At 58.2% G+C, this 84,304-nt stretch carries 79 protein-coding genes, 1 tRNA gene and 1 pseudogene; 32 read left to right on the forward strand and 49 right to left on the reverse strand.

Annotated elements, in window-relative coordinates; genetic code table 11:
- Positions 1 to 15: 15 nt before the first annotated feature.
- The 4 genes from tnpC to DIT71_RS16505 form a co-directional block, all read right to left on the reverse strand.
- Complete coding sequence (tnpC, locus tag DIT71_RS16490; RefSeq protein WP_114614335.1) at positions 16 to 1,581, reverse strand: IS66 family transposase; 1,566 nt, start codon at positions 1,579 to 1,581, stop codon at positions 16 to 18.
- Between the two features lie 75 nt (positions 1,582 to 1,656).
- A complete protein-coding gene (gene tnpB / locus DIT71_RS16495; RefSeq protein ID WP_114614336.1) occupies positions 1,657 to 1,992 on the reverse strand; it encodes an IS66 family insertion sequence element accessory protein TnpB in 336 nt (111 codons plus the stop codon).
- Positions 1,989 to 2,366, reverse strand: coding sequence for an IS66-like element accessory protein TnpA (gene tnpA, locus DIT71_RS16500; RefSeq protein ID WP_114614337.1), 378 nt, complete (start codon positions 2,364 to 2,366; stop codon positions 1,989 to 1,991). Before tnpA ends, tnpB begins: the two co-directional genes overlap by 4 nt.
- A gap of 67 nt (positions 2,367 to 2,433) precedes the next feature.
- The gene (locus tag DIT71_RS16505; RefSeq protein WP_114614338.1) at positions 2,434 to 3,918 is read right to left on the reverse strand and encodes a recombinase family protein; all 1,485 of its coding nucleotides are present in this window, start codon (positions 3,916 to 3,918) and stop codon (positions 2,434 to 2,436) included.
- A 43-nt stretch (positions 3,919 to 3,961) separates the two neighbouring features.
- Here DIT71_RS16505 and DIT71_RS16510 point away from each other — a divergent pair.
- Positions 3,962 to 4,855, forward strand: a pseudogene (locus DIT71_RS16510) (YifB family Mg chelatase-like AAA ATPase); the annotation flags it as partial.
- Between the two features lie 134 nt (positions 4,856 to 4,989).
- Positions 4,990 to 5,694 (forward strand): tRNA (guanosine(46)-N7)-methyltransferase TrmB, encoded by a 705-nt coding sequence (trmB, locus tag DIT71_RS16515; protein ID WP_114614339.1) that lies wholly within the window; start codon positions 4,990 to 4,992, stop codon positions 5,692 to 5,694.
- Between the two features lie 19 nt (positions 5,695 to 5,713).
- Here the strand turns inward: trmB and DIT71_RS16520 are convergent, their stop codons facing one another.
- The 10 genes from DIT71_RS16520 to DIT71_RS16565 all read right to left on the reverse strand — a co-directional run bounded on the left by DIT71_RS16520 (position 5,714) and on the right by DIT71_RS16565 (position 14,808).
- Positions 5,714 to 6,247, reverse strand: a complete 534-nt coding sequence (locus DIT71_RS16520) for a hypothetical protein (RefSeq protein WP_114614340.1) — start codon at positions 6,245 to 6,247, stop codon at positions 5,714 to 5,716.
- The gene (gene hemW / locus DIT71_RS16525; RefSeq protein ID WP_114614341.1) at positions 6,247 to 7,401 is read right to left on the reverse strand and encodes a radical SAM family heme chaperone HemW; all 1,155 of its coding nucleotides are present in this window, start codon (positions 7,399 to 7,401) and stop codon (positions 6,247 to 6,249) included. The genes DIT71_RS16520 and hemW overlap by 1 nt, the downstream gene beginning before the upstream one ends.
- Before the next feature lie 2 nt (positions 7,402 to 7,403).
- Positions 7,404 to 8,015 (reverse strand): RdgB/HAM1 family non-canonical purine NTP pyrophosphatase, encoded by a 612-nt coding sequence (rdgB, locus tag DIT71_RS16530; protein WP_114614342.1) that lies wholly within the window; start codon positions 8,013 to 8,015, stop codon positions 7,404 to 7,406.
- Positions 8,012 to 8,470, reverse strand: coding sequence for a DUF4426 domain-containing protein (locus DIT71_RS16535; RefSeq protein ID WP_114614343.1), 459 nt, complete (start codon positions 8,468 to 8,470; stop codon positions 8,012 to 8,014). The genes rdgB and DIT71_RS16535 overlap by 4 nt, the downstream gene beginning before the upstream one ends.
- Positions 8,467 to 9,069, reverse strand: a complete 603-nt coding sequence (gene metW / locus DIT71_RS16540) for a methionine biosynthesis protein MetW (protein WP_114614344.1) — start codon at positions 9,067 to 9,069, stop codon at positions 8,467 to 8,469. Before metW ends, DIT71_RS16535 begins: the two co-directional genes overlap by 4 nt.
- Positions 9,066 to 10,214 (reverse strand): homoserine O-succinyltransferase MetX, encoded by a 1,149-nt coding sequence (gene metX / locus DIT71_RS16545; RefSeq protein WP_114614345.1) that lies wholly within the window; start codon positions 10,212 to 10,214, stop codon positions 9,066 to 9,068. The genes metW and metX overlap by 4 nt, the downstream gene beginning before the upstream one ends.
- A gap of 169 nt (positions 10,215 to 10,383) precedes the next feature.
- A complete protein-coding gene (locus DIT71_RS16550) occupies positions 10,384 to 12,348 on the reverse strand; it encodes a dynamin family protein (RefSeq protein WP_114614346.1) in 1,965 nt (654 codons plus the stop codon).
- A 245-nt stretch (positions 12,349 to 12,593) separates the two neighbouring features.
- On the reverse strand, positions 12,594 to 13,175 hold the full coding sequence (locus DIT71_RS16555; protein WP_114614347.1) for a YggT family protein: 582 nt from the start codon (positions 13,173 to 13,175) through the stop codon (positions 12,594 to 12,596).
- A 23-nt stretch (positions 13,176 to 13,198) separates the two neighbouring features.
- Positions 13,199 to 14,032 carry a pyrroline-5-carboxylate reductase gene (proC, locus tag DIT71_RS16560; protein ID WP_114614348.1) on the reverse strand — a complete coding sequence of 278 codons (834 nt, stop codon included), beginning with the start codon at positions 14,030 to 14,032 and terminating at the stop codon, positions 13,199 to 13,201.
- Between the two features lie 83 nt (positions 14,033 to 14,115).
- Positions 14,116 to 14,808 (reverse strand): YggS family pyridoxal phosphate-dependent enzyme, encoded by a 693-nt coding sequence (locus DIT71_RS16565; protein WP_114614349.1) that lies wholly within the window; start codon positions 14,806 to 14,808, stop codon positions 14,116 to 14,118.
- 146 nt (positions 14,809 to 14,954) lie between these two features.
- On the opposite strand from DIT71_RS16565, the gene DIT71_RS16570 reads away from it, so the two are divergent.
- The 3 genes from DIT71_RS16570 (at position 14,955) to DIT71_RS16580 (ending at position 18,780) form a co-directional block, all read left to right on the forward strand.
- On the forward strand, positions 14,955 to 15,989 hold the full coding sequence (locus tag DIT71_RS16570) for a type IV pilus twitching motility protein PilT (RefSeq protein ID WP_007154266.1): 1,035 nt from the start codon (positions 14,955 to 14,957) through the stop codon (positions 15,987 to 15,989).
- Positions 15,990 to 16,153: 164 nt separating this feature from the next.
- A complete protein-coding gene (locus tag DIT71_RS16575) occupies positions 16,154 to 17,275 on the forward strand; it encodes a PilT/PilU family type 4a pilus ATPase (protein ID WP_114614350.1) in 1,122 nt (373 codons plus the stop codon).
- 122 nt (positions 17,276 to 17,397) lie between these two features.
- Positions 17,398 to 18,780 carry an OmpP1/FadL family transporter gene (locus tag DIT71_RS16580; protein WP_114614351.1) on the forward strand — a complete coding sequence of 461 codons (1,383 nt, stop codon included), beginning with the start codon at positions 17,398 to 17,400 and terminating at the stop codon, positions 18,778 to 18,780.
- A 34-nt stretch (positions 18,781 to 18,814) separates the two neighbouring features.
- On the opposite strand, the gene DIT71_RS16585 is transcribed toward DIT71_RS16580, so the two are convergent.
- Positions 18,815 to 19,105 (reverse strand): hypothetical protein, encoded by a 291-nt coding sequence (locus DIT71_RS16585; protein WP_114614352.1) that lies wholly within the window; start codon positions 19,103 to 19,105, stop codon positions 18,815 to 18,817.
- 157 nt (positions 19,106 to 19,262) lie between these two features.
- On the reverse strand, positions 19,263 to 22,007 hold the full coding sequence (polA, locus tag DIT71_RS16590; protein ID WP_114614353.1) for a DNA polymerase I: 2,745 nt from the start codon (positions 22,005 to 22,007) through the stop codon (positions 19,263 to 19,265).
- 129 nt (positions 22,008 to 22,136) lie between these two features.
- On the opposite strand from polA, the gene DIT71_RS16595 reads away from it, so the two are divergent.
- Together DIT71_RS16595 and DIT71_RS16600 are read left to right on the forward strand one after the other, a co-directional pair.
- Complete coding sequence (locus tag DIT71_RS16595) at positions 22,137 to 22,472, forward strand: DUF2782 domain-containing protein (RefSeq protein ID WP_114614405.1); 336 nt, start codon at positions 22,137 to 22,139, stop codon at positions 22,470 to 22,472.
- Positions 22,473 to 22,608: 136 nt separating this feature from the next.
- On the forward strand, positions 22,609 to 23,031 hold the full coding sequence (locus tag DIT71_RS16600) for a hypothetical protein (RefSeq protein WP_114614354.1): 423 nt from the start codon (positions 22,609 to 22,611) through the stop codon (positions 23,029 to 23,031).
- 95 nt (positions 23,032 to 23,126) lie between these two features.
- Here DIT71_RS16600 and DIT71_RS16605 read toward each other — a convergent pair whose 3' ends face one another.
- The gene (locus DIT71_RS16605) at positions 23,127 to 23,774 is read right to left on the reverse strand and encodes a DUF4124 domain-containing protein (protein ID WP_199491041.1); all 648 of its coding nucleotides are present in this window, start codon (positions 23,772 to 23,774) and stop codon (positions 23,127 to 23,129) included.
- 83 nt (positions 23,775 to 23,857) lie between these two features.
- A complete protein-coding gene (gene pyrE, locus DIT71_RS16610; RefSeq protein WP_114614355.1) occupies positions 23,858 to 24,496 on the reverse strand; it encodes an orotate phosphoribosyltransferase in 639 nt (212 codons plus the stop codon).
- Between the two features lie 81 nt (positions 24,497 to 24,577).
- Between pyrE and DIT71_RS16615 the strand changes: the two genes are divergently transcribed.
- Positions 24,578 to 25,384, forward strand: coding sequence for an exodeoxyribonuclease III (locus DIT71_RS16615; protein ID WP_114614356.1), 807 nt, complete (start codon positions 24,578 to 24,580; stop codon positions 25,382 to 25,384).
- 45 nt (positions 25,385 to 25,429) lie between these two features.
- Here DIT71_RS16615 and rph read toward each other — a convergent pair whose 3' ends face one another.
- Complete coding sequence (rph, locus tag DIT71_RS16620) at positions 25,430 to 26,146, reverse strand: ribonuclease PH (RefSeq protein ID WP_114614357.1); 717 nt, start codon at positions 26,144 to 26,146, stop codon at positions 25,430 to 25,432.
- Positions 26,147 to 26,308: 162 nt separating this feature from the next.
- Here rph and DIT71_RS16625 point away from each other — a divergent pair, with 162 nt between their 5' ends.
- From DIT71_RS16625 to DIT71_RS16645, 5 genes are all read left to right on the forward strand, one after another.
- Entirely contained in the window at positions 26,309 to 27,175 is an 867-nt protein-coding gene (locus DIT71_RS16625; protein WP_114614358.1) for a YicC/YloC family endoribonuclease, read from the forward strand.
- Between the two features lie 119 nt (positions 27,176 to 27,294).
- Positions 27,295 to 27,927: a guanylate kinase gene (gene gmk, locus DIT71_RS16630; RefSeq protein WP_114614359.1), complete on the forward strand. Its 633-nt coding sequence runs from the start codon at positions 27,295 to 27,297 to the stop codon at positions 27,925 to 27,927.
- 90 nt (positions 27,928 to 28,017) lie between these two features.
- On the forward strand, positions 28,018 to 28,230 hold the full coding sequence (gene rpoZ / locus DIT71_RS16635; protein ID WP_114614360.1) for a DNA-directed RNA polymerase subunit omega: 213 nt from the start codon (positions 28,018 to 28,020) through the stop codon (positions 28,228 to 28,230).
- A gap of 155 nt (positions 28,231 to 28,385) precedes the next feature.
- Complete coding sequence (locus DIT71_RS16640; RefSeq protein ID WP_167507478.1) at positions 28,386 to 30,554, forward strand: RelA/SpoT family protein; 2,169 nt, start codon at positions 28,386 to 28,388, stop codon at positions 30,552 to 30,554.
- Positions 30,555 to 30,656: 102 nt separating this feature from the next.
- On the forward strand, positions 30,657 to 31,043 hold the full coding sequence (locus tag DIT71_RS16645; RefSeq protein ID WP_114614407.1) for a RidA family protein: 387 nt from the start codon (positions 30,657 to 30,659) through the stop codon (positions 31,041 to 31,043).
- Positions 31,044 to 31,090: 47 nt separating this feature from the next.
- Here DIT71_RS16645 and DIT71_RS16650 read toward each other — a convergent pair whose 3' ends face one another.
- Positions 31,091 to 31,960 (reverse strand): sugar nucleotide-binding protein, encoded by an 870-nt coding sequence (locus tag DIT71_RS16650; protein ID WP_114614362.1) that lies wholly within the window; start codon positions 31,958 to 31,960, stop codon positions 31,091 to 31,093.
- Between the two features lie 89 nt (positions 31,961 to 32,049).
- Here DIT71_RS16650 and DIT71_RS16655 point away from each other — a divergent pair, with 89 nt between their 5' ends.
- From DIT71_RS16655 to DIT71_RS16665, 3 genes are all read left to right on the forward strand, one after another.
- Positions 32,050 to 33,009: a hydrogen peroxide-inducible genes activator gene (locus DIT71_RS16655; RefSeq protein WP_114614363.1), complete on the forward strand. Its 960-nt coding sequence runs from the start codon at positions 32,050 to 32,052 to the stop codon at positions 33,007 to 33,009.
- 8 nt (positions 33,010 to 33,017) lie between these two features.
- Positions 33,018 to 35,093, forward strand: a complete 2,076-nt coding sequence (gene recG, locus DIT71_RS16660; RefSeq protein ID WP_114614364.1) for an ATP-dependent DNA helicase RecG — start codon at positions 33,018 to 33,020, stop codon at positions 35,091 to 35,093.
- A 131-nt stretch (positions 35,094 to 35,224) separates the two neighbouring features.
- Positions 35,225 to 36,589, forward strand: coding sequence for an aminoacyl-tRNA deacylase and HDOD domain-containing protein (locus tag DIT71_RS16665; RefSeq protein WP_114614365.1), 1,365 nt, complete (start codon positions 35,225 to 35,227; stop codon positions 36,587 to 36,589).
- Between the two features lie 314 nt (positions 36,590 to 36,903).
- Here the strand turns inward: DIT71_RS16665 and DIT71_RS16670 are convergent, their stop codons facing one another.
- From DIT71_RS16670 to DIT71_RS16680, 3 genes are all read right to left on the reverse strand, one after another.
- Positions 36,904 to 37,359 (reverse strand): DUF2489 domain-containing protein, encoded by a 456-nt coding sequence (locus DIT71_RS16670; RefSeq protein WP_114614366.1) that lies wholly within the window; start codon positions 37,357 to 37,359, stop codon positions 36,904 to 36,906.
- Positions 37,360 to 37,379: 20 nt separating this feature from the next.
- On the reverse strand, positions 37,380 to 39,674 hold the full coding sequence (locus DIT71_RS16675) for a molybdopterin oxidoreductase family protein (RefSeq protein ID WP_114614367.1): 2,295 nt from the start codon (positions 39,672 to 39,674) through the stop codon (positions 37,380 to 37,382).
- A gap of 202 nt (positions 39,675 to 39,876) precedes the next feature.
- Complete coding sequence (locus DIT71_RS16680) at positions 39,877 to 40,116, reverse strand: TIGR02647 family protein (protein WP_114614368.1); 240 nt, start codon at positions 40,114 to 40,116, stop codon at positions 39,877 to 39,879.
- A 95-nt stretch (positions 40,117 to 40,211) separates the two neighbouring features.
- Here DIT71_RS16680 and DIT71_RS16685 point away from each other — a divergent pair, with 95 nt between their 5' ends.
- Complete coding sequence (locus DIT71_RS16685; protein ID WP_114614369.1) at positions 40,212 to 40,544, forward strand: tRNA-binding protein; 333 nt, start codon at positions 40,212 to 40,214, stop codon at positions 40,542 to 40,544.
- A 206-nt stretch (positions 40,545 to 40,750) separates the two neighbouring features.
- Here DIT71_RS16685 and DIT71_RS18275 read toward each other — a convergent pair whose 3' ends face one another.
- From DIT71_RS18275 to rpsU, 5 genes are all read right to left on the reverse strand, one after another.
- Positions 40,751 to 41,368: a PEP-CTERM sorting domain-containing protein gene (locus tag DIT71_RS18275; RefSeq protein WP_114614370.1), complete on the reverse strand. Its 618-nt coding sequence runs from the start codon at positions 41,366 to 41,368 to the stop codon at positions 40,751 to 40,753.
- Between the two features lie 426 nt (positions 41,369 to 41,794).
- Positions 41,795 to 41,871, reverse strand: a tRNA-Ile gene (locus DIT71_RS16695).
- Positions 41,872 to 41,985: 114 nt separating this feature from the next.
- Positions 41,986 to 43,833 carry an RNA polymerase sigma factor RpoD gene (rpoD, locus tag DIT71_RS16700; protein WP_114614371.1) on the reverse strand — a complete coding sequence of 616 codons (1,848 nt, stop codon included), beginning with the start codon at positions 43,831 to 43,833 and terminating at the stop codon, positions 41,986 to 41,988.
- A gap of 181 nt (positions 43,834 to 44,014) precedes the next feature.
- Positions 44,015 to 45,748: a DNA primase gene (dnaG, locus tag DIT71_RS16705; RefSeq protein ID WP_114614372.1), complete on the reverse strand. Its 1,734-nt coding sequence runs from the start codon at positions 45,746 to 45,748 to the stop codon at positions 44,015 to 44,017.
- A gap of 153 nt (positions 45,749 to 45,901) precedes the next feature.
- Complete coding sequence (gene rpsU / locus DIT71_RS16710) at positions 45,902 to 46,117, reverse strand: 30S ribosomal protein S21 (protein WP_007153483.1); 216 nt, start codon at positions 46,115 to 46,117, stop codon at positions 45,902 to 45,904.
- Positions 46,118 to 46,356: 239 nt separating this feature from the next.
- Between rpsU and tsaD the strand changes: the two genes are divergently transcribed.
- Positions 46,357 to 47,412: a tRNA (adenosine(37)-N6)-threonylcarbamoyltransferase complex transferase subunit TsaD gene (gene tsaD, locus DIT71_RS16715; protein ID WP_114614373.1), complete on the forward strand. Its 1,056-nt coding sequence runs from the start codon at positions 46,357 to 46,359 to the stop codon at positions 47,410 to 47,412.
- On the opposite strand, the gene plsY is transcribed toward tsaD, so the two are convergent.
- On the reverse strand, positions 47,409 to 48,002 hold the full coding sequence (gene plsY / locus DIT71_RS16720) for a glycerol-3-phosphate 1-O-acyltransferase PlsY (RefSeq protein ID WP_114614374.1): 594 nt from the start codon (positions 48,000 to 48,002) through the stop codon (positions 47,409 to 47,411). The genes tsaD and plsY overlap by 4 nt on opposite strands.
- 160 nt (positions 48,003 to 48,162) lie before the next feature.
- On the opposite strand from plsY, the gene folB reads away from it, so the two are divergent.
- Both folB and folK (DIT71_RS16730) read left to right on the forward strand, forming a co-directional pair.
- Complete coding sequence (gene folB, locus DIT71_RS16725) at positions 48,163 to 48,519, forward strand: dihydroneopterin aldolase (protein WP_114614375.1); 357 nt, start codon at positions 48,163 to 48,165, stop codon at positions 48,517 to 48,519.
- A complete protein-coding gene (gene folK / locus DIT71_RS16730; protein ID WP_114614376.1) occupies positions 48,519 to 49,037 on the forward strand; it encodes a 2-amino-4-hydroxy-6-hydroxymethyldihydropteridine diphosphokinase in 519 nt (172 codons plus the stop codon). The genes folB and folK (DIT71_RS16730) overlap by 1 nt, the downstream gene beginning before the upstream one ends.
- Before the next feature lie 15 nt (positions 49,038 to 49,052).
- Here folK (DIT71_RS16730) and pgi read toward each other — a convergent pair whose 3' ends face one another.
- The 10 genes from pgi to dksA form a co-directional block, all read right to left on the reverse strand.
- Positions 49,053 to 50,717: a glucose-6-phosphate isomerase gene (gene pgi / locus DIT71_RS16735; RefSeq protein ID WP_114614377.1), complete on the reverse strand. Its 1,665-nt coding sequence runs from the start codon at positions 50,715 to 50,717 to the stop codon at positions 49,053 to 49,055.
- Positions 50,718 to 50,745: 28 nt separating this feature from the next.
- Entirely contained in the window at positions 50,746 to 51,594 is an 849-nt protein-coding gene (gene panC / locus DIT71_RS16740) for a pantoate--beta-alanine ligase (protein ID WP_114614378.1), read from the reverse strand.
- The gene (panB, locus tag DIT71_RS16745) at positions 51,591 to 52,385 is read right to left on the reverse strand and encodes a 3-methyl-2-oxobutanoate hydroxymethyltransferase (RefSeq protein ID WP_114614379.1); all 795 of its coding nucleotides are present in this window, start codon (positions 52,383 to 52,385) and stop codon (positions 51,591 to 51,593) included. Before panB ends, panC begins: the two co-directional genes overlap by 4 nt.
- A gap of 117 nt (positions 52,386 to 52,502) precedes the next feature.
- Positions 52,503 to 53,018 carry a 2-amino-4-hydroxy-6-hydroxymethyldihydropteridine diphosphokinase gene (folK, locus tag DIT71_RS16750; protein WP_114614380.1) on the reverse strand — a complete coding sequence of 172 codons (516 nt, stop codon included), beginning with the start codon at positions 53,016 to 53,018 and terminating at the stop codon, positions 52,503 to 52,505.
- A 2-nt stretch (positions 53,019 to 53,020) separates the two neighbouring features.
- The gene (pcnB, locus tag DIT71_RS16755; protein ID WP_114614381.1) at positions 53,021 to 54,400 is read right to left on the reverse strand and encodes a polynucleotide adenylyltransferase PcnB; all 1,380 of its coding nucleotides are present in this window, start codon (positions 54,398 to 54,400) and stop codon (positions 53,021 to 53,023) included.
- Positions 54,401 to 55,140: 740 nt separating this feature from the next.
- A complete protein-coding gene (locus DIT71_RS16765) occupies positions 55,141 to 56,550 on the reverse strand; it encodes a sigma-54-dependent transcriptional regulator (RefSeq protein ID WP_114614382.1) in 1,410 nt (469 codons plus the stop codon).
- A gap of 16 nt (positions 56,551 to 56,566) precedes the next feature.
- On the reverse strand, positions 56,567 to 59,518 hold the full coding sequence (locus tag DIT71_RS16770) for an ATP-binding protein (RefSeq protein ID WP_114614383.1): 2,952 nt from the start codon (positions 59,516 to 59,518) through the stop codon (positions 56,567 to 56,569).
- Positions 59,508 to 59,684: a hypothetical protein gene (locus tag DIT71_RS18050; protein ID WP_167363236.1), complete on the reverse strand. Its 177-nt coding sequence runs from the start codon at positions 59,682 to 59,684 to the stop codon at positions 59,508 to 59,510. Before DIT71_RS18050 ends, DIT71_RS16770 begins: the two co-directional genes overlap by 11 nt.
- Before the next feature lie 50 nt (positions 59,685 to 59,734).
- On the reverse strand, positions 59,735 to 60,607 hold the full coding sequence (gene gluQRS / locus DIT71_RS16775) for a tRNA glutamyl-Q(34) synthetase GluQRS (protein WP_114614384.1): 873 nt from the start codon (positions 60,605 to 60,607) through the stop codon (positions 59,735 to 59,737).
- Between the two features lie 53 nt (positions 60,608 to 60,660).
- Positions 60,661 to 61,101 carry an RNA polymerase-binding protein DksA gene (gene dksA, locus DIT71_RS16780; RefSeq protein ID WP_114614385.1) on the reverse strand — a complete coding sequence of 147 codons (441 nt, stop codon included), beginning with the start codon at positions 61,099 to 61,101 and terminating at the stop codon, positions 60,661 to 60,663.
- Positions 61,102 to 61,220: 119 nt separating this feature from the next.
- Between dksA and sfsA the strand changes: the two genes are divergently transcribed.
- Positions 61,221 to 61,949 carry a DNA/RNA nuclease SfsA gene (gene sfsA, locus DIT71_RS16785; protein ID WP_114614386.1) on the forward strand — a complete coding sequence of 243 codons (729 nt, stop codon included), beginning with the start codon at positions 61,221 to 61,223 and terminating at the stop codon, positions 61,947 to 61,949.
- Between the two features lie 31 nt (positions 61,950 to 61,980).
- Here the strand turns inward: sfsA and DIT71_RS16790 are convergent, their stop codons facing one another.
- Positions 61,981 to 63,606, reverse strand: coding sequence for a bifunctional aminoglycoside phosphotransferase/ATP-binding protein (locus DIT71_RS16790; protein WP_199491042.1), 1,626 nt, complete (start codon positions 63,604 to 63,606; stop codon positions 61,981 to 61,983).
- A gap of 71 nt (positions 63,607 to 63,677) precedes the next feature.
- Here DIT71_RS16790 and mrcB point away from each other — a divergent pair, with 71 nt between their 5' ends.
- Together mrcB and DIT71_RS16800 are read left to right on the forward strand one after the other, a co-directional pair.
- Positions 63,678 to 66,002 (forward strand): penicillin-binding protein 1B, encoded by a 2,325-nt coding sequence (gene mrcB / locus DIT71_RS16795; RefSeq protein ID WP_227538184.1) that lies wholly within the window; start codon positions 63,678 to 63,680, stop codon positions 66,000 to 66,002.
- Entirely contained in the window at positions 65,999 to 66,574 is a 576-nt protein-coding gene (locus DIT71_RS16800) for a tetratricopeptide repeat protein (RefSeq protein ID WP_114614388.1), read from the forward strand. Before mrcB ends, DIT71_RS16800 begins: the two co-directional genes overlap by 4 nt.
- Before the next feature lie 49 nt (positions 66,575 to 66,623).
- Here the strand turns inward: DIT71_RS16800 and DIT71_RS16805 are convergent, their stop codons facing one another.
- The gene (locus DIT71_RS16805; RefSeq protein ID WP_114614389.1) at positions 66,624 to 67,577 is read right to left on the reverse strand and encodes a DUF4382 domain-containing protein; all 954 of its coding nucleotides are present in this window, start codon (positions 67,575 to 67,577) and stop codon (positions 66,624 to 66,626) included.
- Between the two features lie 244 nt (positions 67,578 to 67,821).
- On the opposite strand from DIT71_RS16805, the gene DIT71_RS16810 reads away from it, so the two are divergent.
- The 4 genes from DIT71_RS16810 to DIT71_RS16825 all read left to right on the forward strand — a co-directional run bounded on the left by DIT71_RS16810 (position 67,822) and on the right by DIT71_RS16825 (position 71,000).
- Entirely contained in the window at positions 67,822 to 68,412 is a 591-nt protein-coding gene (locus DIT71_RS16810; RefSeq protein ID WP_114614390.1) for an RNA polymerase sigma factor, read from the forward strand.
- Positions 68,366 to 69,127, forward strand: a complete 762-nt coding sequence (locus DIT71_RS16815; RefSeq protein WP_144114512.1) for an anti-sigma factor family protein — start codon at positions 68,366 to 68,368, stop codon at positions 69,125 to 69,127. Before DIT71_RS16810 ends, DIT71_RS16815 begins: the two co-directional genes overlap by 47 nt.
- Positions 69,124 to 69,540 (forward strand): hypothetical protein, encoded by a 417-nt coding sequence (locus DIT71_RS16820; RefSeq protein WP_227538185.1) that lies wholly within the window; start codon positions 69,124 to 69,126, stop codon positions 69,538 to 69,540. Before DIT71_RS16815 ends, DIT71_RS16820 begins: the two co-directional genes overlap by 4 nt.
- A 149-nt stretch (positions 69,541 to 69,689) precedes the next feature.
- Complete coding sequence (locus DIT71_RS16825) at positions 69,690 to 71,000, forward strand: tetratricopeptide repeat protein (RefSeq protein ID WP_114614392.1); 1,311 nt, start codon at positions 69,690 to 69,692, stop codon at positions 70,998 to 71,000.
- A gap of 59 nt (positions 71,001 to 71,059) precedes the next feature.
- Here DIT71_RS16825 and DIT71_RS16830 read toward each other — a convergent pair whose 3' ends face one another.
- The 6 genes from DIT71_RS16830 to DIT71_RS16855 form a co-directional block, all read right to left on the reverse strand.
- Entirely contained in the window at positions 71,060 to 71,980 is a 921-nt protein-coding gene (locus DIT71_RS16830) for a lipase family alpha/beta hydrolase (RefSeq protein WP_114614393.1), read from the reverse strand.
- A gap of 341 nt (positions 71,981 to 72,321) precedes the next feature.
- Complete coding sequence (gene hemL, locus DIT71_RS16835; protein WP_114614394.1) at positions 72,322 to 73,602, reverse strand: glutamate-1-semialdehyde 2,1-aminomutase; 1,281 nt, start codon at positions 73,600 to 73,602, stop codon at positions 72,322 to 72,324.
- A 3-nt stretch (positions 73,603 to 73,605) separates the two neighbouring features.
- Complete coding sequence (gene thiE, locus DIT71_RS16840; protein WP_114614395.1) at positions 73,606 to 74,319, reverse strand: thiamine phosphate synthase; 714 nt, start codon at positions 74,317 to 74,319, stop codon at positions 73,606 to 73,608.
- Positions 74,307 to 75,065 carry a bifunctional hydroxymethylpyrimidine kinase/phosphomethylpyrimidine kinase gene (gene thiD / locus DIT71_RS16845; RefSeq protein WP_114614410.1) on the reverse strand — a complete coding sequence of 253 codons (759 nt, stop codon included), beginning with the start codon at positions 75,063 to 75,065 and terminating at the stop codon, positions 74,307 to 74,309. Before thiD ends, thiE begins: the two co-directional genes overlap by 13 nt.
- Positions 75,066 to 75,106: 41 nt before the next feature.
- The gene (gene hemJ / locus DIT71_RS16850; RefSeq protein WP_114614396.1) at positions 75,107 to 75,529 is read right to left on the reverse strand and encodes a protoporphyrinogen oxidase HemJ; all 423 of its coding nucleotides are present in this window, start codon (positions 75,527 to 75,529) and stop codon (positions 75,107 to 75,109) included.
- A 3-nt stretch (positions 75,530 to 75,532) separates the two neighbouring features.
- Entirely contained in the window at positions 75,533 to 77,317 is a 1,785-nt protein-coding gene (locus DIT71_RS16855; protein ID WP_114614397.1) for a chloride channel protein, read from the reverse strand.
- 134 nt (positions 77,318 to 77,451) lie between these two features.
- Here DIT71_RS16855 and argC point away from each other — a divergent pair, with 134 nt between their 5' ends.
- The 4 genes from argC to erpA all read left to right on the forward strand — a co-directional run bounded on the left by argC (position 77,452) and on the right by erpA (position 80,133).
- Positions 77,452 to 78,489 (forward strand): N-acetyl-gamma-glutamyl-phosphate reductase, encoded by a 1,038-nt coding sequence (gene argC, locus DIT71_RS16860; RefSeq protein WP_114614398.1) that lies wholly within the window; start codon positions 77,452 to 77,454, stop codon positions 78,487 to 78,489.
- A gap of 9 nt (positions 78,490 to 78,498) precedes the next feature.
- On the forward strand, positions 78,499 to 79,239 hold the full coding sequence (locus DIT71_RS16865) for a DUF6776 family protein (protein ID WP_114614399.1): 741 nt from the start codon (positions 78,499 to 78,501) through the stop codon (positions 79,237 to 79,239).
- Between the two features lies 1 nt (position 79,240).
- Positions 79,241 to 79,714 carry a bactofilin family protein gene (locus DIT71_RS16870; protein WP_114614400.1) on the forward strand — a complete coding sequence of 158 codons (474 nt, stop codon included), beginning with the start codon at positions 79,241 to 79,243 and terminating at the stop codon, positions 79,712 to 79,714.
- Positions 79,715 to 79,803: 89 nt separating this feature from the next.
- Positions 79,804 to 80,133, forward strand: coding sequence for an iron-sulfur cluster insertion protein ErpA (gene erpA / locus DIT71_RS16875; protein ID WP_199491044.1), 330 nt, complete (start codon positions 79,804 to 79,806; stop codon positions 80,131 to 80,133).
- A gap of 23 nt (positions 80,134 to 80,156) precedes the next feature.
- Here the strand turns inward: erpA and DIT71_RS16880 are convergent, their stop codons facing one another.
- On the reverse strand, positions 80,157 to 81,254 hold the full coding sequence (locus tag DIT71_RS16880; protein WP_114614402.1) for an anhydro-N-acetylmuramic acid kinase: 1,098 nt from the start codon (positions 81,252 to 81,254) through the stop codon (positions 80,157 to 80,159).
- A gap of 3 nt (positions 81,255 to 81,257) precedes the next feature.
- Positions 81,258 to 82,667, reverse strand: a complete 1,410-nt coding sequence (locus DIT71_RS16885; protein WP_114614403.1) for an OapA family protein — start codon at positions 82,665 to 82,667, stop codon at positions 81,258 to 81,260.
- Positions 82,668 to 82,976: 309 nt separating this feature from the next.
- On the opposite strand from DIT71_RS16885, the gene tyrS reads away from it, so the two are divergent.
- Positions 82,977 to 84,179 (forward strand): tyrosine--tRNA ligase, encoded by a 1,203-nt coding sequence (gene tyrS / locus DIT71_RS16890; protein ID WP_114614404.1) that lies wholly within the window; start codon positions 82,977 to 82,979, stop codon positions 84,177 to 84,179.
- The last annotated feature ends 125 nt before the right edge of the window (positions 84,180 to 84,304 follow it).

Consider the following 84,304-nt stretch of genomic DNA (forward strand, 5'->3'; position numbering starts at 1 on the left):
GTAAGCGTCTGGGCATTACACCTTGTCTGGGGTAGCCGGCTTCCAGTTGTGGGGTAATAGCTCGTCGATGGCGTTGTTCTTCTGCGTCGGCAGTCGGGTCAGCACATCCTTCAGGTAGGCATAGGGATCATGCCCGTTCAGCTTTGCTGACTGGATCAGTGTCATCACAGCGGCCGCACGCTGGCCACTGCGCAGTGATCCGGCGAACAGCCAGTTGGAGCGGCCTAATGCCCAGGGCCGTATCTGGTTTTCCACCCAGTTATTGTCGATGGGCACAGCGCCATCGTCCAGGTAGCGCGTCAGCGCTTCCCACCGTTTGAGACTGTAGTCCAACGCTTTGGCCGTGCCGGAACCATCCGGCACCTTCTGGCGATGCGACAGCATCCATTGATGAAGTGCGTCAGCAAGTGGTTTGGCTTTGGCTTCCCGGATTTCCTTTCGTTTGTCCGGCGGCAGGTCTTTGGTATCCTGCTCGATCTCGTAAAGTCCGCCGATGTACTCCAGAGCCTTGGCAGCCAGCTCACTCTTGTTGGCTTCGTGCAGGTCGTAGAACTTGCGCCGGGCGTGGGCCATGCAGCCGATTTCGGTAATGCCGTTGCCGAACCCGACCTTGTAACCAGCATAATCATCACAGACCAGCTTGCCCTGCCAGTCACCCAGGAAGTTGCGGGCGTGTTCGCCTGCACGGCTGGGCGCGAAGTCATAAACGGTGGCTTTCAGGTCCGAGAACGGTGTGGTGCAGTAGGCCCAGACGTAAGCCTTGTGGGTTTTCTTCTTGCCCGGAGCCAGCATGCTGACCGGCGTTTCGTCCGCATGCAGAACGCTGTGTTCCAATAGAGCATTTCTCAGCGCATCCACCAAGGGCTGCAACTGCACACCGCAGGCACCTACCCATTCGGCCAGGGTGGAGCGAGGGATTTCCAGGCCAGCGCGACCGAAGATGCGTTCCTGACGGTACAGTGGTAGATGGTCCGCGTATTTGGCCACCAGCACCTGAGCCAGCAGGCCGGCGGTGGGAATGCCCTTATCAATCACCTGCGACGGTACCGGTGCCTGGATCAGTGTCTCGCATTTGTCGCAGGCCCACTTGCCACGGATGTGGCGTTCCACCGTGAACTCGCCGGGGACATAATCCAGCTTCTCGCTGACGTCCTCACCGGTGCGCTTGAGCTGGCAGCCGCACTGGCACTGAGTATTGTCCGGTTCGTGGTGAATCAGGGTGCGGGGTAGTTCTGGTGGCAGCGGGGTGCGTTTTGGTTTTTGTTTTGGCCGCGCAGCTTTCTGCTCCTCGGTCATCGCCTGGTCCAGCTCGGCTTCAATGGCGGCCAGGTCGCTGTCGATCAGTTCGTCCAGCAGTTTCCCCTGAACCGCATCGAGTTGTTCACTGCGACGGGCATACTTGTGACGCTTGAGGATGGCGACTTCGTGGGTCAGCTTCTCGATGATAGCGTTGCTGCGCACCAACTCACGATCCTTCTTGCTCAGGACTTGATCCCGGGCGTCCAGGGAGTCCATCAGTTCCGTCGCCAGTGCACGGAGCTGATCGGCAGAGAGATGGTTGATATCGGGGCGCTGAGTCATGCCCCTTAGTATGCCAAGCCCTTGTGCTGCAAGCGATTCGCAGTTTTGGCTATGGCGATATCTCTCAGCTTGTGGTTACAGGATGGAGATAACGCCGTCGGCCCCAAGGCGATGCCAGGGCAAGCCCTGAACTAGGGCGGACAACTGCTCTTCGGTCAGGCGCAGCTGGTCACCGCGCCAGGATTCGCCCCAGTGGAACTTGCCCCGGTTCAGCCGGCGGGCACACAGCCAAATGCCCAGGCCATCGTGGATCAGCACCTTCATCCGGTTGCCCCGTTTGTTGGCAAACAGATAGGCGCAATGGGGTCTGGCTGAACCAAACACCTGGATGACTCGCGCCAAGGCCTTGTCCGGTCCCGCCCGCATGTCCAGCGGTTCGGTGGCCAGCCAGATCTCGTCGATTCGGATCATCTCAGCAGGTCCCGCAACAGTGCAGCACACTGGTGTGCGTGTTCCGCCGGCCACTCCACCACCATCGCGCCACCGGCGCGGGGAATCTCGATGCGGATGGTGTTTCGCTTATCCGAGCCTGACTGGTAGCTCGGTGCAGAGGGTGCCGCTGGCAGATTGACCGGCACGAACCCCGGCGTTGTCGCTGGAGCTTCAGGCGCTCGTCGCGCCTCATTGATCCAGCGCCGGACCATGTTCGCATTGAGGCCATTATCCAGCGAAATCCGGGAAACGGAGGCACCGGGTTCCTGGCATTGGGCAACAATCTGGGCTTTGAATTCCCGGGAAAACCGGCGACGGCGTTGGTAGGGCTTGGTTACGCTTAATTCGTTCATGTGAAGTGTCCACTAGAAAATAAGTGGACACTATCCTGACGGCGGCAGCGCCTGGCTCAAGATGGGATTACCGGACGGTTACNNNCTTCTTCGAGTCTAAAGTGAAAACAATTCCAAGCCTTCTTACTAGGGAGTTTGCTTGAAATCTGCCCTCTGGCGATTGAAGGTCAATTTTCGCCACGAAGTCTCCCCAGTTGGAAACGAACTCGAAGTTAAGAAGATTGGTTAGCTCTAATATCTCAGAGTTTATTTTCGAAATTGCATGTTCAGATTCATGTAAAATTTTCGCAGTGGCTTCGGAAGGGAATTTTTGCATCAGCTCGATATATTTTTGAATTTTTTCGGATAAATCTACGTTTTTACCTTCAAGAGACTCAAGTTCTTTTTTTATTTTTGAATTATTCCCTTGAACCAAAGGCAATGAATCAAGCATGAAAAGTGCTCTGGGAATATATTTTTCAAGATGATCGTAGCGAAAATGACGGCCTGAACAAGATCCTTTTCTACTTTTCGAACAGACTAAATATTTATATCCTTTTGGAGGAGAGCCTTTGTTGATTAAGTGCATCGGGCTTAAGCATTGCGCGCAAAAAGTGATTTTTTGCCAAAAATTGAAGCCACTGGCTTGTCGAGTTTCTCCGCTTATTTTCCTATCGTAGATAGCTTTCTGAGCTCTATAGAAGAGCTCTTCAGATATGACCGGGGGATAGTAGTCTTTTACAGTCTCTCCAGACGGTACTCGCCCAGAGGCGGTTGATCGATGCGGTTGATACTCCCCAATGACTGCTTTATTCGAGAGAATTTTTGCAATCGACGACGTGCCCCACAAACCGGACTTATTGCGTCTAGATGAGGGTCCACCGTCGTCCACAGATCCGAATGGTGCAATCTGGGATTCGTTGAGGTGCTTTACAATTCTGGTTCTACCATAACCTTTACAGGTGAGCTCAAAAATAAGACTGACAATTTTTGAGCGACTCTCGATAATTTCATATTGTTCTGATCGAATTTCGAGCCAGCTTGGGCAAGCTCTGCCGATTGGCGTCTTGGAATTTCTGGCTTGGTCTTGTTTATTTTTCCAAGCTTTTGAAACTCTGTAGCCTTTGCTGGCGGACTCCTCGTGAGCACGGGACATCTGAACTATAGAAACAATTAAGTCGAGTTCGTTGAAATTTTCGTCGTAGACTCGTTCATCGGTAAGCGTCACTACTTTGATCTCGGATCTTAAAAGGTCCATAAACCTGGGTAATGCCACGCTCACTCGCTCTCTAGATAAGCGGTCTAGATTTTCAATGAGTAAGTAAGAACCTTTTTTGATGGAGCCATCTTCAACTAAGGACAGAAACCTTTTCAACTCGCCATCATCTGATAGATGTTGAGCTTTGTATGCGCTCTTGCCAGCATCAAGAAAAGCGTATTCCTGCTCGGCCACCAAATCTAAGTTTTTGCTCTTCGCATACTCCTTCGCTCTCTCAAGTTGACGCTTGCTACTATGGCCTTTCGTTTGCTCCGCTGAGGAAAAGCGAATGTAGGAGTATGCTTTTGGCTTCATAAGACGCTTTACCTGTAGTCAGGAATTGTTTGGTGTAATCTACCATAACATCTTGATGTTTGGCCCTCCGGGCACCGGCAAAAGCATGCTGGCCAGCCGCCTGCCGGGGATTCTGCCACCCATGACCACGGAATTCGCCCTGGAGGTAGCCAGTATCCATTCCGTGGCCGGTCTGCCGATCCAGGATCATGACTGGTGTCGGCCGCCTTATCGGGCGCCCCATCATACCGCTTCGTCTGTCGCCATGGTGGGTGGTGGCAGCAGCCCGCGACCGGGTGAAATCTCGCTGGCCCACCGTGGTGTGCTGTTTCTCGACGAACTTCCGGAGTTTGGGCGTCAGGTGCTGGAGGTGCTGAGGGAACCCATGGAATCCGGCGAGATTGCGATCAGCCGGGCGGCCAGGCAGGTGACTTTTCCCGCCCGGTTTCAGGTTGTGGCTGCCATGAACCCGTGCCCTTGCGGCTACCTGGGGCATCCTACGATTGAGTGCCAGTGCACGCCACCCCAGGTGCTCCGTTATCGGGCAAAAATATCCGGGCCATTGCTGGACCGCTTCGATCTCCACGTGGAGGTCCCGGTGCAAAGCGGTGAGGTGCTTATGCAGCGGGGAGGCGATGGCGAGTCCAGTGCGGTTGTGCGGGAACGGGTAAAATCAGCGCGCAAATGCCAGCTTCTGCGGGGTGTGGTGAATTCCGCCCTGAGCGGCAACGAGCTTCATGAGTACTGTCAGGTGGACGCGGCCAGTGAAACCATGTTGTCTGCGGCGATGGAGCGCCTGGGTCTCTCGGCCCGGGCCTTGCACCGCATTCTGCGGGTTGCTCGAACCCTTGCTGATCTGGAGGCTCAGGAACACATTGGTCGTGGCCATCTGGTGGAGGCGCTTGGCTATCGGAAGCTGGACCGCCAGCAGACCCGGAATGCCCAGGTTTCGGTGTAGCCGGTTTGGGCGTAGACAGGGGGTGAGGGACACAGAAACCTGGCTTTGTGGTGGCGTCGGCAGCAATTCACTCTGGTAAACTGTCGCTATAATCCATTGAAGATGAACCGCCAGAGGGCGGCCGAGGACGTCAGATGACTGATCACAACGATGTTTCCGTAACCACTCGCCGTGGCGTGCGAAGTTTTGTGTTGCGCCAGGGGCGGATGACGGAAGGCCAGAAAAAGGCCTATGAGCGTAGCTGGCCGAAATATGGTCTGACTCGCGAGCAGGGCATGATCGATCCGCGAGAGGTGTTTGGCCGGGATAACATGCTGAATCTCGAGATCGGGTTTGGCATGGGAAAATCGCTGGCGGACATGGCTGAAGCGGCTCCTGAACAGGATTTTATTGGTGTGGAGGTGCATCTTCCAGGTGTCGGTGCCCTGTTGAAGGAAATCGAGGACAGGGGGCTGGAGAACGTCCGGATCTACGCCATCGATGCCAACGATGTGATTGATCTGTGTCTGCCGGACGCCGCGCTGGACCGCGTCATGGTATTTTTCCCGGATCCCTGGCACAAGAAACGCCATCACAAGCGCCGGTTGATCCAGCATGACTTTGTCCAGCGCTTGCGCCACAAGCTCCGTGTCGGCGGTATACTGCATCTGGCCACAGACTGGGAAAACTACGCGGAATACATGATGGAGATCATGAGCGAGTCGGAAGGTTTCGCAAACACCCAGGAGCCGGGTCAGTATTCCCCTCGCCCCGAGGATCGCCCGGTTACCAAGTTCGAGAAGCGCGGCGAGAACCTGGGGCACGGTGTGCGGGATCTGGTGTTCTACCGTACAAACTAGCGCCGGGATTCTGGAAAGATTATCCGTGGGCCATCGGGCGGCGCCTGGCGGCGCGGATAATAACCAGGCCGGCAGCACCCAGCATGAGCCCGGTGAACTTGATCAGCGCGCAGACGGTCGCAGACAGGCTGACCATGTCCGTTGGCGGGTCCATATTGTTGAGTAGCAGGATGTTTTCCGCCATGTCCCCGGTACCTGCAGCCACGAACAGAGCTTTGACCCAGCGTGCCACATTACGCTCGCGTACGCCCGGGCGATCCCGACTGAGGTGGTTGGTGAGGAAAATCAGGGTGAACAGGTAAGCGGGGACAAACAGGAAGTCCAGCCAAAGAGAAATCCGGGCCCAGTGCAGCCCATCCTGGCGCCAGCTACGGATGATGGCCATCGACTGATCTGCCGTCGCGGCCATCTGGAAACTGACGATGCCCTGGGGGGCGGAGCCTGTCTGCAGTGGCTGGTTGACCAGCACCAGAATGAGCAGAAGCACCGCTGTCGCCAGAAGGCTCAGATTGAGCCGTTTGGGAAAAAGGGTCAGAAGGCGCGGCAGTGACATCAGAGAAAGCGCTCCAGCAGGCTGTTCAGGTATCGCTGTCCGAGTTCCGTGGTCTGTATTCTTCCCGGCTCCAGCAGGTTTTCTGATCTTAACTCGTCAAGTTTTACCGCAACTGCACTCAGGGGTAAACCTGTACGTTCTTTGAACAGGTTTTCCGGCACCCCGGATGTCAGGCGCAGGGCATTCATCAGGAATTCCAGGGCGCGCTCGTCAGGCTCGATTGCCTGGCTGCCGGCGGTTCGGCTGCCAATCCGGTTCAGGTAGGCTTCGGGTTGCCGGGTTTTCCAGAACCGCCGTATTTCACCATTGCGAAGGGTGATTTTTCCATGGGCACCCGCACCCAGCGCCAGATAGTCGCCAAACATCCAGTAATTCAGGTTGTGGCGGGACGCCATCCCCGGGCGACTCCAGGCCGACACCTCGTAATCCGTGAAACCCTGTTGGTGCAGATAATCCGAGCCCTGGCGATAGATCTCCCAGAGATTGTCCTCGTCCGGCAATGGCGGTGGGCGGCTGTAGAATTCGGTATTGGGTTCAAGGGTCAGCTGGTACCAGGACAGGTGTGGAGGTTCCCATGCCAGGGCAGCTTCCAGATCAGCAATGGCCTGTTCCGGTGTCTGGTCGGGCAATCCGTGCATCAGGTCCAGGTTGAAGTTGTCGAAGCCGGCGTTGCGCGCCGCTTCGATGGCTTCATGGGCAGCCCTGTCGTCGTGAATGCGCCCCAGCGCTTTCAGACGCTGCGCATTGAAACTCTGGATGCCGATGGAAAGGCGGTTGATTCCTGCTGCGCGGAAGCCCCGGAAACGATGTTGTTCAACGGTTCCCGGGTTGGCCTCCAGGGTAACCTCGGCATCGTCGGCGAAGCTGAGATGTGCCCGCAGCCGGTGAAACAGGTTCTCATAGAAGTCCGGCGACATCAGTGACGGTGTCCCACCGCCGATAAACACCGTCTGGATGCTGCGACCCTGAACCAGCGTCAGGTCGCTGGTGAGATCCTCCATGATAGCCTGCAGGTAGCGGTCTTCAGGAATGTCCCCGGTCAACGCATGGGAGTTGAAATCACAATAGGGGCATTTTTTCACGCACCAGGGAACGTGGATGTACAGGCTCAGCGGTGGTAGCGGGCTGTCCCGCCAGGCGTGCGGCAAGGCCATGATCACGTCGCACCCGTGCCCAGCTGCTCAAGGAGCAGGGTGAGCGCGCGTCCGCGATGGCTTATCCGGCCCTTGTCCTGGCGGGACAGCTCGGCGGCGCTGGTGCCTGTTTCCGGAACCAGGAATACCGGATCGTACCCGAACCCGCCCTCGCCCCTGGGCTGCTCCAGTATCCGGCCTGGCCAGCGGCCATGGCATATAAGCGGCGTAGGGTCATCGGCGTGGCGCAGGTAGACCAGCACGCAGTGAAACTGGGCGGTGCGCTGATTTTCAGGCACGCCTTTCAGCGCCGATAACAGCGCCCGCACATTGTCTTCATCACTGGCAGACTTTCCAGCGAAGCGCGCAGAGCGCACGCCGGGTTCACCATCCAGCGCGTCAACTGCCAGCCCGGAATCGTCTGCCAGGGCTGGTAAGCCGGTCGCGCGGGCGGCATGGCGGGCCTTGAGAATGGCATTTTCCACAAAGGTGACCGCCGGCTCCTCTGCTTCGCCAACGTCCAGATCGCCCTGTGCGACCGGCGTCAGCCCCAGCGGCTTCAGCAATTCCGTCAGTTCGGCAATCTTGCCTCTGTTGTTACTGGCAATAACCAGTCTGTCAGTGGTTTCAGTCATCTGTCATTGAACAGCGTGTGGGCGAAGCGAACGGGAAGGTCCTGATTGCTACCCGTGGGCCTTGCGGTTATCTGGAAGGTCATCAGTTCGGCGCTGCTGTACTGGTATTCTGCGATAAAGTACACGGCATCGCCTTCCTGTATGCGGCGAAAACCGAGGAATTTTACCTGCTGCACATCATTGAGCACTTTGCCTTCCACTTGCCCCGAGACGGGTTCCAGCCCACCGTCTTCGGTTTCCCGCATAATGGATATATTCACGATACCAATGCTTTTGCTGCGGTTCAGGTTGTTCTCGCGGGCTATCTCCGGTGCCAGGAATGTGCTGGGAAATACGCTCCAGTGCACCTGGTACTCACCAAAATCCTTCGAGCCGGCGTGGCTCTGTGTCGCAAAGAAAGACAGGCATATCAGTGCTGTCAGGGCAACGAACTGGGTGCGAATGGTCTTGATCATGATCCCTCCCGGGTTATCCGATAAATGGCAATCTGTCCCAACATATTTGGCCAGAGGCGGCTGAGCCAGTGGTCCTGATGCTCACCATCCACGACTGTGCGGTTCAGTATGCGGAAGTCCTTGCGATAACACAGGGCCTCAAAATCCTTGAACGTGCACAAGTGGATGTTGGGGGTGTTATACCACTTATACGGTAGCGTTTCGGATTCGGGCATGCGACCCCGACGTACCAGGTACCAGCGTAATCGCCAGTAGGCGAAGTTGGGGAAGGTGACAATGCCTTCGCGGCCTAGGCGCAACATTTCGTCGAGGACCACGTCCGGACGGCGAACCGCCTGCAGTGCCTGGGTCATGAGAACGGTGTCGAACGTGTGGTCTTCAAAGTTACCCAGTCCCTGGGTGTCCAGATTCTGCTCAATAACAGATACACCACGGCTCATGCAGGTGGTGATGTGGTCCGGATTGATTTCCAGGCCAAATCCGGTGGCCCGCTTTTCCCGTTGCAGGTAATCCAGCAGGGTGCCGTCACCGCAACCCAGGTCCAGCACGTGACTGCCCGGGCTGATCCACTGCTCAATAATTTTCAGGTCGGTTCTCATACGTCCACCTCCCGCGCAACCCTGTCCATATAGGATTCGAAGATTGCGGTGTATCTTGGTGTCGGAATCAGGAAGGCGTCGTGGCCCCAGGGGGCGTCGATTTCTGCATAGCTGACCTTGCGGCGTGCCGAGATCATGGCATCCACCAGTTCCTGGGAGCGGGCCGGCGTGAAGCGCCAGTCGGTGCTGAAAGACAGCACCAGAAATTCGCAGCGGGCAAGAAGCAGGGCTTTCGCCAGGTCATTGTCATGTTCGTAGGCGGGGTCAAAGTAGTCCAGCGCCCGGGTCATCAGCAGGTAGGTGTTGGCATCAAACGATTCCGAGAAGCGTTCGCCCTGGTAGCGCAGATAGCTCTCTACCTGGAATTCTGCATCGTAGCCGAATTTGTAGGCCTGATCCCGCAGTTCGCGGCCGAACTTTTCGCCCATGGAAGCGTCGGACAGGTAGGTGATATGGCCCACCATGCGCGCGAGCATCAGTCCACGGCGGGGCAGGGTGTTGTGCTCGAAATAACGGCCGTCGTGAAATTCCCGGTCTGAGGTGATCGCCTGGCGAGCAACCTCGTTAAAGGCGATGTTCTGGGCACTCAGGCGCGGGGTGGAGGCGATAACTACCGCGTGCCTGATGCGGTCCGGGTAATCCAGACTCCATTGCAGCGCCTGCATACCCCCCAGGGAGCCGCCCACAACCGCTGCCCAGCAGTTGATGCCCAGCCGGTCCGCCAGCAGAGCCTGACTGTGAACCCAGTCACGCACAGTGATCACCGGGAAATCGGGACCGTAGGGCTTGCCGGTCTGGGGATTGGTGCTGGAGGGGCCGGTGCTGCCATGGCAGCCGCCAAGGTTGTTCAGGCTGACAACGAAAAAACGGTTGGTATCAATGGGTTTTCCAGGCCCGATACAGCTGTCCCACCAGCCCGGTTTGCGGTCCTCTTTGCTGTGGTAGCCGGCGGCATGATGGTGGCCGCTGAGGGCGTGGCAGATAAGTACCGCGTTGCTGGCATCGGCGTTGAGCGCGCCATAGGTCTCGATGACCAGATCATAACTTTCCAGTGTCCGGTCGCACGCCAGGGTAATAGGCGTATCAAAGTGCAGTGTCTGAGGGGTGACTATCCCTACAGAATCCGTTGGCAAGTGATCGGGCATTGGCGCGACAGGTTCCTGGTTCGGTCCATAGTATCTGCAACTAGATTGAGGCAATGGCCGCGCCGGGATGCCCAGGATAACGGTGGGCTCAAGGGAGCGGCCGACCTATTGCCAGCCAAGCAGTTTAAAGGCCGGTCTGCACGGCTGCAACCGCCGTCTCAGGCCCGGGCTACACAGCTCCCGAGATATTGACCACTTTCTGCTGGATCAGGGTTGGTGCCGGTTTGCGGATCTGTCGTTGCATGGCTTCCGCCAGTTCCAGTTGTCGCTTCAGGTCGGTGATGGTGTTCTGCAGCCGTTCCCGCTCGGCGCGGCTGTCGCGGTCAGTGCGCACCATGTCCCGCAGCCGGCGGATCTGGTGCTCCAGCAACTGCTTCTGCTCCAGGGAATATTGCATGATGGGCAGTAACGCCTCGGAAGGCCAGCGCTCGACATCGGACCTTACCCGCTGGTGCAGCGTGCGGGCCTCAGCCACCATGACATTAAAGAAACGTCTGACCAGCAGAGACTGTTCCGTCAGCAGGTTCTTGGGGCTGATACGGAAGCGTTTTGCTTTCTTGCGCAGCTCGCGAATGGCAATCACGTGACGCCCGGCGCGCAATGGTATTGGCTCGAGGTGACGGGCGCGAGTGTCTTCGTTATAGCGCCGATAGATGGCGCCCACCATTTTTTCTGCCAGTCGCCCCTCGCTGAGCAGGTTGGTCAGGTCGCTCTCCAGAAGTTCGAAGAAATGGTCCATGCTCTGGTTCATGCCGGCCGTGGTCCAGCTTTTCGACATTTTCTGGCGGATTTTTTCGGCGTGGGCTTCAAACCGGTCGGCGCTGACCAGGCTCCTGAGCATGCCTCCCTGTGATTCCATGAGCCGGCGGCTGGACCGCAGGGTGATCAGCTTCTTGTAATAGAAGTCGTAGTCCCGCTGGGCACGGTCGGCCAGGCGACGCGATGCCTCCTTGTCCATGGTAACCCCGGAGCAGGCTTCCAGCTCTTCCTCAAGGGCGTTGAGCCGCGTCTGCATGGCTGCCTGGCTGTTTTGCAGCATGCCCAGCAGGTCGTTGATCAGGCTCTGGGTGATCAACTGCTCCTTGTGCATGAGGATGCGCTGGATGATCAGTTGCTCCAGCAGAGCGAGGTTGGAGCGTGCGAGCAGCGTTTCATCGCCCTTTACGCGGGCCAGGAGTCCCTGTTTGGCAGACAGCGGGATCACGTCCTGCTGGCGCATGCCAAGGTGATCTGCGGTATAGCCGCGTACTTTCTCGATGGCTTCCTGGGTGTGTTTCTCGCCCTGAAGATCGTCCCAGAGCACGTCAATCTTGTTGAGGACCGCGAATCGCCCGGCACGGTGGTCGGCGTGCTCGGTGTCGATGTGTTCCTTCCAGATGGTCATATCACTGGCAGTAACACCGGTATCGGCGCTGAGCAGGAAAATGATGGCGTGGGCCCGGGGCAGCATACTGATGGTCAGTTCCGGTTCGGAACCCAGCGCGTTGAGGCCCGGGGTGTCCAGGATTCTCAGGCCGCGTTCAAACAGGGGATTGCGGATGCTGATCTGGGCATTGCGCCAGGCCGGAACCAGTACGTTGCCGGGCCGGTTGCGGTCATGCTCAAGCATGTCCTCATCGAAACCCAGCCGCCGGGCCTCCGGTGGCGCCACGCTTTTTACCCTGGCCACTTCGCCCAGAACCTCCCGCATGATTTCCGGGTCGCGCTCGTCCAGGTCGTGCTTGACCCAGCGCTCTGGCTGTTTGCGTAATTGCTGCAGGGAGAGCTCCCCGGTGCGGGTTTCGATGGGGAGCAGCAACAGGTAGTTGCTATTGGAAGTGCGGTCGAAGAACAGCTCCGTGGGGCACATGGTGGTACGCCCGGCCTGGGAAGGCAGCATGCGCTGGCCGTACTCGGAAAAGAACAGGGCGTTGATCAGTTCCGTCTTGCCACGGGAATACTCGCCGACAAACGCAATGGTGAGCTCGTCTTCGATCAGTAATTCCAGTCCGTGGCGGATGCGATTGCTGATATCGTCCGAAAACAGGTTGTTGTCCTGCAGCCACAGCCGATAACGGCCAATCTGCCTGATCAGTTCCTTTTTCCAGCCGTGGTAGGCCTCTACCTGCTGCGACAGGGTTCCTTGCTTGTTCATCGGACCATCCTTCTGCGCGACGTGCGGGCGACTACGTTGGATACGGGTTGGGCAAACAGAGCCCGGAAATATAGCCAAGGTTACCGCAAGAGAGCGGCACAATTGCGGGACCGGTCGCGGGTGTGTACAGCAGTGCGACGTGTAGGGGGCAAAAAAATGCAGCTGATTCAGTCAGATGAACCAGCTGCGGGGTAACTATGTCTGATTGTCCCAAAGTGTAACGGAGTGTGTTTTTGAGACGTGATCTACATTCCGACAATGGATCCCATGCCGGCGGCAATCTTCATGTGGTCAATGACCACTGAGATTACGTTCAGGATCAGGAAGACGATGATCGGCGACAGGTCCAGCCCACCCAGGGATGGCATCACGCTGCGCACCGGTCGCATTACCGGCTCGGTAATCTGGGCGACCAGCTGGATCGCGGGGTGGTTGCTTTGCGGAGCAATCCAGCTGACAACCACGACTGCAATCACCGACCAGAAGTAGATCTTGACGATCAGATCCAGCACATTGAGTATCGACCAGCTCAGCAGTGTCAGCGGGTTGATGGCCGGAATGCCGCCATTAAGGGCGACCAGGATCAGGAAAAAAGTGATCGCCTGAATGATGACGGCCAGCACCAGTGCAGCGCCGTCGATGCCGCCCCAACCGGGTATGAAGCGGCGCAGGGGGCGCAGCAGCGGGTTGGTTGCCTTGACCGCAAACTGTGTGATCGGATTGTAGAAGTCGGCTCTTGCCAGTTGCAGCAAAAAACGCAGCAGCACAATCGTCAGGTAGAACGTTGAGGCAATAAGCAGGATCGTGATCAGAATGTCAGCCAGCATGAAGCCGTGTCTCCCGTTATCGGTTACTGTTTGTTGGCGAGTTCTTTCGACATTTCCCCGGAACGCTTGTAGGCCGCGGAGTAAGCCTTTTTGACAAGGTCTCTCAAACCGCCTTCTTCAAACGTCTGGATAGCCTGTTCCGTGGTGCCGCCAGGAGACATGACATTGCGTTTCAGCTGGCCGGGATCATGCTCACTACGCCCCGCCATTTCAGCGGCGCCGGCCATGGTCTGGATCGCCAGTGCCCGGGCCGTTTCACCGGCAATACCCGCGTCCGTTGCAGCTTCTTCAAGCGCTTCCAGCATGAGGAAGAAGTAGGCCGGGCCACTTCCTGACAGCGCGGTGACGGCATGAAGGAGCGATTCCTCATCGACCCACAGCGCAGAACCGATGCTGCTGAAGACCGACTCCACCATGGTCTTCTGCTTGTCCTTTACCTGGTCATTGGCATAAAGGCCGGCCGCCCCCTTGCCTACCAGGGATGGCGTGTTCGGCATTACCCGCACCAGGGGCAGGCCACCACCCAGCCATTCGTCCAGGGTGGCTGCTTCCAGGCCCGCCGCAATGGACACCATCAGCGGGCGGGTGTTCTGCACCACGGGGGCAATGTCGCGGCATACGTCCGCCATAACCTGGGGCTTGACCGCCAGAACCACCATGTCCGCCTGCTCGGCGCAATAGCGATTGTCGGTAGTGACGCTGACGCCAAACTGCTTGCGGATGGATTGAAGGTGATTGTCATCGGGGGCGCTGACCCAGATATCGGCGGCCTGGAAGCCGCTGTCCAGCATGCCACCGATGATGGCACTGGCCATGTTGCCGGCGCCGATAAATGAAATCGTTGGTGATGTGCTCAAGGTTCACTCCACGTTCGGGTCAATAGTGGTCAGTTGTCGATCTGCAGGTGATGATAACAGGATCTGCGATCATCAGCCTCAGGTTACCTTGGTCCGAACAGGGCAGTGCCTACCCTGACCCAGGTAGAGCCTTCTTCCACGGCCATCTCCAGGTCGTCAGACATTCCCATCGACAGGGTGTCCAGCGGGCCTGAAGCCGGTGCCTCCTGGCGCAGCTTTTTAAGTGCATTGGCGAGCTTGCGGAAACTTGACCGCAACTCGGCTTCAGGCTGATCGGGGTCCGGAATTGCCATCAACCCTCTGAGCGACAGATTGGGCATTTCTTCAATGGCATCCGCCAGGTCGGTGAGGTCGTCCAGTGAGCAGCCGGACTTGGTGCTCTCGTTGTTGATATTCACCTGCAGGCAGACGTTCAGGGGAGGCAGTGCGCTGTCGCGTTGTTCATCCAGCCGTTGCGCAATCTTGAGCCGGTCGACGCTATGGACCCAGTCAAACGCATTGGCAATCTGGCGAGTCTTGTTGGACTGAATGGGGCCGATGAAGTGCCATTCTATGGTATCCAGATCGGCAAGGGTCTCCATCTTGTCCAGCGCTTCCTGAACGTAGCTTTCACCAAAGGCACGCTGGCCGGCCGCAAAAGCGGTGCGAAGGTCATCCGCCGCGCGTTTTTTACTCACGGCCAGCAAATGCACAGAGTCCGGCTTGCGCCCGGCCTTCAATGTTGCTTTTTGTATGCGTCGGGTTACGGTCCCGATGTTGTCTGCTATGCTGCTCATTGTTCGAATCCGCCGATTCCGGTCTGTCACTGATACGGTGACACGTTACCCGCAGGTCACTGAAATGCCAAGTGAAGCTGTTCGGGGCCTGCCGCCGGAAGCGGGTGCATACCGGGATAAAAGAAAAAAGCCTTCCGAGGACCCCTATGGATATTACTGAACTGCTTGCCTTTTCGGCCAAACAGGGTGCGTCAGACTTGCACCTGTCGGCCGGACTCCCCCCGATGATCCGTGTTGATGGTGATGTTCGCCGTATCAACCTTCCGCCCATGGAACACAAAGAAGTACACGGGCTGATCTACGACATCATGAACGACAAGCAGCGCAAGGACTATGAAGAGTTTCTGGAAACCGACTTTTCCTTCGAGGTTCCGGGGGTTGCCCGCTTCCGTGTCAATGCGTTCAACCAGAACCGGGGTGCTGGCGCGGTTTTCCGGACCATTCCCTCAAAAGTACTGACCATGGAAGACCTGGGCATGGGGCAGGTCTTCAAGGACATCGCATCAGTACCCCGTGGCCTGGTGCTGGTTACCGGCCCGACAGGCTCCGGTAAGTCCACCACGCTGGCGGCGATGATCGACTACATCAACGACAGCCGTTACGAACATATCCTCACCATTGAGGACCCCATCGAATTCGTACACGAATCCAAGAAATGCCTGCTCAACCAGCGCGAAGTGCACCGGGACACCCTAGGCTTTAACGAAGCACTGCGTTCGGCACTGCGGGAAGACCCTGACATCATCCTGGTGGGCGAGCTGCGGGACCTGGAGACCATCCGCCTGGCACTGACCGCGGCAGAAACCGGTCACCTGGTATTCGGCACCCTGCACACCACCTCCGCAGCCAAGACCATCGACCGCGTGGTGGATGTATTCCCCGCCGAAGAGAAGTCCATGGTTCGCTCCATGCTGTCAGAGTCGTTGCAGGCGGTAATCTCCCAGACCCTGATGAAGAAAATGGGCGGCGGCCGGATTGCCGCCCACGAGATCATGATCGGCACCTCGGCGATCCGTAACCTGATCCGTGAGGACAAGATCGCGCAAATGTACTCTGCGATCCAGACCGGTGGTTCCCTGGGCATGACGACCCTGGACCAGTGCCTGGAGAAACTGTTGAAGAAAGGCCTTATTTCCCGCGAAGCAGCGCGGATGAAGGCGAAGATGCCGGATAATTTCTAGAAACTTCGGAGAGACGCGAGGCGGGCAGGCCTTCCGGGACACGCTGTAAATACGTCCCTGTACGCTTGACAAAAACATCCCTGTTTTTGACATTCCCGGAAGGCCTCCCCGCCTCGCTCCAACAAACTCCGGGTGCACCAAGAACATGAATCGAAGGTAACAAAATGGAATTCGAGAAACTGCTTCGTTTGATGGTGGAAAAGGGTGGGTCTGACCTTTTTATAACCGCCGGTGTGCCACCTTCCATGAAGGTAAACGGGAAAGTGTTGCCCGTTACCAAGAATGCGCTGACGCCGGAGCAGACCAGGGAATTTGTTTACGGGTCCATGAACGACAAGCAGCGGGCAGAGTTCGAGGAAAGCCACGAATGTAACTTTGCCATCAGCGCCCGGGGGATTGGCCGTTTTCGTGTCAGTGCTTTCTTCCAGCGCAACCTTTGCGGCATGGTGCTGCGCCGGATAGAGGTTAAGATCCCGCTGATCGATGATCTGGCCCTGCCCGAGGTGATCAAGGAGTTGGCCATGACCAAGCGCGGCCTGATCATGTTCGTGGGCGCCACGGGTACCGGTAAGTCGACCTCCCTGGCAGCCATGCTGGGGCACCGTAACCGCAACAGCCGGGGCCATATCATTTCCATCGAGGACCCGATCGAATTCGTTCACCAGCATCAGGGCTGTATCGTGACCCAGCGTGAAGTGGGCATTGACACTGAAAGCTTTGAGGTGGCGCTGAAGAACACCCTGCGCCAGGCGCCGGACGTTATCCTGATTGGTGAGGTGCGTACCCGCCAGACCATGGAATACTCCGTACAGTTTGCCGAAACCGGCCATCTGTGTCTCGCCACCCTGCACGCCAACAACGCCAACCAGGCGCTGGACCGGATTATCCAGTTCTTCCCGCCGGAGCAGCATAACCAGATCTGGATGGATCTGTCCCTCAACCTCAAGGCCATCGTGGCCCAGCAGCTGATTCCGACACCGGACGGGCAGGGCCGCAAAGCGGTTATCGAAGTGTTGATCAACACGCCATTGGCGGCCGACATGATCCGTAAGGGTGAGGTACACAAGCTCAAGGAGCTGATGTCCAAGTCCAACGAAACCGGCATGCGCACGTTTGATCAGGCGCTTTACACGCTTTATGCCGAGGGCTCCATCACCTACGAGGATGCACTTGCCCACGCCGACTCGGCCAACGACCTTCGACTGATGATAAAGCTTGGCACTGACTCCCAGGGTGCGGACAAGCTGGCCTCGAGTGTCGACAAGTTGTCGATCCAGGATGATTGATCGATATGTCGCCAGATTAGACTTTGGTATTAAACCGTTAGGCTGATTAACCATTAGGGTTGGCAATTGAGGCTGCCAGCCCGGGGTGCGTATACTCCGCGGTAACGCCACAAGGAGGAATTATGCGTAACAAAAAGTCCAACCTTTACACTGCTATCCGTTTTGCCACTTTTGCCGCCGCCGCAGCGCCGGCCAGCTTGCTGGCTGGCGGCTTTTCCCTGAACGAGCAAAGCGCCAGCGCCATGGGTGTTGCCAATGCAGGGACAGCAGCCAACCCTGAAAACGCCACGACGGTATTTTTTAACCCGGCCGGCATGAGCCAGTTGTCTGGAACCAATATTTCATTTGGTGCGGCCGTCCTCGATATCGATGCCGAACTCAAGGAAGGTACCGGTAGCGCAGTCCGTGACGATGGCCGCCCGGTAACCGGCGGAAACGGCGGCGATATCGCCGAGCCCGCTGTCCTTCCTAATTTTTACCTGACCCGCGAAGTCAACGACTGGCTGGACGTGGGTTTTGGCATTCACGCTCCTTACGGCCTCGCCGCGGACTATGACGACGACTTCAAGGGCCGCTTTTTTGCCGACGAAACGGAACTGACGGCCATCGCTTTCAGCCCTTCTATTGCGGTCAATGATGGCAATGGTTTTTCCATGGGGGCGGGCGTTAATGTTATCTATGCCGAGGGCAAGCTAACCAAGTTCCAGGATTACAGCAGGTTTGGGGCGCTGAAAGATGGGTACGCGGATGTAGAAGGGGACGATGTGGCCCTCACTTTCGCCTTCGGCATGCTGTGGGAGCTTTCCGAGCAGACCCAGTTCGGTATTTCTGCCCAGACTGGCGCAGAGCTCGAGCTGGAGGGCGAAGCGGAAATCCGCGGCTTCCCGCAAATTAACCAGAGCTCTGTTGGCCAGCAGATCGTTCAATCGACAGTCACTGAAAAGGCAATGGTTCCCCTGGAAATTCCGGAAAGCATTACCTTCGGTGCGCGCCACCGCCTTACAGGCTCGGTGACACTGTTGGCCGGTGCAACCTGGGCGAAATGGAGCCGCTTTGAAGCGCTGGATATTGTCAGCCGCGAGGATGACGGGCCGGTATCCTCCCGGACCGGGCCTAATCTGGGCGATGACGACCTGATTTCCCATGTGTCGGAGAACTGGCAGGATACCTGGCAGGCGAATGTCGGTGCTATCTGGCAGGCGACGCCGGAATGGGCTTTCAAGACCGGCTATGCCTGGGATGAGTCACCGGTCAATGACGATTTCCGCACCGCCCGGATTCCCTCCGGCGACCGTGAATGGTTGACGCTCGGTGCGCAGTATGCCGATGCCCGCTCAGGCTGGACCGTGGATGTGGCTGCCGGCGTGCTGCTGTTCGACGACGAAGAAGTTAACGAGCAGAACTACGACGTTAACGACGACCCCTTGCCCGGTGCAGCTCGCTTCCAGGGCACCTATGAACTGGACGCCTGGAGCGCCGGTGTCCAGGTCAGCAAATCGTTCTGATTAACCCCGCTCCATGGCTGGCCGGATCTCCCGGTCAGCCGACGACCTGTCCGCGATAAATCCTCTTGGAACGTTCTGGTCTGGGTTCCTGCTCCGGCTCGACATCCCTGAGCTGGGGAACCTGCTCGGTGAGTGTGGTCCAGGTGCGGGCCAGCTGGCTTGAGCGGGTTTTGCGGGCGTAGTCCGCAAGCTGTTGCTCGAGGTGTTCTTCCGTGAGATGCAGTTTGACGCCGAATTCGGTGTAAATCAGGCGTCGGCACTGGTGAACCAGCTTCAGCAGGCCAGGGTCCAATAGCCAGCTTCTTTGAGATGCCAGAAATGTCATGGTAACGGCCTCGGGAAAGATGTATCACAATCCTGATACCAAGCGAATTTCATGCCGTCTCATGAAGCGGTGTGGTTAAGCGGTCCGGTGAGCAATTGATGGTCACAAGCGGGGCGTTTCCCATGGAAACGCCCCAAAAAGGGGCTTGTCGGCTGAACTAGTGCGCTTCGTCCCAGTTGTTGCCGACGCCAGCTTCCACCAACAGCGGAACATCCAGTCTGGCAGCGGCCGACATCCGTTTTTCCAGGCCTTCACGAATCTTCTCCACCGCTGACTCCCGTACTTCCAGGATCAATTCGTCATGCACCTGCAGGATCATGCGGGCGTCGTCCCGGTGGTTGGTCAGCAGCCAGTCTTCCACGCTGACCATGGCCCGTTTGATGATATCCGCTGCGCTTCCCTGCATGGGGGCATTGATGGCGGTGCGCTCTGCCGCCTGTTGCATCTGTTTGTTGCGGGCGTTGATTTCCGGCAGGTACAGGCGGCGGCCAAAAAGGGTTTCCACGAATCCGTCGTCATGGGCCTGCTTGCGGATGTTATCCATGTATCTGAGTACCCCGGGATAACGCTCGAAGTAACGGTCGATGTATTCCTGGGCCTGACCGCGACCCACATCGAGCTGGCGGGCCAGACCGAAGGCCGACATGCCATAGATAAGGCCGAAGTTGATGGCTTTGGCGCTGCGGCGCTGGTCTCCCGACACCTCGTCGACGGCGACGCCAAACACTTCCCCGGCTGTCGCCCGATGGATGTCCTCACCCTTCTCGAACGCGGTCAGCAGTCCCTTGTCACCCGACAGGTGGGCCATGATTCGCAGTTCAATCTGGGAATAGTCCGCGGCCATCAGTTTGAAGCCGTCCGGCGCCACAAACGCCTGGCGGATGCGGCGTCCCTGTTCGCTGCGGATGGGAATGTTCTGCAGGTTGGGCTCCGAAGACGATAACCGACCCGTGGCCGTGACCGCCTGGTGGTAGGAGGTATGGATCCGGCCCGTGCGATGGTGGATAAGCTCCGGCAGGGTGTCTGTGTAGGTCGATTTGAGCTTGCTCAGGCTGCGATGCTCCAGGATCAGCCGGGGCAGGGCGTGATCGTGGGCCAGTTCCTGAAGCACTGGCTCTGCCGTGGAAGGGGCGCCTTTCGGGGTTTTCTTTACCACCGGCAGGCCCATCTTGTCGTAGAAGATGGTCTGTAATTGCTTCGGGGAGCCCAGGTTGAAGGTTTCCCCGGCCTCTTCGTGCGCCTCCCTCTCCAGCTCTGCCATACGCTCGGCGAGTTCCTGACTGTGCTTGCGCAGGGTGCTGGCGCTGATCATGGCGCCTCTCTGTTCCATCCGCGACAGCACCGGTACCAGCGGCAGATCAATGTTTTCGTAGACCTCCCTCAGGCGACCGGTTTGCTCCAGTTGCGGTCGCAACACCTGGTGCAGGCGCAGGGTGATGTCGGCGTCCTCGGCGGCGTAAGGGCCGGCCTGCTCCAGGCTCACCTGGTTGAAGGTCAACTGCTTGGCGCCCTTTCCGGCAATGGATTCAAAAGTGATGGTCTGTTCGCCCAGGTACTGCATGGCCAGGGAGTTCATGTCGTGGCGTGAGCCCACCGAGTTGAGGACGTAGGACTCCAGCATGGTGTCCTCGGCGATGCCATCCAGGTCAATGCCATGATTGGCCAGTACGTTTTTGTCGTACTTGAGGTTCTGTCCGAGTTTGGCTTTTTCCGGGTTTTCCAGTAGCGGTTTCAGCTGACGCAGTACGGCGTCCCTGTCCAGTTGTTCCGGGGCCCCCATGTAGTCATGGCCCAGGGGGACATAAGAGGCTTCGCCAGGCTCGATGGCGAAGGAAACGCCAACGATTTGCGCATCCATATAACGCAGGCTGGTGGTTTCAGTGTCAAAAGCGAAGAGGGAGGCCCTGCTTAGGCGGTCAATCCAGTCGTCCAGTTCTGACTGGTCGGTGACTACCGAGTACTTTTTCTCTGTTGCAGGACCGGTTTTGCCGTCGTTTTTCCCGACCTCGCCAGTCTCCTGGCTGGCAGAGGCCTTGCCGTCCCCGTTCTCGAGTTCGGCAATCCAGGAACGGAGCTCGTACTCACGGAACAGTTCAAGCAGCTGGTCGTCGTCCTGGGTTCGCAGCTTGAGATCTTCCAGTCCGAACTCTAGATCCACATCGGTTTTGATCGTGGCCAGTTCGCGACTCAGCGGCAGGGTTTCTTTGGCTTCCCGAAGGTATTCGCCAATCTTCCCCTTGACCTCGTCGGCGTGTTCAATGATTTCGTCGAGATCGTCCCAGGTCTGCAACCATTTGACGGCGGTTTTCGGGCCGCACTTGTTCACGCCGGGAATGTTGTCCACCTTGTCGCCTACCAGCGCCAGGTAATCCACGATCTGTTCCGGGGCAATGCCAAATTTTTCCACCACGCCATCCCGGTCCATGCGGGTGTCCGTCATGGTGTTGATCAGGGTGACGTGGTCGCTGACCAGTTGCGCCATGTCCTTGTCGCCGGTGGAGATTACTACGTCAATGCCCTTGCTGGTGGCTTCATCCGCCAGGGTGCCGATCACGTCGTCAGCCTCCACGCCACTGACTATCAGCAGCGGCAGCCCCATGGCACGGACCATGTCGTGGATTGGCTGGATCTGCACAGCCAGGTCGTCGGGCATGGGCGGACGGGTTGCCTTGTAGTCTTCGTAGAGGTCATTGCGGAAAGTCTTGCCCTTGGCATCAAACACCACCACCATTTTCGAACCTGGAAAGTCCTGTTCCAGTTTCCGGATCATGCTGATAACGCCCTTGATGGCTCCGGTAGGATGTCCCTTGCTGGTCATCAGGGGAGGCAGCGCGTGATAGGCCCGGAAGAGGTACGACGAACCGTCTACGAGAACCACGGGCGGAGTTTGCTGTTGTGTCATATCAAAACGGATCCGGATTCTGATTGAAGCGTTGAATGGCTTGTGCAACTCTGACACTACGCCGGCATTGGTTCACAGTGTCAGGGCGGCTTTTAGCGTCCTTAAACAGAGTGGAAGAGTAACATGAAAATGAAATGTATCGCCTGCTGGGGTCTTGCGTTAAGTGGCTTGTCGGGGCTTGTGACAGCACAGGATGGCCTGGACGACCGTGATATTGTCCAGACGCCCCAGGCGCCTCTGGTGGTTTCCGACTACCAGCCCTCCGCCGACGGCCCCCAGATTGTTATCCGCCCCGGAGAACAGGAGGTCTTTTATGAATACCGTGTGAACGGTCAGCTGATGGAAATCAAGGTGGTACCCGAAGTAGGGCCAGAGTACTACCTCGTGCCAGCAGAGGGCGGCGGATGGATCCGCGAGAATGAGACCGACATGCTGGTACCAAGCTGGGTTATCTTCAGCTGGTAATTGATTATGCGGTTTAGTATGAACATTCTAATTTTAAACCGTAGTCTTACCCATGTGATCACAAGACGGCACAGATTCCCTGGCCGCGACGATGCAACTTTTCATATTTCGCATCCACAAACTAAGGAGATCCATCATGGGTAAACTCAAGAGCTATCAAGAACAACTTCAGGACATGGTAGAAAAAGGCATCAATGCTGCAGAAGAGCAGCAGAAGAAGCTGGCTTCCAAGCCTTTCGAGTATGCTGAAAAGCTGGAGTCAGGTGCACGCGAATATAGCGTCAAGGACCTGCGTACCCGTTACTACGGTTACAGTGAAAGTCTGTTTGACCAGTTGCGTAACCTGAACAGTCGTGTCGGCAGTTTCGCGGCCGATCTGGTTGCCAAGCTGGAGAAAGAAGCAGCTGAAGGTGCAGATACCGTTGCCGACGCAGCGGACGAAGTGACCAGCGTTGCCCAGTCAACCAAGGCCACTGCCCAGGCCAAGAAGCCGGCTGCACGCAAGACTACTGCACGCAAAAGCACCAGCACTACCAAGAGTGATTCCGCCACTGCCTGATTGGCAAACGGAAAAGCTCAAACAGAAAAGGTCACCCCTGAGGTGACCTTTTTTGTGTCTGTGATTGTGGCTGCGCTCTGTCTCGTGGGCTGCTGTTATTTTTTCGCCTCGTCCGGGTCCAGCGGTATCGTTCGTTTTTCGCCGGTTATCTCCTCAAGCCGTTCAATATCTTCCTCAAACCGGTTCTGCAAAGCCTTGATGTCGGCATTCTGGGCATTGATTTCCCGCTCGATATCCCGAATCTGGGATTCCAGCCGCCTTATTTTCTCAAGAGTCGCTTGCGGAATGTCGCGGCCGGAGCGCTCAAGGTTGGCCGCCCGACTTTGCTCGTTGTCCAGCTGATTGTCGATAACAGAAATATTGCCCCTTTTGAGCTGGTTCAAGCCCTGCAGTTCACGGATCTTCCGGTGCATCGCGCGCACGGCTTCATCCGGATGACTGAAGCGCTCCAGAAGCTTGCGATCAAGCTCCCTTTGCCGTTTTTCCCGGGCCTGTTGACGCTCTTGCGCTTCCCTGGCGGCAATTTCCTCATCGGTCGGTTCGGGGTCGATGGTTTCAATCACGCGACCGTTCTTGCTGAGGATGTCATAGCCCCGCTTGGAGGCTTCCTGGGGGATGGTATTACTGATAACAACCTGGCCATTTTCATCCATGTAACGGTACATCCGGGCTTCCGCAACGGTGGCTATCGTCAGTGTAGCCACAGCAGAGACGGCGATTGAAAACCTGGTCAGGCGGTTCATGATGAAGGACTGGCACTCCACTAAAAACGGATTAGGTCAGCTGGAAGCATAACAAAAGCTGGACGATAAACCATGCCCCGGTTTCAGACACCATACTCATTCCGGTACGCTGCGACTTTTTCAGCATGTCCATCAAATTCCGGCCTGTTCTGAAGGTAGTCAAGCACCTGGTCAAGTGTGATAATGCTGACAACCGGTATGCCGAACTGCTTTTTCACTTCCTGTATTGCGGACAGTTCCCCAGCACCTCGTTCCTGGCGATCGAGAGCGATCAGAACTCCGGCGGCTTCTGCGCCTGCTCCGCGAATAATCTCTATGGATTCCCGGATAGCGGTGCCTGCGGTGATGACGTCGTCAACAATCAATACCTTTCCGCCAAGGGGGGCGCCGACGATATTGCCGCCTTCGCCGTGGTCCTTCTTTTCTTTGCGGTTGAATGCAAAAGGTTTGTTGATGCCATCCGCTGCCAGAGCCATGGCGGTGACCGTTGCCAACGGAATGCCCTTATAGGCAGGGCCGAAAATAATGTCATAATTCAGCTTGCTGCGTTGTAGTGCAGCGGCATAGGCCTTGCTTAGCTCAAGCAGATCCTCACCGGTATTGAACAGCCCCGCATTGAAAAAGTAGGGACTGGTACGGCCGGATTTGAGCGTAAATTCGCCAAAACGAAGAACATTACGGCGGATGGCAAATTCAATAAACTGTTGCTGATAGTCGTGCATGACAGGGCTTCTGGCGGGTGTGGATCTTTAATTAACGCGTAAAACCGGTATCATACACACAAACCGAATCAGGGAACACGTATGCGGGTAGTATCAATCAGCGTCAACGGTCTGGCCCAGGCTGTTGAGAAAGGTTTCTTTGAATGGCTGGCCAGGCAAGATGCTGACGTGGTCTGCGTTCAGGACCACCGCATGCGGGCCTACGAGATCGAGGATTACAACCTGATCCCGGAGGGTTACGAGGCCTATTTCATTGATGGCGAGCGCAATGAGGACGGTGGTGTGGGTATCTACACCCGCCACTTTCCCAAAGCGATCATGTATGGCTTTGCCAATGAGCAGGCAGACCGCGAGGGCCGCTTCATTCAGGCGGATTTCGACAAGGTGTCTGTTGCCAGCGTTCTTTCCCCCTGCGCTTTGGGCCGGGAGGAGGAACTGATTGGTGACGATGACCTGACTGTGCTTGATCACAAAGACGATTTCATGGAAGCCTTTGGCCTGCATATGCAGAAAACCCTGCGCAAGCGCAGGCAGTTCATCTTCTGCGCCAACTTGCAGACCGCCCATCACGTAACCGATGCCAGCCCGCTTTATCACAAGCTGGACTTCTCCGGATTTCTGCCCCACGAAAGGGCATGGCTGGATCGTCTTTTTGATGAAATGGGCTGTATTGACGCGTTCCGTGATATCAACAAGCAGAGCAATCAGTTCACCTGGTGGCCCGAGCAGGCCGAAGGTTCCCGCAGGAACGCCGGTATCCGTGTCGACTACCAGCTGTTGACACCGGGGATCCGCAAGACCGTGCGCGACGGTTGGATTGATGACAGCACCCGCTTCTCCGATCACGCACCGGTGATCATGGATTACGACATAGAGATCGGACAGTAGGTCGGATTAGCCAAAGGCGTAATCCGACAAACCGCTCCCGAAAGCTTAAACTCCCAAAGCCGCCTTCTGTACCTCAAACAACTGGCCAATACCCAGCTTGGCCAGTTTCAACATGCCGTCCAGTTCTTCCTGGGTAAACGGTGCAGCCTCTGCAGTTCCCTGAATCTCGATAAAGCCGCCCTGATCGGTCATGATCACATTCATGTCCGTTTCGGCTTCCGAATCCTCCGGATAATCGAGGTCCAGCACCGGCGAGCCCTTGTAAACCCCGACCGAGAAAGCCGCAACCATCTGCTTAAGCGGCGATTTCTTCAGCCGGCCCTCTTTCACCAGGTGATTCAGTGCGTCAACCAGCGCCACGCAACCCCCGGTGATCGCTGCCGTGCGGGTGCCACCATCGGCCTGAATGACATCGCAATCGATCGTAATGGAGTGCTCACCCAGGGCGCTCAGGTCAACGGCTGCCCGCAGGGAGCGACCGATCAGACGCTGGATTTCCACGGTGCGGCCACCCTGTTTGCCACGGGCCGCTTCCCGGCCCATGCGACTGCCGGTAGAGCGGGGCAGCATGCCATATTCAGCAGTGATCCAGCCCTTGCCTTCGCCGCGCAGGAACGGCGGGACTTTGTTTTCAATGGAGGCGGTGCAGATCACCTTGGTGTCACCAAACTCCACCAGCACGGAACCTTCGGCATGGCGGGTGTAGTGCCGTGTAATGCGAATATCTCGGGATTGTTCCGGCGTTCTTCCGCTCGGTCTCATAATCATTCCTGGTGTCGGTAGTGAGTGTCCGGGTGGTGACCCGGGTTATTTCAACAGTGAAAGACTGCGAAGTATAACACGCCGTTCGAGCCGTCTGTTCGCTGGGCCGGCAGTCACCCTGCTAAACTCAAGGTTCTGCTTCTTTGCAAACGCGGAGTCACCATGATCAGAAGTATGACAGCCTTTGCGCGCCAGGATACCCAGGAAGACTGGGGCACACTCACCTGCGAGATTCGCACGGTCAACCATCGCTACCTGGAGCCGTCGTTCCGATTGCCCGAAGCGCTGCGGGAGCTGGAAAACAGTTTCCGTGAACGGCTACGCAAGCACCTGCGCCGGGGCAAGGTCGATGTGGCCATTCGTATGCAGACAACGGAAACCGCTGCCCAGAGCTTCGAGATAGACGAGGATGTGGCCCGCGCCGTGAACGAGGCGGCGAATCACATCAACAGGATGTTGGATAACCCGGCGCACGTCAGTGCACTGGATGTTCTCAAGTGGCCCGGGGTGCTGGCCTCCACCGAGCAGGACTATGGCCCGGCGCGCCAGGCGGCAGGGGAGTTGTTTGAACGCACGCTGACAGAGCTTGTCACCGTCAGGGAGCGGGAAGGGGAACGTTTGCGCCCGCTGTTCGAAGACCGCCTGGCCACCATGGGCAAGCTGGTCGCCGAGGTGCGGGAGCGCATGCCGGAACTGATTCGCGCCCAGGAGGAGTACCTGAAAAACCGTTTTGAGCAAGCGAAGGTGGAGATCGACCCGGAGCGCATCGCCCAGGAAATGGTGATGCTGGCCCAGAAAAGTGACGTGGCCGAGGAGCTCGACCGGCTGGACGCCCACATCAGCGAAGTGTCGGAAACCCTTCAGGGTGACGAAGCCATCGGCCGGCGGCTGGATTTCCTGATGCAGGAGCTCAATCGCGAGGCCAACACCCTCAGCAGCAAAAGTATCGATGCCCGGGTGACCAGGGCCGCCGTGGATCTGAAAGTGCTCATCGAACAGATGCGCGAGCAGGTGCAGAACCTGGAGTAACACTTGCCGGGTGCGGGCGGCGGGTAAAGGCCGTATAATCCCGCCCTCATTATTACCATGGTGGGCGGGTTTGTCCCGCGCCAGCTGAAAACCAGTCAAGCTCCGGAGTTGTTTGCCTCATGAGCCAGGAATCAGAACAAGGCACGCTGTATGTGATTTCCGCCCCGTCGGGTGCCGGAAAAACCAGCCTGGTGGCGGAAATGCTAAAGCAGGACAGCAAGCTCGGCGTTTCGGTTTCCCATACGACCCGGCCCATGCGTACCGGTGAACAGGATGGTGTGAACTACCATTTTGTCAGCCGCAATGAATTTGAAGCGATGATTGCCCGGGGCGAGTTTCTGGAGCACGCGGATGTTTTCGGGAATTACTACGGTACCTCCCAGGTCTGGGTAAAGCAGGCCCTGGCCAGAGGGCGGGACGTGATCCTGGAGATTGACTGGCAGGGTGCAGCGCAGGTGCGCCACCTGATGCCGGACTGCGTCAGTATTTTTATCGTGCCGCCGTCACCGGAGGCTTTGAGAAAACGCCTGGACGGGCGCGGAACGGACACGTCGGAGGTGGTGGAAAGGCGTCTGAACGAGGCGGCCGACGAGTGCAGCCACGCGGTGGAGTTCGACTACCTGGTGGTCAATGACGACTTCAGTGTCGCGTTGGCAGACCTGCTATCGATCGTGCGCTGCCATCGCCTGCGCATGCCGATGCAACAGGTCAGGCATTCGGGACTGCTGGTCCGGTTGTCCCGGCGCCGCTAGGCAGGGTTTTAACTGTATACAAATTGAACCCGCGAGATTACACTACGCGGTCTGCTGAAATCAGTCATCATTGTTATTGTCGGGGAAGTTATGGCACGAGTTACCGTTGAAGATTGCCTTGAACACGTTGATAACCGCTTCCAGCTGGTTATGTTGGCGACCAAGCGCGCCCGCCAGATCGCCACCAAAGGCTTCGAGCCGCTGGTTGCTCCGGAGAATGACAAGCCAACCGTCATTGCCCTGCGCGAAATCGCCGAAGGCAAGATTTCCCGTGATCTTCTCAAGGAAGATGACGAAGATTAAGGCTTGGGGCGGCATGAAACCGGATTATTTTCCGGCGGGCCGTCGAAAGCATTGAAATCTGTTCCTGCGGTTTTATAGTGTATCTATAAGCATTACCGGAAGAACGTCGGAAGGACCCGAATGCATGCATTCGGGTTTTTTTATCCCTGATATTTATGATTCCCCACGGAGGCGCGGTGTCGGCAGAGGCAACGGTTGATGTGCTGGCCAGTGAACTCAGCACCTATCTGGATACCAATCGCATCAATCAGGTGCGAAGAGCCTACTATTATGCCGAACAGGCCCACGAAGGGCAGATGCGCAAAAGCGGCGACCGCTACATAACCCATCCCCTGGCCGTCGCCCATATCCTTGCTGGCCTGAAGCTGGATCATCAGAGCCTGATGGCGGCAATGCTCCACGATGTTATCGAAGATACCGGTATACCCAAGGATGCACTGGCAGACCAGTTTGGTGAGGATGTGGCAGAGCTGGTGGATGGTGTCAGCAAACTGACCCAGATTGAATTCCGCACCCGCGCCGAAGCACAGGCCGAGAACTTCCAGAAAATGACCCTGGCCATGGCCCGGGATATCCGCGTGATACTGGTTAAGCTTGCAGACCGTCTGCACAACATGCGCACCCTGGGCCCCATGCCCTATGAGAAGCGCCAGCGCATTGCCAATGAAACCCTCGATATCTACGCGCCGATTGCCAACCGCCTGGGCATGCACTCTATCTGTACGGAACTGGAAGACCTGGGTTTTGCCTCGCTGTATCCGATGCGTTCCAAATACATTTCCAAGGCCGTTGCCAAACTGCGGGGCAGCCACCGGGAAATTATTGACGATATCCGCGGCAAGCTGCAGGAAAAACTCGAAGAGCGCAGTCTGCCTGGGCGTATTCTGGGCCGTGAAAAGCACCTGAACAGCATCTACAACAAGATGAAGTTCAAGCAGAAGTCCTTCCATGAAATCATGGATGTCTATGCTTTCCGGATTATCACTGACACCGAGGACGACTGCTATCGCATCCTTGGGGCCGTGCACAGTCTCTATAAGCCGCTGCCGGGCCGCTTCAAGGATTACATTGCCATGCCCAAGGCCAATGGCTACCAGTCCCTGCACACCACCCTGTTCGGCATGCATGTGAACATTGAAATCCAGATCCGTACCGAGGAAATGGAGCACATTGCCAATAATGGTATTGCGGCCCACTGGATGTACAAGAACGAGCCCTCCAGCGTGACAAGCGTCAACCAGAGGCAGGTGGACCGCTGGGTGAAAGGCCTGATGGAAATGCGGGAGCGTGCCGACGATTCCCTCGAGTTCATTGAGCATGTCAAGGTGGATCTGTTCCCGGACGAGATTTACGTGTTCACGCCCAAGGGCAAGATCATGGAGCTGCCCAGTGGGGCCACGCCCGTGGACTTCGCGTATGCCATCCACACGGACATCGGCAACGCCTGTGTGGCCTGCCGTATCAACCGGACGCTGGGCTCGCTGAGCCAGCCCCTGCAGAGCGGCCAAACCGTGGAAATCATTACCGCACCGGGTGCGCGGCCCAACCCGGCCTGGCTCAGTTTCGTGGTTACCGGTAAGGCCCGCAGCAGCATCCGCCACGTGCTCAAGAACCAGAAGCGTGCAGAATCCCTGGATCTGGGTAAAACCCTGCTGAAGAAATCTCTCAAAGGGTTCGGCACCAGTCTGTCCCAGATTGGCGAGCGTCAGATCCAGGCAGTGGTCAGTCACAACCAGGTGAGCAGCTTCGAGGATCTTGTCAGCGATATTGGCCTGGGCAACCGCATGGCGTACCTTGTGGCCCGCCAGTTGGTCAGTGGCAACGCCGAAGACCAGGTCGCGGATCCCGCCTCGGCACCGATCATGGACAAGGCTGATAACACGCCGGTTACCATTCGCGGTACGGAAGGCCTGCTCGTCCGCTTTGCCAACTGTTGCAAACCCATCCCGGGTGACCCGGTGGTCGGCGTCATGGACTCCGGCAAAGGCATGGTCATCCACTCGGATACCTGCTCCAAGTTACCGGAAGATGGCGAGGGCAGGTCGCGCCTGACCCATCTGAAGTGGGCCAAGGACATTGCCAAAGAGTTTTCCGTTGAGCTGCGGGTAGAGCTGGAGCGCCAGCGTGGCGTCATTGCCGAACTGGCCAACGCCGTTGCCATGGCGGATGGCAACATTGAGCGGATTAACGTGGAAGAACAGAACGCCAGGCTGGGCATTGTCAGCCTGGTGGTACACGTGAACGGGCGCCGTCATCTGGCCAGGCTCATGCGGCGAATCAGGAACATTCGTGCCGTTACCCATATCAACCGGGTGAGACACTGAGGCTGCCGCAACCCCGGCGGTCATGGCGCGACGTTTATCGTGTTGACAGGCTGGCCGCCGAAGGGTGACGATTGGCGTTTTGAAACAGAGGGTTCCAAGGTCATGACCAACAAGTCCATCATCCAGACCGAAAGTGCGCCGCAGGCGATCGGCACCTACTCCCAGGCTGTCAAGGCTGGCGACACTGTCTATATTTCCGGGCAGATTCCGCTGGTGCCGGAAACCATGGAAGTAGTGGCAGGAGATTTTGCCGCCAAGACCCGCCAGGTTTTCGAAAACCTGAAGGCGGTGTGTGAGGCCAGCGGCGGCGAACTCAAGGACATCGTCAAAGTGAACATCTACATGACCGACCTGAGTAACTTTGCGACGGTGAACGAGATCATGGCGACCTATTTCCAGGAGCCTTATCCGGCGCGTGCCGCGGTGGGCGTGGCAGCCCTGCCCAAGGGCGTACCGGTGGAGATGGAAGCGGTGATGGTGCTGAGCTGATAGCGGCCTCAGCAAACGAAGAGGCGGCCTCCCGAAGGCCGCCTTTTTTATTTCTGCCGGGCAATCAGTTCCCGGTAACCGGCGCGGAAGTCGGGGTAGCGGAAACGGAACCCGGACTCCAGCAGCCGTTTGTTGCTGCAGCGCTTGCTGCCGGCGCGTCCGCCCTTGCGGGCATCAGGCTGCGGCGGTGCACAAGGGGTCTGCTCCCGCACCCAGGCCACCACGTCGTCCAGCCTGACGGGTTCGCAGTCGCTGGCGAGATAGCATTGTTCCAGCGGTTCATCGTCCAGTGCCCGATTTACCAGGTGGCATGCGGCTGCCACGGCGTCGGCCTCGTGAATCCGGTTGCTGAACGGGGCGGGTGACTCGGGGTCCATGCGGCCATTCACCACCGCCTCCAGAAACTGCTGCCGGGTGGGCCCGTAAATGCCGCTGAAACGTAGGACGGTGGCAGGTTTGCCGCTGTCCAGAGCTGTCTGCTCACCCTCCAGGACCATCTGGCCACTGAACCGGGCGGGTTCGGTCGGACTGGTCTCGTCGACCCAGGAGTCATCATTCTGGGAGTAGACGCTGCTGCTGCTGATGAAGATCAGGCGCTTGAGTGCCTGATCGCCGAGGGCCGCCAAAAGGTTTTCCAGGCCGCGGACATAGGCATTACGGTGGCCCTCTTCATCGTAACTGGAGGGCGTCAGGCAGTAGATCACGATATCGAGATTATCCGGCAGTACCGATTGGACCTGCTCCGGATCCATCAGATCGGCGCCAAGTGGATGAACCCCTGGCGGAATATGATCCGGATTGCGTCGTAAACCGAATACCTCGGCGTGTCGGGAAAGTGTCTCTGCCATTGCGCCGCCAAGTTTGCCGCATCCCGCAACCAGTATGCGTGGCGCCTGCTTGTGTTCAGTGATTGTCATAGGCAATATCAATCCTTATGCTTTAGCTAATAAATTAACAGGGCGCAGCCCGGCGCCCTGAGCTGGACGACTTTTGACCGGAGCCCCCCATGACTCTCACCGAGTTAAGATACGTTGTTACCCTGGCACGTGAAAGGCATTTTGGCCGCGCCGCCGAGCGCTGTCACGTCAGCCAGCCTACCCTGAGTGTGGCAGTCAAGAAGCTGGAAGACGAACTGGGTATTCCCCTGTTCGAGCGCAGCAAAAACAGCATTCGCGTTACCGAAACCGGCAAGCGGATCATTGAGCAGTCGCAGCGGGTTCTGGACCAGGTGGGTGTCATCCGCGATATGGCCCAGGATGGCAAGAACCAGCTCAATGCGCCCCTGAAAGTGGGCGCCATCTATACTATCGGCCCCTATCTGTTCCCGCACCTGTTGCCGGAACTGCGTCGGGGGGCGCCGGACATGCCTCTGTACATCGAGGAGAACTATACCGCCACCCTGCGCCAGAAGCTTCGCCAGTCCGAGCTTGACGCCATTATTATCGCGTTGCCTTTTGAAGAGCCTGAAGTGGTCACCCTGCCGCTCTACGATGAGCCCTTTGTTGTGCTGCTGCCGGGGGGCCATCCGCTGACCCGGCGCGAGAGCCTGACGGCGGAGGAGCTGGCCCAGGAACAGCTACTGCTACTGGGCCCCGGCCACTGTTTCAGGGATCAGGTACTGGAGTCCTGCCCGCCGCTGGTGGATGCGGTCACGCGCAATCCCAACGCCCAGGCGCCGTCACTGGTTACTGAGGGCAGTTCCCTGGAGACCATTCGCCATATGGTCGCCTCGGGTCTGGGTATCACGGTACTGCCCCTGTCTGCCGCCACGGCGATGCAGTATGACGAGAGTATCCTCGCGGTGAGGCCTTTCGCGGCCCCGGTGCCATTTCGCACCGTGGCTCTGGCCTGGCGGGTGACGTTTCCGCGACCGAAGGCGATTGATGTGCTGTCGCTGGCGGCGAGCCAGTGCCGGGTGATAGAGAAAGCGAAGATCGAAACCCCGGCTGCGGCCGCAACCGCCTGAGCCAGACTATGACGTCACTGGATGATATCCCGGTTACCACCCTCAAGGGTGTAGGTAACGCTCTGGCAGAGACGCTGTCGAAACTGGGCATCGGGTCGCTCCAGGACCTGCTTTTCCATCTTCCGCACCGGTACGAGGACCGCACCCGTATCGTTCCCATGGGTAATCTGCGCATCGGCGACGTTGGCGTGGTGGAAGGCGAAGTAATGAAAGCCGACCTGGTCATGGGCCGGCGTCGCAGCCTGCAGGTCACCCTGAAGGATAACAGCGGCTTTCTGGTGATGCGTTTCTTCCACTTCAATGCCGCCCAGAAGAACCAGTTGACGGAGGGAACACGGGTCCGGTGCTTCGGTGAGGTTCGGCCCGGACGTGCCGGTTACGAATTCTATCATCCGGAGTACCAGGTCAACCCTCTGCCGATGCCGGCCCAGGGTGAGGCCACGCTCACACCGGTCTATCCCTTGACGGAGGGCATCCAGCAGCCAAGGGTTCGCAGTTTGTGTCGGCAGGCTCTGGGCTACCTTAAACGTTACCCCATCCGCGAGTGGCTGCCGCCCGAGTTGCTGGCGAACTATCAGCTGCCCGGTATCAGCGATGCAGTGGAGCTGGTGCACTCACCACCCGCCAGTGCGCCGGTGCCGTTGTTAATGGAAGGGCGCCACCCGGCTCAGCAGCGCCTGGTGATGGAAGAGTTGCTGGCGCACCAACTCAGCCTGTTGCAGGTACGGCAGCAGGTCCAGGCCCGGGAAGCCCTGCCGTTGTTGCCCGCAGGAGATCTGCCGCAACGCTTTCTCGACCAGCTTCCATTCCGCCTCACCGGCGCCCAGCGTCAGGTGATGAGTGAAATTCGCCAGGACCTGAGCCAGCCGGTTCCCATGTTGCGGCTGGTGCAGGGGGATGTGGGGTCTGGCAAAACGGTGGTGGCCGCGCTGGCCGCGCTCCAGGCGATCGGTGCCGGCGCCCAGGTGGCGCTGATGGCACCCACTGAAATACTCGCCGAACAGCACTTCCAGAACTTCGTTGGCTGGCTGGAGCCACTGGGCATCCGCCTGGCATGGCTGTCGGGAAAGATCAAGGGCAAAGCGAGGAAACAAGCGCTTGAGGCGGTTGGCAGTGGTGAGGCCTCGATAGTCATTGGCACTCACGCCCTGTTCCAGGAGGACGTTGCCTTCAGCCGCCTGGCGCTGGTCATTGTGGATGAGCAGCATCGCTTCGGGGTGCACCAGCGGCTGGCTCTGCGAGAGAAAGGGGTTGGCGGTGTCATGGCGCCCCACCAGCTGATCATGACAGCTACCCCGATTCCGCGAACCCTGGCCATGAGCGCTTACGCGGACCTTGATACGTCGGTGATCGATGAACTCCCGCCGGGGCGCAAGCCCATCGAAACCATCGCCATCCCCGACAGCAGGCGCGATGACGTGACCGACCGTGTGCGCAAGGCCTGCAAGGAGGGTCGCCAGGCCTACTGGGTATGTACGCTGATCGAGGAATCCGAGGCGCTGCAGTGCCAGGCAGCGGAAGTCACTGCAGAGGAACTCGCCGCACGATTGCCGGATTTGAAAGTGGGCCTTGTCCACGGTCGCCTGAAAGCGGCGGAGAAGGCGGCGGTCATGGAGGAATTCAAGAATGGCGGACTGGACCTTCTGGTCGCCACCACCGTGATCGAGGTGGGTGTCGATGTGCCCAACGCCTCGCTGATTATCATCGAAAACCCGGAGCGTCTGGGCCTGGCCCAGCTGCATCAGTTGCGGGGCCGGGTCGGCCGGGGCGAGGAAGCCAGTTTTTGCGTATTGATGTACCACCCGCCCCTGTCGCTCAATGGCAAGGCACGACTGCAGGCGCTGAGGGACAGCCAGGATGGTTTCGTGATTGCGGAAAAAGATCTGGAAATCCGCGGCCCGGGCGAGGTTCTGGGCACCCGTCAGACCGGCATGATGCAGTTCCGCCTGGCTGACTTCGAGCGGGACAAGGGCTGGATCGAGCCGGTGCGGGAAATGGCGCCGGGGCTGATGAGGCGGCCCGCACTGGTCAATGGTCTGATTCGGCGCTGGCTGGGTGAGCGCATTCGCTACGGCGACGTATAATCAGCGTTCGGATTCGCTTCCGCAGCTGTCACAAACTAGTCTGAAGTCAACGTTGGGCTGTTGTTTGTACCCTATACTGGACGATAACCGGTGTGCCCGCAGAGGTACCGTTAACATTTTTGGAGAGACTTATGGAACTACCGGTCGCAGTCCGGAAGGCACTGGGTGAATCAGCAGCCGGTGTTTCCCTGCGTGAAGTAAGTCAGGCCATGAACGACGAGCTGTTGCGCATGGTCCTGCTCAGTGACGAGCAGGGCAACCTTCAGGTCATTTGTCGCCAGGGGGACCTGCTTGATATCAATGCCCTGAACAAAGAACTCGGCCGGGACCTGCGGGTGATGAAGCGACGGGAGCAGGTCCGCGTGCAGGAGCGCTCCGGCCTTAAGGAACTGCCGGCGCTACCCTCGCTGACGGGATGGCCCACGGTGGTGGACACGCGGGTGGATGAGCAGGCCTCCGTTGCGCTGGTTTCGGGTGAGCGGAGTCTGTGCATGGTCATGCCCGGGGACGAGTTCAGGGCAATGACCGCCGCCGCCGAAAGACGGGCATTATCGGTGGCACCGGACACCATTGAGGTCAACCTGAACAGCCCGGAACAGGACCGGGACCAGCTGCATTCCGCCATTCGGCGATTTACCACCCTGCGCATCCAGCAGCGCCTTGAGGATACCCTGGAGCTGCCTCCGCTGCCCGAAACCGCACAGCGCATCATTCATCTGAGGGTTAACCCCAACGCGGTGATGGGCGACCTGGTGGATGTTGTGGAAAGTGATCCCAGCCTGGCGGCTCAAGTGGTCAGTTGGGCGTCGTCGTCTTTTTACGCCGCGGCAGGGCAGGTGCGATCGGTGCACGACGCGGTGTCACGGATACTGGGGTTTGATCTGGTAATGAACCTGGCCATGGGCCTGTCCCTGGGTCGCGCCCTGAAACAGCCCCAGGACCACCCGGAAGGCTACGTGGATTACTGGCAGCAGGCTATCTGGCAGGCGCAGTCTGCCGGTATTCTCGCCAGCATGATGCCCCGAGGTGAGCGGCCGGTGTTTGGCCTGGCGTATCTGTCCGGGCTGCTGCACAACTTCGGTTACCTGGTTCTGGCCCAGGTTTTTCCGCCGCACTTCAAGCTGGTTTGTCGGGCTCTGGAAGCCAATCCCCATATGGACTCATCCCTGATCGAGCATTATCTGCTGGGGGTGACACGGGAGCAGATTGCGGCGGAGCTGATGCAGAACTGGGGAATGCCGGATGAGGTCTGCATGGCCATTCGCAACCAGAAGAATCCGGATTATGACGGTTCCCATGCGGTTTATGCGAAGCTGTTATGGCTGGGGCGGCAATTGTTGACCCGGCGCGGCGTTGCTCTTGGAGCCGGTGAAGAAGTAACCGCAGAATTTTACGACTCCCTTGGACTGGACCCCCAGAAGGTCGAGGCACAGTTCGATGAGCTCGTCGACAACAAGGACAGCATCATGGCTATGGCCGGGATGATGTCCCAGTAACCGCAAAAAAGCCGGCCCTGAGGCCGGCAAGCTCACCCGCTTGTTGCAGATCAAACCAAACGTGTTCAGGAGAAAACAATCAGAACGTTGCAGGGTCGGTAATGGCGACGTTCTGATTTAAATTTAGCCAATCTTCAGGGAAAGGAAAGCCCGGCGTGTTGGCGTTCGGTAAATAGCCGCCTTTCATGCACGCAGCAGCGAGTGAAGAGATTGATTTGTAAAGCTAATAATGTCGATTGACATCAATTCTGATTACAAAAATTACAAAAACGGTTTCAGGATGTTCAAAAGCCAGCCGGAAGCAGGCCTTGGGCCTAGAACGGATGGTGGCGAATGGCAGTAGCGGCTCGCCGGATGGCATCCGCGTGTGCTTCCTCAACCGCCAGTCTCTCGCGATCCATCTTTTCGACGAACCTGCCGTCGGTTTCCTGACGTGCCCGGTGGGTAGGCATGTGCTGGAGCAGGTCATGAACCTCCTGAAAAACCCGGAACGGCGTCTGTTCCAGCAGCTCAGGAGCTACGTGATCCAGCAGCCCTTTGATGCGCAGGCAGGCTTCAGAATATTCCATCTGATCCGCCTCCACGGCCATCGCCAGAACCCGGATACTTTCGACCATGCTTTCCCGGCGCTCTTTCTGGAAGGCCTGGGTTTTGGCCTCGCGCTTCCTGCTCTCCTGCAGGGTGCGTGACTGGCGAATGATAAACCCCACGAGCAGGGCGATAGCCAGAATGCCGGCAATAATCAGCGTCCATTGTAGCCACAAGGGCATAATATTCTCCGTTCTGAAGTTCAGGCCAGTTTGCGTGGACGCTCGGCGCGCCAGACTTTTACTTTCACTGTCTGTCCGTTAAGTACGGAAGTACCTACCAGTGGATCTGTTTGCTGGTCGCTGATGACATCATTAATGCTGGCCCCGGCGTGAGCAACGGCGACAGACTGGCGGATACCGTCACGATCGTGGCCCCAGCCATGGGGCACAGAGACCACACCTGGCATCATGTCATCGGTGATTTCCACCGGCAGTACAATCTTTCCGACAGTAGAGGCGACTTCGGCGGAATCACCTGCCTGGAGCCCACAGCGGGAGGCATCCTGAGGGTGCATCATCAGGGTACAGCGCTCCTTGCCTTTAACCAACCGCTGGCTGTTATGCATCCAGGAATTATTGCTGCGAACGTGCCGGCGTCCGATCAGCAAAAGACCGTCTGCCGGAGGTGCGGACAGCAGAGCGTGCAGACGCTCCACATCTTCAAGGTAACGACGCGGGGCAAGGTTTACCTTGCCGTCACGGGTAAACAGCCGGCCGGGCATGCAGGGGCGAAGCGGCCCCAGATCCACCCCGTTGGGCAACTGTTTGAGGCTGCTAACAGAGAGCCCCTTGGGCAGATCCTGCCAGTGCCGGTTCAGCGGACTGAGTTTGGCAAGGCCGCGAAGCGGATGCCGCTCGGGGAGAATGTCCATGACCAGATCAATGGCCGGCTGAACCAGTCCGCGAATCCTGCCAATGTCGGCACCATAGGGCCCGGCACGCAGCATCATGTCGAGAATCGGGTCAGGCCCGATCTGCTTGAAGGCGCGCCAGCCCATCTCCGCCCGCGCCGGAAGCCGCCCGCCTTTGCGTTTTTTCTCCAGGCGATGGGCCAGCTCCAGCAGAATCTGCCAGTCGTGGCGGCTGTCCTTGCCGGCGTCGAACAGGGCCGGGCTGTACTTGGCGGTGTTGCGGACGGCGAACATGCTGAAAATCAGGTCGTAGTGGCTGCGCTCCAGGCCCGCCGTTGGCGGCAGGATCACATCCGCGTGGCGTGTGGTTTCATTGAGGTAGTAATCCACTGACACCATGAAATCCAGCCCGCCAAAGGCTTCGTCGAGGCGGCCGCCATTGGGGCTGGACAACACAGGGTTACCGGCCACAGTGACAAATGCACGGATCTGGCCCTCGCCCGGGGTCAATATTTCGTCAGCAATGGTGCTTGAGGGGTATTCGCCACCGAACTCGGGCAACTTCTTGACCCGGCTGAAACGTTTGGCAAAGTGTCCGCGCTGGCCCGCCATGCCGCCGAGGGCGATGAGATCGATCGCCGGCTGGGTGAACATCACGCCACCGGTGCTGTCGAGTTTCCCCGTCAGGATATTCAGCACATAGGCAAGCCAGGTGGCGACGCCACCAAAGGCCTGGGTGCTGGTGCCCATGCGAGTGTAAAGCGCGGCGCGTTGAGTGCTGGCAAGCTGGCGGGCCAGGTTGCGGATGTTCGCGGCCGGCATGCCGGTCTGCTCACTGACGGCTTCCGCGGTGAAGCCCAGGGAAGCCAGCCGCACCAGGTCAACGTCCTTTGTCCATGGCTGCGCATGGCCAAGGTTGACCAGGTTTTCTTCAAACAGGGTGCGCACCATCGCCATCAATAGCAGGGCGTCTGTACCAGGGCGGATGAAATGGAATTCGTCAGCCAGCTTGCCGGTTTCAGTGCGGCGCGGATCCACTACCACCATCCTGCCGCCCCGGCCCCTGAGCGCTTTGAGTCGTCCGCGAAAGTCGGGAACCGTCATCAAGCTGCCATTGGAGGCCATGGGATTGGCGCCGATACAGATGAAAAGGTCGGTGCGGTCGATATCCGGGATGGGAAACAGGATCTGGTGCCCGAACATTTCCAGGCTGGCCAGCATGTGGGGCAGCTGGTCATTGGAGGTGGCGGAAAAGCGGTTCTGGGTACCCAGCGCCCGCAGGAATGGCATGGTCGCCACCAGCGAGCCATGATTGTGGACGTTGGGGTTGCCCAGATAGGCGCCAATGCTGTTGTGCCCGTGCTCCTTGCGCACGCTGTGGAGGCGGTCGGCAACCAGGTCAAAGGCCTCGTCCCACTCCATTTCCTGCCAGCCATCGGCGGTTTTGCGAACCGGTTTGCGCAAGCGTTCAGGATCTTCGTGCAGATCCTGCAGCGCTACGGCCTTGGGGCAGATGTGGCCATGGCTTAACGGGTCGTCCTCGTCCCCCTTGATAGAGACGATATGACCGTCCTTGACCTCGATCGCAACGCCACACATGGCTTCACACAGGTGGCAGGTACGAAAGTGGGTGCCGTTTTCCATGGGTTCTCTCCAAACAGGTTTTTATTGTCTTACTCCGAGTATGGCCAAGCGGGGACTTCAGAGTTGGTTTCAACAGGCAACCAGATTAGCAGGAAATGAATAAGAGGGGAAAACGACTTGGCGGCGGAGTCGAATGTAAAAAAGGCTCCCTGGCAGGGGAGCCTTCAGGATTAGAGTGTGAGAATAAATCCCGCTGGCAATATCAGGCGCTGGTCAGAACGGATAACACTCTTTGTGAATGCTCCAGTGTCTCGCTGCCCAGGCTTGTCAGGTAACCCCCGTCTTTCTGCGTAATCAGCCCCTTGCGATGAAGGCGCTCAGCCGCGGCCACCATCTCCGGCGCTGCCGAATGCTGGTGAACCTTGATGCCTTCCTGTGCGGAAGACAGATCGAACATGGCAAGCAGATTGAGTTCATCAATGTGGTCGGACGAGAAGGGCATAATGCGTTCCTTGTGTTACTTTTAATGGACTTACACTAGTTGTATACGAAGCTGACGCTTTCAGCAAAGAGATTTCGGGATAAGGGAAACAATGCATGATCAGTTGGGAAGACTTTGAGAAAGTAGAGCTGCGAATTGGCACCATCATTGAAGTGAGCGAGTTCCCGGAAGCCCGCAAACCTGCCTACAAGCTGAGAATTGATTTTGGCCCGGAGGTCGGCACCCGCAAATCCAGCGCACAGATCACGGACCTGTATGATCCGGAGAAGCTCTTGGGTAGACAGGTGCTTGCTGTAACCAATTTCCCGCCGAAACAGATAGGTTCGTTTATGTCAGAGTGTCTGGTAACAGGTATAACAACAGATGGAGGCGCGATAACGCTGATGGGCACTGATCATGAGGTCAGTAATGGGCAGAGGCTCATTTAAGAGTTTAAAATTGATTCAGGTGTGTAAAGCCTAGGCTTATACTTTTGTGGTTTACAGAATCATCAACGCACTTGCTGCCAACATGGTAGTATTTTCGGCTGGTCAACTGAGGGGACCGGTCGCTTGATCTCTAGGTTAAAGATCTGTTTTTGAAAACAAAAAATGCCCCGCATGTGCGGGGCCTAATTAAATATTTTGGGCAAAAATTATGAGTTCTCTAGACGGCGCTTCAGCCCCAAGCCGACAAGACCAAGCCCTAATAAAGCGAGGGTTCCCGGCTCCGGAACAGAGACGCTCTCAGTTCTGAAAATATTATAGTGTGATACATCTTTGGCTTCGTCCCCTACGCCCTCAAAAGGCGGGTTGGTAAACGGGCTGGTCCAGTCACCAGAGCTGAAATTTTCATTGAACAAAAAACTGATCAAATTTGTATCAGCGCCATCCTTAAAGGTGATCATGTAGTCGTAAGCGCTAAAGTCAGCGTCTGAAATAATCCAGTTTCCTGTTTGACCGGCGCCTTCATCCAGCTCCTGCTGTTCTGTAAATATCGACGTCCAGTTAGTAATGCCAAAAAATGCAGCTTCATTGACGTTAGTCTCGTTAGCCACATTATTTTGATCGGCAGGGGTAATGTACTGGCATTGACTTACAGCAGTATCGGTTGTTGAGGGACCAGTCACTCTCGATGTTTCATCCGCCGTTAGGCTGGCTGGACATGTCATTAGGGCAGCATTGGCGCTCAGGCTCCACAGGCCGGCGATTCCAATTGCTAACAGTGCGCCTCCGCCTTTCCTGAATTTTCTCACATCAACATTTATCATCATCTCAATTCCTTTTATCTGGAGAAACGTTGTTGAACTTAAGATCCCCCAATTGAATGCCTGCCTAGTACAAATTTAAAAGCGGCCTTGCTTGGAGATGGGTCTATTTGTTGATTGCATTTACTATGCCAAGCTGTAGCTCAGCCAAAGTCTCTTCTAATGTATGCTGACACCAAAACCCTTTTCCCAATTAAAAACAGTTATCTATTTCCCTGGTTAGTGAGATGAAGTGTTAAAAGCTTGCTGTACTTCTGACCGAAGAACACAGCTGATTTTTCAAGATGTAAAAAAAATCGACATCTGGACCAAAAGGATCGCCCGATGGTTTAGAAATGCCAGCGCAAAAGTGGGTCCGTGCAGGTGAGAGTGATTGCGGACATCGCGGAAGTTGAAAATGATAGTGCTAGATATTGAGGCGAATAAAATAAATGGTGGGCCCACCTGGACTCGAACCAGGGACCAAAGGATTATGAGTCCTCTGCTCTAACCAACTGAGCTATAGGCCCTTTTGTCAGCGGATGCTGCTTAAAGGTTTGCTTTTGGGGTGTTGCTTCCGGACGGGAGCAACAAAGCGGGCGCCATTATACCGGTGAGGGGTGGCGCCCGCTACTGTTGTGGTGTTATCCGTTGCCCTGATCGTCGATGAAGCCGCGCAGGTGGTCGGAGCGGGAAGGATGGCGCAGTTTGCGAAGGGCCTTGGCTTCGATCTGGCGGATTCGCTCGCGGGTAACGTCGAACTGTTTGCCCACTTCTTCCAGAGTGTGGTCAGTGTTCATTTCGATCCCGAAGCGCATGCGCAGCACCTTGGACTCGCGCGCGGTCAGGCCAGAGAGAACGGAGCGGGTGGCTTCGCGCAGGCCTTCGGCGGTGGCCGAGTCGACCGGAGACAGGGCCTGGATGTCTTCAATGAAGTCGCCCAGGTGGCTGTCTTCGTCATCACCGATCGGGGTTTCCATGGAGATCGGTTCCTTGGCGATCTTCAATACCTTGCGGATCTTGTCCTCGGGCATCTCCATGCGCTCGCCCAGCTCTTCCGGCGTGGGCTCGCGGCCCATCTCCTGCAGCATCTGGCGGGAGATGCGGTTGAGCTTGTTGATGGTCTCGATCATGTGCACCGGAATACGGATGGTGCGTGCCTGGTCCGCGATGGAGCGGGTGATGGCCTGACGGATCCACCAGGTAGCGTAGGTGGAAAACTTGTAGCCACGACGATACTCGAACTTGTCCACGGCCTTCATCAGGCCGATGTTGCCCTCCTGGATCAGGTCCAGGAACTGCAGGCCGCGGTTGGTGTACTTCTTGGCGATGGAAATAACCAGGCGCAGGTTGGCCTCGACCATTTCTTTCTTGGCGCGGCGCGCCTTGGCTTCACCAATGGAGACCCGGCGGTTGATTTCCTTGATGTCGGAAACGTCCAGGTCCACTTCGTTCTGGATGTTGGCGATACGCTTCTGCAGGCGAACGATTTCGTCAATGCGCTCGGAAACCAGCGGTGCGTGGGGCTTCTTGCTCTTGGCAATCTTCTCTGCCCAGTCGAGGCTGACCTCGTTACCCGGGAAGGATTTGATGAAATCCTTGCGTGGCATTTTGCACTCACGCACGCAGATTTTCATGATGGCACGCTCGTTTTCACGGACCAGATCGTTCGTGGAACGGACAACGTTTACCAGTTCATCAAACGCCTTGTTGCCAAGTTTGAAGGGTGCGAATACCTGGCCGAGCTCGTTCAGGGCTTCCTGGGTTTTCTTGTGGCCACGGCCATATTTGGCCAGGCATGCATCCGCTGCGTCGAGTTTTTCTTTCAACAGCTCGAAACGCAGGCGGGTTTCCTCCGGATCCGGGCCGCTTTCGGTTTCCTCTTCGCTATCGTCGTCATCTTCATCGGATGAATCGTCGGAGCTGCTGCTGGAGGTGTCCGGCGTGTTGTCTTCGTCCATGAATGGCTCGGCGCCGTCCGGGTCGAGAAAACCGGACACGATGTCGCTGAGGCGGCCTTCGTTCTCGATGATGCGATCGTAGGCTTGAATGACGGTGCCGGTGATACCGGGGAAGTGCGCTACAGCAGCCATCACATCGCGGATACCTTCCTCGATGCGCTTGGCAATGACGATTTCCCCTTCGCGGGTCAGCAGTTCCACGGTGCCCATCTCGCGCATGTACATGCGGACAGGGTCAGTGGTGCGACCAGCATCGGATTCAACAGCAGCGAGTGCGGCGGCAGCTTCCGCTGCAGCGGCTTCGTCGGCAGTGGAATCGCCATCGGTCATCAGAAGCGTGTCTGCGTCCGGTGCAACTTCGGACACCTGAATACCCATGTCGTTGATCATGCGAATGATGTCTTCGACCTGGTCCGGATCAGCAATGTCTTCCGGGAGGTGGTCATTTACCTCAGCGTAAGTCAGGTAACCTTGCTCTTTGCCTCGTGCAATGAGATCTTTTAAACGTGATTTCTGCGAATTGCCTGACATAGACACCCTGTGGACTCGCTGGTAAAAGTAAAAAAGTTAAACAGCCATTATAGCTGTCGCGCTATTGGTCTGCCACCGGATGGTTAGATGGTGATCAACACTGCAAGTTTCAAGTGCAATGCCCTTTCCGGCTTCAGTTTCTGCGTATTCTCGCCCGCCGGCCCTGTGCTTTTGCAGCGGCTCAGTCGTCGCTCTGGCCGCTCAGCGCTTTCAGTTCCTGCCGCTCTTCGGCGGTAAGATCCGCAAGGCTGCGTTTCTCTGACAGCAGGGACGCCAGTCGCTGCTTGCGCGCCACCTCCTGGTTCGGGTTCAGCATCTCGCGGGCGCCTGCCAGGGTCTGCTCCCTTGCCGGTACATGTTCAATGCCGTCGAACAGGCCGAAAAACTGTTCCCGGGCCCGTCTATCCGTTGCCAGCTGGTGGGTCAGGGAGCGCCGGTCTTTAATGCCGGTTTCCAGAATCCAGCCGGCGAACTGCCCCGCCTGCCGGTACTGGCGGCTGCTCCTGCAAAGCTCGGCGATTTCGCTGGCCATATCGGGCGCTTCCAGAAGTGCCAGGCACAGCTGGCTATCCTTGCTGAGCTTTACGTCAATCCGCTGTTCCTGTACGCGGCGTTCGCCATATCCGCCCTTGCTGTGCTGCTGGCGCCGGTTTTGCCAGTCACCCCGGCCGGTGCCACACAGTCGCAGCATTTCGTGCCACATGGCGTCCCTGAGGGTGCTTCTGGGCATTTTCTTGAGCAACGGCTCTACCCGCGCCTTCAGTTCGCCCCGGTCTTCCGGCAGGGTCAGGTCCAGCCCTTCGCTCTGCCGGTTGAACAGGTAGCGGGACAGGGGCGTGGCGCCGTCAATGCGCTTCTGGAATGCGTCCGCGCCTTCCTTGCGCACCAGCGTGTCCGGGTCTTCGCCGTCCGGCATCATCAGGAATTGCAGATGCAGTCCGTCGGTCAGCAGTTCCAGGGCGTTTTCCATGGCCTTGTCGGCTGCCCTGTAGCCTGCCTGGTCGCCGTCGAAACAGAACACCAGGTGCCGCACCTGCTTCAGCAGGGCCGATAGGCTGTCCTGGTTGGTGGCGGTGCCCAGTGTCGCCACAGCAAAGTGGATGCCGTTCTGTGCCAGGGCAATGACATCCATATATCCTTCTACCACCAGCAGCCTGTCCAGCTGGCGGATCGACTGCTTGGCTTCGTAAAGGCCGTAAATCTCGCGACTTTTATGGAAGACATCAGACTCAGGGGAGTTGATGTACTTGGCCTTGTCGTCTCCCAGGGTGCGCCCGCCGAAGGCGATGGTCCGGCCGCGACTGTTGCGGATGGGAAACATCACCCGGTTACGGAACAGGTCCCTTGGCCGCCCGTAGCGGTCGGAGACGGTGCCAGTTTCAATCAGCGGACCCTGCAGGTCCTTGCTGGCGCTGTCGTAAAGCGCGGTGCCGGTGCCGGGCGCGTAGCCCAGCATGTACTGTTCAATAATGCTGTCGTCGAGGCCCCTTTGTTTCAGGTAGTCCCGGGCAAGTTCGCCCTGCTGGCTGTTTAGGGCCGACTGGTAGAAGCGGCTGGCATAATCCAGGGCATCGGTCAGTGTTCGCGCCTGTTGCATTTCCTGGCGCGCGCTCTGGTCGTAGGGCACTTCCATGCCCGCACGCCGGGCCAGCTCTTCCACCGCGTCGGTAAAGCCGAGGCCGTCAAACTCGCGGACAAAACTGATGGCGTCGCCATGGGCGCCACAGCCGAAGCAGTGGTAAAAGCCCTTGTCCGGCCGAACGTTGAAAGACGGCGTTTTCTCATCATGGAAGGGGCAGCGGGCCTTGTAGTTGCCGCCGGCCTTTTTAAGGGTGATACGTGATCCGATCAGCTCGGCCAGATCAATCCGGTCGAGCAGGTCTTCAACGAAACGTTGCGGAATCAGTCCACTCATGATGTCTCCGGTCGCGCGGACGTTGCCGGGCGTGGAAGTACAGCCAAAAATGCCGCCGAAGCCAGGCCTCGGCGGCATTTTGGTATCGCTCTGTGCAACCTGCGGCTATACAGGCGATTCTAGGCTTGCAGTCAAGCGGCGTCCGGGTAAAGCTTAGTACAGACGCTCGAACTTGCGCTGTTCCCGCTGAAGCTTCTTGAGATGACGCTTGACGGCTGCAGCTGCCTTGCGCTTGCGCACGGCTGTCGGCTTCTCGTAGTGCTCACGGCGACGTACTTCCGACAGCACGCCTGCTTTTTCGCAGGAACGCTTGAAGCGACGAAGGGCTACGTCAAACGGTTCATTCTCTTTCACTTTAACAGCTGGCATTCGAAAATCACCTACCTGATTGATTCGGTTTCTGTTTTGTCTGATCGACCGGTCAGTCAGATCGACTCGATACCTGGCCAGATTGGCTAAAACTCGACCAGTGCTCATTTAAGGCCGGCAATGATAGCGCTTGCTCATGGCCAAGGTCAATGTTTGTTCGATGAAACTGACGGAGGGTTTCGGGTTTCTGCTAAAATGCTGCGCTGACGTCCACCTGCCCGGAGCTATGGCCCTTAGTTATGCTGATTCTCGGTATTGAAACCTCCTGCGATGAAACCGGTGTTGCCCTGTATGACAGCGAGCAGGGGCTGTTGGCACACGCCCTGTTCAGCCAGATTGATATGCATGCGGATTATGGCGGCGTGGTGCCAGAACTGGCCTCCCGCGATCACGTGCGTAAACTGCTGCCGTTGTGCGACCAGGTACTGGCGGATGCCGGCAGGATCCGCGGCGATATTGAAGGCATTACCTACACGGCCGGGCCGGGCCTGGTAGGTGCGCTGATGGTGGGCGGCTCGGTGGCTCATGCCCTGGGTTTTGCGCTGGGTGTGCCGGTTCTTGGCGTCCACCACATGGAGGGTCATCTGCTGGCTCCGATGCTTGAGGACAATCCGCCGGCCTTTCCCTTTGTTGCCTTGCTGGTGTCGGGCGGCCATACCCAGCTGGTGCTGGTCAACGGCATTGGTGAGTATGAAATGCTGGGGGAATCGGTAGACGACGCGGCGGGTGAGGCTTTCGACAAAACCGCGAAGATGCTCGGGCTGGATTATCCCGGTGGGCCACGGGTGGCTGCGCTTGCAGAGAATGGCACGGAAGGGCGCTATCGCTTCCCGCGTCCAATGACCGACCGGCCGGGGCTGGATTTCAGCTTCAGCGGGCTGAAAACCTTTACCCTCAATACCGTGTCAGCAGCGGAAAAGGCCGGCGGCCTCGATGACCAGACCCGTGCCGACATAGCCCTGGCGTTTGAGGCAGCGGTGGTCGATACCCTGACCATCAAGTGTCGCCGGGCCCTGGAGCAGACCTGCAGCAAGCGCCTGGTGATTGCTGGCGGAGTGAGCGCCAACAAGCGGTTGCGGGCAGGGATGGAGAAAATGGCCGACAAACTTGGTGCCGGTGTGTTTTATGCCCGTCCTGAATTCTGTACCGATAACGGCGCCATGATTGCTTACGCGGGTTGTCAGCGAATGAAAGCGGGGCAGCGGGATGGTGACCGGATTGTGGCGGTGCCCCGATGGCCCATGAATTCCTTGCCACCAATCGGCGAGCCCCGCGGGAATGGACTTGTGGACTAGAAACCCGGTTCGCGGCCCTGGGCCATGCGGATCAGGTTGTTGCGGTGGCGCACCACAATCAGCAGGGCCAGTAGACCGAACAGCGGCAGGGTTTTCGGCTCGATCAGGGCGCTGATGATGGGGCCGCTGATAATGGCAATAATCGAGGCCAGTGCCGAAATCTTCCAGCGCCACATCACCACTGCCCAGATCGCCGCCAGCATCAGAGTGGTCACCGGAGCCAGTGCCAGCCCTGCGCCGAGGGCGGTGGCCACGCCTTTGCCCCCCTTGAAGCGATAGAACAGTGGAATCATGTGGCCTGTTACTGCGCAAAGGGCCACCATGGCCTGGGACAGAATGGTCAGGTCAGCCTGGTGGGCCAGCCATACCGGCAGCCAGCCTTTGGCCGCATCCAGAAGCAATGTCAGTGCTGCCGGTGGCCAGCCCCCGGTGCGGTAGACATTGGTGGCGCCAGGATTGCCGGAACCCTGGGCGCGTGGATCTGGCAACTGCCAGGCCCGGCAGACCGGCAGGGCAAACAGCACCGACCCCGCCAGATAGGCCAGGGCGCAGAGTAATACTGTCAATACCGGGTCACTCAGGTAAGTCATTGGCGGCGTTCGCTGGCAAAGTAAGAAAGGCGCAAAGACGCATGCTGGTCATTTATGAGAAAATGCCGGCCCCGCGACGAAGCAGGTCAGAATTCACACAGTATCCGCTGCCTGCCCGTTATTCAATCAGCAAAGAGTGTAAACCCGGGAGTGCCATCCGTTGACCGATACTGTACTGATCGAGGGGCTGGCCGTTGAGACAATCATCGGCGTGTACGACTGGGAACGGGAAGTCAGTCAACGCTTGCTCGCAGATCTGGAAATGGCCTGGGATAATCGGGTGCCGGCGGCTTCAGATGATGTCAGTGATGCGCTGGATTATGCACAGGTGAGCGAGCGGGTCTCGGCCTACCTCGCGCGGGCCTGTCCGCAGCTGCTGGAAACCGCCGCCGAAGGCATTGCCAGCCTGCTGCAGGAAGAGTTTGGCGTACGCTGGTTAAGAGTGACCCTGCGCAAGCCGGGCGCTGTGCCGGCAGCAGCGGCCGTTGGCGTGAAAATCGAGAGGGGGAGCCGTTGATGGCGCGGGTCTATATCAGCGTCGGCAGCAACATCCACCGCGAGCGGTATATTACGGCGGCGCTGGATGCGCTGGATGGCTGGTTTGATGAGCTGCTGATCTCCTCCGTGTACGAAAGCGAGGCCGTCGGCTTTGACGGCTCGCCCTTCTACAACCTGGTTGTGGGGGTCGACACCCGCCTGACTGTGGCAGAGCTCTCTGCCCGCTTCAAGCAACTGGAGGCGGACAACGGACGGCGCCGGGATGTCCCCAGATTCAGCGCCAGAACCCTGGACCTGGATATCCTCACCTACGATGATGAGGTAGGCAGGGTCGATGGTGTGGAGTTGCCCCGGGGTGAGATCCTGACCAACGCGTTTGTGTTGCGGCCGCTGGCGGAAATTGCGCCGGCCGATGTGCATCCGGTCTGTGGCAAGCGTTATGATGAGCTTTGGCAGGCCTACGACCGTGACCAGAAACTGTGGCCGGTGGATTTTACCTGGCAGGGCCGGCTGATTTCCCGGGCTGCTACCAGGTAACCCGGAAGTTCTTTCTCAGCACGAATGGTGCGAGCGGAACGCCCGGATCAGGTTGTCCGTTGAGCTGTCGCTGGGGCTGGTACTGTCGTCGCTGTCTCCGGTAAGACGGTCCAGGATTCCCTTGCCCATCTGTTTGCCCAGTTCCACGCCCCACTGATCGAATGAATCCACGTCCCAGATAATGCCCTGCACGAAGGTGCGGTGTTCATAGAGCGCGATCAGGGCCCCGACCGTTTCCGGCGTCGCCTTGTCCATCAGCAGGGTATTGCTGGGCTTGTTGCCGGGGATGACCTTGTGAGGTGCCAGTTTGTCGATCTCCTCGGCGCTCATGCCTTCGGCTTTCAGTTCCGCCTTCGCCTCGTCCAGGTTCTTGCCGGACATAAGCGCCCGCGACTGGCTCAGGCAATTGGCAAACAGGATGACATGATGCTTGGCCACTTTGTTGTGGGTTTCCAGGGGAATGATAAAATCCGCCGGAATCAGCCGGGTACCCTGATGCAGCAACTGGTGGAAGGCGTGCTGGCCGTTGGCGCCGACACCGCCCCAAATCACCGGGCCACTGTGGTAGGTCAATGGCACCCCGTCCTGGGTAACGCGCTTGCCGTTGCTTTCCATGTCCAGTTGCTGCAAATGCGCCGGCAGGCTGCGCAGGTAATGATCGTAGGGGAGAATGGTGTAGGTTTCAGCGCCCCAGAAGTTGTTGTACCAGAGTCCCAGCATGGCCATGACCACGGGCAGGTTCTGCTCCAGTGGTGTGTTGCGGAAGTGCTGGTCCATGGCGTTGGCGCCGGACAGCAGGGCACGGAAATTATCCATGCCGATGGTCAGCGCCACGGGCAGGCCAATAGCGGACCATAGCGAGTAACGCCCGCCCACCCAGTCCCACATGGGGAAAATGTTGTCCGCGGAAATGCCAAACCGGACCGCTTCCGGCGAGTTGGCGGTAACGGCCACGAAATGCCTGGCGATCTGGTCCTCATGGCCACCGTTATCCAGGAACCAGGCTCGGGCCACCTTGCTGTTCTCCAGGGTTTCCTGGGTGCGGAAGGATTTGGACTGGATCAGGAACAGAGTGGTTTCCGGATTTACCCGGGCAAGTATTTCGGCAATCTGGGTGCCATCGATATTCGCTACATAGTGACAGTTCAGCCGACCGTGCCAGTAGGGGCGCAGGGCTTCGGATACCAGTTTGGGGCCCAGGAAAGAGCCGCCAATGCCGATGCTGACCACGTCGGTAAAGGCTTTTCCGGTATGGCCCTGCCAGCGCTCGCTGAGGACGTCATCCACGAACTGCGACATGCGATTCAGCGTGCTTTCCACTTCCGGCGCGATGTTGGTGCCGTCTACATGAATTGGTTCACCACTGTTGTCTCGCAAGGCAACATGGAGGGCAGGGCGCTTTTCCGTCACATTGATGTACTCGCCGCGAAACATGGCCTCGGTGCGCTCCGGCACACCGCAGCTTCTGGCCAGTGCCATCAGCCTGGCCATGGTGTCATCGGTCATGCGATTGCGGGAGAAGTCCAGGGACAGGCCGCCGCCACGGATGAAGAAGCGGTCTGCCCGGCCCGGGTCATCGCGGAACATGTCCCGCATGTGGGTGTTTTTCAGATCCCTCTGATGGCTTGTCAGTGCCTGCCACTCGGGCCGGCTGGTGAGTGGAGCAGAGCCCTGGGACATAATGGAGTCCTTTCGTCAGTCTTCGTGGTTAGCGGGTAACCGACAGGTTGTCGATCAGCCGTGTGGTGCCAAGGAATGCAGCCACCAGCAGTGTCAGTTCGGCGTCTTCCGCGCGGGCCGGTTTCAGGGTCAGGCCGTTGGCAATGTTGAAGTAGTCAGGACGCAGACCGGCTTCGCTGAGGGCTTCGTTGGCTTCCTGCTCGAGCGCCACAAAATCATTACGGCCTTTGCGTATCTGCTCCGCGGTCTTTTGCAAAGTGCGGTAAATGACTGGAGCGATGGCGCGCTCCTCCTCGGTCAGGAAGCCGTTGCGGGAACTTTTTGCCAGTCCGTCGTCTTCGCGGATGGTGGGGCTGCCGATCACTTCCACCGGGATCATCAGGTCCCGGGTCAGTTTGCGGATCACGGCCAGCTGCTGGTAATCCTTCTCGCCGAAGACCGCGATGTCCGGCTGCACCATATTGAACAGTATGGTGACAACCGTTGCTACTCCCTCGAAGTGTCCGGGCCGGCTGGCACCGCAATGGCCCTCGCTGACCTCGGGCACGATCACGCGAGTCTGTCGTGCCAGCCCCTGGGGGTAGATCTCCTCGTTGGAGGGAGCGAATACCAGGGTGCTGCCGGCGGCATCCAGCCGTTCCTGGTCTTCGATCAGGGTGCGGGGGTAGGTGTCCAGATCTTCGGTGACACCAAACTGCATGGGGTTCACAAAGATGGTGGTGACCACAATGTCGGCAGCCTCCCTTGCCTTCCTGACCAGTGAAATATGGCCCTCATGCAGGTTGCCCATAGTGGGGACCAGCCCGATGCGCTTGCCTTGCTGGCGATAGCTGCGAAGCATGGCGCGAAGTTCTTTCAGTGTATGTACGGTTCTCATGCCTTGAACGTATGCTCCTCGGCGGGGAATGAACGGTCGCGAACAGCGGCCACGTAGGCTTCGATGGCACCTCTTACGGATCCGGACTCCGCGAGGAAATCCTTGACAAAGCGTGGCCTGCGGCCGGTGGTCATGCCCAGCATGTCATGCACAACCAGCACCTGGCCGTCGGTGTCGGCGCCAGCGCCTATGCCGATCACCGGTGCCTGAACGGCCAGGGTAATGCGGGCAGCCAATGGCGCAGGCACACATTCCAGAAGGATGATGTCCGCGCCGGCAGCCACCAGTTCGCAGGCGTGTTCTATCATCAGCTCGGCGTGTTTTTCATCACGGCCCTGGACCTTGTAGCCACCAAACTTGTTAACGAACTGTGGCGTCAGGCCCAGGTGGGCACAGACCGGCACGCCGCGTTCGCTGAGGGCGTGTATGGTGTCTTTCATCCAGTCCGTGCCCTCCAGCTTGACCATGTGCGCGCCCGCGCGCATCAGTTCGGCAGCATTCTCCAGAGCGGCCTCGATAGTGCCATAGGTCATGAACGGCATATCAGCCATGATCAGCGAGCCGCGGTTGCCCCTGGCCACCGAAGAAACGTGGTACACCATCTGGTCCATGGTGACAGGCAGGGTGCTGTCATGTCCCTGCAGCACCATGCCCAGGGAGTCGCCGATGAGGATGACATCCACGCCCGCTTCGCTCACGATCTGAGCAAAAGTGGCGTCGTAGGATGTCAGCATGGAGAAGGCTTCGCCCTTCTGCTTGTATTCCCGCAGGGTGTTGATGGTAACAGCCATAGAATCCTTGCCTTGTGGGTGGACGGGCCAGAACCGTACCGGGTATGCCGGCAATCAGGCCCTAAGGGTAATCCGGGGCTTGGTCTGAGGCAATAGCCGCACACCAAGCCCGTGGCCTCAGCCGGGTGGAAAGAGGGGGCGCCTCAGGGGGTTGAGCTTCTGCAGGTTGTTGTCCGGGCATCGTTGCCTGAGGTCTGCGAGACGGCGACCGTCCGGCAGGGTCCGCGCCGGATCCAGATCCAGCAGCGGCTGGAGCACAAAGTCCCGGTTTGCCAGTTCAGCGTGGGGGACCGTCAGCCGCTCGCTGTTGATTACCTCCGCGCCATACAGCAGCAGATCCAGGTCCAGTGTCCGCGGGCCCCACTGTTGAATTCGCTCGCGGCCATGGGCCTGCTCTATGGCCTGCAGTTGGTCCAGCAGTTCCAGGGGGGTGAGTTCTGTGCGAAGCCATGCCGCGCCATTCACAAAGTCTGGCTGGTTTTGGGGGCCTACCGGCTTGCTGCTGTAAAAGGGGGACTGCGCCACCAGCTTGGTTTTTGGCAATGCCGCCAGCCGGGCTACAGCGCCGGCCAGTTGTGCTGATGGCTCCGCCATATTGCTGCCAAGCCCGACAAAGGCATCGTTGGCCGCCATGGTCAGTCCTTCTTGGCAGGCTTTTTACGCCGGCGCTTCTTCGGGCCGTCGCTGCCCAGCTGGGTCAGCATGCGCTCCTGGCCACGCTCGTCCGATTCCTGGAACTCGGTCCACCATTGGCCGAGCCCGGGCTCGATTTCACCGGACTCTTCCCGCACCAGCAGAAAATCGTAGGCGGCACGGAAGCGGGGATGGGACATGGTCACAAATGCACGCTTCCCCTGGCGCCGTGGCAGGCGCATCTGCAACTCCCATATCTCCTTCATGGGTCCGGAGAAGCGTTTGGGAATGGATGTGGCCTGAACCTGACGGCCAATCACCTTGGCGATGGACTGGTGCAGGGCGGGCTGAACCGGCTCGCCGTTATCCTGGCGCTTGCGCCATTCCGCTTGCAGTGCAGGCCAGAGCATGGCGGCAAACAGGAAGTAGGGTGTAACTGATTTGCCCTGGGCGATACGGGCGTCGGTATTGCGCAGGGCTTTGCGAATCAGCTCGTCCGGCTCGCCGTTGTCGATGGCCTGTACCGTTTCCGGAAACAGGGGCGCCAGCAGGTTGTACTCGCTGAGCAGATCGTAGGTGGCCTCGCCATGCCCCGCCGAGAACAGTTTCAGAACCTCTTCGAACAGGCGTGCCGGCGGGATATGGGTCAGCAGCGGCGCCAGCTCCTGAATCGGGGCCTCGGTTTCCGGCTCGATATCGAAGCCCAGCTTGGCGGCAAAGCGCACGGCACGGAGCATGCGTACCGGATCTTCGCGGTAGCGGGTTTCCGGGTCGCCAATCAGCCGCATCTGGCGGTTCTTCAGATCCTCTATGCCATTGGCAAAGTCCACCACGGTGAAGTCACGGATGCAGTAGTAGAGGGCATTGACCGTGAAGTCCCGACGCAGGGCGTCTTCCTCCTGGCTGCCGTAGACGTTGTCCCGCAAGAGCAGGCCGTGTTCACTGGTGCGGCGGTCATCGTCATCGTCGGTTTCTTCTTCCGCTTCCGCGGCGTTACCGCGGAAAGTGGTGACTTCAATGACCTCCCGTCCGAACAGCACATGAACAATGCGAAAGCGCCGGCCAATGAGCCTGGAGTTACGGAACAGCTCGTGTACCTGCTCCGGAGTGGCGTTGGTGGCGATGTCGAAGTCCTTGGGCTTGCCGCCAAGCAGGATGTCACGAACGCCGCCCCCCACCAGGTAAGCCTCGTAGCCGGCGTTGTTCAGGCGACTGAGTACCTTCTTGGCGGGCTCACTAATGGCGGAGCGGGAGACATTATGCTGGTCGCGGGGGATTTCCTGGCGCTGGTAGGGACGGGCTTTCTTTTTCCCGTTACCTTTCAGGAGCGACCGGAATTTCTGGACGGTTGATGACAGAAGATTTTGTGTATTAGTAGACATTGAATTCCGTTATTGCCATTAGCAAAAGCGAGAGTTTAACGGTTTGGGCGGGATTTGCACATGTCTGGGGCCATAAGCAGCCGAAAACTGCCAGTGGAGGGGTGGAGGCGGCCGGTGTGGAAAACCGCTGGCCCAGAACATCAAAAGGCGGATCCGTTCTCACGAATCCGCCCTGAAAGCGTTGACGATCTGCATTGTTTTTGTTTTTACCGGGATTATTCTTCGTTGTTCTACCCCACTGTCAATCCCCAAATTCAGGGACATCAGCAGTGCAAACGGAAAGCTTTGAATACACAGAGCAGTCAAAGACATCGAGCAGGCCATAAGGTAAATGCAGTGGCGTCTGTACGACGATTCTTGTCTACATCTACAACCCGCACGTGTCATGGGACCACTAAAAAGCAAAGTACCCAAAACACTCAGTTCGCTCACGTTCTGTATTTGTTTTTGTTACCGAACGTTTTCTACAGCTTTTTGTCTTTGTTTTTGACGCTGCGTGATCACTGTTGTTTTTGTTGTTGTGCGCTATATAGACTGCAGTCCGTGTGCCAGTTTTTGAAATCCCTTTCTTAACAGTCAGTTAGTTTTTTGGGACGTCTTCGAAGAAGTACGTATAAGTCCGAAGTGTTACTGAGTGGCCGCTTTTTAGATCGAGAGTGTTACCGTGGGGAACACGTGGTAACAAATGAGCGTGGGTTCAGTTTTTAAGGTAACAACTTCCCGGACTCGATCCGTCTTTGTCAGTTGCCTGAGGTCTTCTTGCGGGGGATGCCCAGGCGCTGGCGCCGCTCCCAGAGCGATTTCCGGCTGATGCCGAGTTTCAGAGCGAGTTCCGTTTCGCTCATCCGCTCCTGGTTTTCAAGAACAAAGTGCTGGAAATAGTCTTCAAGGGAAAGATCACTGGTTGATTCAGCCTCTCGCGAGAGCGTCTGCTCATTATTGCCTTCAACCAGGGACTCCGGGATGTTTACGTCGCCACCTTCACCATCGAGGTCCAGCAGAGATGGGGTGATCAGATCGTTGTCGCAGAGGATGGTTGCCCGTTCGATGGCGTTTTCCAGCTCCCTGACATTGCCCGGCCAGCGATGCCTCTCCAGCGCCCGCATGGCCTCTGGTGTCAGCTTCAGGTTGGGCTTCCCCATTTTCTCGCCCTGACGCTTCAGGAAACGCTGGGCCAGCCCCAGGATATCTGCCTGGCGTTCCCGCAGGGGCGGAATGCGCACCTGCATGACATTCAGGCGATAGAACAGGTCTTCCCTGAATTCGCCGGTCCGGGTCATCGCCTTGAGGTTGCGGTGAGTCGCGGCAATCATGCGTACATCCACCTGACGACTCTGGGTGGAGCCTACCTTGCGGATCTCACCTTCCTGGAGCACCCGCAGCAGGCGAGCCTGGGCTTCGGCCGGAAGTTCGCCGATCTCATCCAGAAACAGACTGCCGCCGTCTGCAGCTTCGATCAGGCCCGTGCGCGCGGAAACCGCACCGGTAAAGGAGCCTTTTTCATGGCCGAACAGCTCCGATTCGATCAGGCTTTCGGGAATGGCGGCGCAATTGACCGAAATCAGCGGGTTGGCTGCGCGTGGGCTCATCAGGTGCAGTGCCCTTGCCGCCAGCTCTTTACCGGTGCCTGATTCGCCCTGAATCAGGACCGTGGTCTCGGTCGGTGCTACCTTGCGAATCAGTGTGAAGACTTTTTGCATGGCATCACAATCGCCAAACATGATGGCGGCGGGATCGCTGTCCGGATGACTTTCAAAGGGAACCTTTTCGGGGTTTTCGGCTGTGGCGCCGGTTGGTCTTGGCTGCCGGGCCAGAATGCTCTCGACCGCCTCCAGCATTTCATCATGGTCGAACGGTTTGGCGATGTATTCGACTGCGCCCATTTTCATGGAATCCACGGCGGAACGTAGGCTGGCATAGCTGGTCATGATCAGGACCGGGGTGTCCGGTGCGCGCCTGATCAGTTCCGTGCCGGGAGCCCCGGGGAGCCTCAGGTCGGAAATGATCAGATCAAAGCTGGCGGGGTCATGGTTGGCTTCCGCTTCTTCCACCGATTCCGCATCCGCGACTTCATAGCCTGCGTGGGTGAGCAGTTTGCGCACCGCTGAACGGATTATCTCTTCATCTTCGACGATAAGAATACGAGGCATAACGGTTTTACGACCCTTAGTTCTGGCTGATGGTGTTTCCGGCGTCCGGTTCGTAGGCGGGTAACCTCAAGCGCACGCGGGTTCCCCGGCCCAGATCAGCATTCGCCGGGCTGTCCACCTGAATGTTGCCGTAGTGCTCTTCAATGATGCTGTATACCAGTGATAACCCAAGGCCGGTTCCCTTGTTGGGGGCCTTGGTGGTGTAAAAAGGCTCGAAGATGTGGTCCAGTTGTTCTGTTGGTATTCCAGACCCTTCGTCAGTGACTTCGATGATAGCGGAGTAACCGTCGAGGTTTCCACTGATGTGAACTTTGCCGCCGATGGGCGAGGCATCCCGGGCATTGGCCAGGAGGTTGATAAACACCTGAACCAGCCTCTGCTCGTCGCCCAGGATCAACAGGTTTTCCGGGCAGTCATTGACATAGAGAACGCCCATGCTCTTATCGCTTAGGGAAAGCAGGTTGATGGACTCATTGATGCAGCGGCGGATGGCCACGGGTTCGTAGCGGTTTGCATGGGCGTGGTTGCCCGTGCGGGCAAAATTCATCAGCGACTGGAGAATGGTGGATATCCGCCGGGTCTGTTGCTGGATCTGCTCAGCGGTGGAAAGGATGTCGGGGTCGTCGGTTTCCAGTTTCAGGTTCTGGGCCAGAGAGGAGATGCCGGTGACCGGATTGCCAATCTCGTGGGCAACGCCGGCAGCAAGCCGGCCCACGGATGCCAGTCGCTCGCTGTGCATTAATTCGTCTTCCAGCAACCGGGTCTCAGTCTGGTCCTCCACCAGGATAATGCTGCCGCCCTCTGTGTGATCAGGACCGCTCAGGGCAGCCTTGTGGAGGTTCAGCCAGTGGGGACGACCTTTCAGATCCAGCCTGTGCTTGTATCGATGTAACTCTTCGCCGCTGTTAAAGTCATCCAGTAACAGGTGCCAGTGTTCCGGCAGTGCCATCAGCTTCGCCCCCACCACGTCATCGGCGGTAATACGGGTCAGGGTTTCCATGGCATTGTTCCACATCAGGATTTCGCCATCCTCACCCACCGAGCAGGCGGGTATGGGCAGGTTCTGAAGGGTCTGGCGATAGTGTCTGCGAAGATTGTCCAGTTCGCCGGCCAGCCCCGTCAGCCGGTTCTGGTAGTCGCCAAGTGCCCGCTCCACGTAACGGATGTCCTGGGCTGTACCGCCACTTGCCATGGGCTTGTAACCAAGGTGTCTTTTAACCAGGTCCCTCGCAACGGCAGGGCCCAGCAAGCCGGAGAGGTTCACTTCGACCCGGTCACGAAGCCGCCTGAGCTGGTAGGGCCGGTATTCCACATTGGGCAGCTTCAGCTGGGCCAACGCCCGGTCCACTTCCCGTCGGGCTGCGCTATACCCCAGAGGAACCGCCAGCTGCCGCACAAAATCTCCCGAGGAGGTGGCCAGTAATTCCCGGCGCTGGGGGCGGGAAAGTGCTCCCAGTGAGCAGGCTTCGGCGGCGCTGGCTTCTTCGGCCGTGCTGGCGCTAAGGACGGACATCACCGCAAACACGATGACGTTTGCGGTCAGGCTGACGAAGGTAAAGATGTGCCAGTTGCTGTAGTCCGGAACCAGCGGGGCACCAAGAAACTCCAGCAGGTTTGCGGTGTGGGAAAATGGCAGCACCAGGGTGACAGCCCAGATAACAAGCCCTGTAACCAGCCCCGCGATCAGCCCGCGGCGGTTGCCCTCCGGCCAGTAGATGACCCCCAGTGCTCCGGGCAATAGTTGCAGCATGCCAGACAGCGAAATGGCCCCCAGAATCGCCAGGTCAAGATTTTTGCCCAGGGTTTCGTGAAACAGCAGTGCCGCGAAAATGATGGCAGCAATCAGCAACCGTTTAACCCATCGCAGCCAGTGGTAGATATCACCCTGGTCTTTCGGGGTGCGCAGGGGCAGTACCGCGTGGTTCAGAACCATGCCCGCCAGTGCCAGGGTGCTGACAATCATCAGCCCGCTGGCGGCGGACAATCCGGCAATGTACATCAGCAGGGTCAGTGCCGGGCTGCCCAGTGCCTGGGCGATACCAATGGCGTAGAAGTCCGCGCCGGTGGTGGCTGCCAGGGCCTGGCCACCCCATAGAATCAGCGGTACCGGCAGGCCCAGTAACAGCAGGTAAAGGGGAAGGCCCCAGCTCGCCTTTGCCAGTGCTTTGGGAGAGGGGTTTTCGTTGAACGTCATATGGTACATGTGGGGAAGTACCAGGGCGCCGGCAAACGACATCAGCATCAGTGCCCGCCAGCTGCCGTCATCAATGCTCATGGTCATTGAACTGATCGGCGTTCGCTTTTCTGCCAGCCAGGTTTCCAGGCCGCCAAGGCCGCCAAATACGCCAAACAGGACCACGCCGCCCAGGGTCAGCAGCGCAAACAGCTTGACCAGGGAGTCGAACGCAATTGCCAGTACCAGGCCCTGGTGGTTTTCCGATCCCTGGCTGCGGCGCGTGCCGAACAGCATGGCGAAAAGGACCACCGTAATGCTGAACAGCACGCTGATCAGCCGCGGAGAGGTATCGGGTGCCAGCAGGCTGGCGGAGGTCGACACCGCCTGAATCTGCATGCTCAGCAGGGCCAGTATGGCGGTGCCGGAGCAGATGGTAACCAGGGTGCCGGCCCACTGACTGCGATAGCGGTAGGCAAACAGATCGGCAAGGGACGTAAGCTGGTAGGCGCGGCCAATTCTCATGACCGGGTTAAGCAGCACCGGCGCCAGCAGGAAGGCGCCGCTGATACCAAGATAGTAGGCCAGGAAGCCGAATCCGGATTCCGCGGCCATGCCCACGGCCGCGTAGACGGCCCAGATGCCGGCATAGACGCCGAGGCTCAGTGTGTAGACCAGTGGGTGCCTGACCCAGCTGCGGGGCAAAATCCCCTTTTCGGTAATCCAGGCGATGCCGAAGAGCAGTATCAGGTAAAGCAGACTGGCGAGTAACAGCCCGGGGGCGCTAAAACTCATTGGGATCCCGGCGCCATTCCAGCCAGAAGCCGATAGCGATCAGGCCGGCCCATATCAGGTACGGGCTGTACCAGGCATTCTCCGGCGAGGTCCACCAGTCAAGAATGTTGGGGGAAAATATGTAGATGGCCAGAACCAGAAGGAAGACCAGACGGTAGATATACATCGGGCATGATATCCGCACTGTCGTTTGAGAGAAGCTTTATAACATGTCGTTCACCGGGCTGTCAGGTGAATCCGCTCGGGCGACCAGTTGGCTGCTGCCAGCCTGAGCAGGGTATCGATGTCCGCTGCTTCCGACAACAAACCGGGGTCCTGACCAAGGGCGGCGAGGGCCTGTTCCAGATTCGCCTTCGCAATCCCGTCATCCAGTGCCGGTGCATGGTTCTGTTTGCTGAGTTTCTGGCCCTGGGCATTGAGAATGACCGGAATGTGCATCCAGTGGGGCGGGGCAGAGCCCAGGGCATGGAAGATCTGTTGTTGCTGCGCTGTCATGTCCAGCAAATCCGAGCCCCTGACCACGTGGGTGATGCCCTGGTCAATGTCGTCGGCAACTACCGCCAGCTGATAGGCGTAGAAACCTTCCTTACGCAGGATAACCGGGTCGTCCAGCTCGGCATGGACGGCCTGCGACTGGGGCCCCAGTAACTGGTCCTGCCATTGGCTCTGTTCATCATGCAGCGCGAAGCGTACAGCGAATGGACGCTCCCCGGGCCGGGCATGGCCCTGGCGACAGTGGTTCGGGTGCCGGCCGTCATGCTCCCGCAGTTGCTTGCGGGAGCAGGTGCAACGGTAGGCAAGCCCCTGCTCCAGCAGCCGGTCAATCAGTTGTTGATAGTGGGTATGGCGATGGGACTGAAAGCGCACCGGCTCGTCGGAGCGCAGGCCGTGTGCTTCGAGGCTTGCCAGTATCTGTTCGCTGGCATGCGGTGACTCCCTCAGGGGGTCGAGATCCTCAATCCGCACCAGCCAGGTGCCATCATGGCTGCGAGCCTCCAGGAAACTGGCAACAGCGGTGACCAGGGAGCCGAAGTGCAGCGGTCCGGTCGGGGAGGGCGCAAATCGGCCCCGGTAGAGGCGTTCAGTCATGGGCTCTGACGGCTGACCCCGGTTCCGGGATCAGCGTAATCGGTGAGCAGGCATTAAATGCCAGTCTGGCGCTCGCGGATTTCGGCGAGAGTCTTGCAGTCAATGCAAAGCGTGGCGGTCGGGCGTGCCTCGAGGCGACGGATGCCGATTTCGACACCGCACTGGTCACAGAAGCCGTAGTCGTCCTTGTCGATGCGGTCGATGGTCTGGTCAATTTTCTTGATCAGTTTGCGCTCGCGGTCACGGGTGCGCAATTCCAGGCTGAATTCCTCTTCCTGGGTTGCACGGTCGCTGGGATCCGCGTAATTTGCCGCGTCCTCCTGCATGTGGTGCATGGTGCGATCCACTTCTTCCATCAGCTCCTGCTTCCACTGCAGAAGTAGTTGCTTGAAGTGCTCAAGCATTTCAGCACTCATGTACTCTTCACCCTTTTTCATTTCATAAGGGGTGAAGTTGGTAATACGTTCGCGTGGTTGTGCTGCAGTATTTGCCATTGAATACGGCCTCTTATAATCCTGAAAAGCACTCGCCCTGAAACGGGAATTTGCGGAAAATAGCAGATTAGCCCCATGGGCGCCAGCCTTGTGACAACAACTTTAGTAGGGAGCCATGAATGAAGTTACCCGCCCCGCTGATCGAAGGCAGGTTGATCCGCCGCTATAAACGTTTCCTTGCTGATGTCCTGTTGCCGGATGGCACTGAGGTGATTGCCCATTGCCCCAACACTGGCTCCATGCTCGGCTGCCAGCCGGCGGATGCGCGGGTCTGGCTGAGCGCCAGCGACAACCCGAAACGCAAGCTGAAATACACCTGGGAGCTGGTTGAGACGGCTCCGGCTGAGGTGGCCTGCATCAATACGTCAAGGCCCAACAACCAGGCCCGTGAAGCGATTGAACGGGGAGTCGTGCCGGAACTGGCGGGCTACGCAGACTGCAGGACAGAGGTGAAGTATGGTGCCGAAAAAAGCCGGATCGATCTTCACCTGTCCGCTCACAAAAGCCTTGCAGACGCCTGGGTAGAGGTAAAGAACGTAACCCTGTGTGAGGGCGGCCGGGGTTATTTTCCCGATGCGGTGACAACACGGGGCCAGAAACATCTGCGGGAACTGATGGCCCAGGCCCGCGCCGGAGAGCGGGCGGTGCTGTTTTTTGTGGTCAATCACACCGGCATAACCAGTGTTCGTCCGGCGGACCATATCGATGGGACCTACGGCGAACTGTTGCGCGAAGCCGCCGCCGCGGGGGTTGAGCTGCTGGCCTACCGGGCTGCATTGTCGGGCGCTGAAGGCCCCGACGGGTCTATTTCGTTGGTGGAGGCGGTTCCGGTCATGCTGGAAGCCTGACCGGAACCCCTCTGCCGCCTATTGGTCTTCCCTAATGGGACAGGCCGAAATGCTGGCGGATACGATCGGCAACCGCCTCGGCCACATGTTCCTGGTCCGTGTGCAGGTGGATCGTGTGCGCCTTCTCTTCAGCGGTCAGCGGCTCGAACCAGGTTTCCTGGACTTCAAGCAGCTCCTCGGTGGCTTCGGAGGCGTCGCCCGAGCGCTTGCGGATCCATTCCCGTCGGCTCTCAAGGGGCGCCTCACAATGGATCAGGGCAAACGGCATGCCCCGGCTTTCGGCAACGTCAGCCAGCATCTCGCGCTCGGCGTGTTTCAGGCAGGCGGCGTCCAGGATGACCGGCATGCCACCTGCCAGCAATTTTCCGGCAAGATCCGCCAGGCGTTGGTAGGTGCGTTGGTTGGCCTCCTCGGTGTAAAGGTTACCGCCGGTGGGCGACTTGCTCTGTGCCAGCGGCCCCAGCCCGAAAAGCCGTTTACGCTCAACGTCGGAACGCAGGCGGATCAGCCCCAGCTCGGCGGCCATGGAGTGGCTCACCAGGGACTTGCCGCTGGCGGAAAGGCCGGTGGTGGCCAGCAGGTAGGGGTTGGGAATGATGCTGTAATCCTCTGCCAGCTGGGCGTAATCCCGGTACTTCTGCATCAGGCCCTCTTTGTCGGCGTCGGTCAGTGACGGATTGCCCATGGTAAACAACGCAATCTTGGCCCGCACCATGGCGCGATACGCCTTGTACAGCGGCAACAGGGGCAGGGCGTCGAAATCGCCCCGGTACTCCAGATAGGTGTTGAGCACCAGGTTGGCCAGCTCCGGCTCACGCCGGGATTCCAGATCCATCAGCAGGAAAGCCAGGTCGTTGATGACGTCAATCCAGCGGAAGGATTCGCTGAACTCTATGCAGTCGAACACTGTGACCTTATCTTCGAATACGGTAATGTTGGCCAGGTGAAGATCGCCATGGCATTCCCGGACAAAGCCGTCCTCGTAGCGCTCGGCAATCAGCGCCGACTGGCGCTCGAAGGTGGTGCGGGTCCACTGTTCCAGGTTGTCCAGTTGCAGTAACAGTGCCTCATCGTCAATCATCGGCCGGATCTGGTCGAAGTTTTCCTGCATGCCGGCATAGACCGCCTCGGGTGTTCCCAGAGGCTTGCCGGGGGTGACCGGTGGCTGCCTGTCATGGAAGTCCGCAACCTGGCGGGCCAGGCTGGTGAGCAGTTCCGGCGTCAGCTTGCTGTTCTCCTGTCGCACGTCGAACAGGTCATTCTGATCGAACTGGCGCATGCGAATGGCGTATTCGAAAGCCTCGCCCTGGCCGCCAAGTTCCGGCGCGTCGGCCGAACCGGTGATGGGCAGAACCTCCAGGTAAAGGTTATCGGCAAGGCGGCGGTTCAGGCGAAGTTCCTCCTCGCAGAAGTACTTGCGCCGCTCCAGGGTGGAGAAATCCAGGAAGCCGAAGTCCATGGGTTTCTTGATTTTATAGGCAAACTCGCCTGTCAGGATGACCCATGAGATGTGCGTCTCGAAAACCTGAAATTCTTTCACCGGGTGGTCATACAGCGCCGGATCCTGTAGTGCCAGAATCAGGTTGTCGGATGTTGCGTCGCTCACGGCTCTCTCCTCGGGTTCCTTGAACTCGTTGATTTTTAATGCACCTATCATAACGGCCAGATTACAGAAATAACACACGGATGGCCTGCCGCACGCCTGGCCCGATTCGTTATAATCCCGCCATGAAAAAATCTGCCTCTCCCCGCAAGTCTCCGAAAAAGAACAATCGCAAAGGCAAGGGTGCCCGCAAGCCCTGGTTCTGGCGGCTGTTTTTCCGCGTATTTTTTATTGGTGTGGTGCTGCTTGCCGGCTGGATGGTCTACCTGGATGCGGTGGTGACCTCCCGCTTCGAGGGGCGTCGCTTTGAGGTGCCGTCGCGGGTCTATGCCAGACCGCTGGAGCTTTACGACGGTGCCAGTGTCAGCTCTGGTGCGCTGCAGCGGGAACTGGAGCTGTCCGGTTATCGCGTCGGCGACGGCAGTCGCGCAGGGACCTATCGGCGCAACGGCGGGCATTTCACGATCAGCACCAGGGGCTTCCGGTTTACCGATGGGCTGGAGCCCCGCAGGCGGCTGTCACTGACCATCTATAGTGACCAGGTCCGGGATTTCAGGGTGCTATCGGGAGACTCTTCACCCATTGTACGCCTGGAGCCGGCCCAGATCGGCGGCATCTACCCGGCCCATAATGAAGACCGGGTACTGGTGCAGCTGGCAGACTTGCCGGATCTGTTTACCGACACGCTGCTGGCAGTCGAGGACCGCAATTTCCACGATCATTTCGGAATTGCGCCCCTGTCCATTGCCCGTGCAATGCTCGCCAATATCCGGGCGGGCCAGATCGTGCAGGGAGGCAGCACCCTGACCCAGCAGCTGGTGAAAAACTTCTTCCTGACCCGGGAGCAGACGCTGCTGCGCAAGGGCAACGAGGCGCTGATGTCGCTGTTGCTGGAACTGCATTACGAGAAAAACGACATACTGGAAACCTACCTCAATGAGGTGTATGTGGGTCAGGCAGGCACCCGTGCCATCCACGGCTTCGGGCTGGCCAGCCAGTTCTATTTTGGTGAATCCATTCGCGACATCGAGCCCCATCAGGTAGCGCTGCTGGTCGGGTTGGTAAAGGGACCAAGCTACTACAACCCCCGCCGCCATCCCGAACGCGCGCTTTCCCGGCGCAATCTGGTGATCGATGTTATGGCCGAAACCGGTCTCATTGGCGAGGAGCAAGCCGCCCGGGCCCGTGCCCAGCCACTGGGCGTAACCGACAGGGCCTCGTATTCGGAAAACCGTTACCCGGCCTACATCGACCTGGTGCGCCGCCACCTGGCAAGGGACTACAAGCAGGAAGACCTGCAAAGCGAAGGACTGCGGATCTTCACGACACTGAACCCGGCAATCCAGTACGCTGCGGAATTCTCTGTCGGGGATATGCTCAGCCGGATGGAGGGTGGCTCTGATGCCACCCTGGAGTCGGCTATGGTGGTGACTTCACGGGACAGCGGCGAGGTGCTGGCCCTGGTGGGCGGCCGCGACCCCAAGTACGCTGGTTTCAATCGCGCCGTGGATGCGAGCCGTCCCATCGGTTCGCTGGTCAAGCCTTTTGTCTATCTCACGGCACTGCAGCAACCTGACCGCTACACCCTGATTACACCCGTTGAGGACAAGGGGTTTTCCCTGGTGTTTGACGATGGGCGCCGCTGGGAGCCAAAAAATTACGATAAAGAGGAGCGCGGGGAGGTGCCCCTGCACAAGGCGCTTTCCCATTCCTATAACCTGCCCACTGTGCGGGTGGGACTGGATGTCGGTATAGATGCAGTGAAGTCCACCCTGCAGGGTTTTGGTGTGACAGGGGGTATATCCGAATACCCCTCGATGCTGCTGGGCTCCGTGCCCATGACGCCGGTAACCGTTGCCCAGATCTATCAGGGGCTGGCAACCTCCGGCTTCAATACGCCCCTGAGAGCCATTCGGCAGGTTACCGACGCGCAAGGCGAAGCTCTGTCCCGCTACAGCCTGAAAGTGGACCAGGTGGCGGACCCGGCGGCCGTGCACCTTGTGCAGTACGTGATGCAGGAAACCATGCAGGAGGGAACCGGGCGTTCCGCTTACCGCACGGTGTCCCGGGATCTGTCGCTTGCAGGCAAGACCGGAACCACCGATGATGGCCGCGACTCCTGGTTCGCCGGCTTCAGCGGCGACCTGCTCGCAGTTACCTGGGTGGGCAGGGACGATAATGGGCCCACCTCACTGACCGGTGCCACCGGTGCGCTGCCGGTCTGGTCGCGGTTTATGGCCCAGGTTCCACAACACGGATTTTCGCCGGTGGTGCCTGATGGGGTGGAATACCACTGGGTCGATCCCGCCAAAGGCGCTCTGACCGCGGAACATTGTGAAAACGCACGCCTGATGCCATTCATCACCGGTAGCGAACCTGATGTGGAGGTTTCCTGCGGTGGTAAACTGGAGCGGCAGATACGGGGCTGGTTTGAAGGACTCTTCCAATGAAAATGAACATGTTCAGATACGGGGGCCTGATGGCCCTGGCGCTTATGGTGGCTGGTTGTGCCTCGGGTCCGGGGGGCGGTTCCATTTATGTACCGGCCGGTGGTTCCTCGTCCCCGGACGAGGCGCCGCGGCCGCCACAGACCAGCGAGACACGGGACGAGCCCAGGGTAGAGCGCAAAAGCGAGCAACCCGACGAGCCAGTCAGCGAGCCAGAGTACAGCGCGCCGAGTTACCAGGATGAGGGCGACGCAATCTCTCCCGCCGCCAGAAGCCTCATCCAGCGTGCTGACAGCCTCATGGCCGCTGGCGACGCCCAGGCAGCGGTGGCGCAGCTGGAACGGGCGCAGCGGATCGCGCCACGCTCGGCACAGGTCTATTTCAAGCTGTCGGAGGCCTACGTGGCCCTGGATCAGCTGGGTTCGGCGGAGCAGTTCACCCTGAAAGGCCTGTCGCTGGCGGGCAGTGATACGTCATTACAGCGTTCAGGATGGATGCTGCTGGCAGATATTCGGCGTGCCCGTGGGAATGTGGCCGGGGCGGATCAGGCGGAGGATCGGGCCGGAGCCCTGTAAAAGAAAGACCCCCGCTGCGAGGCGGGGGTCTTCCGGCACTGGCTATATATTACTGAGCCAGCGGGATAGTTTTCGCTTCGGTTTCCACATCTGCCACAACGGTCACGGTCTGACGGCCATGGAACTCAAGCGTTTCCTTTGATTCGTTGTCATCATTCTGACACGAGTAGGCGATGGTATATTCACCTGTAGGAAGGAAGGCGGCCTTAAAGCTATGGATTCCATCCAGATCTTCGTCTTCAACCGGGACGGATAGTAAAGGCCCCTCTTCGGAGTCCAGATTGTCAGAATTCAGATCCGTCAGCTCTTCTGCAGGAATGTCTCCGCTGTAGACATACACTGAACCTTCGTAATAACAGGCGACCAGAGCGTCATTTTGATTGATGCTTACGTAGTCGACATCGCCAATGATTGAGCCAGCTTCAGTATTATCGATCAGGCGATGGGCAGGTTTCAGGATGTATTTTGAATCTCCGGTGCCCCTTTCACCTGCATTGACGATGGATTTGCGAACGTCAAAGTCAATCGTGAAATCTGCAGAGCCTCCTGATGGAATTATGAAACCGCCCTGAAGCTTAAGGCCAGTCTGGAAGCCGGAAGGAACAAACAGATCAACCTCGGTATCGGGAGTTGCGTTATCCTCTTTGACGTATGGATTGTCGCCAAGGTGCAAACGTATCCACTCATATTCACCAGCGGGAAATTCCTGGCGCTCAAATAACTGGACAACCTTTCCGCCTTGGAAATCGAGAAGGTTGATGTCAAGCGAAGTCTCGCCGTCTTCAGTTTCAACTTGAACTGTGACACTTTTCCCCTCAGCAGGTTTTACCTCAACAGATGTGATGTTGAGATTCACTTCAGTAAGGTCGGTAACCGGAGCATCTGTCAAGCCCAGCGACATGGTGCCAGTAGAATCACTGTCGCTGCTGCCACTACCACCACAGGCTGCTACAGCGGCCGCCAGTGCGGTGATGCCAAAACCCTTGATCAATGCGTTATTCATGGTTTATCTCCAGTACTGCTGTTCGATGAACTGGTTGTCCAACGTTGTTGGTATGATGGCGAGATTCCCTTACCCTGATGCGGAGTCCGATGCCTGCGGGTATAACGCCGGGTTTTGGTCAGAGGTTCCGGTTGCTTGTTACAGAGTGTATATGTGGGCATTGTGTGTCAGTGGGCGGGTTCAGCGCGTGCCGCTACTTTTTCTGGTTTAAGCCGGTTTTATCGAGTTTTCATGGATTAGCATTTTGGCATTGATTCCTTTCAGGCGGCCGGCAAAGCCGTCACGATTTGAAAAGCTGGTCCAGCCCCACCTGGAGGCTATGTACCGCTTTGCCTACCGATTGTCCGGACAGCAGCAGGATGCCGAGGACCTGGTTCAGGATGTGGTGGCCAAACTCTACCCCCGTCTTGAAGAACTGGAGGCGATTGAACAGCTGAGGCCCTGGCTCAATCGGGTGCTGTACCGACATTTCATCGATGAGGTACGACGCAAGGGCCGTCGCGCTGACCGGCCGGTAAGTGATGTGGCCGAGCCCGGGTACCAGGCCACGTTTCTTGATTCCTATGCCGCAGACATGCCCGAACTGACCGAACAGATCAGTGCCGGCCGCCTGAAGCCCATTATGGACGCCGTTATCAGGGAACTGTCGCCGGATATGCGCACACTGATGCTGCTGCATGATGTGGATGGCTGGAGCCAGGAAGACATCGCAAGGGTGCTCGGGATACCGGTTGGAACGGTGAAGTCGAGAGTTCATCGTTGCCGGGCATCGCTCAGGAAAAAACTGCTTGAGCGACCGGAACTTTTTCCGCAGGCCGGGCGTGTGGAACAATGAGGTGATGGGCATGTTGTGTAACGAATGTAAAAACAGTCTGGGTTCCTGGGTGAGGAGCGAGCTCTCTGCGGCGCAGGCCAGCCGTGTTGAGCGGCATCTTGCCGCGTGTAACGACTGCTCCATCGCCGCGCATAACGAAGAGGCAATATCAGACGCTGTGTGCCATAGCCAGTCCGTGCCAGGACCATCGCCCGGTTTTGAAGAGCGGGTTCTGGCAGCAGCCACCGAAAAAGCCGGGCGGGACCGGAGCGGTTTTTCCGGCCATGGCTGGAGCACGCCAGTAGCCGGTGGTGCTATTGCCGCTGCTCTGGTGATCGGTATTGCTCTGGGATTCGGATGGAAAACAGAAACCGGGCCTGAAACCGATCTGGCGCTTTCCGGATCGGATCAGGCGGGCGGTGGCGCGACTGCGGCCGTGGCGCTTCCGGTGCGCAATGTCCGGCTTGCCTTCAGTACCAGAGAGGCGCTTGAGGGGGTTACCCTGACCGTGGAGTTACCTCCCCATGTAGAGGTCTCACGCTATCCGGGCCATCAAAAGCTGAGTTGGAAAGTGGACCTGGATAAAGGTGAAAATGTGGTCAACCTTCCACTCAATATACTGTTCCCCGGTGAGGGCGAGTTGATCGCCCATCTCGACGACGGTCGCAGAACACAGACGTTCCGTACCAGCCTCGATGGGTCGGTGGCGAATGGAAAACCGGAGCCCTCTTCATGAAACCCTTAACCAGGCATGGCGTTGTTGTTTTTGGCTGCCTCGGGTTGCTGCTGGCGACGCCATCAGTGGCTCTTGCCGACGATGACCTGGGTGTCACCATGCGAATGGTGACCGACGATGACGACCTGACCGAATCCGTTGTTCGCGAAATAGAGCTCAATGACCCGGTCGCCCTGGAACGCCGTGGGGACGAGGCGGGCAGGGCTGCCGCTTCGCCGGGTGCGGCGCGAGCCGCGGATAATGCCCCTGAAGCACGAGACCGGGGACGCGAGGCGGCCCGCTCCGCGGCGGAGCGGGCACGGGAAGTCCGCGAGCGCAACGAGCAGCGCAGTCGCCCGGAACGGCCGCAACGGCCAGATACCTCAGAACGCCCCGCGAGGCCGGATAGCCCTGGACGCCCTGAGCGCCCGTAACGACCCCGACTGGCACCGTTATCCTCACCGTAACCTTCCTCTTCTGGGACGGATTCGTTCGCCCCTTGCTATACTCCCGGTTTTATCGCCCTGTGCCCGATTGTTTTTCAAAGCGGGCAGGGAATCCCAAGGTATCTGCGGAGTAACGCTTGCGGCTCTCAAGTTTCGCCACAATTTTCGTTGCCCTGATGGTGCTGGCGCCCGCGTTAATGGCGGAAGAGCCAGGGGGAAGTGCTGATTTTGAGTCCGGCGTGGCGGCATTCGAAGAGGGCGACCTGTCGGCTGCCCGTGCGCATTTCGAGCGGGCCAGAGACGCTGGCCTGAATACTTCGTCCCTGGTCTATAATCTTGGTGTGGTCTACTTCCAGTTGGGCCAGCATGATCTGGCCGAAGCTGTTTTCCTGGAATTGCTGGACACGCGCCACGCGCCCCTGGCCCGTTATAACCTCGGGCTTGTCATGCAGGGGAAGGGACAGAGGGATGCTGCCCGCCGATGGTTCCAACAGGCCGCTGGCCCGGCTTCACCGGACACGTTGCGCCGGTTGGCTCTGCGACAGCTTGACGGGATGGCCCCCGAGCGGTCTGTCACTACCGATGGCAGCGGGTACCTCCTGGTTGCCGGAGGCTATGATGACAATATCGCCGGAGCACCGGATGATGCCTCCAGTAATCAATCGGGAGTGTTTGCGGACCTGCTGGCGGTGGGGAATGCTCGTTTCGGTGACGGAAGTTTTCGCCTGCAGGGTGTCGCCTACACCCGCGCATATCCCGGTAATACCGAATTCGACACCAGCTACCTCAGTACCGGAGCCTCCTGGCTGGAAGGTTTCGGAGCGGGCGAGTTGACGTCAACACTGAGTCTTGCGAGCTCCTGGTTCGGCGGAGACGTTCTGGAGCGGGAGGTTCGCCTTGAGGTCGTTTTCCACCCTGACGAATGTGTTTTCACGTCCATCGTGGCCGGGATTGACTGCAGTGCCAGCGGATCGGTTTCCACTATTCAGGGCGGACGTGATTTCAGTGCCTACGATGGGGAAATGCTGCAGTTGGATTTCAGCGCCTGGAAAGGCTGGGGAAGCTGGCTGTTCAGGGGCGGGTATCAGCTCGAAGTCAACGATCGGGAGGACCTGGCATCCCGGCAGCAATTTTTCAGTGTCTCACCAGTACGCAAGCTGGTATCGGCTGAAGCCCGTTACTATGTGTCCAGCAGGCTATCGATGGGAGCCCGCGGTGATATCCGCCATTCCCGTTACAGGGATGATCATCAGTTGATATCAGGCACGGGGGTTGTCAACCAGCGGCGCACGGACAATCGTTTGCGGGGAGTGCTGCTGGCGGAGTACCGGCTTAGTGGCCAATGGCTGGTGCTGGCAGAGTTCACTACGCTGGATAACCGCAGTACCATTGATCGATACGATTACAGCCGCAGTGAGGGGATGATCGGCGTTGAGCTGAGCTTCTGAAGTCGGGGGCGGGAACGGATGCCCGCCCCCGACTTCCGGGCCACACTACTGGCCCGGACTCAAAGGCCGGCGTTTCGGAGCCGGTTTGCCTGCTGCAGGTACACGGTTTTGGGATCTGTCTCGAAAAGGCTATGCAGGCCCAGCGCCTGATTCACCTCGTCCAGATGATTCATGAAATAGTTGTCGCGGATCACCCTGCCAAAATGATTGCTGCAACGTCCCACCAGGCCGTCGTTGGCGCTGAAACCGAATGCCAGACTGGTGGTTCCCAACAGCGCATCGGACGGATCAAAGGCGTTGGTCAGAACGCCGGTTCCGCCCCAGGAATAGAAACGCACTCCGTTGGCCGAATAGGCCCCCTGACCACACGCGGTGGTGGGAATGCCCGCGGGTGCAAATCTATTGAACTCAGCACTGCCTTCAGCAGTCAGGGAATAGAGGCTGGAGCGCAGGTCCTGGTTGTAGCCGCCACCGGAAAGCAGGTCGATCAGCCCGCCAAGGGCGTCTCCCAGCGATGCCGCCAGACTCTCGGCCGGGGAACCGTAGATCAGGTCCGCCACTGGAGAACCCTTGTGCGGTGAACCGACTGAGGTGACCGAGGCTACCAGATCCGGCCGCACTCTCGCGATATACCGTGCTGTGGGGCCGCCATGGCTGTGGCCAATCAGGTTGACCTTGCCATGGATGGCTGCGATTGACGCTACCTGGGGAAGAAGTGCTTCACCCCTGGCAATGGTACTGTCCAGGGCGGGGACCTGGGTGGTGTAAACATCCGCACCGTAACGGCGCAGGTCTTCGGCGATGCCGTACCAGTAGTCGACACCGACGATGGAATCGAAGCCGAACATGCCGTGAACCAGCACAACGGGATAGCGGGTATCGGTGTAGTCGGAGGGAGTGGAGTCCCACCACCAGGCCATTGTCGGCGCCGACCATGCCAGCACAAGCAGCACGGTGAATGCCTTGATCCATTGTTTCATTGTTGCACCTACAGTTTGGTGTTGTATTTGTTGTCAAACTGCGGCTCGACCTAACAGGTTGTGCCGATATCCGCCTTGCAGGCAATCCGGGGCAATCGTGTGGGGTTTCCCTGCGCTGACGGTTGGTTTTTGATTGTTAGATGGTCGCAGTCAGTGCATCTCGTTGTCGAGATCTGAATATAATTTGATCAAGGGCAGAGATAAGTCAACGTCAGGCGTGGTTTTGGTGGGGCGTTGCGGTCAAAGTGTGACCTGGTTCACGAAGGTGACATTCAAAGGCAGGTCCTGGCGTGCGACAAGCTCCCGGGTGGTGGCCCGGAAGCTTGTGCGGGGGATTGCAATCAGAGTCTTGCCATAACCCGGCGTGCCGCCTCTGTTGTCTGATGAATGTCATCGTCCGTCAGAGCAATGCTGGTGAACCCGGCCTCAAAGGCAGATGGCGCAAGGTAGATACCTTCCTTGAGCATGCCCTGGAAGAATTTCTTGAACCTCTCGACGTCACAGGCCATGACCTGGTCAAAGCGGGTAATCCGGGGTGCGTCGGTAAAGAAGAAACCAAACATGGCACCGGCGCTTTGTACGGCCAGGGGAATGCCGGTGCTGTCCGCGGCCTCTTTAAGCCCGTCACGAACGGCGTTGGTTTTCTGCGTCAGTCGGTCGTGGAAGCCGGGCTCGGAAATGGCATTCAGTGTGGCCAGCCCGGCGCACATGGCCAGCGGGTTACCGCTGAGTGTGCCGGCCTGGTAAACCGGTCCCAGAGGCGAAATGTGTTCCATGATTTCCCGCTTGCCGCCAAACGCACCAACCGGCAGGCCGCCGCCAATAACCTTGCCCAGCGCGGTCAGGTCCGGGGTTACGCCGTAGAGGCCCTGGGCACCGCCGAGGGCGACCCGGAAGCCGGTCATGACCTCGTCGAAAATCAGCACGGTGCCATGTTCGTCACACACTTCCCGCAGGCCTTCCAGGAAGCCCGGCACTGGCGGGATGCAGTTCATGTTGCCGGCCACCGGCTCAACGATGATGGCGGCAATGTCATCGCCCATCCTGGCGAAGGTTTCCCGGACACTGTCGATATCGTTGAAGGTCAGGGTCAGCGTGTGTTCGGCAAGGCTGGCGGGAATGCCCGGGGAGTTGGGCACACCCAGGGTGAGGGCGCCGGAGCCGGCTTTTACCAGCAGTGAGTCCACGTGGCCGTGATAGCAGCCTTCAAATTTCACGATCTTGTCCCGGCCGGTATAGCCCCGTGCCAGGCGTACCGCGCTCATGGTGGCCTCGGTACCGGAGTTCACCATTCGCACCAGGTCGATGGAGGGCACCAGTTCACAGACCTTCTTCGCCATTTCGGTCTCGAGGGCGGTTGGAGCCCCGTAACCGATGCCCTGGTCCACCTGGGCGTGCAGGGCATCCTTGATGGTCTGGTTGCCGTGGCCAAGGATCATGGGCCCCCAGGAGCCGATGTAGTCGATGTAGCGCTGGTCGTCCTCGTCGTACAGGTAGGCACCTTCGGCATGCTTGAAAAACAGAGGTGTACCGCCGACTCCCTTGAAGGCTCTGACCGGGGAGTTGACGCCTCCGGGAATGTATTTCTGAGCCTCGGCGAATAGGGTTTCGGACTGGGTCATGGTTCAGGACTCCTGATGAACGGAAGATGAAAAAAGTGGGTGATGGGCCGCAAACAGCCGGGTAAATTGGCGTGCACGTGTCTCAATGGCAGCCGGGTCGCCGTCGAAAAGTCCACCGACGACAGCCAGCAGGTCCGCACCGGCGCGGATCAGCAATTCGCCGTTGTCCGTGGTGATGCCGCCGATGGCGGTAACGGGCTTGCCAAAATGTCGTGCCCGCGCCAGCACCGAGGTGTCCGCGGCGGGGGCATTCGGTTTTGTGTTCGAACTGAAGAACCGGCCGAACGCCAGGTAATCGGCGCCGTCGCGATCCGCACTGGAGGCCAGGGCCAGATCTGCGTGGCACGTTGCCCCTATGATCGCATGTTCGCCGAGCTGTTGTCTGGCCTCGGTAAGGGAACTGTCGGATTGCCCCAGGTGCACGCCGGCTGCGCCGCAACGTCGGGCAAGTTCCGCGTCGTCGTTGATGATCAAAGGTACCCCGGCACTGTTACACAGGGCCGCAAGATCCCGGGCCTGTCTGAGACGTTCCGGTTGTGGCGCCTTCTTATCCCGATACTGGACCAGCACGGCGCCACCACGAAGGGCGGCCTCCACCGCCGCCATAAGTTTGCCGGCCGGTAACAGCTGGCTGTCGGTAATGGCATAAAGGCCTGGTCGCAGTCCCTTGGCGGTGGTGCCGGCATTGAAAGTGCCCGGTGAGCCTAGGTCTCCCATGGAATACCCCGGTCCGGGACTGGTTGCCCGTTGCCGACTTTCAGGGCATGCCGGATAGCGCGCAACACGTAATTCTGGGCCTGGGCAATGGACGCGCGGGCCGAGAGGCCGGACGCCCTGCCGGCAGCAATGGACGCAGCCAGAGTACATCCGGTGCCGTGGTATTCACCGCCAATTCGCTCGATGTAGAAGTACAAGGGCTCCTGATCGTGAGAATAAAGCGTGTTGATGATTTCCTCGCCTTCGCCGTGCCCTCCGGTTGCCAGCACGGACTGACAGCCGGCTTCCAGCAGGTTGTGGGCTGCGCGGGTCTCGTCTTCATCGCCGCCAAGCAGGGTCAGTTCAATACCATTGGGAGTAATGATTTCCGCGTGCCGGAACAGGCGCTCTTTCATGCGGGCAATCAGGGCCTCATCAGCCAGATCGCCGCCACCGGCTGCCTTGATGACCGGATCGGCAATCAACGGAATGTCCGGATGAGCGGCCAGGAACTCTACCAGCACATCCACCACAGCCGCGTTACCCAGGGCGCCGGTCTTTATGGCATGAATGGGGGAGTCGGCGGCAAGGCATTCGAGCTGCTGGCGAATGATCTCCGGGTCCGTGGCAGTGGCGTTATAGACGTTCCGGGTGTCCTGCACCGTCAGACACGAGAGTACCGGCATGGGGTGACAGCCGAGCGCAGTAACGGCCTGGATGTCGGCCTGGATGCCGGCTCCTCCCGAAGGGTCAAGGCCGGAAATAATGAGAACGTGAGGACGGCTATGCAGTTTGATGGTCAGGCTCCTCAGAATGGTTTGACGGAAGCAAGAATGACAACGGCAACCAGTACCAGAACAGGCACTTCGTTGAACCAGCGGTAGAATACGTGGCTGCGGGTGTTGCGGTCGTCGCGGAACACCTTGACCAGGTGGCCGCAGTAAAAGTGGTAGACGATCAGCAGCGCGACCAACAGAAGTTTGGCGTGCAGCCACCCCTGGCTCATATAACCCTGGACATTGTAACCGATGAGCCAGACTCCAAAAAATACGGTAGCCACCATCGATGGCGTGGTAATGCCCCGGTAGAGCTTGCGCTCCATGATCTTGAAGCGTTCCCGGCCGGGTTCGTCGTCACAGGCTGCGTGATAGACGAACAGCCGGGGCAGATAGAATATGCCAGCGAACCAGCACACCATTGAAATAATATGCAGGGCTTTTACCCAAAGCATCGGCTAACTCCGTCGGTATTGGTAGTAACTTTCGATATCGGATTTCAGTATCACCCCGTACACGCGCTGAATCATCGGAGCGACGTGACGTTGGACATACAGGGCTTCTACGCTGGTATGTTCAAACTCGTTCAATGCCTCTTCCAGTGTCGCCTGATACTGCACCGGGGCAATATCCCGGCGATTGGCAGGAATGTCCATAAGGTCGATCTGTTTCGGAGCCTCTTCTTCGTCTTCCTGCTCGCCGTCCGCTGAGGGTTTGGTGTCCTCCAGATAGCGAGCCAGATCCACCGCGGGTAACAGGCCGGTGGGTCCATTACTGCCTTCCACTACCAGCCACTTGGGCTCGGATTTCAGGATCTTTCCAGCCTCCTCCCTGGACAAAAAACGCTCTGTGCGAAGAATGTTCCGGTCCATGATGGCACCCACGGAAACCCGCCTCAACGCCTGTATAACCGGAGAGTTCTGGTAACTCAGGCCCTGGCTCTTGAGGATGGTGAGAAACAGGGATTTCTTGCCAAATGCCTCGCTGGTCACCAGGCTTGCGGTGGTGATGACCAGCATGCCGGGCAGTATGATGTTCGGGTTCCTGGTGAGTTCCATCAATGCCATGAGTGCTGCAAGCGGCGCCTGCAATACCGCTCCCATCATCGCCCCCATACCGAGCATGGCGTAGAAACCCACCGAGGACGCAGTGTCCGGAAATATCTGCGCACCAATCAGGCCCATGGCCCCGCCCAGCGTCGCCCCCATAAACAGCGTGGGGCCAATGACGCCGCTGGGCATGCCAAGGCCCAGGGTGACCGAGGTGATCACCAGTTTGGCGACGCCGGCACCGAGCAGAAGCCAGAACGGCAGCTCATTGTCGAGGGTGAACTGGACCGTATCGTAGCCAATGCCCATGACTTCCGGCACCACGATTGCAAACGGCACCATGAGAAGCCCTGCGATCGTCAGCCGCAACAGTACCGGTCGGTGATGATGCCGACCAGTGGTATCCACCAGTTGTATGAACGCCGCCGCGGCAACGCCGATGATAATGGCGATGGCTATAATCCAGGGGATTTCCAGCAGGGAATTCATGGTCAGCGGCGGCACGGTGAATGCGACCTCGGAACCATACATGGCCTGGCTCACCACGGCCGCTGTTACCGAGGCCAGAATGATCGGGGTAAACCCGGCAATGGTGTATTCCATCATCACCACTTCCATGGCGAAGATAACACCGGAAATGGGGGTGTTGAAGGAAGCAGAAATGGCGGCAGCGCAGCCGCAGGCAACCAGGGTGCGGATGCTGTTGTTGGGCAGTCGCATCCACTGCCCCATGAGGCTGGAAACGGCCGCGCCGAGGTGGACCGCAGGGCCTTCCCGGCCCGCCGACTGACCGGTGACAACGGTACTGACACCCGTCACGAACTGTACGAGAGCACTGCGCATGGATATATAGCCCTGATGGTAGTTCAGGCGTTCCATGACGTGCACGATTCCCACCTTACGGTCGTGGGTAGCAAGGTTGTGCATCAGCAGTCCGAGCCCGATGGCGCCGGCAAGGGGGAGGATTGCCCGGGTCAGGATGTGCAGCTCTTCAAAGGATTCAGAGCCGTCGCCGGGGAGGAAGTACTCCAATGGCCATTCAATGGCCAGCCGGAAGATCAGGATCACACCACCGGTAAACAAACCGGATAGCAGGCCCAGGACTGCCAATTGTGGCAGGGCATCCACACCGGACAGCCGCCGGCGGAAAACAGGGATCAGGTGCTGGGTGCTCTTGTGCCAGAATTTACGCATGAATGCCGGTTTTCAGGAGGTGAATGATTTTCTGACGATATTGTAACCAGCGCCTCTCGGGCTGCAATAAGTCATTGGTTTATCATGTTAGACTATTGCGCTTTCGGGAACCTGATTTGTAGCTGGAGTGACTGGTGATAAAAGTAGGCATTGTAGGTGGAACCGGTTATACCGGTGTTGAACTTCTGAGGATTCTGGCGGTTCACCCGGAAGTGACGGTGAGCTGTATCACATCGCGCTCGGAGGCAGGCATGCCGGTCGCCGACATGTACCCTAACCTGCGTGGCCACTACGATCTCGCGTTTTCGGAGCCGGAGGTGAAAACCCTGGCAGCCTGTGATCTGGTGTTTTTCGCAACCCCCCACGGTGTGGCAATGCGAATGATGCCGGAACTGATGGCTGCGGGTGCCCGTGTTGTGGATCTGTCAGCGGACTTTCGCCTCAAGGATCTTGATGTCTGGGCAAGCTGGTATGGCATGCCCCACGAGAGCCCGGAATGGGCAGAAAAGGCGGTCTATGGTTTGCCGGAAGTGGTGCGGGGCGAAATTCGCGGCGCACAACTGGTGGCTAACCCTGGCTGTTACCCGACAGCGGTCCAGCTGGGCTTTCTGCCGTTGCTGGAGAACGGTCTGATCGATCCCTCGCGACTGATTGCTGACGCCAAGTCAGGGGCCAGTGGCGCCGGGCGGCAAGGCAAGATCGGTATGCTGCACGGTGAGGTTGGCGAAAGTTTCAAGGCCTATGGCGCCTCCGGCCACCGGCATCTCCCGGAGATCCGGCAGGGTCTGTCGCAGGCGCACGGAAGTGCGGTGGGCGTTACCTTTGTGCCGCACCTGATCCCCATGATTCGCGGTATTGAAGCCACTCTGTATGCGGAGCTGCGCAACCCTGAGGACTTCGACCGCCTGCAGGCACTCTTCGAAGAGCGGTTCCGTGAAGAACCCTTTGTGGATGTGATGCCCTTTGGCAGCCACCCGGAAACCCGCAGTGTCCGTGGCGCCAACCATTGCCGCATGGCGCTCCACCGGCAAGAGGGCAGCAACATCGTTATCGTGTCATCGGTTATCGATAACCTGGTAAAAGGTGCCGCGGGCCAGGCCATCCAGAACATGAACATCATGTTCGGCCTGCCCGAAACCATGGGGCTGGAAGCGCCCGCGTTGCTGCCATAGGTCTGCCCGGTGAGCGAATCGAGAAAGCCTGGTGAAGAATACGTCGTTATCCGGCATCGTCCCGGCTACCGGCTTCGTCGCACCCTTATCCTGCTGGCATTCTCCATCACTGCCGCCGTGGTCGGGTACGCTGCAGGGATGGCACAGGGCGGGTTCCGGTTTTCGGTCGCGGAGGAGTCCCGCGACCGTCTCGAGGAACAGGTTGAACAACTCCGGGAGCAGAACAGGGAAGCCAGCCAGCAACTGGTCAACCTGGACCGGGGTCGAACCATCGACGCCGAGGCACTGAATCAGGCCCGCAGAACCATCGTTGAGCTGGAAACACAGATTGCATCACTGAAAGCAGATCTGACTTTCTATAAAAATATCATGGCGCCCTCGGAAACCAGCAAAGGGTTGCAGGTTGATCGTTTGAACATGCAGCAGGAACGCCAGGACGATACCTACGGTTTCAAGCTGGTGCTTACCCAGATTGGTGACAACAAGAGCTATATCTCGGGAGTGGTGGCAGTCAATGTCATTGGTATGCGGAATGAAGAAAAGGAAGTGATTGCCCTGCGCGACCTGTCTGATGATATTGATGACCTGGGGGTCAGGTTCCGTTATCGATACTTCCAGGATATTGAGGGTCTGTTGCGGCTGCCTGACGGTTTCGAGCCTCTTGAGGTTCAGGTGGTAGCACGTGCCGAAGGCAATAAATCGTCCCGTGCCGAGCGTACATTTGACTGGGATGAACTTACGGAGAACTGACATGCTAGGTAAAAAGAAACAGAAACCACGTCGCCCGACCGGGCAATTCGACACACTGGTTTCAACCCGAACTACGGTCGAGGGGGATGTCCATTTCTCCGGCGGGCTACATGTTGACGGCAAAATCCGGGGTCGCGTGGTTGCAGAAGAAGGCGGCGACGCCGTACTCCGGGTTTCTGAAGTGGGCTCCGTGGAAGGCGACATTGTTGCACCTCACGTGATCATTAACGGCATGGTTCATGGGGATGTCTACGCTTCGACGCATCTTGAACTGGCGGAAAAAGCCTCAATCCACGGTAACGTGTATTACAACCTGATTGAAATGGCCATGGGTGCATCGGTGAATGGCAGCCTTGTCCACCAGAGCGAGCCGGTTGGGCTTCTTGGTCGTGATAAGCAGAAGGGCAGTGCCCGGGTAATCGACGAGGACAAAGCTGAAGATCACGATGGTGTGGCCCTGGCCGAAAAGGAATAGTTGATTGTTTTAGTCAGGAATATGATAATCAGGTCAGATTTTTTCGTGGCGAACCGGAGGCGGACTTGAGTGTAGTTCAGCAACAGGCAATGACACCGGTATTTTTCAGTGACAGTGCGGTGTCAAAAGTACGTGATCTCGTTGAGGAAGAGGGCAACTCTGACCTCAAGCTCCGGGTATTTGTGACCGGTGGCGGCTGCTCAGGTTTCCAGTACGGGTTCTCGTTTGATGAGGCGCAGGACGAGGAAGACACTGTTATCGAAAAAGACGGTGTGATGTTGCTCGTGGATCCGATGAGCTACCAGTACCTGGTCGGGGCAACCGTGGATTACCAGGAAGGGCTACAGGGTTCGCAGTTCGTTGTGCAGAACCCCAACGCGAGCTCAACGTGTGGCTGCGGAAGTTCCTTTTCCATCTGAGGCGCGGTATCGATCCCGCCCGGTCAGGCGTAATAGACTGCGCCCAGAATTCTCTCTCCGCTTGCTCCTGTCACTTCTGGCAGGTTTCCAGACTGTCCTGACAATGTCCGGCTGGCCAGCCAGGCAAATGCCGTGGGCTCAACCCATTGCGGGTCCAGTCCCAGCTCGGCGGTAGATGCGATCCGGGAAGGGCTGCAGGTACGATGCAGTTCCCGCATCAGCACCCTGTTCCTGGTACCCCCACCACATACGAAGATGGTCATGCCCGGAGAATGGGGTATCTGCTGCGCCACGGTGACGGCAGTCAGTTCCAGCAGGGTCCTCTGCACATCAGCGCCGGACAGGTCCGGGTGCCGGTTTAGAAGGACTTTCAGCCACTCAAGGTTGAATTTTTCAGTGCCGGTGCTTTTTGGCGGCTGCCGTGAGAAATAGGCTTCGGAAAGCATATCCCCCAGTAGGTCCTGGTCGACGACGCCTTCGTCTGCCCAGGCTCCATCCTTGTCGTAAGCCTTGCCGGTCTGATCCAGGCACCAGGCATCCATCAACGCATTCGATGGGCCGGTGTCAAAACCGGTAACGGGTGCGCTGTTATCAGCGGGCAGGTGGGTGATGTTGGCAATGCCGCCGAGATTAAGAATGCAGCGGTCCTCCCCGTCAGCGCTAAAGAACGCTTTATGGAATGCCGGTACCAGTGGCGCGCCCTGTCCGCCAGCTGCCAGGTCACGACGTCGGAAGTCGGCGACGGTTGTCACGCCGGTGTGCTCTGCGATGAGGTTGGGGTCGCCAATCTGGATGGAAAAGGGTTTTGAACCATCGGGCTGATGCCGAAGCGTCTGCCCATGGCTGCCAATGGCGGTAATCGACGCTGGTGGAAAGCCCGCCTTTTCAATCACGCTGGCTGCCGCAAGGGCAAAAAGTGAGCCGGTGGCGTGATCCAGCTCCCCGAGGTCATCAGGGGTGCCACGATTCTGGCTGAGGCTGGCAAGGCGCTGCCGAATATCGGACGGGTAATCGGTGGTGTGAGTGGCATGAACCCGGATGTAGCGGTCCTCGAATGACACCAGTATGGCGTCGATGCCATCCATACTGGTGCCGGACATCAGTCCTATCCAGGTTTTCATGTTTTACTCGTCTGCGGCCAGCGCCAGTTGCTGGTAATCCTGACGAAACAGCTCAAACCTGGCAACCTGCTGATCGGCAACGCGCTTGAATCGCGCCATTTCAGACTTCGGGACCGGCTTTGCGTCAGGCAGCTTCACCGTCCGCGAGTTTCTCGGAGAGCCATTCACCCGGAATTCGTAGTGAAGATGTGGGCCGGTGACCATGCCGGATGATCCCACGTGGCCGATGGTGTCGCCCTGCTTGACGCGTGTTCCATTCTTTATGCCCTTGCCAAGACGGCTCATGTGGGCATAGAGGGTAGTAATGTTGTCACCGTGCTTGAGAATGACAGTGCGGCCATAACCGCCTTTCCAGCCTGCAAACTGAACCCGGCCATGACCGGCCGCCTTGATTGGGGTTCCCGGAGGCGCCGCATAGTCTGTGCCCTCATGCGGACGAACCACATCCAGCACCGGGTGGCGGCGCTGGAGGTTAAAGGAGGAGGAGACCCTTGCGCTGATGGGTGTTCTCAGAAACGCCTTGCGCATGCTGCTGCCGTCAGGGCTGTAATAGTCAGTATCGCCGCTGCTGTCTGTATACTGCAGAGCGATGACTTCCTTGCCCTGATTGATGAAGCGGGCAGAGAGGATGTTGCCGGTGTCGAATTTTTCACCATCCAGGTATAACTCTTCGTAAACCACCTCAAACCGGTCACCTTTACGCACGTCGTAGACGAAGTCGATGTTCCAGCCGAAGATGCCTGCCATTTCCATGGAAAGCCTGTCGGAAAGCCCTGACTCTCTAGCAGCGACATAGAGCGAGCCGTCGATAATGCCCGAGGCAAACGCCGGTTTCACTTCGGGCTCACGGACCAGGGTTTCTCCTTTGAAACCGTTTTCGGTCTTCTCGACGCGCAGGGTCTCGAGAAGGTTTCGCTGCAGGTCAACCGCTGCCAGTTCACCGGCGTCGTCGGTTGCGAACGAGATGGTCTCGCCGGCATAGAGTCGCTGTAATTTGTCGGCTTCGCCTTCACCATGAATCACCGACAACATAATACCGTCGTTGAAGCCAGCCTTGTTGAACAGACGTGAAAGGGTATCACCGGACCTGATTTTGTATTCCTGCCACTGCAGTTCGGGCTCACGGACCTCAGCAACCGTGGCTGCGGTCTGGAGTGCTTCCGGTGGCTTGGCTTCCACTGTCACCATGGCGATATCAGCGTCAGGCGTGGGCTCTTTACTGACCTTGGCCTGCTTTGCCGGTTGGGTGGGTTGCTTGTCTGACTTGCTGACGGTGCCCTCATCAAGATCCAGCGCGTAAGTCATTCTGTTGGCCTCAACGTCGGCGCTCGGGCTCATCAGAATGGCGGTCGCAACAACAATCGTTGTAGCAGCGGCGATGGTAATATGGGCTTTGGGGAATTTTTTAAGCACGTGTCGCATCCGTTTTGATCGGAATTCCGGTAGCTTGTTCTACCTAATTAAAGCTGTTATTCAAGTATAGTCCAACAGATTACCGTATTAAATGCGCTCAGGACAGCCTCAAACATTACCGTTGCTGGCCCGCGGGCCGGATTTCCTTGACCGGGGTTGCTATACTCCCCCGCCTAAAATATACGGCTCTGTCTAAAAACTGAGCACTGACACTTTAACAGGGAGGCAGGTTACGCACAGATTTCTTTTGTAGAGGTCTGTAACCGGCTTCCCGCCCAAACCATCAGAATTATAGAGGATGTGTGGTTCATGGCATCTATTGATGAGGCACTGGCTGTAGTCAAGCGCGGCATGGATGAGCTGATTTCCGAGGAAGCGCTGATTGAAAAGCTGCGGGAAGGGCGCCCTCTCAGGATTAAAGCCGGATTTGATCCGACGGCGCCTGATTTGCATCTGGGACATACCGTGCTGATTAACAAGTTGCGGCAGTTTCAGGATCTGGGGCACGAAGTCATTTTTCTGATTGGTGACTTTACGGGCATGATTGGCGATCCCACCGGTAAGAGCGCGACCCGCCCGCCTCTGACAGAGGCGCAGGTGGCCGAGAACGCCATCAGCTATAAAGAGCAGGTGTTCAAAATACTGGACCCTGCTAAAACCCGGGTGGTCTTCAATTCGGACTGGATGAGCAAGCTCTCGGCTGCCGACATGATTCGCCTGGCCGGCCAGTATACGGTGGCTCGTATGCTGGAGCGGGACGACTTCACCAAGCGTTATCGCGCAGAGCAGCCAATTGCCATTCATGAGTTCCTTTATCCGCTGGTGCAGGGCTATGACTCTGTAGCCCTTGAGGCAGACGTGGAGTTGGGAGGCACCGATCAGAAATTCAATCTTCTGATGGGGCGAATTCTGCAGAGGCATTACGGGCAGGCGCCACAGGTGGTGCTGACCATGCCGATTCTTGAAGGGCTCGACGGTGTGCAGAAGATGTCCAAATCCCTGGGTAACTATGTGGGTGTGAATGATTCGCCCGGAGAGATGTACACAAAATTGCTCTCCATGCCCGACGATCTGCTGTGGCGTTACTTTGAGCTCTTGAGTTTCCGGCCGCTGGCGGAAGTTGAGGAGTTTCATGCTGCCGTAGACAGTGGCGCTAATCCCCAGGACTACAAGAAGCTGCTGGCGGAAGAAATCATCACCCGTTTCCATGACGCTGAGGCGGCTGCGAGTGCTCATAAGTCCGCGGGTAATCGTGTGGGTCTTGGTGAGATCCCCGAGAATGTGCCGACCGTCGAGGTTCCCCTGGCAGGGCGAAGTGAATTGCATATCGTGTCGTTACTGAAAGAGGCCGGTCTGGCTAGCAATGGCAAGGCGGCAAAAGATGTATTTGGCCGTGGGGCGGTATATATAGATGGTGAGCAGGTCACTGACGAGCGGATGTTCGGTGCCGGTGATGACTGTGTGGTCCAGGCCGGCAAGAAGAAGATCGCCCGCGTTTTGATCAAGGATTGAACGGAATTCTGGGTTTTTCAGAAAATATTGAAAACCTCGTTGACACATGTGCGTGGGCCTGTAGAATGCGCATCTCGTTCGAGGGACACGCCACTGAGGCGGGTCACAAATCGGACGACAACCGT

The organism is Marinobacter vulgaris (assembly GCF_003344045.1).
Classification (GTDB): domain Bacteria; phylum Pseudomonadota; class Gammaproteobacteria; order Pseudomonadales; family Oleiphilaceae; genus Marinobacter; species Marinobacter vulgaris.

Excerpts from the sequence above, each read along its gene's own strand:
- panC (WP_114614378.1), bottom strand. The coding sequence starts at position 51,594 with ATGAGAACCGTACATACACTGAAAGAACTTCGCGCCATGCTTCGCAGC.
- DIT71_RS16640 (WP_167507478.1), top strand. The coding sequence starts at position 28,386 with ATGATTCCCCACGGAGGCGCGGTGTCGGCAGAGGCAACGGTTGATGTG.
- tnpA (WP_114614337.1), bottom strand. The coding sequence starts at position 2,366 with ATGAACGAATTAAGCGTAACCAAGCCCTACCAACGCCGTCGCCGGTTT.
- DIT71_RS16580 (WP_114614351.1), top strand. The coding sequence starts at position 17,398 with ATGCGTAACAAAAAGTCCAACCTTTACACTGCTATCCGTTTTGCCACT.
- DIT71_RS16550 (WP_114614346.1), bottom strand. The coding sequence starts at position 12,348 with ATGAACAAGCAAGGAACCCTGTCGCAGCAGGTAGAGGCCTACCACGGC.
- DIT71_RS16575 (WP_114614350.1), top strand. The coding sequence starts at position 16,154 with ATGGAATTCGAGAAACTGCTTCGTTTGATGGTGGAAAAGGGTGGGTCT.
- DIT71_RS16665 (WP_114614365.1), top strand. The coding sequence starts at position 35,225 with ATGGAACTACCGGTCGCAGTCCGGAAGGCACTGGGTGAATCAGCAGCC.
- rdgB (WP_114614342.1), bottom strand. The coding sequence starts at position 8,015 with ATGACTGAAACCACTGACAGACTGGTTATTGCCAGTAACAACAGAGGC.
- DIT71_RS16570 (WP_007154266.1), top strand. The coding sequence starts at position 14,955 with ATGGATATTACTGAACTGCTTGCCTTTTCGGCCAAACAGGGTGCGTCA.
- tsaD (WP_114614373.1), top strand. The coding sequence starts at position 46,357 with ATGCTGATTCTCGGTATTGAAACCTCCTGCGATGAAACCGGTGTTGCC.
- DIT71_RS16555 (WP_114614347.1), bottom strand. The coding sequence starts at position 13,175 with ATGCTGGCTGACATTCTGATCACGATCCTGCTTATTGCCTCAACGTTC.
- DIT71_RS16820 (WP_227538185.1), top strand. The coding sequence starts at position 69,124 with ATGAAACCCTTAACCAGGCATGGCGTTGTTGTTTTTGGCTGCCTCGGG.
- DIT71_RS16675 (WP_114614367.1), bottom strand. The coding sequence starts at position 39,674 with ATGGAAAACGGCACCCACTTTCGTACCTGCCACCTGTGTGAAGCCATG.
- DIT71_RS16650 (WP_114614362.1), bottom strand. The coding sequence starts at position 31,960 with ATGACAATCACTGAACACAAGCAGGCGCCACGCATACTGGTTGCGGGA.
- DIT71_RS18050 (WP_167363236.1), bottom strand. The coding sequence starts at position 59,684 with ATGTATATCTACCGTCTGGTCTTCCTTCTGGTTCTGGCCATCTACATA.
- hemW (WP_114614341.1), bottom strand. The coding sequence starts at position 7,401 with ATGGCCTTGCCGCACGCCTGGCGGGACAGCCCGCTACCACCGCTGAGC.
- DIT71_RS16880 (WP_114614402.1), bottom strand. The coding sequence starts at position 81,254 with ATGAAAACCTGGATAGGACTGATGTCCGGCACCAGTATGGATGGCATC.
- erpA (WP_199491044.1), top strand. The coding sequence starts at position 79,804 with ATGACACCGGTATTTTTCAGTGACAGTGCGGTGTCAAAAGTACGTGAT.
- DIT71_RS16790 (WP_199491042.1), bottom strand. The coding sequence starts at position 63,606 with ATGATAGGTGCATTAAAAATCAACGAGTTCAAGGAACCCGAGGAGAGA.
- DIT71_RS16830 (WP_114614393.1), bottom strand. The coding sequence starts at position 71,980 with ATGAAACAATGGATCAAGGCATTCACCGTGCTGCTTGTGCTGGCATGG.
- DIT71_RS16645 (WP_114614407.1), top strand. The coding sequence starts at position 30,657 with ATGACCAACAAGTCCATCATCCAGACCGAAAGTGCGCCGCAGGCGATC.
- DIT71_RS18275 (WP_114614370.1), bottom strand. The coding sequence starts at position 41,368 with ATGATGATAAATGTTGATGTGAGAAAATTCAGGAAAGGCGGAGGCGCA.
- rpoD (WP_114614371.1), bottom strand. The coding sequence starts at position 43,833 with ATGTCAGGCAATTCGCAGAAATCACGTTTAAAAGATCTCATTGCACGA.
- DIT71_RS16805 (WP_114614389.1), bottom strand. The coding sequence starts at position 67,577 with ATGAATAACGCATTGATCAAGGGTTTTGGCATCACCGCACTGGCGGCC.
- hemJ (WP_114614396.1), bottom strand. The coding sequence starts at position 75,529 with ATGCTTTGGGTAAAAGCCCTGCATATTATTTCAATGGTGTGCTGGTTC.
- tyrS (WP_114614404.1), top strand. The coding sequence starts at position 82,977 with ATGGCATCTATTGATGAGGCACTGGCTGTAGTCAAGCGCGGCATGGAT.
- DIT71_RS16670 (WP_114614366.1), bottom strand. The coding sequence starts at position 37,359 with ATGCCCTTGTGGCTACAATGGACGCTGATTATTGCCGGCATTCTGGCT.
- DIT71_RS16615 (WP_114614356.1), top strand. The coding sequence starts at position 24,578 with ATGCGGGTAGTATCAATCAGCGTCAACGGTCTGGCCCAGGCTGTTGAG.
- folK (WP_114614380.1), bottom strand. The coding sequence starts at position 53,018 with ATGGCGGCCAACGATGCCTTTGTCGGGCTTGGCAGCAATATGGCGGAG.
- sfsA (WP_114614386.1), top strand. The coding sequence starts at position 61,221 with ATGAAGTTACCCGCCCCGCTGATCGAAGGCAGGTTGATCCGCCGCTAT.
- DIT71_RS16870 (WP_114614400.1), top strand. The coding sequence starts at position 79,241 with ATGCTAGGTAAAAAGAAACAGAAACCACGTCGCCCGACCGGGCAATTC.
- rpsU (WP_007153483.1), bottom strand. The coding sequence starts at position 46,117 with ATGCCAGCTGTTAAAGTGAAAGAGAATGAACCGTTTGACGTAGCCCTT.
- trmB (WP_114614339.1), top strand. The coding sequence starts at position 4,990 with ATGACTGATCACAACGATGTTTCCGTAACCACTCGCCGTGGCGTGCGA.
- plsY (WP_114614374.1), bottom strand. The coding sequence starts at position 48,002 with ATGACTTACCTGAGTGACCCGGTATTGACAGTATTACTCTGCGCCCTG.
- DIT71_RS16800 (WP_114614388.1), top strand. The coding sequence starts at position 65,999 with ATGAAAATGAACATGTTCAGATACGGGGGCCTGATGGCCCTGGCGCTT.
- mrcB (WP_227538184.1), top strand. The coding sequence starts at position 63,678 with ATGAAAAAATCTGCCTCTCCCCGCAAGTCTCCGAAAAAGAACAATCGC.
- gmk (WP_114614359.1), top strand. The coding sequence starts at position 27,295 with ATGAGCCAGGAATCAGAACAAGGCACGCTGTATGTGATTTCCGCCCCG.
- tnpC (WP_114614335.1), bottom strand. The coding sequence starts at position 1,581 with ATGACTCAGCGCCCCGATATCAACCATCTCTCTGCCGATCAGCTCCGT.
- recG (WP_114614364.1), top strand. The coding sequence starts at position 33,018 with ATGACGTCACTGGATGATATCCCGGTTACCACCCTCAAGGGTGTAGGT.
- DIT71_RS16855 (WP_114614397.1), bottom strand. The coding sequence starts at position 77,317 with ATGCGTAAATTCTGGCACAAGAGCACCCAGCACCTGATCCCTGTTTTC.
- pyrE (WP_114614355.1), bottom strand. The coding sequence starts at position 24,496 with ATGCACGACTATCAGCAACAGTTTATTGAATTTGCCATCCGCCGTAAT.
- DIT71_RS16565 (WP_114614349.1), bottom strand. The coding sequence starts at position 14,808 with ATGAGCAGCATAGCAGACAACATCGGGACCGTAACCCGACGCATACAA.
- DIT71_RS16595 (WP_114614405.1), top strand. The coding sequence starts at position 22,137 with ATGAAATGTATCGCCTGCTGGGGTCTTGCGTTAAGTGGCTTGTCGGGG.
- DIT71_RS16625 (WP_114614358.1), top strand. The coding sequence starts at position 26,309 with ATGATCAGAAGTATGACAGCCTTTGCGCGCCAGGATACCCAGGAAGAC.
- DIT71_RS16585 (WP_114614352.1), bottom strand. The coding sequence starts at position 19,105 with ATGACATTTCTGGCATCTCAAAGAAGCTGGCTATTGGACCCTGGCCTG.
- DIT71_RS16605 (WP_199491041.1), bottom strand. The coding sequence starts at position 23,774 with ATGAACCGCCTGACCAGGTTTTCAATCGCCGTCTCTGCTGTGGCTACA.
- DIT71_RS16520 (WP_114614340.1), bottom strand. The coding sequence starts at position 6,247 with ATGTCACTGCCGCGCCTTCTGACCCTTTTTCCCAAACGGCTCAATCTG.
- rpoZ (WP_114614360.1), top strand. The coding sequence starts at position 28,018 with ATGGCACGAGTTACCGTTGAAGATTGCCTTGAACACGTTGATAACCGC.
- tnpB (WP_114614336.1), bottom strand. The coding sequence starts at position 1,992 with ATGATCCGAATCGACGAGATCTGGCTGGCCACCGAACCGCTGGACATG.
- panB (WP_114614379.1), bottom strand. The coding sequence starts at position 52,385 with ATGGCTGTTACCATCAACACCCTGCGGGAATACAAGCAGAAGGGCGAA.
- thiE (WP_114614395.1), bottom strand. The coding sequence starts at position 74,319 with ATGGGAGACCTAGGCTCACCGGGCACTTTCAATGCCGGCACCACCGCC.
- DIT71_RS16685 (WP_114614369.1), top strand. The coding sequence starts at position 40,212 with ATGATCAGTTGGGAAGACTTTGAGAAAGTAGAGCTGCGAATTGGCACC.
- DIT71_RS16765 (WP_114614382.1), bottom strand. The coding sequence starts at position 56,550 with ATGCCTCGTATTCTTATCGTCGAAGATGAAGAGATAATCCGTTCAGCG.
- folK (WP_114614376.1), top strand. The coding sequence starts at position 48,519 with ATGGCGCGGGTCTATATCAGCGTCGGCAGCAACATCCACCGCGAGCGG.
- DIT71_RS16680 (WP_114614368.1), bottom strand. The coding sequence starts at position 40,116 with ATGCCCTTCTCGTCCGACCACATTGATGAACTCAATCTGCTTGCCATG.
- pgi (WP_114614377.1), bottom strand. The coding sequence starts at position 50,717 with ATGTCCCAGGGCTCTGCTCCACTCACCAGCCGGCCCGAGTGGCAGGCA.
- dnaG (WP_114614372.1), bottom strand. The coding sequence starts at position 45,748 with ATGAGTGGACTGATTCCGCAACGTTTCGTTGAAGACCTGCTCGACCGG.
- rph (WP_114614357.1), bottom strand. The coding sequence starts at position 26,146 with ATGAGACCGAGCGGAAGAACGCCGGAACAATCCCGAGATATTCGCATT.
- DIT71_RS16600 (WP_114614354.1), top strand. The coding sequence starts at position 22,609 with ATGGGTAAACTCAAGAGCTATCAAGAACAACTTCAGGACATGGTAGAA.
- pcnB (WP_114614381.1), bottom strand. The coding sequence starts at position 54,400 with ATGTCTACTAATACACAAAATCTTCTGTCATCAACCGTCCAGAAATTC.
- DIT71_RS16535 (WP_114614343.1), bottom strand. The coding sequence starts at position 8,470 with ATGATCAAGACCATTCGCACCCAGTTCGTTGCCCTGACAGCACTGATA.
- DIT71_RS16655 (WP_114614363.1), top strand. The coding sequence starts at position 32,050 with ATGACTCTCACCGAGTTAAGATACGTTGTTACCCTGGCACGTGAAAGG.
- gluQRS (WP_114614384.1), bottom strand. The coding sequence starts at position 60,607 with ATGACTGAACGCCTCTACCGGGGCCGATTTGCGCCCTCCCCGACCGGA.
- polA (WP_114614353.1), bottom strand. The coding sequence starts at position 22,007 with ATGACACAACAGCAAACTCCGCCCGTGGTTCTCGTAGACGGTTCGTCG.
- metW (WP_114614344.1), bottom strand. The coding sequence starts at position 9,069 with ATGAGAACCGACCTGAAAATTATTGAGCAGTGGATCAGCCCGGGCAGT.
- DIT71_RS16770 (WP_114614383.1), bottom strand. The coding sequence starts at position 59,518 with ATGAGTTTTAGCGCCCCCGGGCTGTTACTCGCCAGTCTGCTTTACCTG.
- hemL (WP_114614394.1), bottom strand. The coding sequence starts at position 73,602 with ATGACCCAGTCCGAAACCCTATTCGCCGAGGCTCAGAAATACATTCCC.
- dksA (WP_114614385.1), bottom strand. The coding sequence starts at position 61,101 with ATGGCAAATACTGCAGCACAACCACGCGAACGTATTACCAACTTCACC.
- metX (WP_114614345.1), bottom strand. The coding sequence starts at position 10,214 with ATGCCCGATCACTTGCCAACGGATTCTGTAGGGATAGTCACCCCTCAG.